Origin of the sequence: Novibacillus thermophilus (assembly GCF_002005165.1) — a bacterium.
Classification (GTDB): domain Bacteria; phylum Bacillota; class Bacilli; order Thermoactinomycetales; family Novibacillaceae; genus Novibacillus; species Novibacillus thermophilus.
The window spans coordinates 3,512,429-3,627,771 of the sequence record NZ_CP019699.1; the positions used below are offsets into that span (position 1 = coordinate 3,512,429).

Genomic DNA, 115,343 nt, shown 5'->3' on the forward strand with positions numbered 1-115,343 from the left:
TTAAGTCTACCGGGAGTTTCTTCCCTTGTCAACCCGATCTAGTCGTCTACGCCGATGTCGTCCCCGAAATCCTCATCTTCCGAAACGAGCAAATCGTCTTCTTCGTCTCTGGTGTCCCTCTCGTCGTATTCGCTTTCTTCCTCGTCAAGGTAATCGTCGTCATCGTAGTCGTCTTTCACACTGGCGGCAACTGCCGCATCTGACGCCTGATCCAGCGTGTACCGCTCTTTTAAGCCCCACAGGCTGCGACCGACGCAAACAAAACGTCCGTCTATGTTAATATCCGTGTAAAGCTGTGCCATGTAAGACCGCATGCCTTCCTCTGTCAATCCTTTGATTTCGGCTACTTTCTCAGTTAGGTCACGGTAGTGAAGAGGTTCTTCCGACTGTTTCAACAACTCGTAAACTAAATCGACCATCGGCACTTCTTTCGCTTCCTCGGGTGTAAGTTCCAATGCCGCTTTTTTTGCCATTGAGACACGTCCCTTCTATCCCGATTCTGACCTTCTGCGACACAACTATTTTAACCAATATAAGGGCAATGTCAAACGTTACAAATTCCGCCGGTACTTGCCGCCTACTTCGTACAGAGCGCGGGTGATTTGGCCGAGACTGGCCACGCGAACTGTTTTGCGCAGCTCTCTAAAAATGTTTCCTCCCTCCTTTGCCACTTGTTTTAGGCGGTTGAGTGCCGCTTCAGCCTCTTTTCGGTGTTTCTGTCGAAATTGTCGAACGTGCTCGATCTGACTCTTCTTCTCTTCTTCCGTGGCCCGGGACAGTTGGTATTCTGCTTCAGACGGTTCCCCTTCACCCAAAAACGTGTTGACGCCGATGATTGGCAGCTGGCCTGAGTGCTTCAACGTTTCGTAGTACAACGACTCCTCTTGAATTTTGCTCCGCTGGTACTGGTTCTCCATCGCACCAAGGACGCCACCTCGGGCGTTGATGCGCTCGAACTCCGACAGCACCGCTTCCTCTACCATGTCGGTCAGCTCTTCGACGATGAAGGCGCCCTGGAGCGGGTTTTCGTTTTTCACGAGCCCGAGCTCTTTCGTAATGATGAGCTGGATAGCCATCGCCCGGCGCACAGACGCTTCCGTCGGCGTCGTGATCGCTTCGTCGTAGGCGTTCGTGTGGAGTGAATTGCAGTTGTCGTAAATGGCCAAGAGTGCCTGCAGCGTGGTACGAATGTCGTTGAACGACACTTCCTGGGCGTGCAGAGAACGGCCAGACGTCTGGATGTGGTACTTCAACTTCTGACTCCGCTCGTTTCCGCCGTACTTCTGCTTGATGACCGTTGCCCAGATGCGGCGCGCCACTCTCCCGATGACTGTGTACTCGGGATCTAACCCATTGCTGAAGAAAAAGGACAGATTTGGCGCAAACTGATCGATGGCCATCCCCCGGCTGACAAAGTATTCGACGTAAGTGAAGGCGTTCGCTAAGGTGAACGCGAGTTGTGAGATGGGGTTGGCACCCGCTTCGGCGATGTGATACCCGCTGATGCTGACCGAGTAGTAATTCTGTACGCCGTGGTCGATGAAGTACTGTTGCACGTCCCCCATGAGACGCAAAGCAAATTCTGTGGAGAAAATACACGTATTTTGTCCCTGGTCTTCTTTTAAAATGTCCGCCTGCACCGTGCCGCGCACCGTTTTCAACACGTCGGCTTCAATCTCACCTGCTTCGTCCGGCGTCGGTTCCCTCCCCTTTTCTTCGCGGAACCGGTTCAGCTCTTGATCGACGGCTGTGTTCAGGAACATGGCGAGAATAATCGGAGCCGGTCCGTTAATCGTCATCGACACGCTGGTGCTCGCATGGCACAAGTCAAAGCCGGCAAACAGCTGGTGCATGTTTTCCTGTGTACACACGCTGACCCCGCTCTCGCCCACTTTCCCGTAAATGTCCGGCCGGTCATCCGGATCTTCGCCGTAAAGGGTCACGCTGTCAAAGGCCGTAGACAGCCGTTTTGCGGGATCGTTTTCTGACAGGTAGTGGAAGCGGCGGTTCGTGCGCTCAGGTGTTCCTTCCCCGGCAAACTGACGTTTCGGGTCCTCCTCCTCCCGTTTAAACGGGAACACACCGCTTGTGAACGGAAACGATCCGGGCACGTTTTCTTTTAGCCGCCAGCGCAAGACGTCCCCCCAGTCTTCGTAACGGGGAAGGGCCACTTTCGGAATGCGCGTCCCCGCAAGGGAGGTCGTGTACGTCTGCGTGCGCTTCTCTCGGCCGCGGACCGTTGTGACAAATTCCTCTCGTTCGTACCGCTTTTTAAGTTCTGGCCACGTTTCGATGAGGCGTCGACATTCAGGGTCAAGGCGCTGGCGCGCCGCTTCCGTTTCCATTCGCACGTGTTCGATCACCTGTTCAGGAACTTCGGACTCACGCCGTTTTAGGGTACGCAATGTCCCGTCGAGCTGATACCACTCCCGGGCCAAAGCCACTTGTTCCTCGCAAAAGGCACGGTAATCCCGCACGGTCTGAGCGGCTTCGTACAGGTAGTGTTCGCGGTTCGGTGGAATAATGGGCCCCGTCTGTCTGGAGTCAGCCGGTTCTGGCGGCAGTTCCCACCGGATGCCACACTTATCGTTCAGTAAAGCGATGAGGCTTCGGAACAGACGGCTCGTTCCCACATCTTGGAATTGGTTAGCCCGCGTGGCAAAGACCGGCAGTTTGTCGTCAGGGATGTCGAACAGGTGGTGATTGCGCTTGTACTGTTTGCGCACCTCCCTCAGGGCGTCTTCTGACCCGCGGCGATCGAACTTATTAATGGCCACAGCATCGGCCACATCCAACATCTCGATTTTCTCCAGTTGGGACGGTGCCCCAAAGTCACTCGTCATCACGTAGAGGGACACGTCCGCTATGTCGACGATGGCGGAGTCGCCCTGTCCGATCCCGCTCGTCTCGACGATCACCAGGTCAAATCCAGTCTGCTGCAAGACAGCTACAGCAGACTGGGTGGCGTGGCTCAACTCAGAGCGGGCTTTCCTCGTCGCGAGACTGCGCATGTAGACGCGCGGGTGGTGAATGGCATTCATCCGAATGCGGTCACCGAGCAAAGCCCCGCCCGTCTTTTGCCGGGACGGATCAATGGAGAGGATGGCCACCGTTCGGTCGGGGTACTGCTCTAAAAAGCGCTGGACGAGTTCGTCGGTGAGGGAACTTTTGCCTGCACCCCCCGTTCCCGTAATACCGAGAACCGGGATACGGTTATTTTCTCCAGTGTGCTGCCGCGTTTCTTCCTGCTGCCCGACCGCCTGTTCTCGAGCGGTGATGCGACGGGCAATCGCCCTAAAATCGGACGTGTCGAGAGACAGCTGGTCCCAACCTCCTTGTCGTTCCAGGGGAAAGTCGCACGCTTTCACCATGTGATTGATCATGCCCTGCAGTCCCATCTTGCGCCCGTCGACAGGAGAAAAGATGCGGTTGACGCCGTAAGCTTCCAGTTCGCGTATTTCGCGAGGAATGATCACTCCCCCTCCGCCCCCGAACAGCTGAATGTGATCAGCACCCCGTTCCTTCAACAAGTCGACCATGTAGCGAAAGAATTCCATGTGACCGCCCTGGTATGAACTGACGGCAATCCCCTGGACGTCTTCCTGTATGGCAGCCGACACGATTTCGTCGACAGAGCGGTTGTGCCCCAGGTGGACGACTTCCACGCCGCTCGCCTGCAGCAAACGGCGAATCAAGTTGATGGCGGCGTCATGTCCGTCGAACAGACTTGCCGCAGTGACAAACCGGACGTGGTGCTGAGGTCGATAAACTTCCGGCTTTTCCATATCCGACTCCCCTTTTAATACTGCTTGGTGGCACGGGCCACCTGCCATTTATGCCAACACAAAAGCACAGACGAAAACGTCACACTCCGCCGCTACCACACCTCCACAGCGTAGAACGCAAGCTGTGAAGTTTAGTTCGCAACGAAAACATGACGGCATACCGCTTCATACGAGTAGCACTTCCATGTGCAGAGTGCCGCCTCCGGCAATACAACCCGACAGCATACCACCAATACCCGAACACGTCCCGCGATTTTTTCTGTTCTGCTTTTTGAACCTGCAATGCGTCAAAAGCGTTCACAGGCATGCGGCTGCCGAGAACAGATCCGCTGTACACTGGCAAGGTAAAACGCCAGGTCAAGACTCGCTCAACAAATGTCTCGCGACGACGAGGCGTTGGATTTCGTTCGTCCCTTCGTAAATTTGGGTAATTTTCGCGTCGCGCATCATGCGCTCAACTGGGTACTCGCGAGTGTAGCCGTAACCCCCGAACACTTGCACAGCTTCAGTCGTCACGTACATGGCTGTGTCGCTGGCGTACATTTTGGCCATGGCCGACGCTTTGCCGTACGGTTCCCCGGCGCTTTCCAGCCAAGCGGCCCGGTACGTGAGCAACCGCGCCGCCTCGACACGCGTCGCCATGTCCGCCAGTTTGAACTGAATCGCCTGAAACTGGCTGATCGGCCTGCCGAACTGCTCCCGCTGTTTGGCATACGCCACGGCGGCATCCAGGGCGCCTTGGGCAATCCCGACCGCTTGCGCCGCGATGCCGGTGCGTCCCCCATCCAGCGTCATCATCGCAATTTTGAAGCCCTGTCCTTCCCCGCCGAGGCGGTTATCTACCGGTATGCGGCAATTTTCAAACAGAAGTTCTACCGTCGGGGAGGAACGAATGCCCAGTTTCTTCTCTCTTTTGCCGAAGCAAAATCCACGCGTGCCCTTTTCGACGATAAAGGCCGTGATGCCCCGGTGTCCTTTTTCAGGGTCTGTGACGGCGAAGACGATGTACGTTTCCGCTTCGCCGCCGTTTGTCGTAAAAATTTTCGTACCGTTGAGCACGTAGCTGTCGCCGTCGAGTACCGCCGTCGTCCGCATAGCCGCTGCGTCGGACCCGGACCCGGGTTCTGTCAAGGCGTACGCCCCCAGTTTTTTCCCTTCAGCCATCGGACGCAAAAACGTCTGTTTTTGCTCTGGTGTGGCAAAGGTGTGCAGCGGCCATCCCGCCAGTGAGATGTGAGCGGACAACGTGACGCCGGTGGAAGCACACACCCGCGACAGCTCCTCCACGGCGATGGCGTAGCTGAGGTAGTCGGCCCCACTGCCGCCTTCTTCTTCTGGCCACGGGATGCCGGTCAGTCCAAGTTCTCCCATTTTGTCGAATATGCCGCGGTCGAATCGCTCCTCTTCATCCCGTTCAGCCGCTGTGGGAGCGACTTCTTTTAGGGCAAATTCCCGCACCATTTTCCGCATCATGTCGTGCTCTTCCGTCAGTTTAAAATCCATCGGCAGCCTCCCCCCATGCCCATGTATTCAACCTCGCAACAGTTCTTTACTGATGACCATGCGCTGTATTTCGTTGGTTCCCTCGTAAATTTGTGTCACTTTCGCCTCGCGGAACAAACGTTCAACCGCGTACTCTTTCGTACAACCTTCATGCCCTAACAGTTGCACCGCTTCGGTCGCCAACCGCATCGCAGCGTCAGACGCGGCCAGTTTGGCCATGGCCACTTCTTTCGCACACGGCTTGCCTTCTTCTTTCAACTGGGCGGCGCGGTATACTAGTAGCCGAGCGGCTTCCACTTGAACCACCATCTCCCCCAGCTTGCTTTGGACCAGGGGCATGGCCGCAAGAGGTCGACTGTACGGACGCCGCTCTGTCACATAGTCTACCACCAGCTCCAACGCCGCCTCCGCAATGCCGAGGGCCTGTGCGCCGATCACGATTCTGCCGCCGAGCAAACTCGCGATGGCGACGGAGAACCCTTCACCTTCTTCGCCCAACCGGTTTTCTTCCGGAACGCGCACGTCGTCGAAGATGAGGGGCGCCGTCCCCGTCCCTCCGAGACCCATTTTGCGCTCCTGCTTTCCGCATGAAAGCCCCGGGCTCCCCTTTTCTACGACAAAGGCGGTGATGCCTTTTTCCGCTAACGCAAACGTCACAAACGTATCTGCACATGTAGCGTTTGTTACAAACGCTTTCATACCGTTGAGGACGTAATCATTCCCGTCGCGCCTGGCTGTCGTCCGCATACTTCTCACGTCAGAACCGGATTCAGGTTCTGTCAAGGCGAACGCGCCGAGGTGCTCCCCCTTCGCTAACGACGGGACGAAACGGGCCTTTTGCTCTTCTGTTCCAAAGGTGACAATCGGCATCGTCCCCACCGATGTGTGCACGGCGAGGATGACCCCTACGCCGGCGCTGACGCGCGAAATTTCTTCGATGGCCATCACATACGTCGTCCACCTTTCACCCGCCCCGCCCCACTTCTTGTCGACCGGGAGGCCGAGAAGCCCGTTTAATCCCATATCCTGCACTAAGTCTTGTGGAAACCGGTCCTTCTCGTCCATCTCGCGCACTCGGGGAGCGATTTTGTCTCGGGCGAACTGGCGGATCGCCTGCCGCAGCTGCTCTTGAACTTCTGAAAACCGCACGTTCACGGTTTTCCCCTCCTTCACATGAGGTCACCCACTCGCGAGGAGATGGGGTTTCCTTCAGCTTTTGCTTTCGAAGGAGTAGCGAGGAGCGGTCGCCTTAAGGAGGCGCTGAATGGATGCCAGGCAGATCTGACGAAGCCACTGCCTCGTCATCCACAATTTTCACGTTGACGGTCTCAGTTTGGCACTGTCCGCTTCTTCGTCGGTGTCGCGAATTGCCCTTCTACTGTCAGTCGTATGCGTAAAAGCCCCGGCCGGTTTTTCGCCCGAGCCAGCCGGCCTTGACGTATTGGCGCAAGAGCGGGCACGGGCGGTATTTCGGATCGCCGAATCCTTCGTAAAGGGTTTCCATAATGTAAAGACACGTGTCCAACCCGATGAAGTCCGCCAGCTGGATCGGTCCCATCGGATGATGCATCCCGAGCTTCATGACTTCGTCGACCGCTTCTGGCGTGGCGACTCCCTCGTAAACGGTGTAAATGGCTTCGTTAATCATCGGCATCAACACCCGGTTGGAAACGAATCCGGGAAAGTCCTTCACTTCGACCGGTGTTTTGCCCATCGCGCGCGCCAAGTTTTCTACTTCCCTTGAGACGCCGTCGGACGTCGCCAGGCCGCGAATGATTTCAACGAGTTTCATCACCGGTACCGGATTCATAAAGTGCATGCCGATGACCCGGTCCGGGCGGCCGGTCTCCGCCGCAATTTCAGTGATGGGCAAAGACGACGTGTTGCTGGCCAGTATGACTTCCGTAGGGGCCATCTCGTCCAGTCGGCGAAAGAGGTCTGCCTTCACTTCCATCTTTTCCGTGACGGCTTCGATGACGATATCGGCCTGGCGCACGTGTTCCAATTCAGTTGAGAGGCGAAGCCGCGACAAAACACCCGCCTTCTCCTCCCCCGACATCTTCTCCTTCTCTACGTAGCGGGACAACCGCTGTTCAATGGCCGCCCGCCCACGCTCCGCCAATTCGGCCTTAATGTCGTGCAAGATTACGGAATGTCCGGACTGGGCGGCCACTTGAGCGATACCACTTCCCATTTGTCCGGCTCCGACGACCATGATCGTCTCAATCGGCATCACATTTCCTCCTCAGTAAGCATTCACATCGCCTAGATCCATCTTAAAATGCGCGCTGCACCCCTTAGGTCCTCAGCACATGTCGTCCATTTCGCAGCGGAAGAGGGGTGACTTCACCGCGTCACATGAATGTCACTGCTTCTGCCGGCGCCGTAAAGGGCACTGGGGCTTGTAAAAATTACTCGTTGCCATACGTGTGGGAAGCGGTCACACTGTGGACATTTAACTTCCGTCCACACGAATCAGAACCGCATCCCCTTGGGCAGCCCCACTGCAAATGGCGGCGATTCCGAGACCACCGCCGCGGCGTCTCAGTTCATACATCAAGGTGAGTACAATGCGGGCGCCGCTGGCCCCGATCGGATGTCCCAAGGCGACAGCTCCACCGTTGACGTTTAATTTCTCACTGTCGATCCCGAGAAGTTTTTGACTCGTCAACGTCACTGCAGCAAACGCTTCGTTGATTTCAAACAAATGGATGTCGTCCAGGGCATAACCTGTCTTTTTCAACAGTTTTTGAGCGGCGAGGGCTGGAACAGTGGCCAAATAAGGGGCTTCGGCCCCAACCGTGGCGTGCCCTAAAATTTCAGCCTTCGGACGCAATCCCAACGCCTCGGCCTTTTCCGCCGATGCGAGGACGAATGCACCCGCTCCGTCGTTGACCCCCGGAGCGTTGCCAGCAGTCACGGTCCCTTCTTCGTCGAAAATGGGGGGCAATTGGGCCAGCTTTTCCAGTGACGTGTCGCTGCGCGGCGCTTCGTCGGTGTCCACGCGTTGAGCCCCTTTTCTTTGGCGCACGGTAAACGGCACAATTTCTTCCCCCATCTTGCCGCTCGCGATCGCAGCGATGGCCCGCTCGTGACTGCGCAGCGCCCACTCGTCTTGAGATTTCCGGTCGACGCCGTACTCCTGGGCCACTCGACTTCCATGTACAGCCATGTGCACGTCGTCGAACGCACACCACAACCCGTCGTGAACCATTAAGTCTCTCGTCTCAACGTGCCCCATCCTGTGCCCCCACCGCGCCTGTGGCAGTATGTACGGCGCTTGGCTCATGCTTTCCATCCCGCCAGCCACGATGACGTCAGCGTCCCCGCTGCGGATGATTTGTTCGGCTAGCGTGACGCTTCTCAACCCGGAGGCGCACACTTTGTTCAACGTTTCCGACGTCACGTCCCAAGGGAGCCCAGCTTTGCGCGCTGCCTGTCGGGACGGGATCTGTCCAGCTCCCCCTTGCAACACCATCCCCATCACGACGTGCTCCACTTCTTCCGGGGGAACATGAGATCGCTTTAACGCCTCGCTTATGGCGTGAGCCCCGAGATCGACTGCAGGTACATCCTTGAACACCCCGCCGAATTTGCCAATCGGCGTTCGCACCCCGTCTACGATGACTGTCCGTTTCATCGTCCTTCTCCTCTCTTTAAACGTCAGTAGTCGTTCTCCCCTCAGTGAACGAACGGCTTTTCTCTCGTTCCGCCGTCAGGTCCAAAAACAGACTCGGCCAATATTTCCGCCACGTCTTTCGTGTGGACTTTATCCTCCACTTCTTTCGCTTTCGTTCCGTCACTCATCATCGTCAGGCAATACGGGCACGCGCTGGCAATGGTGCTCGGGTTCACGGCCATCGCCTGTTCCGTCCGGGCGACGTTCACCCGGATGCCGTCCGTCTCTTCCATCCACATCATCCCGCCGCCGGCGCCACAGCACATGGCGTTCTCCCGGCTGCGCGCCATCTCCACCAGCTCCGCGCCGGGGATGCGCGAGATGATGGTCCGCGGTGCGTCGTACTGGTCGTTGTACCTTCCGAGGTAACACGAGTCGTGGTACGTGATGCGCTCGTTCACTGCAAACCGCGGCTCAAGCCGCCCTTCTTCTAACAAGAGGGCCAGCAGTTCGGTGTGGTGGTACACGTCCACTCCTTCCAACCCAAAGTCCGGGTACTCGTGTTTGAACGTGTTGTAGGCGTGGGGGTCGCACGTGACGATCTTTTTCACCTTGTACTTTTGGAAGGTGGCGATGTTTTCGGCCGCCAACTGTTGAAAGAGAAAGTCGTTCCCCATCCGGCGCGCCACGTCGCCGGAGTTTTTCTCTTCGTTCCCAAGGATGGCAAAGGAGACTTCTGCCTCGTGCAGCAAGCGCACGAACGCTTCCGACACTTTCGTGCTGCGGCTGTCGAACGAGCCCATGGAGCCGACCCAGAATAAGTATTCGAACGATTCGACTTGCTTCACAGTGGGGACGGTCAGCTCTTCCCGGCCTTCTACCCACTTCACCCGCTCTTTGCGGTTAATGCCCCACGGGTTGCTCTGCCGCTCGATGTTTTGGAAAGTGCGGGAGACTTCCGGCGGCATCTTTCCTTCGGTCAGGACGAGGTAGCGCCGCATGTCGACGATTTTGCCGACGTGTTCGTTGCTCACCGGGCAGGCGTCTTCGCAGTTGCGGCACGTGGTGCACGCCCACAACTCGCTTTCGGTGATGACGTCGCCAATCAGTTGGACGGGGTAATCGTACTCCGGATGCGCCCGGTCGGCCGCCTCGTTCACCCGCGTGACGGCAGTCTCCATTGCCGTTTGGTTCGCTCCGGCAAAGGCGAAGGCCGGCATCCACGGCGACCGTGAGGTGATGGCGGATCCTTTCTCGGTTAAGTGGTCCCGCATTTTGACGATGAGGTCCATCGGCGAGAGCATTTTGCCCGTCCCCGCTGCCGGACAGACGTCGGTGCAACGCCCGCACTCGACGCAGGCGTACAGATCGAGGAGCTCGTTGCGGTCGAACTGTTCGATTTTGTTTTTCCCGAACGACTCCGCCTCTTCGTCTTCGAAGTCGACGTTCTCAAGCTTCCCGGGCGGGTCCTGCCGCTTGAGAAAGACATTGATCGGAGCGGCGATTAAATGAGCGTGCTTGGACTGGGGCACGTAGACGAGAAAGGCGAACAAGACGAGGGCGTGCATCCACCAAAAGGCGTAAAATCCGACCATGGCCGCTGTATCGGACAGACCCAGGAATGGAAGCGCCAACAAGGAAGCGACGGGATGTGCCCAGCCGGTGGTTTCTTTCTGCCACACGACGTCGAAGGCAGCAGACATGAGGATGGAGACCATTAAGGACGTGAGAAACCAAATGACGAGCCCTGCTTTCCACGTCTGTTTGAGCCGGGCCAATTTCTCCCCGAACCGGCGGTACGCCGCGTAAACGGTCGCCATCAGGACGAGGAGGGTCACGATTTCCTGGACGAAGGTAAACGCCGGGTACGCCGGTACCGGCAAGTGGTGGCCGGGAGCCAACCCTTTGATGAACAGGTCGACGGCGCCGAACTGCAAGACGATGAACCCGTAGAACATGATGACGTGCATGAGGCCGCTCTTTTTGTCTTTGAGCAGTTTCTTCTGTCCAAAGACGTTGATCCACACTTCTTTAAGCCGCGCATCGTACTGCTTTTTCATCGGGGCTTTTCTCCCCAGTGATATGAACTGATAGCGGCTGTACACGACGTAGCCAAACAAGTAGAGGGCATAAGCTGCGACAGCGAGAAAGACGAGCCAGTTGATGATTAGCCACACGCTCAATGGTGCCACTCCTTTTGTCAACTTGGGTCTTAATTTTGGGACATGCGATTGAATTTCAACTTATCTGCATTGTATCATAAAATGCATGTCCATTTCTTCGCTGTCTTATTATATCATGTTATATCGTGTAGTGGCATAACGAAATTTTGGATGGCGGATGACTCAAAAAAAGTGTTCAAGAAGCCCCTTTTTTCGCTTTCTTGAACACCTCGAGCTGTAAGAGATCACTCACCAATGGCGCTTTTTTCAATTACATGCACGTCCACCCGCTCTTCCTGTTCATCGAACCAGTGTACTTTCTCCCAATCCAGTTTGAGGCCCACCAAATCGTGCACCTCAACGCGCAGGGGCCGCGCCGCGCGGACGCGCAACCGGTCGCCGCCGTAGTCGACCGTGTACAAATATTCATGGCCAAGCGCTTCCTCCAACACCACTTTACCGGTGATGTCCCCTTCGTACGGCGATGTGAGGGCGATGTGTTCCGGTCGAACGGCCAATACAAGACGTTGATGCTGAAAGGATACAGAGGGTCCCAGTTTCGTCACCACACTGCGGTCCCGCGCATTCAACGCCCGCCCGCCTTGAATCACGACCGGTATGACATTAATGGACGGACTGCCGAGAAATTGTGCCACAAACAGACGGGCCGGGCGGTCGTACAACGTCATCGGCTCACCGTAAGCCATGAGCGCGCCGTCTTTCATCAGTGCAATTTTGTCCGCCATGGTCATCGCTTCCGTTTGGTCGTGTGTGACAAAAATAGCCGTGATCCCCAGCTGCTGCTGAATGTTGCGGATTTCCGCCCGCATGCGCATGCGCAGAGACGCGTCGAGGTTCGAGAGCGGTTCGTCCAGAAGCAAAAGCGCCGGCTCTTTCACGAGGGCCCGCGCCAGCGAGACGCGTTGCTGCTGGCCGCCGGACAACTCACCGGGTTTGCGCTTTAGGAGGTGCTCGATTTGGACCAGCTCGGCCACTCGATGGACCCGCTGTCGAATCTCGTGCGCTTTCTTTTTTTGGATGGAGAGCGGAAAAGCGATATTGTCGAAGACACTCATGTGGGGGTAGAGGGCGTAATTTTGAAAGACCATCCCAATTTTCCGCTCTTGCGGTCGCAAGTGGTTGACAACTTTGTCTCCAAAGCGGATCGTGCCCTTTGTCGGCCGGTAAATGCCGGCCAGCATGAACAGGGTCGTCGTCTTGCCGCAGCCGGAAGGTCCGAGGAGCGCCACCATGTCGCCGTCTTTCACGTGTAACGTGAGCCCTTTGACAGCGCGGACAGAACCGAACTGCTTGTCTACGTTTTCCAGTTGAACATCCATTACCCTTTCACCCCTCCTGAAAAGATGTTTAACAGATACTTTTGCGTCAAGGCGTAGAAGATGAGCACGGGGAGGATGTAGAACAACCCGACAGCTGTCACCAACCCGTAGTTCGCTTCATCGGCCTGACTCGTGAGCATGTTGAGAAAGACAGACAGCGTCTGAGTCGACGAATTCGGCGCGAATAAAAACGGGATCATAAACTCGCTCCAACCTGTTAAAAAGGCGAAGACAGCCAAGGCAGCCAAACCGGGACGCACGACAGGCATCACCACTTTCCGCCAGACGTTCCAACGTGATGCCCCGTCCACCATGGCCGCAATTTCGAGATCCCACGGCACGTTGTCAAAAAAACCTTTCATGATCCAGATGGCAAACGGCAACTCAAAGGCGACCTTGACGACGATGACGCCCGTTAAGGTGTCGTACAGGCCGAGCATGCGCAAAATGAAAAAGATGGCAATGATGAGCGTGATGCTCGGAAACGCGTGGAGAATGATCACAAAGGAGAGAAACAGCCGTCTGCCTGGAAAATTCAGCCGGGAGATGGCATATGCGGCCAGTGAGGCGACTAAAAGTTCCACTACCGTAACGCAAGCGGCAAACAGGAACGTGTTGACCGCGTACGCCCATATGCTGGCTGCCCCTTGCTTTGTCTCCCACAGGAAGCGCCAGTTGTCCAGGGTAAACCCTTGCGGGATGATTCCCTGCATCCCCGTACTGAAGGAGGACACAAACAGCCAGGTGTACATCATGACGATCGGCAAGGTGATCGGAATGAGAATGAGGTAAGGCACCCAAGCGCGACGGGCGTTCTCCGACTGCTGCATGTCCGTGATCCCTCCCATCAGTTGATTTCGATTTTCGGCCGGGCCACAAGCTCTTTAAACCGGAAAAACTTAAAGTACACGACGGACATGATAATCCCAATGACGACGAGGATAGCTGTGAGCGCTGCCCCCAGGCCGTACTGGGCGTTGCCGTAGTAATTGGACAGGGCGGTGTGGTAAGCGTAAAGCGACCACACTTCCGTCGTGTAAAATCCGGGCCCGCCGTTAGTCGTGAGCATAATGTACTCAAAGGACGTCAACAGTGACAGTGTTTGGTACACAGTCGTAAACAGTATCGGCCACTTTAACTGGGGCAGCACAATCCTGCGGATGATCTGCCAGTTTGAGGCGCCGTCCACTTCGGCGGCCAAAAAGTGGGTGGACGGAATGGACTGGATGGCGGAACTGAACAGAATCATGCCCATGGACGCCCCGACGAAGCCGTTTAACGCAATGATAAACAGCCACGGCTGGGCGTACATCCAGTTTTGCGGCTCGACGCCGAGGGGCGCAAGCCACTGGTTGAGGATGCCGTACGGCGCGTCAGCGGCAGCCCACTTCATCATGATCACGTACACGACAGAAGGGGTGATCCGCGGCAACAGCCACAAGGCGCGGAAAACTGACCCTTGCGGCTTGGGGATAAATGCCGTCGCCACAGCAATGACGAGCCCCAATCCGACGTTGAAGAAGATCAAGGTACCGGCAACGTACAGAAAGGTGTTCTTTAAGATCACCGGTACCCACGGACTGTCGGCAATGCTCCGGTAATGCTCCAACCCGATCCAGCTAAACCCGCTTAAGCCCGTGGACACACTCATGTCCGTCATGCTGATGATGAGCGTGATGACGACCGGCGCGACAAAAAAGCAAACCGTAACGACGAGGGACGGCAACAAAAAGAGGAGGGGAAGCCGGTAGCGGCTCCACCACCCTTCTGCCGGTTCGCCTCGCGTCACTTGAGCGTCCACCGTTGTCACACTCATCGGATGATCACCTCATCCCCCAGCTGCCGCTCCAGCTCTTCCACGACGATGTCGACAGCTTCTTGCGGCACCATCTGTCCCGCCTCGACGGCAGTCAAGCCCCGAAAGACGGCTTCATCATACGTGCCGAACTGCTCGTGGTTCGGCAAGTAGGTCGTGTACTGGAGCATGTACGTCACGTCGCTTAAAAACGGATCATTGGCGTAGTCAGGATCTTCTTCCTGCGTTTCCAGTATCGCGAGGTGATTGCTTTCCACAGCGTGCTTCGTGTTCAACTCCGGCGTCGTCGCCATGGCCAACACTCTCGCCGCCCAGTCGGGATGCTCGCTCTCTGACGTGATCATGTAGACGAGCGGATGGGACAAGGTTACCGGCGTGCCGCCTTTTTCACCCGCTGGCACTAAGGCGTAGCCCATGTTCTCCCAGTCTTCTTCCGACAAGTTGTACTGTTCTTTCCACTCGGCGACAGTCCACGTACCCGCCTGGCTGATAAACGCCTCCTTCGACGTCACAGTCTTGTGCCAGATGTCCCACTCCATGCCGATGAAGTCTTCCGGCGTGGTCTCGTATTCAAACACCGTATCGTGGAAGAACTGGTAAAACTTCAGCAGCGCCTCTCGATCGAGTACAAGTTTTCCTTCAGTGTCATCGAACATCTCACCGCCGAAGGCGTAGTAAAACATGTAAAAGTCGTTCCCCTGCTGCGGGCGGTGGAAAAACCCGTGCCCCTCTTTCACGATACCTTGTTCCTGGGCTTTGTTGGCCGTCTCTAACAAATCGTACAGCGTAAAGTCGCCCGATTCGATTTTTTCGGGCAAGGCGTCAATCTCTTCGTCGGACCAGCCCAGCTCCTTCAAGTACTCTTTTTGGTAGTATATGGGACGGGCCTCGACGTCTTGCGGGATCGCCCAAGTGTTCCCTTTATACTGTACTGATTCCCACAGCACGTCGTACACGTCGTCGAATTGTTCATGTTCTTCGACGTACTCGTCCAAGGGCACAATGTAACCGGCTTGCGACCACGGCGCCACATCTTCGTGCCCGCTCAAAATGATGTCAGGAGCTTTATTCGATTCAACGGCCAGGGTAAATTGCTGTTTGTAGTCGTTCCAGTCCACATCCTCATGCTTGCCTTCAATGACAATTCGCGTCGCTTCCCCTTCGGCTTCCAACTGTTCGTTCAGCTGTTTCGCCGCTTCTTTAATGTTTTCCATTCGGTGCTCTTCCTGTGGCTTTCCGATCGTCCACACTTCCAGCGTCACGGTGTCACCGTCCGCCTTGACGCCGTCTCCACTACTGTCGGCTTCCCCACTGTCGCCGCCACTTGCAGGGTCCGTGCTGCAACTGGCCAAAATGAGGCTTAACACAAGTAGACTCACGAGCAACGTGCGCTTTTTACCGTGATACACGATGTTTCCCCCTGTCTACATTTTAGTTTAAACGGTCAAACTCAAGCCGATGACGATGCACACGAACGCAGTCGACCACCTCCTTAAACAAGAGATGCCGTCACAACTCCGAACCTGTACTCCACGACTCTAGTGGGATCGTTCCCACTTGATACAGACATTGGGAAGACGCATGTATCATGAATACAGTTTTCTAACGCCTTTGCTGGCGAAACCGAAGGGGGCAATGCCCCGTAAAGACGACAAAGCGTGGTAACGTTCCCACTCATCCCACATGTTTACGTTTGGCGCGCGTCTTCTACGTTGATTCCCGTACGACGAGGGACGCCGGGAGCGTGATCTCCTCGCCGAGGTCTTCGTTGCGGGATTCGCTGTTTATGTGGCGCAACAACTGACGAACCGCCAGCTCTCCAATCAATGTTTTGTCCACTTTCACCGTCGTGAGGGCCGGCTCGTACAGCGAAGCAAATTCAATATCGTCAAACCCGACGACACTCACGTCGTGCGGAACTTGGATGCCGTTCGCTTTTAGCTCTTTAATCACCCCGATCGCTGTCATGTCGTTCGCTGCAAATATAGCAGACGGGAGACGGGACTGCCCTAGAAAGTAACGGGCTCCCTGTTTACCCTGCTCCACTTTGGCATCCGTAAAATAGACGAGGGCCTCATCATACGCGACCCCATGATGGTGAAGGGCTTGCCTGTACGCCTCGTAGCGTTGACGTTCGTCGGGGTCACATATGAGACCGATGCGGCGATGCCCTTGTTTTAACAAATAGTAGACGGCGTCGTACGCCCCTCCGTAGTCATCGTTCTTGACGTAACTCGCATTTTCTACTTTTACGGAATGATTGACCAACACGACGGGAATATTCGCCGCGCTAAAGCGTTCTAGAATGTCACGCGTCATGCGGCTAGCCAGTATTACGCCATCGACGCGCTGGGCTTGAAAGTTTTCGATACACTTTTGGATGTCGCGATCTGTAAATACGAGTACCCCGTGGTTGTACACGGTCGCTGTTTCGACTACAGCCGAGAGAAGCTGCGAGTAAAACGGGTGGGACAAAACGGGCTCGTGTCGATGGTGGATGAGAAAACCGATGTTTCCAGTCTGTTTTGTCACCATGGCCCGCGCGATGGCATTCGACGTGTAGTTCAGCTCTTTAGCAGCCTGCATCACCTTTTCTTTCGCTTCCTGACTGTACTTACCACTGTTCGATAGCACCCGTGAAACCGTCGACTTGGATACCCCTGCTAACCGTGCAACATCTTTAATCGTGGCACTCATAGAAGCTTTCTCCCAACAACGGGAACGTTCCCATTCAGTTCTTCTCAATAGTTTATTATATAAAAACCGACCGGGCGCGACAATACTTTCTAACGCATTTCGTCCGCGCCCGCGATCCCAGGAAGATCTCACCTCTTCCCGTTAGGCTCAAAGGTCTTTCTGAATGTGACTGCGCTCCGGAGTACAGGCATCGCCCACGACCCGCTTCCCCTGCTGAGTCTTCCTGTATGTCACATGCGTTCCGGAGCAGACACACCCACCAGTGCCAGTCCGTTCTTAATCACCGTCGCCACCGCCCGCAACAAATTCAAACGGGCGCGACTCAACTCCACGTCGTCCGTCAACACGCGCTCTGCATTGTAATAGCTGTGAAATTGGGAGGCCAAGTCGTACAAGTAGTTCAAAATGCGGTGCGGTGCCAGCTGTTCTGCCGCAGTCGCGATTTCCTGCGGAAAATCGCCCAGTTTCATCAACAGGTCACTCTCCCGCTCGCGGGTCAACCGCTTCAACACAGCGGGCTCAAGTTTTGTGTCCAATCGTCTCTCTTCCGCTTGCCGCAACACACTGTGTATGCGCGCATGAGCGTACTGGACGTAAAACACGGGATTTTCGTTCGACTGGGAGACAGCGAGATCGAGATCAAAATCAAGATGCGTGTCCGAGCTCCGCATGGTGAAGAAATAGCGGGTCGCATCGACGCCTACTTCGTCCATCAACTCTTCCAAGGTGACCGCTTTTCCCGTCCGCTTGGACATCTTCACCTCTTCGCCGTCTTTGTACAGCCGCACCATTTGCGTGATGACAATCTGCAGTCGGCCCGGATCGTACCCGATTGCTTCAAGAGCCGCTTTCATGCGCGGGATGTACCCGTGGTGGTCGGCCCCCCACACGTTGATCAGCCGGTCAAATCCGCGGCTGAACTTGTTTTTGTGGTAAGCGATATCGGGAGTCAAGTACGTGTAGGACCCGTCTTGTTTCACGAGCACCCTGTCTTTGTCGTCACCGTAATCACTCGTCTTGAGCCAGGTGGCACCGTCTCGCTCATACAAAACGCCCCGCTCGAACAATTCGTCCAGTGTGCTGGTTACGTCCCCGAATCGTACAGCGAGGACTCGGAAAACCACTCGTCAAAGTGGACGCGGTACCGGTGTAAATCGGCCTTTATTTTGTCCAGTTCCTGTTGCAACCCGTACTCCCGGAAAAAAGCGAGGCGCTCTTTTTCCGGAACGGACACGTAGTGATCGCCGTACTCTTCCGCCAGCCTCTTCCCGAGTTCGACAATTTCTTTTCCGTGGTAGCCGTCTTCAGGCATTTCTTTATCGATACCTAGCGCCTGAAAGTAACGGACTTCGATGGAGCGGGCCAACATATTCACCTGGTTCCCGGCGTCGTTAATGTAGTACTCCCGGGTGACATCGTAACCCGCGGCGGAAAGGACGTTGCTCAAAGCGTCGCCGACTGCTGCCCCTCGAGCGTGGCCCAAGTGCAGATGTCCGGTCGGGTTGGCACTCACAAATTCGACGAGCACCTTCTCCCCTTTTCCGGCGTCACTGTGGCCGTAACGGTCTCCTTGTGTCAAAACAGTTTCCACAATGTCGGTCAGAACCGATTTGTCTAGAAAGAAATTAATAAATCCGGGACCGGCAATCTCTATTTTCTCGACGTGGGCCGCTCTTTTGTCGACATGTCGGACGAGGTGTTCGGCAATGTCCCGCGGGTTGCGGCGGGCAATGCGCGAAAGCTGCATCGCCATATTCGTGGCGACATCGCCGTGTACTTTGTCCTTCGGCGTTTCCAGCACAACGTCGGGGACCTCATCCACCTTCGCTAGTCCGGACTCTATCACCGCCTTGCGAATCTCGTTTCTCAGTGAGTCTTGCAGTTGCTCTAACACGTTCACGCCATTCACTCCGTTCCTGCCGGTTTTATCGTCAAGTTCATGTGAAACGTTCCTGCTTCGACACCGTTTAATCGCAGCCGGTAAGACCATTCCACCTGCCAGCCTTCTGGACCTGCACTCCGGTGGAAGCGTTCCGTCTCAGCCACCATTTCCATCGCGCCGTACGGATGAGTGTACAGGCCCTTCGTTTCCTTTTTCGGGTGAAAAACTTGCCGCATCGTCACGTAGCCGCGGCGAATGACAGTCAGACAGTTCTTTCCCACTTTGACTGTCGTCGTGGCGGATTCGCGCTCTTCTGTCCGCTCCGAAAAGCACACCACCCACTGCGCGTCGCCAAACCACCCTTTTCCTGTGCTCTCGCTCTGTTGACGGTCAACTGAACCGTCTTCTGCAATCTGGGTTGTCTGCAATCGGGTTTTCACCGTGATTCCGTCCGCCACGGTCCGTACCCCTTTCGCCAATTAATCGTTATCTTACCATCCTGCACACGCATCTGCCAAGTTTCTCGCAAACAAAAACGGGGAAGTAAATCCCCAAGACATACAATCCTAAACGGTGCGGAAAGTCTACCTGGTACTTTCCGCCATCTTAACGGCACGATAACACTATGGAATCACTTTAGGGCTGGTGGAGACATCGACACCACGATGGAATTTCATAAACATTTAAAGTGGATAACGCTGCACATCATCCCGCGTCGGCAAAGACGGCTGCGCCCCTTCCCTCGTCACTGTGATCGCTGCTACTTTGCTTGCGAATTTAGCCGCTTCTACATCGGACATCCCTTGTGTCTTCCCCACGGCAAAGGCTGCCACGTAGGCGTCCCCGGCGGCAGTCGTGTCCACTGCGCGTACAGGGTAAGCGGGGATGTGAGTGTGAAGGGTCTCACTAATCAAGAAAGAACCTCTGTCCCCCATGGTGACGATGACCCGCTGGTTGCCGAGGGAGTTCAAGTGTCGGGCGGCATCGACGATTTCTTGTTCCGTTGAAGTAGGCATTCCGGAAAGGATCTGCAGTTCCGTTTCGTTGGGTATGAGGACGTACACATGTCGCAGCATCTCCGCCGGCAGATCTCGTGCCGGAGCCGGATTTAAAATGACGTTTTTACCGAGTCCGACCGCCAGTTCTAAAGCATGTTTCACCACTTCTAGCGGAATCTCCAGCTGCATGACGATCATGTCGCTTTCCTCAATAAGCCCTCTCATGGCCGATATGTCAGAGCGGCGCACAGCGTTGTTGTCACCCGCCACGAGCACAATGTGATTCTCCCCTTCGTCACTCACACTGATAAACGCCATGCCGGTGGTGCCCTCCCGCCGGATGCCTGCCGTGGAAACGCCGGCTGACCTTAAACTGTTGATTAACAATTCCCCGTGTTCATCCGTTCCTACTTTGCCGATCATCGTCACGTTGGCACCCAGCTTGGCGGCCGCCACAGCTTGGTTCGCCCCTTTTCCACCTGGGTTCTTCTGGAACTTTCTGCTGGCGATCGTTTCCCCAGGTTGCGGAAGGTGCGGCACGCGGGTCACGAGATCGATGTTGAGACTGCCGATCACGAGTATGTTCTTCGATTTCAAACCGTCCACCTCAAACTTTTTCCTGTGCTCTCTTCTTTTGTTGTAAACATTGTATCATGTCATCGATGGTCAATATCGGCGCTTGAAGTTGAAGCGAATGACTCAACCGGCTGATGTGAGGCTGTTTGAGCATACTTTGTTCCAAAATGCCAAAATCCCAGAAAACTTCTCTTTTCGACTTGTCTGCTATTTTCCTCCGGTCCGCCATGACGATCACCCGCTCAAAGTGGTTGACGACGAATTCCATGTCATGGGTAATCGTCATGACTAACTTTTTCTCCCCAATTAAAGATTGTATGATGGAGGCAAGTCTATCTAGAGCCGCGGGGTCTTGTCCTGCAGTCGGTTCATCCAAGATGATCACATCTGTATCCATCGCCAAGACAGACGCGATCGTCACAAATTTCCGCAGGGAATAAGGGAGGTTATACGGGTTTTCTTCTAAGACTGGGGTTAATCCCGTTCGTTCGGCCGCCTTCATCACATTTTCTTTAACCGCTTCCGGCGGTAGCTTCTGGTTTTTGGGGCCAAATGCGATCTCACTGTAAACATCGTTATGAAAAATTTGATCGTCCGGATTTTGAAAGACATATCCCACTTTTTTGGAGATTTGTGCCGTCGTGTAATCTTTCGTATTCCAACCGTCGATGAATACATCGCCCTTTTCAGGTTTTAGTAACCCGTTCATCAGTTTCACAGTCGTGGTCTTTCCCGCACCGTTCTGCCCGATGATCGCCACCGACTCGCCTTTTTCAAAGGACATGCTCACTCCGTCAACGGCCTTGTAACCATTCGGATAACGGTACGTGACGTCGTTCAACGTTAAATAACTCACGGTCCCTCTCCTTCCAACCAGTTTCTGATCGTTGTAACCGCCTCTCGTTCAGTGATTGGAATGCGAGGAAGGAGCATTCCCTTTTCGTTCATCTCGATCCCTAGAAGGGCGTATTGCGGGAGGGTGACACCGAATTGGAGTACGCGCTTATCTGAGAACACTGTGGCTGCATCACCTTGCATGACAATGCGACCGTCTTGCATCAGAAAGACATAGTCTGCGTATTCCGCGATGAGCTCCATCTTATGTTCGACGAGGATAATGGTCATCCCCCTTTTTTTCATGAGCTCGATGATTTTAAATACGGCTTCGGTACCGAGTGGGTCCAACTGGGATGTCGGTTCGTCAATGACGAGAATGTCCGGTTCCATCGCAAGGATGGAAGCGATGGCCACCCTTTGCTTCTGACCACCGGACAGCTCCTGCGGTTTGTGATCTTGTAATTCCTCAATTCCTAACAATTGAAGAGTATGCTTGACTTTCTGTTTAATCTCGCGTACCTCAACCCCTAAATTTTCAAGCCCGAACGCTACTTCCTCGAATACGGTGTCCTTGACACCACTGATCTGGGTGAAGGGATTTTCGAAGACAAACCCGATCTTCTGCGCGAGATCCCCTAACGCCCACTCTCGGATGTCTTTCCCTTCCACTAAGACCTTCCCCCGCAGATCTCCGTTGTAAAAGTGGGGAATAAATCCTCGCATCACATTGCACAGGGTGGTCTTCCCACTCCCATTCGTTCCGATGAGGGCGTACACACATCCTTTTTCGATATTGATGTTCACTTGCCTCAACACATCTTCCTTACTCGTCGGATAACGGTAGGAGAGGTCAATCATTTCAATCTGTTTCACAAGACGAACCTCCAGACGACAATGATGATCAATAAAATGAGGATCAGGGCCCGAACGCCAGTGTCTTTCTTTGTTTTTTTCAACTGATATAAGCTCGTCTTTTTCACGGGAACGGTGAAGGCCCTCGCTTCCAATGTAATGGCTCGCTCTTCAGTATGAGCGATCGACGTCAGGATGAGCGGAGCTAATGTCGGTAAAAACGCCTTTGCTCGCACGAGTAGATTCCCCTCCGTCTCTACCCCGCGTGTTTTTTGAGCGTCCATGATCGCAAGTGATAACTTGTGCATTTCGGGAATAATGTTGAAGGTCGCCAAGACCACATATGTCGCCTTCGGTGAAAGCCCGAGCTTCTCAAGCGCATAAACAAAGTCCTTCACGGGTGTGACCCTAAAAAATAAGATGATAGCAGAACCGACCGCGACAATGCGCGAGGTTAAAATCAAGCTGAAATCAATTCCCTCTTGTGTGATCGACAGTGTATGCCACGTCCACCACACCGTCTCACCGGGGTGAAAAAAGATCTGGAATAGGAAAATAAACAGGCAGATCGGCAACAGGCCTTTCATCACCAAGCTCCACAACTCTTTCGATGTTTCAGTAAAGTAAGCAATGATGAGACAGACAGGCAGCATCAAATACGCATACCAATACCCTTCAACGAGAAATGCTGAAACCACCATAAACAACGTGACGAAAAGTTTGGTAGTCGGGTAGAGCTCCAGAAACCAGTTCGTCTTTTCCATGCGTGATCCTCCGCTCTGTAAGGGACAGAAAAGTCCGCACGACCGAGCTTCTCTGCCCCTGTCATTCATCCCTACTTCTTCTTAATATAAGGTGACCCGTAGTTCAGTTTGGATAAATACCGATCAGACATACTGCGTACGATGAAGTAAGCGATTAAAATAGATACAATCTTGTCGATGCTCTCCACAATGATATTTTTTGTAAAGACCGCGGTCCATATTTCTTGCCCCGAGGCCAATAACAAGGCGGTGATCGTGTCGGAAGACGTTCCTGTGGCTCCCCCATATAGGAAAACGGAAATGAAGGATGACATGACGACGGCAATGAGTGTGATGATGATACCGGTCACAATCGTTCTGCCGATATTCGTCAGCATCTTCTTTTTGGATAAATAGCCTACGGTCAGTCCGATCGCAATCGATACGAGGGCAAACGGCAAGATCGTCGGTTGAAAGATAGATAGAATGAGATTGTTCGCTAGGCCGACGACGGCACCCACCCAAGGACCGGCAACCATCGCCGTGATCATCGTTCCAATAACATCTAAGTAGAGCGGAATCTTTAAAATTTGAACGAGCTGCCCGATGACAACGTTTACAGCGACCCCGATCGGAATCAGCAATATCGCCACCAGCGTGAAGTCGTGCTTCAGCCCTCTCTTCATTATCAGTACCCTCCCTAATCTCAATTTAATTTTTTGAGTGAGTCGTAAAGCAAATCGACCATTCGGTCTCGCTCCACATCGAAAGCGACCTCTGCATTTTTGAGTTGGCTCATTCGATCCACTACGGTTTGACCCGCCGTTAATTCGCTGTTCGTCTCAACTTGGACATGACACGGCGTGAGCGTGAATAAAGAAGGATCTAGAAGGTACGCAATCGTACAAGGATCATGCATTCCCATGACGCGGTCATCCCTGCTGTAAAAATCCAACATCTTGGCCACTAATTCGCCTGTTCGGTTGCCTATATTGCGAATAGCCTCAATCTCATGCTTGAGAATCGTGACTTTCATCGTCACATCTAAACCAAACATTTGAATCGGAAGTCCCGAATCGAAGACGATCTTAGCCGCGTGAGGGTCCACGTAAATGTTAAATTCCGCTACAGGTGTCGTGTTGCCACCATCGCACGCACCCCCCATGATGGTGACCTGTTCGATCCGGTCTCGAATGTCCGGATACGCTTTCAATAACAGGGCCACATTCGTTAACGGACCAATCGCCACAATCGTCACTTTCTGTTCGGAGTGTATCAGCACATCTCGCATCGCCTCCCATGCCGATCGTTTACTAACAGAGTAGTTGGCGTCTCCCAACTGTATGCCTCCCAGCCCTGTCTCACCATGCACCTCCTCAGCCACCACTAATTCTTTGAGCAAAGGTTCCTTAGCCCCTGGAGCCACTTCGATATCGTGTCCGACGAAGCTCAGCAACTGCAGTGCGTTACGCGTGACGGTGTCCAGCGAAAGATTCCCTGCACACGTCGTCACGAGTTTGACGTCGAGTTCCTCGGAAGCGATGGCGAGAAACATCGCAATTGCATCATCAATGCCGGGATCACAATCGATGATGATCGGTTTGGCCATGTTCCGTCCTCCTTTAGGTTAATCTTCCAATTTTTTCGTGCTATGACGGATTATGAGGGATGGATGGAGAAAAAGTTACCCGATACGATACGGCTATGATCCATTGGCAGCCTATATAACCACTTAATGCGATTCTTTCTGAATTGCAAATGATACGGTAATCGGTAATACAAATGATGCGAACGCAGACATAAAAATAACCAGCCGAAAACGGGTCCAAAGTTTCCGACTGGTTAAGGCAAGCCTCTATGTTTTCTCATCCGCCATCGTCGGCCATGGTGTCCCTCCACACGGCTCTACTCATACCGGAGCGATTCAATGGGATCGAGGCGCGACGCCTTGTTGGCAGGCAGGAGGCCAAAGATAACGCCGATCAGCATAGAGAACAGAACCGCTCCGACGACGACGTACCACGAAACGAGGGACGGCCAACCGGCGAACAGCGAGACGAGGGAGGCCGCACCCCATCCGAGCAAAATGCCGATGGTCCCGCCGATGAGCGTCAGAGTCATGGACTCGACGAGAAATTGAAACATGACTTGACCTCGCGTCGCTCCGACAGCCATGCGGATGCCGATTTCCCGCGTCCTCTCCGTGACGGAGACGAGCATAATGTTCATCACGCCGATTCCGCCCACGAGCAACGAGATGCCGGCGATGCTCCCGATAATGGCGGTCATGATGCCGGTAATTTGTCCGATCCCCTCCGCCAACGCTTCCATGTTAAACACTTGATACGAATCTTCTGTCTGGTGCGCGCGGTTTAAGAGGTCCGCCGCTTTCTCCCCAGCGATCTGGAGCGATTCCGCGTCTTTCGCCTGCAGCGTCACCTGGCTGATGTCACTTTTCCCGTAAATGGTGCGCCACGTGTTCCAAGGCACATACACTTCATTGGCCCCGAGGGCGAAGACGCCTGTCGGCTTTTCCAAAACGCCGACAATTTCCACGGGCTGGACCCCGATGCGGATTATTTCGCCAACGGCCTTGTCTTCTCCGAACAGTTCTTCCTCTACAGAGGCCCCAACTAGTGCTACGCGGCGTCCGCCGAGAAAGTCGGCGGACGTGAAAGCGCGCCCGTCTTCCACGTTCAGTTCGTTCAAGTTAAAATACGCTTCGTTCACGCCGGTAATGGACGCTTCCAGCGTTTCTTCCCGAAAGCGGACGTTGCCGAACTCCGAACTGGCTGTCACCACTTGCTCCACTTCCGGGATACTCTGCAATAAGCGAATGTCTTCCTGTGTAAAGGGCGGCTCGAGAAAGATGTTCGGGTTGGACTGAATCTCTTCCTCACTCGGTTGGTACATCACTTCGATCGTATTGCCCGGTCCCGTCAACTGGGATTTCAACATTTCCTCGCCGCCCTGGCCAATGGCCACGACGACAATGACTGAACCCACTCCGATAATGATGCCGAGCATCGTCAGCAATGAGCGCATTTTGTGCGCTCTGATGGAAGAAAAAGCGATTCGGACGCTTTCCCACACACTCATGTGACGTTCGCCTCTCCTTCCGTTACACTGTCCCCTTCACCCATGATCACACCGTCGCGGACAAGGACGGTGCGTTCGGCGTATTCCGCCACTTCCGGCTCGTGTGTGACGACGACGAGGGTTGTCCCCTCTTCGTTTAACTGTCTAAACTGTTCCATGATGGACGCGCTCGTTTTCGTGTCTAAAGCTCCAGTCGGTTCGTCCGCGAGAATGATCGCCGGTTGATTCACAATCGCCCGGGCGATGGCGACGCGCTGCTTCTGTCCGCCTGACAGTTCATTCGGCAAATGGGTCATCCGGTCAGCGAGGCCGACTTTCTTCAGTGCCTCTGCCGCCCTTTCCTGACGCTCTTTTTTCGGAATACCAGCGTAAACCATCGGGAGTTCGACATTTTTCAACGCGTCGAGACGCGACAACAGTTGAAACTGCTGAAAGACGAACCCAATCGAGCGGTTGCGCACTTTTGCCAGCTTCGTGTCGTCGTACTCGGACACCCGTTCGCCGTTGAGCCAATAGTCCCCGCTCGTCGGCCTGTCGAGGCACCCGATAATGTTCATCAACGTCGATTTGCCTGAACCGGAAGGCCCCATGATCGCCACGAATTCTCCCTTAGACACAGTGACACTCACACCCTTTAAGACGGGAACAACTTCTTTCCCGATGGTGTAGCTTTTCACAATATTGTCCAGGCGGATCATTTGACTGTCACTTCCGCGCCGTCTTTCAAATCGTCCGGCGGATCGACAATGACGTGTTCATCCGGTTCCAGTCCGTCCTTGATTTCAATGCGGTCGTCAGACACGATGCCAACTTCCACTGGGCGGCGCTCGGCTTTTCCGTCTTTTACGACGAAAACGTAATGCTCTTCTTCACTGGACGCCTCCGTTGAATCGCCATCGACTGCCGCTCGACTCTCTGAGATGACGGCGCTGAGGGGAAGTGTCGGGACCTTCCGTTTCTCTGTCTCGATTTCCATAATCATTTGGAAACCGGGCTTCAAGGGGATGTCCTCGCTCTCAACCGCTACTTCCACAGCGTACTGGACGGCTTCCGTCTCGCCGTTCATGCTGTTGCTCTGCTCCGGCAAATACCCGATGTGGGTGACTTTTCCTTTCCACTCCTCGTCCGGCACGACGTCTGAACTGAGGACCACTGCCTGCCCTTCTTCCACTTTCAACGTATCGTATTCGGAAATAACCCCTTCTACGATGAGCTCGTCCAACGCGGCGATGCGGATGACCGGTTGAGGCTCCGTCTGATTCGTAGCATGAGCGGCCACTTCGTCAACGGATAGCACGGTGCCGTCCACCTCGCTCTTCACCGTTAAGTCTTTCAACTGTTTATCGATCGTTTCTTTTTGCAGTTGAGCTTGCTTTAACTCAATGTTGGCCATGCGCCGCTCCATTTCGAGCTGGTCGCGTTCGTCTTCAATGGACTGAACCGCTTGTTCCCCGCCGATTTGTTCGTCCGCTTCGTCTTCCTTTTCGTCCAGACGATCCAACTGCTTTTTCAAGTGGTTGAGGCGAAGATAATTCGATTCAATCGTGAGGGCATTTTGCTCTTTCTCCAGTTCAAGCTGCTCGTTCGCATAACGAAGCAGCGCATCCCCCTCCTTAACCTGGTCCCCTTCTTCCACCAGGATCTCATCCACCTCTCCCTTTTCGGGAGAGGCGTAGACCGTCTGCTCGTTTTTCAATTTCAGCGTCCCCGGTGTCATGACACTCGACGCAATTTCCCGCTGTTCCAACTGTGTCGTTTTCACCGTTAAGCCTTCAGCCGCCACTTGGCGCCAGACATTGATACCAACCAGTAACACGATAACGGTTGCGACTCCGATTGCAATCCAGATCTTCTTCACCTAGACACCTGCCGTTCCTGAAAATACTCCACCGACTACAGAAAAAATCAAGCCAATGACGAAAATGACGATGGCAACTGTCCACGCAGCTCCTTTCGACAGTCTGCCCACTTTGTACAGTCCTATGGCTGTCAGCACTGTCGCCCAGATAGAGAACAGCTCGATCCCACCCAGGATTCCGGCGGTCATCCCTTCAGCCTCCACTAACGAGCCAAGGCTGGTCACAAAGACGACAGGATCTCCTCCAATCGCCAGGCGGATCAGAGCGTTTAACAGCTGCCCGATCCCTGAAATAAACATGATGTATGTGTTCAGCGAAAACAGTTGCCTGAACGTCGTGTCTTTTTGCGCTAGTTTTGTAATGAGGAACATAATCAGCGCCGAAATGAGAATGCCGATGGGTGTCCCGATCAAGGCATCTAAAACGGCAGTGACGGCACCCATCGTTTTTGCCATGGCCAGTTGTTCTTCTGTCAACTGCATCCCCGGCACGTCGTACATGTCATCCGGCATGGCGTAAAAGAGTATCATTGAAGCCGCGACGGATAACAAAGTGACAATGATGAGCGCTCCCCAAAAAACTGGGCGCTCCCGCATGCGTTCAAACTGCTCACCCGGGCTCCAGACCATCCCGAGTAACGACGGTTTTGACACGGTCGACTGGTCACTCACATAAATCCTCTCCCATTCTAGCATAATGTCACCAAAGAGACCTCATGTCAGGGCTATTCTAAACACATATACGTGTGAAACAATCAAAAGTTGCAAAAAAATAAAATTTAATCTTCACAACGTGAATTATCCTCTTTTCACTGTCCCGTTGCCGTTCTCCTTGTATCTCCCCGCCTTTTTGGCCGACATTTTTAACAGAAACTCGATTTGTGCATTCACACTGCGGAACTCATCTGCTGCCCACTTCTCCAGCACTTTGTACAGCTCGGGATCGAGGCGCAGGAGGAACCGCTTTTTTTCACTCATGAGTACAATGTACCGGTGTTAATGACCGGCTGCGCGTCCCCTTCCGCGACAAGAGCGACCATTAAATTGTTCACCATCGACGCTCTTCGCTCGTCATCCAACTTGACCAGGTGTTGCTGCTCAAAGTGGGTAATGGCCATTTCCACCATGCTAACCGCACCTTCAACAATCTTTTCCCGGGCGGCGATAACGGCTTCCGCCTGCTGCCGCCGCAGCATCGCCTGGGCAATTTCCTGGGCGTAGGCAAGGTGGCTGATGCGCGCTTCCATGACTTCCACACCCGCGACTTGCAACCGCTCCTGCACTTGCCGTTTTAACGCGTCCGCCACTTCGTCAGGAATTCCCCTGAGTGACGCCACGTCTTCCTCGTAGCTGTCGTACGGATACTGGCTCGCCAAGGCCCGAATCGCGGTCTCCGACTGGATGGACACAAACTCTTTGTAATCGTCGACGTCAAACATCGCCTTTGCCGTATCCACCACCCGCCACACGACGACTGCCCCGATTTCGATGGGGTTTCCTTTCGCGTCGTTCACTTTTAACTTTCCGCTGTTAAAGTTGCGCACGCGCAAAGACACACGGCTCTTCCACGCGAAGGGATTGGCCCAGAAAAAGCCAGACTCCCGAATGGTCCCTGTATACCTGCCCAAGAAAGTGAGCACGCGGGATTCATTCGGATGGACGATCACGAAACCCGTTACTGTCAAGGCTATCACAACGAAAAGAAAAACACCGAGCGGATTCCCCCACGCAACGAGCAAAATTCCGGCAATGAGGAGGATGACGTCCGCCAACAACATGAGAAAACCGTTCACGCGCCACGCTCGTTTTTCACTGATTGGCCTCACTCGCATTTCCCCTTTTTTTGAATTGTTATCAATATGATATCATAATATTATCACCTCGTCACCTGTTTTATTGGGCGCGGTCTATCGTAATGCAATATACTAGCAAATGGACAAGCTACCTTATGTAGAAAGGTAGCTTGTCCATGTAAACGGTGCAAAAGTTCACAAACGTAAACACGGCGGTAAAGTATTACGATTCTTTGGAATTAAAAAGGGATTTGACCGATTGGATCACATCCGTCAAAAACACCATGGTGAGCAACCCGACAATCGTGAACGCGTAGGACAGTGAATGATCAAAAAGGACTAACCCGAGAAAAACCAATACGATTCCTATGTAGAACCCCGGGTCCGAGAATTGTTCAAACGACCTTTCTTCGTCAATACTAATCTTATCCTGCAACTTTTTATCACTTCTGATGAGATCGTCTATGGTCACGTCAAACATGTCACTCAATCTGATCAAATTGTGTATGTCAGGGTAGCCTTTATGTGCCTCCCACTTGTAAACCGCCTGGCGGGAAACGTTTAACTTCTGGGCCAACTCTTCCTGGGACAGATTGTGTTCTTCCCTCAACTTCTTCAGTTTGCTGCCAAATTCCATGTGATCACCTCCCCACCTAACAGCTTACCCCAATCCCGAAAAATGCGAAACAAACCTATTGTTACACGTGTCAACTAACGGTTTACAAACACGTTTTGGCATTTGGCAGCCAGTGTGTACAGTATGTTTGCAATGCTGGCTAGAGAAGATAATGCTTGCGTTCTAATAGTCTCATTTGCTGCCACCCTCCTCGTAAAGAAACACTTCCTCCACCGTCGTGTTGAATGCTCGCGCAATTCGGATGGCGAGCGGCAGTAACAGGTTCTCATCACTGTTCACAAATGACCTCGCCCGTGACCGCGTCGATAAAGGGGATCGTTTTTTGCGTGTCGCGATGACACAGTTTGTAAACGAGCATGTACGCGTCTTCCCCTTTGTCGTCATCTTTTTGCCAGGTGAGTTTAAAGTCGAGGGCCTGTAAATAGTTTGCTTTCGCCGTTTCCCGCTCCACTTCGGGGGAAGTGGGAACAAGGTCTAACTGGGTCGGATCGATGTCCATTCCGGTAAAATGGTCGACATAACCCGTCGTCCGGTTCACACATATTTGCACATACTGTAAATAAACGGGAACATTGCCTGCGTACAGGCGGAACGTGAACATTTCCCGGCGGCTATCAGTCTCTTCATCACTCCATCGCTTGAGACGTAAGTAGCGGTGTGGTTCGGGAAGGATTTGTTGCAAAAACGACAGGGCTATGTGCAAGCATTCCTCGCGCGTCAACGCCAGATCGCCGTTTCGTTCCGCAAACCACATGAACGAGCACAACCGTCCACTCTTCTTGTCGATCATCGCTTTCACCGTATCCTGTGTACGTCGATCGAAAAAACCTTTCAGCGACCGGTCTTCTGTATCGTCCCGCCACTTTCGGTCACGCCACACGACCCCCAACTGGTCGCCCATGTCCAGTTCACGCACTCTCTCAAGCTGGGATTCATCAACCCCGATCAACTGCTCGATAGAACTGCCGTGGGAAATACCCCCGTCTGGCAACAGTTCAGGCAGTGGTTCAAATGAAACGTATTCGCCTTCTTCGTCTGATCCTCCGCTTAGCGGCTTCCCGTCATCAGCCCTGAACGAGACCACGCGCGGGAGAGGTTCATACACGAGTCGCCATTTCCCGTTACCCCCTCGTATATCTCTTCGTGCAGACAAGCGACTTGCAACCGGAGGTCGAGACTGTCCGCCACGTGTTGCCGCAAGCTCTCTTTGGAAACGAGTTCTGCCGGAACGTCTGGCGCCGGTTTCTCACCGTGATAGGTAAATCCGACAATGTCCCCGCTGTCATTTACTTTCACGTCACAACCGCTGTGCGGAAGCGGCAAGCCCATCACTTTCTGTTCATACGTGAACTGTACGGCCCCTCTTTTCTCATTTGTGTGCGTCAAGTGAAACAACTTGAGCGCCTCGGGATAGTGCTTCGTCATAAATTGCTCAGCGCGTTTCTGACGTTCAGAGAGAGGGAGTAGACGTACAGTTGTATTCTCTTCGCCCTCCCGGTCAACTGTCAGATCGATAAGGTCGCAATTCTTCCCGAGTGTGACCAAAATCCCTTCGCCGGTCTCGGGGTCCGACCAAACAAACATCGCCTCACCTGATTCCGGCTTAGCTTCGTTCTGCATAAAGTCTTCTATTTCAAGGGCATAGTGTTCCGGTACGTCCGCGATGGCACGGGCCTGCTCTTTCAGTTGTTCCAGAGTCACCTTGTGCACCACTCCCGTCATTTTTTGTTTCAATAACACCTTTTCCCCTACAAGGTGAGAAAGCGTTGAAAAACTCTGTCACTCAACTGCGGTAAGTGTTCATGGCCGTACTCATGGTACAACAGCAATTCCTTCTTCGCTTTAATTTTGTTGTAGGCGGCAAACTGCGTCGACGGCGGACAAGCCATGTCGTTCAAAGCCGTGACCCACAACACACTGGCCTCTATTCGCTCAGCTAAGTGCTGAATGTCAATGTAGCCCAGTTTCTGAAAAATCTCGTCTTCCCTTTCGTGATTCGGATCGAACATTTTAAAGTAATAAGAAATCTCTTTGTAAGCCGAGTTGTCTATGTCCAGTTCCCACACCCGCTTGTAATCGGACAAAAACGGGTAGACGGCGACCACCTCTTTGATGCGCGGTTCCAACGCCGCACACGCGACAGCGAGGGCCCCTCCCTGCGAAGCGCCGTACACGCCGACTCGCCCTGGGTCCACCTCTTCCATCGCCATCAAGATTCTCGCTGCTTGCACTGTATCAAGGAAGACGTGGCGGTAGTACAAGCGGTCCGGGTCCGGGTCGTCCACCCCGCGAATAATGTGGCCCCTCACTGTCGTCCCTTTGACGTGAAGATTGTCTTCAGACCGCCCGCCTTGCCCGCGGCAGTCCATGGCCAGTACCGTCACGCCGTGGGCGGCGTAGTTCACTTTGTCGAACCAGTCGCCGCTGTTCACCGTATACCCGTGAAACATGACGATCCCCGGTCCTGTCCCGGACCTCCCCTTTGGCTTCGCCAGCTTACAGTGAACTTTCGCGCCGCCGACACCAGTAAAGTACAGGTGATAGCAGTCTGCCTGATCAGACTGAAATGCCGCCGGCTCGAGTTCATAAGCGAGCGACTGCTGATCCAGTTCCTTTAACCCCCGTTCCCAGTACGCTTCAAAGTCTTCCGGTTTCGGACTTTTCCCCGTATACGCTTTCAGTTCTGACAAAGGCATGTCAAACTGCATCGTCCCACTCTCCCGTTAAAAAATGTTCCATTCGCATTATAACCCGTCTCGCGAACTAAGCAAAAGGCCGGCTGCACAAGCCTTTCGACCGTCCCCTTGAAGTTGCGAAAAGATCCTCTTGGAAGATTCGTGAAACCTTGGAGATGAAGGCTCCCTCTCACCGCGACAGTCATCCGTCTAAACAACGTATAGAACGGCGTGATCTCTCCCATACTATGTGGAAAAGCTTGCTAGTCGTCTGACTGCTTTCGAAAGGTTCGATTCCCATGGGAGACGAGATGCAAAAGCCGAATGCCAGACCATCCCCCGGCTGGACGCCACTCACGGAAACGAAGTGGTTTCAGAGGAGCCGGCTGTTTTTCAGGTGGACGTTTTACGGGCTCGCAGGCTGTGCAGCTTCTGTACTGCTGGGCTTCTTAGTGTTGAAATCGCAGCCGCTGCCGGAGCCCGTACAACCTCTCACCACGCACATCTACAGCGACGACGGCCGTTTGATCGACGAACTGCACAGCGGTGAAAAGCGAGAATACGTGCCGTTGGAAAACATTCCGCCCGCTCTCATTCAGGCGACGATCGCCGTTGAAGACCGCTTTTTTTACGACCACTTCGGCCTGTCACCCCGGGGCATTCTGCGGGCAGCGTGGACGGATTTAAAGGAAATGGCCCTCGTAGAAGGAGCCAGTACGATCACCCAGCAGCTGGCGCGCAATTTGTACTTGAGCCATGACCGGACGTGGGCGCGCAAACTGAAAGAAGCGAAGTACGCGCTCCAACTGGAAATTCACTACGACAAAGATACCCTTTTGGAAATGTACTTAAATGAAGTTTACTTCGGGCACCAAGCTTACGGCGTGGGGCAGGCGGCGAAGATGTTTTTCGGAAAAAAACCAGAAGACCTGACCGTTGCCGAGTGCGCCCTCCTCGCGGGCATCCCGAAGGGAGCGGGAACGTACTCCCCTTACATACACCCCGACAACGCCAAGGAGCGACAGCTCGTCGTACTGAAGGCAATGGAAAGGGAAGGTTATTTAACACGCGATGAAGTGAACGAAATCGCACGCCAACCGCTGTCGTACAAACCGCCGCAGACGACGGAAACGCAAGCCCCGTATTTTCGCGACTACATTAAGTCTTTGGCCGTCCACCGTTACGGACTGAATCAAGACCAAATCGAAAACGGCGGCCTCCACATCTACACGACCCTCGACCTGGACTTGCAACAACAAGCGGAACGAGCGATACAGCAACACATTGACACCGATTCGGAATTGCAAGCTGCGCTCATCGCCGTTGACTCCAAAACAGGGGCCATTAAAGCGATGGTGGGCGGAACGGATTACGAGAAGACCCAGTACAACCGCACGCTGGCCAAACGGCAGCCCGGCTCGGCGTTTAAACCTTTTTTGTACTTGTCCGCGCTGGAAGACGGGTTTACACCGGCCACGATGATGAAGAGCGAGCCGACGACGTTTACATACGGCGACGATGAAGTCTACAAACCGCAAAACTACCACGGCCAGTACGCCTATAGGCCGATTACGATGCGGGAAGCCCTCGTGCGGTCCGACAACGTGTACGCCGTGAAGACACACTTCAAACTCGGTTTGCAGCCGTTAGTGGAAACGGCTGAACAGCTCGGCATCAAAGAAAACCTTTCACCCCACCCTTCCCTCGCCCTCGGCTCCATCCCCGTCTCCCCCCTGGAGATGACTGAAGCGTACACGACCATCGCCCGGCAAGGGGAGCACGTCGGGTTGACGGCGATTAAACGCATTGAGGACAGCAGGGGGAACGTACTGGCAGAGGCGGATATAACCTCCGAGCGCGTCGCCTCGCCCGCCTATACGTTTGTCCTCACCCACATGATGCAAGGGGTGTTTGACGACGAGGGGGGCACGGGGAACATCGTGCGCCAACTCGTAAAGCGCCCGGTCGCGGGCAAAACCGGTACGACCGACTGGGACAGCTGGATGATCGGTTTCGACACGGACCTCGTGACGACCGTCTGGGTCGGTTACGACCAGAACGAGAAACTTTCTTACACCGATGCGCGCGCTGCGAAGTGGGTGTGGGGCTCGTTCATGCAACGCGTGACCCGGGGAAAAGCGAACCGGGTTTTTGAAGTGCCGGAAGGTGTCACCCCCGCTTACATCGATCCGGCCAGCGGACGCCTGGCCACCGAAAATTGTCCAAATTACTACTTGGAGTACTTCGTCACGGGAACACAACCGACTGAAACGTGTGACGTCCACGGAGGAAGCCGACCGGCAAAACCGGTCCCCGTGGAAAGGAAGGAAGTCCCGGAACGCTCCTGGTTCGACCGCTTAAAGGATTGGTGGCAGCATTAACAGTCATCGCTGCCGCCGATGTTCCCCGAACCGTCGGCCCACACCTCATCGTTGTACAGCGTAATCAGGCCGGCCTCGTTCAATTCGCTGAGCACTTCGAACAAACTGTCCCGCTTGTGCGAGGGTAAGCTGCGTACAAAGGCGTTAATCTCTTCAGGCGGGCAGTTGCTCCGAAAGTGAACGCCGCCGTGACGGGCAAAGTGTTCGTGTTGCACAGGAATCACCTCAATCTCATATTGGATTCATTTGTACTGTACCCAACCCTCTAGCGGTTATGAATGCAGACAACCCAGAGGGCAGGTGCTGATGCACCTGCCCTCTGGGCGTCCTAGTATATGTGGTTATACCATTCAATTTTACCTAGGGCCGTATCACGCGACAAGCGGTTTGTTTCCTTTTTCACAAAGCGTTCACGTTTCACTTTCCAATGCCGCTTTTGTCTCTTCGGGCGTATTGTTCCACATCTCCTGGCTGTGGTCGATTAACAACTGTTTAAGCGCCCTTTTCGCCCGGTTGTCTAAAAACTTTATTTTTACTTTGCGCTTCATAGCGGCGTCCATCTGGTTCACGTGTTCGGCCATGTTTTTAAACCCGCGGCGCGCTTTCCGGTCGATCTGTACCGTGCAGTCGCCCAATCCAGCGTAAAACGGTCCGTTCGGTCCGCGGTCGACGGCCACCCACACGATGTAGTACGTTTTTGGGTTCGGCAGTTCCGCCTCCATTTGGCTCGGGTCATCGATAAACTTAATGCCCCGCTCTGCTTTGCTCTTTCCGTGTATAGCGCCCAGGTCGATCGTCGCTTCGTCGCCATCTATCAGTACGGCGGAAATGTTGTTCAAATTTAACGTTCCGGTCACGTAACCGCCGTGTGTCGTCGAATCGGCACCGAGAATTTGAAATCCACCGCCTAAATCTTTCTTCCTCGGCATTGCCTTTGCCTCCTTAAGTCAGCCTGAAGTAATGACACTACGATCATTTTACCCCCTTCGTCGTCCACATGCAAAAGAATGTACGACGGTTTAACGCCACCCCTTGCATATCGATAAAAAAACGAATATTATTAGCTGTGTTGCTGTTATTTATTCGTTTTTATGTCGTAGGAGGACGGTTCTATGGAGAAATTCTTTCAGTTTCATCAACATAATACGAATCTCCGAACTGAAACCCTTGCCGGAGCGACGACCTTTTTGACGATGGTGTACATCGTCGTCGTCAATCCTGCCATCCTGTCGGAAACAGGGATGGACTTCGGCGCCGTTTTTGTGGCGACGGTGTTAGCCGCCTCGCTCAGCACGCTCATCATGGGCGTGTTCGCCAACTATCCTATCGCCATCGCGCCGGGAATGGGGCTGAACGCTTATTTCGCCTACAGTGTTGTGGGACAAAACGGTGTCGGATGGGAAACGGCGATGGGGGCGGTACTCGTCGCGGGACTGTTGTTCTTGCTGCTCACCCTTACGACGTTGCGCGAAAGTTTGATTAAGGCGATTCCCACCAGTCTCAAAAACGGCATAACGGCCGGGATCGGACTGTTTATCGCGTTTATCGGTTTGAAATCAGCCGGTATCATCGTCGACGACGAGGTCAACCTCGTCGGATTGGGCGACTTGCACGCTCCAGTGACTATCCTCAGTTTGGCCGGGTTGCTCTTCACCCTGGTACTCATGACGTTGCGCGTACCGGGAGCGCTCTTTTTCGGCATGGTGTGCACGGGGGTCGTCGGTTGGCTATCGGGAATGCTCCACATCGAGGGACCGTGGGTGGCAGCACCTCCGAGCCTCGCCCCAACGTTCGGTGAAGCCGTCGTTGCGCTTCCTGACGTGTTCAGTCAAGGATTGTACGCCGTCATATTCGCCTTCCTGCTCGTGACGTTGTTCGACACAACAGGGACGATGATCGGTGTCGCCGAACAAGCGGGACTCATGAAGAACGGTGTTTTCCCGCGGATGAAACCGGCACTGTTCGCCGACGCCCTCGGGATGACGACCGGGGCTGTCATGGGGACGACTCCAACGAGCGCCTACATTGAATCGTCTGCCGGTGTGGCAACCGGCGGACGCACCGGCTTTACGGCTGTAGTCGTCGGTGTCTTGCTCCTCGGGACACTGTTTTTCGCACCGGTCGTCAGTGCCATCGCCGCCCTTCCGGCCATTACTGCGCCGACACTGATCATCGTCGGCTGCTTTATGATGGGCGGTCTGGCCAAAGTGGAGTGGAATGACTTTGACGAGGCGTTCCCCGCCTTTATCGTCATGTTGAGCATGCCCCTGACGTCGAGCATCGCCACCGGGATCGCCCTCGGTTTCATCACGTACCCGCTGTTGAAAATCGTCCGCGGCAATTTCCGCGACGTCCATCCGCTCCTGTACGTGTTCATGTTGTTGTTCACGTTACAGCTGGCGTTTCTACCAGAATAGCGGGCTCACAACAGCGGGGAGAACAGGCGGGCGCTTGATTCCTTCAGTTTTTGCCGCAGGGGCCGGCCGTACACGTCCCCGAGAGTGACGCGGCGGCTGTCCTTGAGGTCTTGCTGAAAATCCTCCTCTAACCGCTTCACGATCCCCTCATCATATATGAGGGCGTTCACCTCAAAGTTGTAATAAAAACTGCGGATGTCCATATTGGCAGTTCCCAGCGAGGCGACGACCCCATCCACGATCAAAATTTTGGCGTGGATAAACCCCTTTTCGTACAAATAGACGTTCACACCGGCTTCCAGCAGTTCTTGCACGTACGACATCGTAGCCCAGAACACGATCTTGTGATCAGGGCGGGAAGGAAGAATCAGTTTGACGTCCACACCACTTAAAGCCGCTGTCTTGATTGCCATCAGCATGCTGTCGTCAGGGATGAAGTACGGCGATGTGATGTGTACTGACTGGGTCGCGGACGTGACAGCGGTAAAATACGCTTGCATGATCGCCTCCCATTCGGAGTCCGGTCCGCTGGCGGCAATTTGTACAAATTGTTTTTCACGCACATTGTGCGCCGGAAAGTAGATTTCCTCCTGCAGCCGGTAGTGGGACTCCCCCTTCACAAAATCCCAATCCATCAAAAAGATCGCCTGTAACAAGGCCACTGCGTCTCCCCGCACCTCCAGATGGGTATCCCGCCAAAAACCCATCCGCGGGTCTTTCCCCAAGTATTCATCCCCGATGTTGAGGCCGCCCATAAAGGCGACCTTTCCGTCAACGACGACAATTTTTCGGTGATTGCGGTAGTTCAGTTTACTTGTAATGACCGGAAACGCAACAGGTAAAAACGGATAAATTTCCACACCGGCCTCTCTCAACTCGTCGATGTAGGAGCGGCGCAAGTCCATGCTGCCCACTCCGTCGTAGATGATCCGCACTTCTACACCGGCACGGGCCTTTTCAATCAAAACGCGCTGAATGTCCCGCCCAATTTGGTCGTCGCGCCAGATGTAGTACTGCATGTGGATGTGGTGCGTCGCTTCGTTCAACGCCTGAATGATAGCGCGAAACGTCTCCACACCGTTCGTCAAAATGTGAATCCGGTTGTGCACAGTAAACGGCGACCGTGAATTGCGCAGCACGAGATTTACCAGGCGGCGCCGGTTGACATCCTCCGCTAAGATGGGTTCCGATTCCCGGACTCCCAACTGCTTCTCCGCGACTTGCTGCAGCCCTCCGAAGTCAGCCAGCTCCTTCCGGCGGAACCGCTTCTTCTTGCGGATATTTTGTCCAAACACGAGGTAAAAGAAAAAGCCGACGATGGGAAGGAAAGTCAAGACAATGAGCCAAGCCAGCGTCTTGGACGGATTGCGGTTCTCCAACACAATGACCACAGCGATAAAACCGAAAAATATAAACGCGATACCCGAAGCGAAGATCCCCACCAATCCACAGCATTCCGCCTCACATTCTGCGACTTATCGTGTACCTAGCACCCATCGGTGTATAGCCGTGGCCACACCGTCTTCCTCATTCGTCACGGTCACCCAGTCGGCCGCTTCTCTGACCCGTTCCTGGGCGTTGCCCATCGCCACTCCGATGCCGGCAGACCGGATCATGGCCACGTCGTTCAAACTGTCCCCAACTGCGAGAACGTCGTCCATGGAGAAGTTTAACTGGCGGCACACCGTTTCCAGTGCAGCCGCTTTGCTGACCCCTTTAGCATTCACCTCGATATTCGTCGGGGTCGAGTTGCTCACCTCAAGCTCGCCGGTTTCCACAAGCTTCTTCCAAATGGTGTTGCGGACGTCATCCTTTTCAGTATCGAAGCCGAACTTTAGCCATTTGTGGTCGTGGACACTGCCCGGGATGGCGCCTCCATCCCAAACCCGCTCAGCCGTCGCTCCCCAGACGCGAGTCCTGTACTGTTCCCCCATGCGGTACATCCACTCCACCAACTCCGAAGACAACGCGCGCCTGTGCCACAACTTCCCTGACGCATCCCACACTTCCGCCCCGTTACTCGTCACCAGATAGGACGTCAAACGAAGTGAACGGGCGTACTCCCGTGTGCTGGCTATAAACCGTCCGGTGCTCAGTACAACGTGAACCCCTTTTTGTTGTGCCAGGTGAATAGCTTCCCGGTTAGCCCGCGAGACCTCCAAGTCTCTGTTCAGCAACGTGCCGTCCATATCCAATGCAATCAGTTTGATGGACTTCATTCCGCAAGTCTCCTCCGTTTTTCTCCTTTAACCCTACATCTTATCACACAAAGACGCAAAAACTAAGGGCAGAACACTGCAGGTGAAGGGAGATGATGCCAGTGTCTAAAAAACACCGCCAGGCTAACAAACGCGGGGAACAGCTGACGCCGGAAGAATGGTCAGCAGAACAGCTCGAACACAAGCAGGAGAACGACGGGCGGGAAAAAGAGCCGATCGAGAACCGCAGGACGGACGGACCGAATATTCCGTCGACTTAATGTTAAAAGCGTTATACACGACTGCCATCCAAAAAAACCGCGCGAAGGTCCTTTCCTCCGTGGAAGAGGTGCCTTTCGCGCGGTTTCTCGGTTAACGATCCCCTTTGGGAGGTTGTTTCGCTTCTTCTCCATCCCTCCCTTCAAAGCGCAAACCCCAGCCTGTTAAAGCGGCCAACAGCATCACGATGACGAGAAACCACCCTTGAAAGACGAACGGGAAGACAGAGGTCGGCTGTACAACGGGCAGCCACTCGTAGCGCTCTTGCAATCCGACCATCGTGCCTAATCCGAGCAACACTGGAGCACCCCAAGGAAAAATGTAACCGAGCGCCGATGTCATCGCATCCAGCATATTCGCCCGCCGGTAACGGTGTATGCTGTACTTTTCACCAATTTCCTTTACAAAGGGAGCAGCCGCAATTTCAGCCGCCGTATTGATCGTAATAGCACTGTTCAGCAGGGCGACTATGCCCCAAATGGCCAATTCTGCCCTGCGGACGATGCCGTTGATCCATCTCATCAAGGCGCGCGTCATGACTTCCATCGTTCCGCCTAAGCGGAGTAAATGGGATGCCGCAACAATGAGCAAAATGAGAATGGCCATGTTCACGTACCCAGCTATTCCGTCAACTAAAGCCCCTTCCACATAGACGTCCGACTCCGGGTTGAAACGGATAATGTCGCCCATCGTCCCCAAATTCAAACCGATGACAATGGGAATGGAAGACACAATGCCCCACGTCAAGGAAGTAATCAGATGTTGTCCGGAGAGGGCGAGGACAATGACGAGGATAAACGGTATGAGCAACACAAGTCCTGCAGGACTCGTGGACTCTTGCATCGCCTGCAGCGCAGTTGTATCCGTTATTTCTGTCTCGCCGCCTCCGCCAAATACGGCAAAGAGGATGAGAGCCGGTACCGCTGCAGCAATGGAGTATTTAAAGCGCGAACGCACGACTCCCGGCACATCGGCATCCTGCGTCGTCGCCGACACGATCGTCGTGTCCGAAACAGGTGCCAGATTGTCTCCAAACACTGCCCCTGCCAAAATGGCGGCAAAGAGCATCGTCGGATCGGCACCCGTGGCCACGCCTGCCGGGTACATGAGCGTGCAAAACGCGACCGTCGTCCCGTACCCGGTGCCTACAGCGGTAGAAAAGACAGAAGCCAACACAAACGTCGTCGCTACAAACAGCGAGCCGGTGACACCCGACGCTTGCCCCAACCAGACGAGCCCTTCGACCAATCCCCCCGCCTGCAACACCTGGGCAAACATCCCGGCCCAGAACCACGCCACCATGGCGATGACCCCGACCGGCTGTGCCAACCCATCAAACAACCCCTGGGCGTAATCCTCCCATTTACTTTTACAGAAGAACAAGCCCACAGCCAGGCCGATCACCGCACCCAGAACGAGCCCGATTTCAGAAGACACCCCGAGCACGCTCGTCGTCACGGCCCAAATGACGAAAATCAGCAACGGCACCGCCGCACCGAAGGCACCAAAGCGAAACTCCAATTTCTGTATGCGCTTACCTCCTGCTGCGCGTGAAAAGACTTCTTTCTGGCCGCTTAACTCCATGGCGATAAAACCCTCCTCTTTTTTTATCCTTCCACAGTGTAGCACAAGTGTCCAGACCCTTGCTATTTCCCGACTGTTAAGGTATTTTTTTAACACGCTTACACGTTTGGAATGTATATGCAACGGAAGGTGACGACATCATGGGGACTATTTTAATTGCAGATCGGGACCAGACTGAACGCTTCGGCATACGTTGGTTCATCCAGTCTAACCGCATACATTTTGACCGTGTCAGCGAAGCCGGAAACCTGAAAGACGCTGTGGAGTACATCAAAATGTACAAACCAGACGTCGTCTGCATCGAGTTGGAGATGGTGCCTCCCCAGCACATGCGCGACATTGCGCTGTTGCTGCGCCAATACGCTCGCTGGACTATATGCTTGACAGCCGAACCGGTCTATGAACGGGCCCTGCAAGCGATCGATTTTCACGGCAGGAGCTTATTAGTGAAACCGTTGTCGCCAGAACAACTGAAGCGGTCACTGTTGCAGGCGTCACGACAGTATTCGCGGAAATCCCAAACAGACACCATCCTACCCGCGCCGGACATTGTGCACTCCCACTTTTTCATTCCGCACCCGCTGTACGAACGGAATTACAGTTTGATCGTGTTGCGTCCGGAAGAAACCCGTCACCTTTCAACGCTGTACAACTGGATAGAACAGTACGCTTTCCCCCACCTTGTGAAACACTTCGCTTTGCAACACGACGTCGTGTGCGTCCTTAAAATCCCTAAGGAACAAGAAAAGGCGGTCCTCCAACAGGAAGGGCAGCGCATACTGGAGCGGTGGGTCAGCGATCACCCGCACTGTCGATTGAGTCTCGCCGTCCACCCCTCTTCAGTCCCCGCCGCCAGTATCCACGACATGTACACAAGAACAGCGGACATGTTTAAACTGAGTTTTTTCAAAGGGCTGCAACAGCTTTTTTGGGTGGACGAAAACGTGATATTTAATCCTGTGGACCCATTCCTGACTCCCGAAGAACAGCGGGAATGGATGACCATGCTAGATGACGGAGACAAACATGCCGTCAAAGAGTGGCTGTACCGCCGATTCACTAGTTTTCAAAACCCGTACCCCGATCCGGAGTTGATTCGGGTCCGCCTGACGAGTGTCCTGGCGCAACTGAGGCGGTTTATGAAAACGTATCACTTGGACCGCAAAGAAGACACGGAGACTCGCTACCACGACATTTTCCAAACCATACTGTCCGCCCCCGTTCTCTTCAGCATCGTTCAAGAAGTGGTGTTGTTCGTATTTGACCTCATCGATGAAGCGAACAAACAGAAAGAGCAGTCCACGACGAACGTCATCGAAAGAGGCCTCCGGTACATAGAACAAAACTACCGGACCCCCCGGTTAAGGTTGCAGGACGTCGCCGAACACGTCAACATGAGCCCCAGCTATTACAGCCACCTGTTGACGAAAGCGACGGGACAGTCGTTTAGACAAATACTAAAAAGCGTTCGATTGAAGCACGCCAAGAAACTGTTGGCGGAGTCGACGTGGACGGTACAAGAAATTACGGAACACGTCGGATTTACTGACGCCAATTACTTCAGCCGCATTTTTAAGGAGGCCACCGGAGAAACTCCGAGAGAATACCGCCAAAAGAAAAGTAAGAAATCAAAAGAAAAGTAAGGTGTAAGACCTTACTTTTTTGTCGGCCGAATTTTCAATTAAATTAAATGCGTATATTCAAATAAAAATGGCCTATCTATTTTGACATGTGGGCGATTAAGATGGTGGTAAACCACTAAACGGTACTTGACGAATGCGGAGGTTTTCACATGTCACACAGAACAGCCATTCGCGCCCCGCGGGGCACAACATTGAACACGAAAGGGTGGATTCAAGAGGCCGCTCTGCGCATGCTCATGAACAACCTCGACCCGGAAGTGGCAGAACGGCCGCAAGACCTCGTCGTGTACGGCGGCATTGGAAAAGCAGCCCGCAACTGGGAGAGTTTCAACGCCATCGTCGACACGCTAAAGCAGTTGGAAGACGACGAAACAATGCTCGTCCAATCGGGCAAACCCGTGGCCGTGTTTAAGACGCACACCGATGCGCCCCGCGTCTTAATCGCCAATTCCAACCTCGTCCCGGCGTGGGCCACGTGGGAGCACTTCCACGAACTGGACAAAAAAGGGTTGATCATGTACGGACAGATGACGGCCGGCAGCTGGATTTACATCGGCAGTCAAGGCATCGTCCAAGGAACGTACGAGACGTTCGCCGAATGCGCCCGGCGACATTTTAACGGCACGCTGAAAGGCACGGTTACCGTCACCGCCGGCCTGGGCGGGATGGGCGGCGCCCAACCCCTTGCCGTCACGATGAACGACGGCGTCGTCATCGCGGTGGAAGTGGACGAAACGCGCATCCAGCGGCGCCTCGACACGCGATACCTCGACATGAAGGTGGATACCCTCGATGAGGCCATTCGTCTGGCGGAAGAAGCAAAGCAAAAGGAGAAGGCTCTCTCGATTGGCTTACTCGGCAATGCGGCAGAAATTTTGCCCGAAATGGTGCGGCGCGGATTTGTCCCAGACATCGTGACGGATCAGACGTCCGCCCACGATCCCTTCAACGGCTACGTTCCCGCTGGGGTAACCCTGGAAGACGCACGCGAGATGCGCCAAGCGTCGCCTGACGCTGTCGTGAAAAAAGCCAAGGAGAGTATGGCCGTACACGTAGAGGCCATGCTCGAGATGCAGAAAAAAGGCGCCGTCGCCTTTGACTACGGCAACAACATTCGCCAGGTCGCCCACGACGAAGGTGTGAAAGATGCCTTTAATTTCCCCGGTTTTGTGCCGGCGTACATCCGGCCGCAATTTTGCGAAGGCAAAGGCCCCTTCCGCTGGGTCGCCCTCTCCGGCAACCCGGAAGACATATACAAAACGGACGAGGTCATTTTGCGGGAGTTCCGCGACAATGAACACTTGTGCAACTGGATTCGCATGGCCCGCGAAAAAATTGCCTTCCAGGGACTCCCGTCGCGCATCTGTTGGCTCGGCTACGGGGAGAGAGCCCGCTTCGGCAAAATCATCAACCAGATGGTGGCAGACGGCGAACTGGAAGCGCCGATCGTGATCGGACGGGACCACCTCGATTCCGGATCGGTCGCATCGCCAAATCGTGAAACCGAAGCCATGAAGGACGGCAGTGACGCCGTCGCCGACTGGCCGATCTTGAACGCCCTCATAAACGCCGTTGGCGGTGCCAGCTGGGTGTCCGTCCACCACGGCGGAGGAGTCGGCATGGGGTATTCTCTGCACGCCGGCATGGTCATCGTCGCCGACGGTACGAAAGCAGCCGAGGCGCGGCTGGAGCGCGTCTTAACGACCGATCCCGGCATGGGCGTGGTCCGTCACGCCGACGCTGGCTACGAGCTGGCGCAAAAAACCGCCCGCGAACGGGGTGTACACATCCCGATGTTGAAATAGGACAGTGAGCGCCGCATGAAAAGGACGTCCACAGTTGCCCGCATAACCCGAAGGTTGCGAATGTACTGAAAGGATGCACTTTGAGGATGACTGTCTATCGAAGCGTTAGAAATACAGCAGAGGAGGTCCGTCATGACGAAACCACTGTTTGTCCGCCGTGCAGCGCAACTCGTCACACTGCGCGGAACGTCTGAAACGCCGGTTAGTGGAAAACGCATGAGTGACTTAGGGATCATTGAAGACGGATCTGTTTGGGTCGAAGACGGAACCATTCGCTACGTCGGCCATGATTCAGACGTTTTGGCACAAGTGGGTGAGCGCCTGTCTGAAGCCGACCAGATTGATGCCCGCGGCAAAGTCGTCACCCCCGGCCTCGTCGACCCGCACACGCACGTCGTCTTCGCCGGAAGTCGTGAGAACGAGTTCGAAATGCGGCTCAGCGGGGCCACCTACATGGAGATTATGAATGCCGGCGGCGGCATTCACAGTACGACCCAAGCGACACGGAATGCATCAGAGGAACAGCTGTATCAGGAGACACTTCCACGGCTTGACCGCTTCCTGCAACACGGGGTGACCACAGTAGAAGCAAAAAGCGGTTACGGCCTGTCGCTGGAGCACGAACTGAAACAGTTGCGCGTCGCCAAACGGTTAGACGACGATCACCCCGTCGACATCGTCTCCACCTTTATGGGCGCCCACGCAGTCCCTGAAGCGTACAAAGACGATCCAGACCGCTTTGTCGACATTGTCATTCACGAGATGATCCCGAAAGTGGCCGAAAGCGGCCTAGCCGAATTTAACGACGTGTTTTGCGAACTGGGCGTCTTTACCCCGGAACAGTCAGAACGCATTTTAACCGCCGGAAAAGAACACGGCCTGTTGCCGAAAATACACGCAGACGAGATTGAACCGTACCGAGGGGCGGAGACCGCAGCCCGGGTCGGTGCCGTGTCGGCCGACCATTTGCTGCGCGTTACAGACGCAGGAATTAAGCAAATGGCCGATGCTGGTGTCGTGGCCGTTCTGCTGCCTGGGACCGCGTTCTTCCTCATGACTGAAGCGGCAAACGCCCGCAAAATGATCGATGCCGGCGTGCCGGTGGCGTTGTCGACAGACCGCAATCCCGGCTCATCGCCGACAGAATCGCTGCCGTTTATCATGAACTTGGGCTGCCTTTCAATGAACATGACGCCGGCTGAAGTCATTACTGCCGCCACGATCAACGCCGCCCACGCCATCAAGCGCGGCCACGTCATCGGTAGCGTCGAAACTGGCAAACAAGGCGATCTCGTCATTTTCGACGCTCCGAACGTCGCTTACATGCAGTACAATTACGCCGTCAATCTCGTCGACACAGTCGTGAAAAAAGGAAAGGTCGTGGTCAAACAAGGATCGCTCCTTTAAACAAAGAGCAGGTGATGAACATGACGACTTACCCGTACCCGCAATTAAATCCACCGCCTTTTGTCTGGCAAAAGGAAACCGGTGTCCGTGAACCCAAAGTTCACGAGTGGATCAGGTCGTTAAGCCCCGGCGCCGATCACGTTGAATGGCAAAACGTCGATGTCACCCTGTTGGGGGTCCCGCTGTCCCGCTCGTCGATCAGCGCCTCTGCCGCCAGTGAAACGCCCCACGCCATGCGCCAAGCGTGGAAAGGGTTTGTCCCGTACAACCTTGATTACGACGTAGATTTGACGCCGCTAAACGTCGTCGACTTGGGAGACGTGAAGCAGCACGTGACCGACATCGCCTGGAGCCACAAAGCCATTACAGATGCGATGTACGCCATGCGCACACACCATCCGAACACGTTTCCGCTGGCACTGGGCGGCGACCATTCGATAACGGCCATGCTCGTGAAGGGGTGGAAAAAAGCGCACCCAGACGAGCGGATCGGCATTTTGCAGCTGGACACCCACTTTGACCTGCGCAGTCTAAAAGACAACGGCCCGAGCAACGGGACTCCCATTCGAAACTTGATTGAGAGCGGCACCATTAAAGGGGAAGACGTCTGGAACATCGGACTGCACGGTTTCTTCAACGCCAAGTCCCTCAAAGAGTACGCAGACAGAGCGGGAATCCGATACGTGACCATGCGTCGCGCGCGCCAGCGCGGCTTAGATGCCGTGATCCAGGAGGCGCTCCTCGATCTAAAGCGCCGCGTGGACACCGTTTATGTCACTGTCGACATGGACGTCCTCGACATAGCGTACGGTCCTGGAGCCCCAGCTACGACACCCGGCGGCATGCAGACCGACGAACTGTTCACGGCGGTCACGGCAGCCGGACGCGACCCGCATGTGAAAGCGATGGACATCGTCTGCCTCGATCCGCACAAAGATGTCGCACAGGCCACTGTCAAAGCCGGCGTACACACGATGCTCAGTTTCCTGACGGGATTCTACTTGCGACAACACGACTGAAAGGAGTGTTCACACATTGGATGGACTACATCGGACAAAAACAAACCAAACACTCGCACAGCCTCCCGTGTCACCAGCCGCGGCATGTCGATTCTTTCTGTTCAGTGCCATCGGAATCTTTATGTTTTTCATTCCGGTGACACTAAACGGCACGAACTCCATTATGCTCGATCACATCGTCTCGGGCTTTCGTACGGCGTTCTCTAGTCTGACACCTTATTACGCACTCTTCGTCATAGCGCTGGGAGCCGTTTACCCCTTTGTCGCCAAAACGTGGAAGGAAAACGCGGTCGCTCTCACGTTTTCAGTCCTAAAAGTTCTCGGCTTCATCATCACCGTCATGCTCGTCTTTGAATTCGGTCCAGCCTGGCTGTTTCACGACAACATGGGCCCGTTTTTGCTCAATTCCCTCGTCATCCCCGTGGGGTTGCTCGTTCCAATCGGCTCCATATTTTTAGCCCTGCTCGTCGGCTACGGATTGCTGGAGTTTATCAGCATCCTCATGCAGCCGGTGATGAAACCCGTCTGGAAGACGCCGGGCCGGTCAGCTCTCGATGCCGTGGCGTCCTTCGTCGGCAGTTATTCCATCGGTCTGTTAATTACTAACCGCTTATTCAAAGAGGGGAAGTGCACGGTCAAAGAGGCGACTATCATTGCAACCGGTTTCTCCACCGTGTCCGTCACGTTTATGGTGGTGGTGGCCGACACCCTCGGTCTGATGGACATGTGGAACGCTTACTTCTGGACAACCTTTGTCGTGACGTTTGTGGTGACAGCGATCACAGTCCGAATTTGGCCTCTGAACCGTATGAGTGAAAACTACTATGACGGAAAAGGGACCCCGGAAATCACAATAGAAAACAACCGCCTGCGCCACGCCTGGATGAAAGCGATGGAAACGGCGGAAATTTGTCAAAAAATGTATGGCAAAATTTAAAAGACGGCTTCGTGATGACGATGAGCATTTTACCGTCCATCATGTCTGTCGGGCTCATCGGACTCGTGTTAGCGGAATATACGCCGCTTTTTGATTTCCTCGGCTACTTGTTCTACCCGTTTGCGGCACTCGTCCAACTGCCTGAACCGCTGCTCGCCGGGAAAGCTGCAGCCCTTTCCATTGTGGAGATGTTCTTGCCAGCCCTGTTGACAGTGGACGCCGCCCTGATGACGAAATTCGTTACCGGCATCGTGTGCGTGTCTGCGATTTTATTCTTCTCCGCTGTCATACCCGTCATTTTGTCCACGGAGATCCCGGTGAGCATTCCCAAGTTGGTTGTCATTTGGTTCGAACGCGTCGTGTTGACCATACTGATTGCCACTCCCCTCGCTTACTTGTTGCTGTGAGCCGAAATGTGGGCGACTGCCCGAGTTGTCAAAAAGGAGCTTAGGAGGAATACACCGTCTGTGGTTGGCAGCTCCTGCTGTGTTATGATACGATGGAGTCAAACAGCTGACGAAAGCGAAAACATGAATACAAAATCACTAGGGGTGCCTTTGGAGAAAGGCTGAGATTAAAGTGACACTTTAAAACCCTTTGAACCTGATCTGGGTCAATACCAGCGTAGGGAAGTGATGGGAGAAACGTGAGCCTCAACCACTTTCCACAACTGGGAAGTGGTTTTTTAAATGGCAGGTGAAGCGGAATGAATTTAAAACAGGCGAAACACGTCGAGCTCCACGCCGTGACCGATGGCTCCCAAACGGTGGAGGAATTGTCGGAAATTTTATTACTCATCCAGCGTGACGTCGACTTTATCCACATCAGGGAAAAAAATAAACAGCCAAAAAAAATCGTGCAACTGATCCAAGCTCTCGTTGACAGCGGAGTCCCGAGAGAGAAGTTAGTCGTAAACGACCGTGTGGATATCGCCCTTCTGCTCGGCCTCCACAACGTTCACCTCCCTTCCGCAGGGATCCCCGTCGAACGGTTGAAGGAAAAGTTCCCCGAGTTGAAAGCCGGCGTTTCCGTTCACACGCTGGAAGACGCCCTCCAAGCGGAACAAAAAGGTGCCGATTACGTCATGTTCGGGCATATCTTCACAACCCGTTCAAAGCCCGGTTTGTCTCCGAGGGGGTTGGACGCTTTAAGGGCGGTCGCCCACACGGTGAAACGGCCCGTCGTCGCCATTGGGGGCATTCATCCACACAACGCAAAAGACGTTGTTGAAGCGGGTGCCGCCGGCATTGCCGTCATGTCTGCTCTTTTTTCGGCGGAAAATCCGCAAAAAGCTGCTCGCTCGTTCCATTTTGTGCACAAGGGGGGAGGCCATGGAACCCGACCCGTTTAACCGTTGGCGCTACGACAGGGACATCTCACCGGCAGCACGTTTCTTCGACGGACCTTCAAAACGGAAAGGAACGTCGTCTGTTCAAGCCAAGTAAGTCCGTATGACCGCTCTTCCGTCGACCGAGAGGAGGTGACTGCGGTGGAATTGCACGTGAACGGTCGTGAGGTGACACTTGACGACAGCGTCCAGACGATTTCCGATTTACTTCAGTTTTTCCATCTGCAAGACCGGATTGTCATCGTCGAACACAACCGGGAAATTGTGGACAAAGAGCACTACCCCTCGAAAAAACTCGATCAAGGCGACCGCGTGGAAATTGTTCATTTCGTCGGAGGAGGTTGATGGCCGTGTTGAAAATAGCCAATAAAACGTTTCACTCGAGATTGCTTTTGGGAACGGGCAAGTATCCATCGCTGGATGTCCAGCGCAAAGCCGTACAAGCGGCAGAAGCTGAAATCTTGACGTTCGCTGTCAGAAGGATGAACATTTTCGAGCCGACGCAACCGAACTTTCTAGAGCAGTTAGATCTCACTCAATACACGCTGTTGCCCAACACTGCCGGTGCCAAAACTGCAGAAGAGGCGGTCCGCATCGCCAAACTGGCAAAAGCGTCAGGATTGTGCGACATGGTCAAGGTAGAAGTGATCGGGTGTGACAAAACGTTGTTGCCGGACCCTGTCGAAACGTTGAAAGCGTCTGAAAAGTTGTTGGAAGAAGGTTTTATCGTCCTGACGTACACGTCAGATGACGTCGTATTGGCGAAGCGTCTAGAGGAGCTGGGCGTCCATGCGGTCATGCCGGGGGCCTCCCCCATTGGTTCCGCCCAAGGCGTCGTCAATCCGTTAAATCTATCCTTGATTATTGAGCAATCCGACGTCCCGGTCATCGTGGACGCTGGCATAGGCTCCCCCCGCGACGCAGCATTCGCCATGGAGCTCGGAGCCGACGGCATCCTTCTCAACACAGCCGTTTCCTCCGCAAAAGACCCGGTCAAAATGGCGGAAGCGATGAAGTTGGCCATCGAGGCAGGGCGCTTGGGCTTTGAAGCGGGGATCGTTCCAAAGAAGCGGTACGCGACGGCCAGCAGTCCAGTGGAAGGTGTGCCAGCCCCTTAGAGACGTTGCACCACACCAAACGGCCAACGCCATCGGAAAACTGAAAAGATAACTTAAGGCGAAAAATGATGATTTTGTCGAAAAACGGCAGTCTCACGGGGAGACTGGTCTTTAACTTGACCTCCCATAAGCTGAACAAAGGTCATGAGATGGAAGATACCATAATAAGGGCCACTGAACACAATGATCTGATCTTGATTTTCTTGCATAAGGCGACGACGCCAATTGCGAATCCCTTTCGACGGCTGATTAGAGGATTCACTCTCTTCGCCTTCTTCCGTTTGCTCGGCACACCAAGTTCGATAAGCCGTTGTCAGGGCAATGGTCAAAAACGTGAAATAGACGTGCGATACCATGCCATTGGCCGTTTTGGTTGGCGCATGTTCCAGATTCCAGCCCTGTTTGCCTTCACGAAAAAGTAAATTCTCAATAAGGCTGCGCCCATCATAAGCATCATACGGAACAAAAGGGCGGTCAACGGGACTGTTGGTCAAAAAAACAGGGCATTTGTCTGCCGGGATCTCCTCGTTTCGGTAGCGTTGAATGACCACGGCGTTGATTGGGCAACCGCCGCCGCCCGTCTTACTGTATTGCTTTGCGGGCTTTGCCGGGTCCCGATAATCGACATAACTGGTTAACGCCTTGACACCAGTAACTTGGGTCTCGAGGATGTGCTCGGTTTTGCTTTTGCCACGACCGGACGTCTGTTTTTCTTGGCGTGTATCCGTCACCCCCATGGACGCTTGAGCCAAGTCCCGTGCATCCTGGGCGACGTCCATGTTGGAGCGTGCGGGAATCACAAATGTGATCTTTTGTTGGTCGAGCCAATATAAGGTGGTGCCGTCCAGAAAGCCCCGATCCATCAACACTTGGGTGATCCGGCTGTGCTTGCCCAGATTGCGCTGAGCCTGCTCGATGAGCACACGCGTATATTTGGACTCGTGTTCATGAATGGGGACGACTTTTAGAGCAAGGGGAATTTCCGTGTGCTGGTCAAACAACACAATCGCTTTCCATCCGTAAACGACACACTCGATCTCCCGGACGCCCTTTTTGTTGTGGATTTTCTTTTTGCGCATCACTTTTCCGGCACCTTCGTAGTTCGGCGTCGTTTCGATATCGGTGCCATCGATGATGCCCGTCACTTGTTGGTAGAAAGCACCAGATGCCGCTAAGTTGGCGATATTGGTGTTAAACAGTTGTTCAATCTCCTGTGGTGTCGCCTTATTCATGAATTCTGCCAGTGTCTGAGGGGTAAACGGGCTGGCGGGTGGGGTGTCGTTATGCCGTTTACCGGCACCCCGATTACAGTACCCTTCTTCCAACACCATAGCCGAAAAGCCCAAGGTTCGCATCACACCCTGATCACTAAACAACAGAGCAGGCAAACTTTTCATCGCCTTAATGCCCAGCAATGTTTTGGCCAAATACGTGATCAAGAAGTAATAAAACGGAATCATCACCCGTTGATACTGGCTAGCTTGAAAGGTGGAAAAAGAATGGAGGACACCGGTTTCTGACAAGTAGCCCATAAAATCATCCAAGATAGCTTCATCTTCCAGGTTGTGTACGCTGTCCATCGTTTTCGTGGTGCTGATCACCTGGGCGACGTATTCATCATCCCTTGTAGCGGCCACAATGGAAAAACGGTCGTTTAAGATGTGGGCGAAGTTACTCATCAATCATCCCTCATTCCGATTTTTATCTGGAATGAAGACATTCGCTCCGGAACCACTATTTTCCTTGTAGACTGACCCATTTCGACAAAACTAATGGTGATTCGACAATTGATTAGCTATGTTATCTTTTCAGCATCGGAAAAAAAGCCTGTTGCGTTAACCGGTTACATTTGTTATAATCTGGGGAAACAGCATTCACAATAAGCAATGTGACCTAAAGTTAGTGAGTTCATGAGGAGGTCGCACCAGTTTGGTGTGGCCTCTTATTTTGTTTCTGTGGAGGGACCACAAACACCATGATGTTGCTTGACGGAAACAACCTGACGTTGGAAAAGTGCCAAAAAGTTATCTATCAAAACGAAAAAGTGGGGCTGACGGAAGCGGCGTGGCAAAGGGTAGAAGCCAGCCGAAAAACAGTCGATCAAGCGGTCTCAGACGACACTGTCGTCTACGGGGTAACGACTGGATTCGGCAAGTTCAGCGACGTGACGATTGAGAACGATTTAGTGGCAGACTTGCAAATGAACCTGATTCGCAGTCACGCCTGTGCTGTCGGGACACCGTTTCCCGAACCGGTCACCCGCGCGATGATGTTACTCCGCGCCAATGCTTTGGCAAAAGGCTTTTCCGGCGTGCGCCGGGAACTGCTGCAATTGTTGCTTGACCTGTTAAATCACCGCATCCACCCCGTCATTCCCCAACAAGGTTCCCTCGGGGCCAGCGGCGACTTAGCACCGCTCGCCCACTTGGCGTCGGTATTGATCGGGGAAGGAGAGGCATTCGTTGCCGGCAGGCGCATGGCGGGCAAAGATGCCCTCGCTCAAGCGGGGCTCAAACCCGTGCGTCTAGCGGCCAAAGAGGGACTGGCCCTCATTAACGGTACCCAAGCGATGACCGCCGTCGGGCTCATCGCCTACCTCGAAGCAAGAAATCTCGCGGACCGGGCGGACGAGATCGCGGCGATGACGTTGGAATGTTTGCGCGGCGTGACAGACGCCTTCCATCCCGACGTGCACGCTGTGCGCCCTTATCCAGAACAAGCGGAGGTTGCCCGCCGGATCCTCGACCAAGTTGACGGCAGCCAGCTGGTCACCCGCCAAGGAGACATTCGCGTCCAGGACGCCTACTCTTTACGCTGTATCCCGCAAGTGCACGGCGCCAGTCGCCAAGCTTTGCGCTATGTAAGGGAGAAGCTGCTGATCGAGATGAACGCCGCCACGGACAATCCGCTCATTTTTGCCGAAAGGGGTGACATTGTGTCTGGAGGTAACTTTCACGGGCAGCCCATCGCCCTCGCCATGGATTTTTTGAAAATTGCCATGGCAGAACTGGCCAACGTCAGTGAGCGGCGCATTGAGCGCCTAGTCAATCCGCAACTGAACGACCTTCCCGGCTTTTTAAGTCCGAAACCCGGCTTGCAGTCGGGGATGATGATCCCGCAGTACGTCGCTGCGTCCATTGTGTCGGAAAATAAAGTGTTGGCCCACCCGGCCAGCGTAGACTCCATCCCGTCCTCTGCCAACCAGGAAGATCACGTCAGCATGGGAACGACGGCGGCGCGCCACGCCCTTAAGGTCGTGCAGAACGTGCGCAAAGTGCTGGCCATCGAAGCGATGTGCGCCGCCCAGGCACTGGAAATGCGGGGAGTGGACAAAGCCGGGAGGGGAACGCGGCAGTTGTACCGCGACATCCGTCAACGCGTCGCACCTCTCACCCGCGACCGTTCGCTGTCCAAAGACATCGAGCGGTTATCCGAATGGTTATAATCTCCTTCCTTTCCGTTAAGGTGGCACACCTTAACGGTTCACATAGATGAATGAAAGCGCTAAAAAAAAACGCTCAAGTTTTCAACACGGTACCAATTTAATTTGGTAAAATAAATGAGAAGTAAGGGAGGAATGGTCGTTATGTTCTGGAATCCCGTTGTCCTATCCGTACTCGTGTTAGCCGTGTTAAGTTTGGCACGCGTCAATGTCATTTTCGGCTTGCTCATCGCCGCCGCCGTCGCTGGCTTTTCCGCAGGGCTGACCCTTGAGGAGATTTTCTCCATCTTGATCGGCGGCCTCGGCGGGCAGGGTGAGACAGCACTCAGTTACATTTTGCTCGGGATTTTCGCCGTCATGATTGCCCGCTCCGGGATTACGACGGCTTTAATCAGGCGCGTCCTGCCCCTCATGCAAGGAAGGCGCGGCTTTGTGCTGTTTACCATCGCCGCCCTCTCCTGTCTGTCGCAAAACGTCATTCCCGTGCACATCGCGTTTATCCCGATTCTCATTCCGCCTTTACTCGCCGTCTTTAACCGGTTGAAAGTCGACCGCCGCGCCGTTGCCTCCGCTTTGACGTTCGGGTTGAAGGCGCCTTACATGCTCATCCCGGCCGGATTCGGATTCATCTTCCACAATATTATCGCGGACGAGATGGCCGCCAGCGGCATGGCCATCGAGCTGTCGGCAATCCCTGTGGCCATGGCGATTCCAGTCGCAGGGATGCTGCTCGGCCTCGTGCTCGCCATTGTCGTCACATATCGGAAGGCGCGGGAGTACGCCGACATTCCGACGCATTTTACGAGCGAATCGGCGGCAACTGGAGAAGACGCCGATCAACATTCGTGGCAGTGGAAACACTCCGTTACGTTGCTGGCCATAGGGGTCACCCTCGTACTGCAGATCGTCTTCCAATCGCTCGTTATCGCCGCGCTCGGCGGTATATTGACGATGTTCATTTTCCGCGGAGAAGCGTGGAGAAACGGGGACACTGTGGTAGAAGGGGGCGTGAAGATGATGGGGACGATCGCGTTCGTCATGCTCATCGCTTCCGGCTACGCCTCCATTTTGACTGAAACAGGCGCAGTGGACAACCTTGTAGAATCCGCCAGTGCCTGGCTCGGCGACAACCAGTTTATGGCGGCAGTCGTGATGATGTTCGTCGGACTGTTGGTCACGATGGGGATTGGCACATCTTTCGGCACGGTCCCGATTTTAGCGGCTATATTTGTCCCGCTCTGTTCCGCGATGGGCTTTAGCCCGCTGGCCACTGCATCGTTAATTGGAACGGCCGGCGCTATTGGAGATGCCGGGTCCCCAGCGTCCGACAGTACCCTCGGCCCGACATCGGGGCTGAACGCCGACGGCCAGCACCATCACATTTGGGACACGTGCGTCCCGACGTTTATCCACTACAACATCCCTTTATTTGTCTTCGGCGTCATCGCCGCCCTGGTGTTGTAGACGATTGCCTCTCCTTCCTATATACTTGTGTTTAGTAAGTAAATATTCACATGTCAAGGAGAGAGACGTCCATGACGCTGAACGATTGGTTTAAGAAAGGTATGACCATTGAGCAGTATATCGACAGTATGGCGGTCAACAAAGAGGAAATGTTGCAAATATACGACAACTTCCAGTTGTCACCGGACGACCGGGCGTTCTTTGAAACCTTGAAGGAAAAAAACTGGCGCGTCATCGTGCTGACGGCCGACTGGTGTGGCGACGCCATGCTGTGCGTACCTGTCTTCATGCGCATTAGCGAGGCCGCATCCATCGAGATGAGCTTGCTCATCCGCGACGACAACCTCGAACTGATGGACCAGTACTTGACAAACGGCAAATCCCGTTCGATTCCGATCTTCATCTTCATCGACCAGGACGGCAACGAGCAGGCGGTTTGGGGACCGCGGGCACCGGAAGTGCAGCAACTCATTGACGACATGCGAAACAGTCTGCCAGATAAGGAAGACCCGAGTTTCGAAGCGAAACAAAAAGAAATGTACCGGAACTTCAAACAGCGCCTGTTGTCCGACCGCTCTTTGTGGAAGGCCGTGAGCCACAGTTTCCGGGAGCGGCTGTCATAAGCGAAGAGCATTCGACACGCACGGTCGGCAACCACTTGCGCCACTCAGAGTCGTTAGCTCACCCCCCTGTGAAAGTCCAAACGCCGATCGCCGATACTTTAAACAAATGGACACAACAAGGGGGAAAGTGTCAGTGAACTGTATGCGAGAACTAACTTGCGCCGTTTTCCGACTCAGCGAGGATGATTACGCCCTCAACATTGAGCATATAACTGAAATCACGAAACCCGGCGCGTTTAACGTGTTGCCGGAAATGCCGCCGTACATGCTCGGTCTCTTCCGCTTTCGCCACCGCGTCGTACCGTTGATCGACCTGAAAGCGAGACTGGGGTTAGCCGAGAGAGCACGCCCGTCTCGCGAAACAGGAGAACGGATCATTGTCGTCAACGATGACGGTCGCTGGATTGGTTTTAAAGTAGACGCCGTACATGATATTGCAGACGTACCCGTGACACAGGCAGTCGAACTTAAAAAAGGTTTCCGCGACTTAAACGAAGTGATAGACGGTGTGTATACAGTGGACGATCGTTACGTCGTACTGTTGAAGTTTCAAGCTGTCGTGGACCCCGACCAATCGATCGACTTGTCGAACTGGAAAGAAGCTGTGGGGGTATAAGGTGTTTACCAACATCAGGTGTCGACCTGGAAGAGGACGGATGACGATGAGGCCGTCCTCCCGGTTATGTTTTTGAAACCGTTTCCGGTAAAATTTAAAACTGTAGGACGGCGTCTTCATTTGATCAAATACCGGAGATAACCCTTCTGGAGGTGTGCTCACTTGCGCATTCTCATCGTGGGAGCAGGGGCCATCGGCGGATATTTCGGCGGCCGCCTCGCTCAAAACGGAGCAGACGTCACTTTTCTCGTCCGGCCGACAAGGCAGCGGCAGTTACGGGAAACAGGCTTAACCATCCGCAGCCGTCACGGCGATTTTAACGGCCCGGTTCATGCAATCTGCAGCGGCGAAAGCGCCAAACCTTTCGATCTCCTCATTCTGGCCGTTAAGGCGTACCACCTAAAGCAAGCGATGGAAGACGTGCGACCGTACGTCGGAGATTCGACAGCCATCCTTCCGCTCTTGAACGGTTATACGCATTTCGAACAGTTGACGAAAGCCTTCGGAGCGGACAAAGTGCTGGGCGGGCTCTGTTTTATCGAGGCGACCTTGGACCGACAGGGTGAAATCGTGCAAACGAGTGAACGCCACGACCTCGTCTTCGGCGAGTGGGACGGCTCGAGAACCGGGAGAGCCGAGACCATTTTGTCACACCTGCAACGTGCTCACTTTAACGTGACGTTAAGTGAGAACGTCCAGACGGACATCTGGCACAAATACATTTTTATCACGGGCATGAGTAGCATCACGACGTTAATGCAAGCGCCGATCGGGCCCATCCTCACCAATGCGCACGGCAACGCGACGTACGAAAAACTCATACGTGAACTCGTCTCAATCGCCCGCCACATCGGGGCACCTGTCGCCGAAGACGCAGCCCGAAAAACCCTTACAACGACGGAAGCCTGCCATTACGACATGAAATCGTCCATGCAGCGCGATATGGAGAAACATCTCCCCGTTGAAGCCGATCACCTTCAGGGCGCGTGGCTGTCCTTGGCTGTCGAAAACGGAGCTGATCTTGCTGAATTCCCTGTACTAACGGCCGTGTACGCCAACTTAAAAATTTACGAAGCGATGTTGGACGATTCATGTTAATTCAATACAAAGGCGGTTTGGGGTGCGGTTCCCTCGGGATCGTATCATGAACGGAGACAGGTGCTGGCATCAGAAACGGTTTTGGCCCGTAGGCAGGCGATTTGGCGACATACGGGTATTTGCTGTCTGCCCGGCTGTTCCACCCTTGAAATAAATACTGAATCACCACAGTCAATTCACCGTGAGCTTTTTTGCGTACACCGGATCGGGGCGTTCAGGTCGGGCTTGAAAAACATGTGCTCCCATCACACTCATCAACATCCTATGTCGCGGGTGAGAATAAGCGCTCGCGCGAATCCCCGCTTTCCAGTTGGTTCGGCAGCGGAATCACCGTCAGTCTTCCGAATGAACGCCCCACTGGAACTCCTATCTACACACTTTCGCCTCGGTCTTCCTTGGAAAGAGCAGAATGGGCTGATCGCTCCTGCAAGGCGTCTTGTTCCACTATCCGACCGAGGCAGGAACGCCATTTGGAATCACGTTGCACCGATTTTCACCCGATTCTCAGTACAATTTTCCCGATGTTTGCATTCGATTCCATGTAACGGTGTGCTTCTCTCACGTCCTGCCAGTCGAAGACGCGGTCGATCACGGGTTGCAAGCGCCCGTCTGCAAAACGCGGCAAGGCAAATTCGCTGAACTCTCGGGTTAATTTAATTTTGTCTTCCACGCTGCGCGACCTCAAGGCTGTCCCGACGATGCTGAGACGCCGCATCAAAATGTCCGTCAAGTTCACGTCGCGCACTTTCGCACCGCCCAACGTGCCGATGATGATTAACCGGCCATCGACAGCAAGACTGTCGACATTGTCTTTAAAATACGGTGCTCCGACGAAATCGAGGATGAGGTCGACGCCTTTCCCCTCTGTCAGCTCTTTCACCCACGGAGCGAACGAGCCGTCCTTGTAGTTCCACCCGGCTGTAGCGCCTAGTTCACGGCAGCGTTCCAGTTTTTCCTTCGATCCGGCCGTCACCATCGCTTCTGCCCCGAGCTCCCGAATCAGCTGGATCGCTGCCGTCCCGACACCACTCGCGCCGGCGTGTACCAGGACGCGATCCCCTATTTTAAGATCTCCAAACCAAAACAAGTTGGAATACGCCGTCAAGAACACTTCCGGGATGGCGGCTCCTTGTTCAAAAGAAAAGTGGTCGGGCAAACGCATCGCCATGCCTGCCGGAATGGCAACGTATTCGGCATAGCCACCGCCGGGGAGCAAGGCGCACACGCGGTCACCCGGTTTCCACGCCGTGACTGCAGAACCCACATCCACGACTTCCCCCGCCATCTCCAAACCGAGAATGTCGGAGGCCCCCTTTGGCGGCGGATACGCCCCTCTGCGCTGCAACAAATCGGCGCGGTTCAACGCCGTCGCCCTGACCCGGACGAGCAAGTCCCCCTCACCCAACTCGGGGTCTGGATGTTCTCCGATATGTAAGACGTCTGTTCCGCCGAACCCTTGCATCAGTACAGCCTTCACATTCTCCACCCTCTCCATCACATGTATCACGTTTTATTTTACCAAAATGCACAATATCCCCACAGTGGAAACACAAACGGTCCCGTGCGACGGGACCATCGTGAAAAGTTGGGCTATTGAGTGATGGACCAGATGAGGGCGATCAACCCGGATACGACGACTAAAATAGTGATGACCGTGGCCCAGATGGCTTGCTTCCCGTTGCCTCTTATTCTCATTCGTTTGTTTACACCCCTGTCCATTTTTCAGTTAGTATGCCCATTTATCTCATGTCCATATTTGATAGATCTTCATCGCCACCAGTCAAAAATTGTTATAATTAAGAGACAATCAAATTCTTGGTTTTCTCTCATCTTTAGGCTATGATGTCACAGTAGAAACTTACATGCGAGGGGGAAGAAGATGCCACTCTACAAAGCCTTGACGATTGCCGGTTCCGACAGCAGCGGCGGCGCAGGTATCCAGGCCGATTTAACGACGTTCCAGGAACGCGGCGTTTACGGCATGTCCGCCGTCACGACCATCGTCGCCATGGACCCGTACCACAACTGGTTTCACAACGTGTTTCCTGTAGACGTCGAAACAGTGAGGAAGCAGCTCGACACGAGTGTCGTCGGCGTCGGTATCGATGCCGTCAAAACAGGGATGCTCGGTTCACCGGCCATCATCGAACTGGCCGCCCAAGTGATCGAAAAACACCGACTGAAGAATGTCGTCATCGATCCGGTCATGGTCTGTAAAGGGACCGATGAAACTGAGGAATTGCAGCCGGAAAACACGAAGAGCTTGCGGGAAGTGCTCGTCCCGAAGGCTACGGTTGTCACCCCTAACTTGTTTGAAGCAGCGCGATTGAGCCAAATGCCCCCCATCCAGTCCGTAGACGACATGAAGGAAGCTGCCGCCAAAATTCACGAACTCGGGGCACAGTACGTGCTCGTCAAAGGTGGAAGCAAGCTGGATGCCGTCGACATTCTGTACGACGGGAACAAGTATGAAGTGCTCGAGTCGGAAAAAATCGAGACGACTTACACGCACGGAGCTGGCTGCACGTATTCCGCGGCGATCACAGCGGAGTTGGCCAAAGGGCGTTCCGTCATGGAGGCGGTCAAAACGGCCAAGGCCTTCATCACGTCTGCCATCAAACATTCGTTCAGGCTGAACGAGTACGTCGGGGCCGTGAACCGCTCAGCATACCGCGAACACGGGGAAGGATAAAAGAACGTCAAAAGACACCGCCGTTTGTTGACGGTGTCTTACTTACAATACAGCGTGCTCTTCCTCTCTTATATCGGTCATGAACATGTGACCAGGGGCGTGGGTAATCATGAGGTCCGGCTTGCTTGCCATGGCAACTGCCTGTGGTGTAACCCCACATGCCCAAAACACCGGGACTTCGCCTTCGTATACCGTGACCGGATCTCCGAAATCAGGCTGGGTCAAATCGCGAATGCCAATCTCCTCTGGATGGCCGATGTGTACCGGCGCCCCGTGAACAGACGGAAATCTCGACGTGATCTGAACGGCGCGGATTACATCTCGGGATTTCATCGGCCTCATGCTGACCACCATCGGTCCCTTGAACACCCCTGCCGGATGACAGGGAATATGGGTTCGGTACATGGAAACGTTGCAGCCCTCGTCAATGTGCCGAATCGGGATTCCGCTTTGGAGCAAAGCTTTTTCAAACGTAAAACTGCAGCCGAGGAGAAAGGAAACGAAATCGTCTGACCAGTAGCCCGATATGTCGGTCACTTCATCTTCCAAAACGCCTTTGCGGTAAATGCGGTATTTCGGAAGATCTGTTCGCAAGTCAGCTTCCGGAGCCGTTTGCCGCGGAACAGGGGACCCCGTATCTGTCACTTCTAACAACGGGCACGGCTTCGGGTTGCGCACGCAAAACAGCAAAAAGTCATAAGCGTATCGTTTCGGCAAAATCACCAGGTTCGCCTGGGTGTAGCCTGGTGCTAACCCAGTGGTCGGTCGGCACCATTCCCCCTGGCGAACAGCCTTGCGAACGGTTTCAACGTCTTGATTCACATCGATCCCTCCAGAGTTCAATTCAGACTAGAGGGCTCCCCGCTTAAAGGAGGCGCCCTTTTTAAAAAGTACTACTTTACAGCACGCGTCGCGGCCTTCACTAACTCGACTGTCTGATCAACCGTCACAGTGCGGTGATGTTGGAACGCCGGGTCAATGTACACAGTACGGTCCTCAGGATAAAACTCTAGCGCCGCGATGTGCAGATGGCCCCCTGGAACGTCGAAGGCACCGAGTCCAAGGCGGACACGGTTGGAACGGTATTGACTTTCGTTCGAGAGGTAGTTTCCGCCACCGCCGGATTGTGCCCTGGAGCCTGGTGTCGGTCCGTTTTCATGACAGCCGACCTCGTCAAAGGTAGGTGGCAACCATTCACACACTTGGTCATTGCGAAACACAGGCCAAGGCCCAGTCTGATCCTCCACCATCGCTTCGACGGGAAGTGCCGTCTCAATGAATTCAGGAAGAGGATCTGGCATAAGCCAGTGGGAGACGGTCGGGATGACACTGGAGCGGGATTCCATTTCATTGTCGACACCGGTATGCCACCTCCCGGCGTAACCTTCAATCGCCATTTGGCGAGCGCCTCCCTGACTAATCGTCATCATTAAGTTAATCCGTTGCGTTGTACGCTTCTTTAAGTACGGCCCAAACGTATCTTCCACTATCCCTTGCTCAAAGTCTCGCCAGCGAACAGGGAAGTTCACAGCTTGAATGAAAGCCGGCCCCTTGTCTGTGTTAACCTTTAACCCGTCTAACTGGAGGGCGGAAGCCCCAGACGGGTTGCTTCGCCGAAAATCTCCTTCTAGTCTATAGGGGTCAAAACCGCTGACGAGGACCCGTTTAACTCCCTTCCCTTTGGGGAAGTCGATAGAGGAGATACCCCGAGAGGTGTACTCTAAACGCTTTAACAAATCTTGCCGCTCCGTCCCCTTTAACTGAAAATCGGGGGCCCACTATCGTAGGGCTTTGGTCATGTGCAGCCGTGCCCAATAAAGGGGACGGTCGTCGTAACGGTCCAGCTTTCCTAAATCCGGACGCTTTCCTTGAGCGCGGTGGACCGCTGTCTTCCACAACTGTGTCCCGTGCCTCTCTACGATTTTTTGTGCGTGTTTCACGTTTTGTGCAGCACACAGATCGCGTTCGAACTTTTCGACGAATTGATCAAAGCGGCTATCTTTTAAAATTCGCTGCGGGATGGGCGCACCGTCTGTCATTCGCTGTTCCTCTTGGGTAACGGGAAGACTGGGATCAAAACAGACGGCCTCACTTTTGGCAAGGGTGATGGACGGCAAAGGGGCGAGTGATGACAAAACTAGTAAACTCGCAGTCACGACAATCGCAAGGCGATGCACACCACGGGTTCGACTACCCATCGTTTGACCTCTCCTTTAAACTTTTTCTCTATATCCTGAATTGCACCAAGCTTTCGATTTCCGCGACTGTTTCCCACATCCTTTCGCCATGCTTTTGAATAGACTTGATGCAAGGGATACCTTTATAGAAATCCGTTCTTTTCTAAAAATTTTGTATTAAAGTTCCCACTCACAAAATCCTCATGACGTAACACTTTTTCATGAAAAGGGAGTGTCGTCTCGACCCCCTCAACGACAAATTCACTTAGCGCGCGCTTCATTCTCGATATGGCCTCTTCTCGTGTCGGCCCCCAGGCAATAAGCTTTGCAATCAATGAGTCATAGTGGGGCGAAATGACACATCCCGGATAAGCTGCGCTGTCCACGCGGATACCGGGACCTCCCGGAGGCAAATAAAGGTTCAATTTTCCGGGAGAGGGCACAAAATTTCTGTCAACGGCTTCGGCATTGATCCGGCACTCCATCGCCCAGCCGTTCATCGAGATGTCACTCTGGGTGAAACTAAGTGTCTTTCCGGATGCCACCGAAATCTGTTCCTTCACGAGATCAATACCGGTAATACACTCCGTCACGGGGTGTTCCACCTGTATGCGGGTGTTCATCTCCATGAAGTAAACGCGTCCAGCGCCATCGTAAATGAATTCGACCGTTCCCGCTCCGACATAACGGACTGCTTTTGCCGCCCGGACGGCCAGCTCTCCTATTTCCCTTCTCTTTTCTTCTGTCACGGCTGACGAAGGGGCTTCCTCGATCAATTTTTGCAGCCGCCGTTGAATGGTGCAGTCCCGTTCGCCGAGGTGGACCACATTGCCGTACTGGTCCGCCATAATCTGTACTTCTACGTGACGAAAATCCTCAACGTACTTCTCCAGGTAAACCCCGGGATTGCCGAATGACGCAGCGGCTTCCTGCCGCGTAATGCGGAAACCGTTTTCCAGCTCAGCTTTATTGCGGGCAAGCCGTATTCCCTTTCCTCCCCCGCCCGCAGCGGCTTTAATTAAGACAGGAAAGCCGATGTTCTCCGCCACTTCCGCCGCTTCGTTCCAGTCCCGAACGAGGCCATCTGAACCCGGTACGACAGGAATCCCCGCATCCGCCATCGTCTTACGGGCGACGTCCTTCGCTCCCATCTTGTTCATAGCGTCTGCATCCGGCCCGATAAACGCAACATTGCAATCGGCGCACAGCTCAGCAAAGTCTGCGTTCTCCGCTAAAAAACCGTAACCCGGATGAACCGCGTCACACCCTGTCAACGTCGCTATACTCACGATGTTGATAACATTTAAATAGCTGCCCATGGGAGACGCCGGCCCGATACAATAGGCCTCGTCGGCGAGTTGAACGTGAAGGGACTCCCTGTCTGCCTCGGAAAAAACGGCAACCGTACGGATCCCCATTTCCCGACAGGTGCGAATAATTCTGACGGCAATTTCCCCGCGATTGGCGACTAACACTTTGCGAAACATCGTCTCTTCCCTTCTACACGGGCTTTACTAAAAATAACGGCTGTCCGTATTCGACGAGTTGCCCGTTCTCTGCCAAAATGTCCACAATCTCTCCGTTCACTTCCGCTTCAATTTCATTCATTAACTTCATCGCCTCCACAATACACACAACCGTCGATTGCTGGACGACATCGCCTTTTTGGACGTACGGTTCTGCGTCTGGAGCAGGTGCTCGGTAAAAGGTCCCCACCATGGGACTGACGATTTCATGGACATCCTCGTCAAGTTTTTCCTCTTTCGGAGGTTCACTTATGGCGGAGGACGCTTCACCGGACACCTCCTGAGATGTAACCCCTTCCTCCGTCACGTCATCTCCTGGCGCGGGCGGCTGAGGGGAGTTAGCGCTTTTTTCTTTTCTTTTTCTAATCGATAGTTTCTGCCCCGAACTCTCGTAATCAAAATGGGTAATGCTCGTTTTATCGATGCTTCCAATGAGCTCTTGAATATCTTTCAAGCTCAACACTTATCTCATGCCTCCTAACTAACGTTCATACACGCCTGCCGCAATGCTGAGCTGACGCAATAGCGTTTCCCGCTCGATCCATAACCGATGGGCTTCTTCGACGCTAACCGCCTCGAACGTAAGTTTTGAACCGGGAGGCAGCTGCGCCACATAAGGCAAATCAACGGAAGTGACCGTCGCCACCCTCGAATAGCCGCCCGTCGTCTGGCGATCAGCCATGAGCACAATCGGTTCCCCGTTGGCCGGAACTTGAACGGTGCCAGGCATAATGGCGTCGGAAATTATGTCGGCACCTGACGTGTGCTTGAGCTTTGGGCCCGACAAGCGATAGCCCATGCGATCTGATTGGGTCGTCACTCGGTACGCTTCGGACAAAAACGTTTCGATACTTTCGAGATCGAACAATTCATGATCAGGCCCGAGTACGACCCTTATGCTTTTAGAAGGGCGGTAGTCCGGTACGTTGGAAGGCGGTATCCCCCTCCTTCCGACTTGCTTCACTCTGTCCGCCATGTCTTCAGCCTTAAGCACATCCCCTTTTTTGACATACCGTCCTTTTACGCCCCCCAACCTCGCTTTGGCGTACGTCGACTTACTGCCCATCACATCCGGGACACGGATGCCCCCCGACACGGTCAAGTAGGCGTACACCCCGCTCCTGGGCTGTCCGAACGTTAATGTCTGACCCTTTTTCACCTGGACGGACTTCCATACCGGAATTGGGACCCCATCTACAGTGGGAGAGAGATCAGCACCGCAAACGGCGATCGTCGTATCGCGAAGGATTCCCAGTTCCGGCCCCATTAACGTGATTTCCAATCCAGCGGCGCCGCGGCGATTCCCGACGAGGAGATTCCCCACTTGCAGTGCGTAAGCGTCCATTGCGCCGGAGACGACCACACCGTACTGTTGGTATCCCGTGCGGCCGAGGTCTTGAACAGAGGTCGCCAAACCCGGTTTGATCACTTCCAGTACGCCGCGTCCCATTTTACGTTCCAACCCGCTTGATAAAAATGCCGTGATCCGTCAGTGCTTGTCGCAGCTTTTTCACGAATTGTAAAGCTTGCGGTCCATCGCCGTGAACGCACACGGTATCTGCTTTAATCTCAACGTCCGAACCGTCCACCGCTTCCACCTTCCCTTCTTTGACCATGCGGACCACCTGTTGGACAGCCTGCTCTGCATCGTGAATCATAGCATTTGGCTCAGTGCGGGAAGTTAACGACCCATCAGGTTGATAGGTCCGGTCGGCGAACACTTCCTGCGCTACCGTCAACCCGACCTTTTCCCCTGCTTTGACGAGCTCGCCACCTGCCAAGCCAAACAAAATCAGCCGGGGGTTGATCGCATAAACGGCTTCAGCGATCGCCTGCGCGAGGGTTTTATCTTTTGCCGCCATGTTAAAAAGGGCCCCGTGCGGTTTGACGTGACTAAGTTCCGCCTGGTACAGATGGGCAAACGCCTGTAAAGCCCCCACTTGGTATACAACCATGTTGTACACATCTTGGGGGTCTACCTGCATCGGACGGCGCCCAAACCCGATTAAGTCCTGTAACCCCGGGTGGGCTCCCAGCCCCACATTCAGTTCGACTGCCTTCTGAACCGTCCGCCTCATGACATTGTGATCGCCGGCGTGATACCCGCAGGCAATGTTGGCAGACGTAATGTGGCGGAGAATGAGCTCGTCCTGTCCGATCGTGTACGCGCCAAAACCTTCGCCCAAATCGCTGTTTAGATCAACCTGCACAACCATCTTCCTCCTCCCGATACGGTTCGACGTGGGGGTGAAACGTTCCATTGCGGACCGTTTCCAGAATGTCTTTGTACTCTTCCTCCGATACAGGGTGAAACCTGACGTAGTTTCCGGCCTTCAGCAATATCGGCGGGTCCCGATCCGGGTCATACAATTTCAACGGGGTCCGGCCGATGATCTGCCACCCACCCGGTGTCTCCATCGAGTAAATCCCCGTCTGTTCACCGGCAATCCCGACAGACCCCGGCGCGATTTTAGGTCTCGGAACAGTTAACCGCGGCGTGGCAATTTTCTTGGACATCCCGCCCAAATAAGGGAAGCCGGGCGTAAACCCCATCATATAGATTAAATAATTCGTTCCGGAGTGGATCTTCACCACTTCTTCTTCTGTTAATCCGTTATGGTCGGCCACTTGTGCCAAATCTGGCCCTTTGTCCCCGCCGTAGCACGTCGGAATGTGCACGACGTCCGCCTTTGGCAAGTTGATGCGCGTCATCTTCTCCTTGAGATCCAAGACAAATTGCTCAAGCTCTGCGTAAGAGATCACGTAGGGATCGTAAACGATCGATAACGCTGTGTAAGTGGGGATCCACTCCAGTATACCGTGAAGTTTTTCCTGCTCGAGTAAAACTGCAAAGCTGCGAATCCGTTGGTTCGTTTTCGGCGAAATGGTCTCTCCAAACTGTATTCGCAGCCCACTGTCACCAAATGCGCTCACTTTGAACAACGCCAATCCCACCATACATCGTTAAAATAACTGAGGTATCGAACTTATGAGCGTGTCGACGCCGAGATAAGCGGTTAACGCGACGACTACAGCGCCGAACACCGTCAACCACACCGGATGCCGGTAGCCTCCTACGATTTTTTTATTGTGGGCCGCAAGCAGCACAGACCCCAAAGTTAAGGGCAAAATCAATCCGTTTACAGCCCCCGCTAAAATTAAGAGGGTGACCGGCTGTCCAACTAAAACAAAGACGACTGTGGAGAAAACGATGAACCCGATGATCCAATACTTGTAGTGCTGGTCGATCTTTCTGTGGAAAGACCGCAAGAAGGAGACGGACGTATAAGCGGCGCCGATCACGGACGTAATGCCGGCAGCCCACAGCACTAAACCAAAAATTTTGTAACCGACAACACCAGCAGCGTGTTGAAAAGCAGACGCAGGCGGATTGTCCGGATCGAGGCTAAATCCCGATGACACGACACCCAAGACGGCCAAAAACAGGATGATGCGCATGATCGACGCCACGATAATCCCGGATACGGACGAGCGCGTCACTTCTCTGACGTTCTCTTTTCCGGACACGCCGGCCTCCAGCAAGCGGTGTCCGCCGGAGAACGTAATGTAGCCGCCAACCGTCCCTCCCACAATGGTGACGATAGCGAAAAAGTCCAGCTCCAAAGGCGCTACGGTCCGTAAAGCCGCTTCGCCTACCGGCGGGCTGCTCGTGAACATGACGTAAAAGCAGCCAGCAGAGAACCGGCGATAATTAAACAAAAATTCAAAGCGTCTGTCCGTGCGACGGAAAACAGGCCGCCATACGTCGTATAGAGTAAAAACAAATACACGAGAAAAATGGCAACGGTGTACGGAATGTCCAACAAGAACGAGATGACGATACCAAACCCGCGAATTTGAATCACAATGTACAAAATGTACGTGATCACCAGAATGAGGCCGGTAAACATCTGCAGCTTGGCGCTGCCGTACCTCTTGTAAAAAAAATGGGGGATGGTCACGACATTGTACGACCGCAACCTCTTGGCCAACATAATAATGAACAAGGAACCCAAAAACCAGCAAACGACACTGTACAAAATAGCAGAATAGCCGTACTCGTAAATGAGACCAGGGAGACCCAACATGGAGGCTGCGCTGAACCACGTAGCGCCAAACGTCGACACACTTAAAAACAACCCGAGGGAACCGCTGACCGTATAGTAATCTCGCAACGTTTTTGAACGGTCAATGCCGTACTTTCCCAGCCACAGAATGAGCACGGTGTAGATTAAAAAGAAGACCATGTACAGCAGTGGATTAAACATCTTTCTGCTGCTTCTCCTGAGATTCGTACTTCTTTATCAGCCATTCGGCCAAAAGGAACGGCGAGAGGACAGCCAATGCGAAGGGAATCCCGGTAAACATCCACGTCATCCACGGCAGTTGCATTTTCACCTTGTTCCTCCCTACTATGAGTCTCCAGTGTTTTTGACGGCTCCAAGTGTCTCCCCCTATCTCTACCGCATCGGGTAAGCCCCTTCCCAAACGACTCTGCGGTAATGGGCTTCGTCGGTATCCCCTTCCGTGTTAATCAAAATAACGGACGAACTTCGGTTTAACCCGAGTTTTTCTTTCACCTGTTCAAAACGGCGGTCCCTCGCCAGGCAGTACAGCAAACCGGCTGAAACCGCCCCGGACTCTCCGGATACGATGCGCTGGTCACTCTTCAGCGGATGACCTAAAATGCGCATCCCCCATGCCGCTCCCCTGTCATCACACGAACTAAACCAAAGCGGTGCGCTTCATCTTTGACAAACACGCGTTGACATCCAAGGTATTGAGCTAAATGGGACAAAGAAATGAGCGGCGTCTTCACGTAATCTGGGTGTGTGCTCTGAAAACGGTGAATCTCCGCAACCGTACCCAGTGAGAAATCCGCCGTTACGTCATGGATTCCTTCACTTTTTTTATCTGATTGAACTGCCACTTTATCAACGTCTGACCCCTCTGAGGCAAGGGACGCACCTCCCTGTTTGACCGACTCACCGTAAAACTGCACGACAGCATGGGCCATCTTGACCACTTCACGGGCTAAACAGCTCGGTTCCACGACTTTCATGTTGTCTCCAAACCCTAATACGAACGCCTTCGCCTCTTCTTCCGTGTCGAAGCAAAGGGTGACAGGTATCCAACCGCTGTCCAAAGGATGGCCGACTGCACGAATTTTCGCGAACCAACCGGCGTATGGCAATTTTGGAAGAACGGAGGGCGCTGCTTCCACCTGTATTTCGTATTCCGGCAAATGATCTATAAACGCCTGAGTAGAAGACTCCCAGTACTGGGCCAGATCAAAGTCCGTCGGACGGACAAACCTCTCATTCGTCGACGCCGCCGACAGGATGCGCGACGCTCTGTACGTCCGCACTGTCTCATCGATTGATGCGACTAAATACCAAACACTCCCTTTCGCCACCAGTCCGAGGGGGTCCACTGTACGCTCCACCGTGTCACCGTCTGAACGCCGGTAGAGGATGTGCAATCTCTCTTCTTCCCAAATCGCCTGCTGCAGTGTTTCAAAGGCGGCAACCGTCTCCTCCGGCTTTCTCCACGCACGGGTGTCGACGTGTATGCGCTGCCAGACTTCTTTTGCACCGTGACGGTACGTGTCAGGGATGGCAGCGAGCAATTTGTTCCTGGCATCTTCTGCCGATCGCGTCAAACCTAAATCGTCCAGCAAGTGGGCGGGAGGCGACACGAACAACGCTTGAATCTCTTTCTCCTTGAACCCAGTCAAATTCGTCCGGTATTTTTCCATCAAGCGCCACCCTCCCCCACGCCACGGTCGGCCACAACGGGAATGCCAGCTCGACTGAGGGCCTCCATATCCCGATACACGGTTCTCTCCGACACTTCCAGCCGTTCCGCCAGCTGCTTGGCTGTCATTCTCCCGTGAGATTGCAGTAACAACAAGATGGATATCAATCGGTCCGCTCTCATCCCAATCTCCTTTAGGGTTAGCTAAATTTATTCAAAAATATGACATAAGGTGTCAAGAATACGTGCCTATACTTCAAATTATACACCACATGAAAGGAAGGATGGCCCATGCAGTCGTTGAAAGGAAAAATTGCCCTCGTCACAGGGGCGAGTCGGGGAGCGGGGCGGGGAATCGCCCTGGAATTAGGGATGGCCGGTGCCACTGTCTATGTGACAGGGAGAAGTGTGAAAGGGGACAGCACGCACAACTGGCCGGGGACCATTGACGACACGGCTTCCGACATTGAAGCGTCCGGCGGTAAGAGCGTAGCCGTTCGCTGCGACCATACGAACGACGACGAGGTGAAGGCGTTAATCGAGCGCATCCGGCGAGAACAGTCCCGGCTGGACATTCTCGTCAACAATGTGTGGGGAGGAAACGAGCTGCCAATCGAGGAGAAGCCGTTCTGGGAATTGCCGTTAACACACTGGGATCATATGTTTACCGCTGGTGTGCGCGCCCAACTGGTGACCAATTACTACGCCGTGCCGTTCATGCGGGACACAGGAAGCGGATTAATCATCCATACGACCTCTTGGGACGACGACGCGTACATCGGCCACTTCTACTACGACCTGGCCAAACACGCCCTTACCCGCATGGCGTACGGCTTATCAATAGACTTAAAAAAGGACGGCATTGCTGTACTGGCTGTTTCTCCGGGATGGATGCGGACGGAGCTCGTCTTGAAAGCGTTTGGAACGGACGAAGCGCACTGGCAGGACGTCGAGGCCTTAGCCCAGACCGAATCTCCCCGCTACGTCGGACGTGCCGTCTGCGCCCTCGCCTCTGATCCAGAAGTGCTGAAAAAAACAGGGCAAGTCCTGCGGACAGGGGACCTGGCCAAAGAATACGACTTCACCGACATTGATGGACGACAGGTTCCCCCTTTCCGAGTGTCGTAAAGCTTTTTGTTAAACGACGGGCAAGTACCGGTTCTTCTCTATTCACAGATCCGGTATTTGCCAATCAATTTCTGGACTTCCGATCTCGCGCAAGAACTGATTCGCCTTGGAAAACGGCCGACTGCCAAAGAACCCTCTGTCAGCCGAAAACGGACTCGGGTGTGGAGACTCGATGATGTAGTGACGAGAGGAAATGAGCTGTTTTTTTGCCTGGGCGTTTCTCCCCCACAGGATGAAGACGACTGGCCTCTCCCTCTCGTTCAGCGTGCGAATGACCTGGTCGGTAAACGTCTCCCACCCGATGCCTTTATGTGAATTCGGCATTCCCTTTCTGACCGTCAACACCGTGTTCAACAGCAGGACTCCTTGTTCTGCCCATTTCACGAGACAGCCGTGATTCGGAATCGTACACCCTACATCGTCCCGCAATTCTTTAAAAATATTTTGCAACGAGGGAGGCGCCTTCACGCCCGGTTGCACGGAAAAGCTTAACCCGTGGGCTTGTCCAGGGCCGTGATAAGGGTCCTGACCTAAAATGACGACTTTCGTCTCCTCAAACGGCGTATAGTGCAACGCATTGTAAATGTCGTACATGTTCGGGTACACGATGCGCGTTTTGTATTCTTTTATTAAAAATTGGCGCAATTTGATGTAATACGGCTTTTTAAATTCCTCTTCCAACAGCGGTGCCCAATCGTTTTTCAAAATGGCCATCGGTCATGCGACACATCCTTGTCTAACTTGCTCTACCATTTGTTTTCGACACGAAAAAACGAGAACCCTCCTCCAACCGGGAGTTTTAACCTTCTTAATTTTTTATTCCGTACAACTCCCGATTCCGCTCTTTAAACGCGCTGTGGTGAGAAGACACCATCTCCACCGGACTGGCGTCAGGCTGGATAAACTGTTTGGCTTTGTTGACTGCGTTCGCCGCATCCTGGAAAGCGCCGGCGATCAAATTGACCTTTCCGTCGTACTGTAAGATGTCCCCGGCGGCGTAGAGCCCGTCGACAGACGTCTCACTGCTCGCACTGCCGGCGATGTAACGGTTGTCCACCATTCTAATCGGCAGTGTACTCTTCTCCAGCAAAGACGTATCACACTCATACCCGTGGTGCACGATGACGTCATCAATGCGCAACTCGAACACGTCTCCTGTCTTGAGGTTCGTCAATTGGACACGTTCTATGACACTGTCGTCATCACCTGCCACAAGCTTCGTCAGCTTTGAATGAAAGATGCATTCCACCGAACTGTTTAACAGTTCCGTCACCTGTGCCTCATGGGCAGACAACGAACCGTTTCTGCACACTACATAAACTTTCTCAGCCACGGGCTCAAGTTCAATCGCCCAATCGACCGCCGAGTTCCCTCCGCCTGAAATGAGCACCGTTTTATTTTGAAACCGCCGGATTGACGGAACAGCATAGTGCAAATTCAAACCTTCAAACCGGTCCGCACCTTCTAACGGCAGTTTTTTCGGATTGATGATCCCGCTGCCTACTGCGACAATGACGGTTTTCGTGTAATGTTTTTGCCCGGAAGCCGTCTCTAAGACGAATATCCCTTCCCCGTCGCGTGTCACAACCTCCACTTTTTCGTTCAACACGACGGTCGGGTTAAACGTCAAGCCTTGTGCCACTAGGTGTTGAATGAGCTCGCCGCCCGAAATCGGTACGTGCCCCCCAACGTCCCAGATCATTTTCTCCGGGTAGACGTGAAGCTTTCCACCTAATCGTGGCTGACATTCGATCAATTTCGTTTTCATTTCCCGGAGTCCGCTGTAAAAAGCGGCGTAAAGTCCGGCCGGCCCGCCTCCGACGATAGTCACGTCAAACAACTCGTTCTGCACGTCTGTCCACTCCCTAAAGCAGCCCAGTTGATTATCGTTCTCAGTTAAGTGTACGCTAATTTTTTTCTTTTTACAATCAAAATGTCTTGACAAGACCCCCCCGTTCCCTTTAAAGTAAAGGTTGCCTTAGTGTTGATAATCATTATCATTTATGGTTGCGAGGGAATCACGATGGGCCGACTGTACACGGAAAAAGTCAACATTGGCTACGGAGAGCGGTTGATTGTAAAGCAGCTCACAGTCAACATTCCCGATCAAAAAATCACCGCCATCATCGGTCCGAACGGCTGCGGAAAATCGACGCTGCTCAAAGCGATGACGCGCATTATTTCGCACCGGTCGGGTGCGGTCGTGTTAGACGGTAAGGACATCGCCACGGAACGCACAAAGAAACTGGCCCAAAAAATGGCGATTCTCCCCCAAAATCCTGAGAGCGCCAGGGGGTTAACGGTAGCAGAACTCGTGTCCTACGGCCGGTTTCCTTACCAAAGAGGGTTCGGGCGCTTAAGTCAAAAGGACCGTGAGGCCATTAACTGGGCCCTGGACGTGACGGGGACGAAAGACTATCGATACCGACCGGTCGATGCCCTCTCCGGCGGCCAGCGCCAGCGCGTTTGGATTGCCATGGCCCTCGCCCAACAAACGGAGATCATCTTTCTCGACGAACCGACGACTTATTTAGACATCGCCCACCAGCTGGAAGTGCTGGAGCTGTTAAAGAGGTTGAACAAAGAGCAACAGCGCACGATCGTCATGGTGCTCCACGACATTAACCAGGCATCCCGGTACTCCGATTACATGATCGCGTTAAAAGATGGAGAAGTTGCCAAGGCCGGAACGTGTGAAGAAGTGATCACCCGCGACGTGCTGAAAACAGTCTTTCACATTGACGCCGACATCCAACTCGATCCTCACACGAACAAGCCGATGTGCCTGTCGTATCACTTAATAAAGGGAGAATGATCGACGTGAGAAAACGGTCGCTTTTCTTCTCACTGTGTGTCCTGCTGCTTCTCGGCGCCTGCAATAGCGGCCCGCAAGCAGCAGATGAAAGTGATTCTGCCAACGGCGGCAATCAGAAAGATACGATCACGTACGAATCGGAAAACGGGCCCGTGGAAGTGCCGGCAGACCCACAACGGGTGGTCGTCCTGTCGTCGTTCGCCGGCAATGTCATGGCCTTAGATGTCAATCTCGTCGGAATCGACGCGTGGACCAAAATGAACCCGCGTTTCCAAGACGCGTTACAAGGTGTGGAGGAAGTGTCCGATGAAAGTCTGGAAAAAATCATTGAACTGGAACCGGACTTGATCATCGGGTTATCGAACATTAAAAACGTCGACAAATTAAAGCAAATTGCGCCTACCGTTACGTTTACATACGGAAAAGTCGACTACTTAACCCAGCATATTGAAATCGGAAAACTGTTAAACAAAGAAGAAGAAGCCCGGGCCTGGGTGGAAGACTTTAAAGCACGAGCCCAACAGGTCGGTCAACAAATTAGAGACAAAATCGGGGAAGACACGACCGTGTCGGTCATTGAGGACTTTGACAAGCAACTGTACGTATTCGGCGACAACTGGGGCCGCGGCACCGAAATTTTGTACCAGGAAATGAAATTAAAAATGCCTGAGAAAGTGAAGGAGATGGCGTTAAAGGACGGTTACTACGCCTTATCGTTAGAAGTCCTTCCCGAGTTCGCCGGGGACTACCTCGTTTTTAGCAAATACGACGACCGGGACACGTCCTACGAAGAAACGGAGACGTATCAGAACATTCCCGCCGTCAAAAACGGACGCGTTTTGGAAGTGGATGCCAAAGCTTTCTACTTTAACGATCCGCTAACGTTGGAATACCAACTGGAAGTATTTGAAGAATACTTTCTGAACCGATAACGACCAGAAAAGATGATCGCATCATGACCAAAGAGGACCGACGTTCCATCCCCTTTCGATACAAGCTGTCAGCGGGAATGATCGTTCTCATCGGCGCGTTTGTCGCGGCGATGGTATTCGGGGCCGCTGACACGACTCTCTCCTCTCTATGGCGGGCCCTGGTGACACGTACAGCGGACGATTACGCGTCTGTCATTCGGGAAATTCGCCTGCCCCGAGAAATCGCCGCCGCTCTCGTCGGAGCGGCGCTGGCCGTTTCCGGCGCCGTGATGCAAGGGATGACGCGCAACCCCCTTGCCGATCCGGGACTGTTCGGATTGACAGCGGGCGCCAATGCGGCACTGGCCATTACGCTCGCACTGGGCCCTGCTACCCATTACCTCGGGATCACGATCAGTTGTTTCATCGGCGCAGGGGTCGGCGCCGTGTTGGTGCTCGGCATCAGTGCCGCCAAAAGAGGCGGGCTTTCCCCGCTTCGCCTCGTATTAGCCGGCGCAGCCGTGACAGCGTTTCTGAACGCCGTTGCGGAAGGCACCGGCTTATACTTTAAACTCTCTAAAGACGTCTCGATGTGGACGGCTGGAGGCATGATCGGCACTTCTTGGAGCCAGCTTCACGTTGTCGTCCCGTTTATCGCCTTAGGGATCGCTGTCGCGCTCTTTCTATCCAGACAACTGACGGTTCTCAGTTTAAGTGAGGAGGTCGCCGTCGGGTTGGGGCAACAGACGACAGGCGTGAAGACCGTGTTATTCATCGTCGTGATCGTCCTTTGCGGATCTTCTGTCGCACTCGCCGGCAACATCGCCTTTTTCGGTTTGATGGTGCCGCACATCGTCCGCGCCGTCGTCGGGACGGACTACCGCTTCATCGTGCCGATGTCGGCCATTTTAGGTGCAGCCTTTATGCTGTTGGCCGATACGCTGGGACGTACCGTCAACGCCCCCTACGAAACACCTGTCGCAGCGATTGTGGCCATGATGGGCTTGCCCTTTTTCCTGTTCATCGTCCGCACGGGGGGGAAAGCAGTTTCATGATCCATCCGGCATTGCGGAAAAAACAGCGTTTGATCCTGTTCGCTTTGCTCGCCCTCATTGTGGCGACGAGCGTGATCGGCATCGGCATGGGGGTCTCCTCCCTGTCTTACGACCGACTCATTCCGACACTGCTCGGGCAAGGGTCGTTTAAAGAAACGTTCATCCTGTATTCGGTCCGTATGCCGCGCCTCATTATCACACTCTTGGCCGGCATGGCGTTCGCTTTATCGGGTGCCATTTTACAAAGCATCACCCGCAATGACTTGGCGGACCCTGGCATTATCGGGATCAATTCGGGAGCAGGTGTGGCGGTCACGGTCTTCTTTTTGTTTTTTCCCATAGATGCCGGTTCTTTTGTGTACGCCCTTCCCTTGGTCGCTTTCGCCGGGGCTTTCATTACGGCTTGTCTCATCTACTTTTTTTCGTACGACAGGTTCGCCGGACTCCAGCCAGTCAAGTTAGTGCTTACCGGCGTCGGGTTTTCCATGGCGTTTTCCGGGGCGATGATTGTCTTCATTTCGTCAGCTGAACGCGCTCAAGTCGACTTCATCGCCAAATGGCTCGCGGGAAGCATTTGGGGAACCGACTGGCCTTTCATCTGGGCCCTCTTGCCGTGGCTGGCTGTGCTCATCCCCTTTACGCTGTCCAAAGCCCATCGGTTGAATCTGCTCGAATTGGGCGAACCGGTCGCCATCGGCATCGGAGTGGCCGTTGAAAAGGAACGCGTCGCCCTGCTTCTGACGGCGGTTGCCCTTGCCGCTTCCGCCGTTTCCGTCACGGGCGGGATTGCGTTCATCGGGCTCATGGCTCCCCACATGGCCAAAGCGCTAGTCGGACCGAGACATCAACTGTTTATCCCTGTCGCCCTTTTAATGGGCGGATGGCTGTTGCTCTTGGCCGATACCGTCGGCCGCCAGCTAGTGGACCCCGACGGCATCCCGGCCGGCATCGTCGTCGCCCTTATCGGAGCCCCCTACTTTTTGTATTTACTGCTAAAAAAGCAGTGAGCACGACATGTTCTTAGACGAGTCCTTTTTGTCTTCTGCACTCACGTCTCGTCCCACTCTTCTACCGGCGACGCTGAAAAAAGTCAATAATTCCCCCTGATCAATTGTTGTGAAAAATGAGGAGCACAGGTCATAAAACCTTTCGTACATACTGATTCTCGCCCTGATCTTTCACAACTACTCCCAGCTCATTTAGATCCATTTTTAAATTTTTTGCCTTTTTCTTCCCGAGTTCGACAGTAAATAGGCACAAATTCACTTTTTAATAAAATGTATTTCCTATGATATCAATCTTTTCGTGGATTTGTGCTTAAAATTTTTTGAATTTTACATAGGCACACGTTTAATAAAATTTGTGTTTACATTATAATGTTTATGAATTATAATATAGGCATGTATATTAGAAGGGTGACTCGCAAAAACAAAGATGGATCAAGAGTTTCGTACATTCAGCTCGCTCATAACGTGTGGGATCCGAAGGCCAAATATGCGAAAGCGAAGGTGATCTATTCATTCGGTCGTGAAGATGATCTCGATATGGACGTACTCGAACGACTGGCCCAAAGTATCAATAGATTCCTCTCACCCGAAGAGGCACTGAAGTCGAAACAAAAAATTAGAGATACAGCTGAATTTTTATTCCGGTCTGTCAAGCAACTGGGTGGCATTTGGCTATTTGATCAACTTTGGAAAAAATTAGGGATGGATACGATTCTCGAAGAGATTTTTAAAGAGCGCAAGCACGAAATCAATTTAGAACGTGCCATTTTTGCAATGGTCGCAAACCGTGCGCTTGCCCCTTCCAGTAAATTAGGAATGGAAGAATGGATATCCGAAGATGTCTATCTCCCTGGGCTTCCAAGTGTTCATTGCCATCAGCTTTACCGTGCCATGGACGAGTTATTGGATGCCCAAAGCTTGTTGGAAGATCGTGTATTTGACAATGTTTCCAACCTGTTCAATCTGGAAGTTGATCTTCTCTATTTCGATACGACATCCAGTTACTTTGAAGTCGCTCCCAACGAAACCCCGGAAGATGACGATTTTCGGCTTCAAGGATACTCGAAAGATAAACGTCCGGACCTCGTACAAACGGTGATTGGACTAGCGGTTACACGTGAAGGCATTCCCATTAAAGTGTGGTCTTGGCCAGGAAACACGATGGATATGAATGTGATTGAGGAAGTGAAGAAAGATTTGATGGGTTGGCGCCTTGGGCGCATAATCCATGTGATGGATCGTGGTTTTTCCTCCGAAGAAAATCTACGCATCCTACAACGTGGTGCCGGACATTATATTATTGGCGAACGGATGCGGGCAGGCAAAAAGGATGTGGAAGCTGCACTTAATAAACGTGGACGGTTCCATGCCATTCGTGAAAACCTCTTAGTAAAAGAATCGATTGTTGGAGATGGCGAAGCCAGAAAACGCTATGTGATCGCCTATAATCCGGAAGAAGCCGAACGTGACCGCCGTCAAAGAAAGGAAATCATCTGTGCCGTTGAGGAGCAGCTTGAAAATTTGAAACAATTACCGAATGAAGCCCACCACAAACGGGCATGTGCTTTACGGGTGCATAAAGTGTACGGGAAATATATCCGCCAATTGAAAGATGGTACCTTGAAACTGAATAAGCAAGCCATACGGGATGAAGAGAAATACGATGGCAAATACTTAATCCGGACATCAGACGATACGTTATCCCTTGAGGATATTGCGTTAGGGTATAAGCAGTTACTTCAAGTCGAAAGCGCTTTTCGAACGTTAAAGTCCACATTAAACATACGGCCGATGTACCATCGGCTAGAGAGACGAATTCGAGCTCATATCATCATTAATTGGCTGGCACTTTTGCTTGTCAGGTTGATTGAAAATGAAACCGGCTCGAGTTGGGATTCCGTGCGTCGTGAGGTCCAAAGGCTTCAAGTGGGTCATTTCACCACGAAGGATGGAGATCTATATCGTACGACGACACCAACCGCCAAACAGAAAGAGATTTTCAATAAAGTAGGCGTGAATCTGCCTCCTGAAATTTTAGAAATCAAACCGAAAAGCTAGTAACACAATAATTATGCCCTTTTTACCCCTCAAAACCTTGATACACAAAGCTTTGAGGGGCATTCGTTTACCTAGCAACTGTCGAACTCGGGTTCTTATCTCCTTCTCTAATGGCCTTTCTTCGTTCATACAAGATTGAATTGACCTTCTCCCCAAGGGTATGATCATCTAGAGTCCAAAGCACGTATTCATCTGCATAAGGATCCTGTTCACACCAAGGGTAATGATAGGTCCGGAAGATTTTTCGTATTTTTTCCTTTGTAATGTCCGTTTTTTCCCTTAAAAGTTCTTGACCTTTATTCCCTGTTATTACAACCTCGTTTTTTTCCATAAAGATTTCTTTTACCTCTGGTTTTTTAATTATTTTTTCATGATTATCTTTATTGATCAGTATCTCTTGGTCATTTACGCTCATTTTCAGTGCTTCACTATAAACCGTTAGCGATAAAAGTACACCAATAACTACACCTGCGGACATCAAAATAGTAGATACCCAGAAAGGATTGAATAATTCCAATAGTTGGATGATTTTAGAATCAGAAAATAAAGGTATTCCCTTTATAAAATCCAACAACTTTGGAATGAACCAACCTATCGTTCCTAAAACAACAGGAAAGCATACTGCAAACAATTTTTCCAAGAAACCCATACCAATTGTGGCCGTATTTTTCATTGGAATTAACACCTTTTGGATTTACATGACTATTTTTGTTATCATTCGGATTAATTCATCCTTATATTTCTCATAACTAAAGGATTTATTTTGATAAAGCATACTCTCCTCTATTGCCCCTTGAATCAAGATACACAACATTTCTGGATCAAAACCATCAGAAAACTCTTTTCTCTTTTGCCCCTCAAATAAAATATCCTTGAGCAGTGCATTTAACTGATCTTCTTCATCATGAACAGCTCTATAATAAGGCACACCTTCTTCATCTTTAGCATTAAAGACAATCTCGATTAATGCAATGTTATTTTTATAATTTGCCACTTGGTAAGCTAAACTAGCTTCAATATATGCTTTCAATTGTGAAATAGACGTTTGTTCTTGAACAACCTTTCCACTAATAAAATCTAATTTTTTGTTAAGTAAATACAGTAATGTTTGATTCATTAAATCCATTTTGCCAGAAAAGTGATACGAAATTAATCCTGTACTCACTTTTGCCTTTTGAGCGACTTTGGTTAAACTGACGTTTGTATAACCATATTCGTTAAGTGCATCAATACACGCTTGTATCATCTGTTCTCTTCGTGCCTCAGCGATAAAAGATTGTTTGTTCTCCATCAAAACCTGCCTCTCAATAAATTGAATGTGCAATATTTATTTTAGTCATCCAATCAATTTTTATTTTAGTCATATACTTCAGTGTTGTCAATACAAAATTAATACGCCCACCTTCTTCTAATCCTTATTTAGTTAAATCACTCACACATTTTCAATACCGCTTCCGAATAAAAAATTACCATCTGACCTGCAACAATTTTTGCCTCTATTTATGGTACGGCTCCCCCCTCATGATCTTAAACCCGCGGTAAATTTGCTCAAGCAAAATGAGGCGCATCAGCTGGTGAGGAAATGTCATGGGGGAGAAGCTGAGACGGAAGTCAGCACGGCGCAAAACGTCGTCGGAAAGGCCGAGGGACCCCCCAATGACAAACGCGATGTGACTATTGCCATAGGTGGCCAAACGGTCGAGGTGGGCTGCGAACTGTTCCGAAGAGAGACTTTTTCCCTCGATAGCTAAGGCGATAACGTAATGGTGGGCTTTAAGGTGCGATAAGAGGCGCTTTCCCTCGCGCTGTTTGACGAGCTCTGCTTCTTTGTCGCTTAACGTTTCGGGGGCCGGCTCCTCGAGTACTTCCACGATTTTTAAGTTGGCGTAAGCGCTGAGGCGCTTTTCGTATTCCGCGACCCCTTGTTTTAAAAATGTCTCCTTCAGTTTGCCGACGGTGAGTACGTGAATGTGCAAAACGGTTACTCTCCCTGCCGTTCAAGATTGTGGGCTGTGAAGCCACTTCACTCGTGTCTACGCAGTTTCCCGATGGCGTGGCGTGACGGCAATGTTTCGTCTTTTCCTCCGATAACATGATCCCCCGCATGGTCCCGCTTCTACTTGTATGGATAACCCCGCCCTCTACGGAGCGGGGTTGGCGAGGTTATGCCTATGACGCGGGGGAGTGACTACGGCTGTCGATGCCGCGCTCAAGTCTTTACCGTGTCAGATCGAGGGGCGTTTCCCCTAGCGTCATTTCAATGGTCTGTTTTTTGCCCTCGCGGTAAAAGGTCAGGGACATGGCGTCTCCGACGTCTTTTTTCGTGTACAAGTACCGTTGCAGTTCGGCCGGTTTTTCGATCGTTTCACCGTCTACGGCAACGATCACGTCGTTTTGCCGGAGTCCTCCTTCGTACGCCGGTCCGCCCCGTTCAATTCTGTAGACGAGTACGCCTTTCGTGACATCGTCGGGGAGGTTGAGAACCCGTTTCCGGTCGTGAATAGATATCGCTTCAAGATCGACGTGAATGATCCCCATGTACGGTCGTATGACGCGGCCGTTTTCAATGAGATCTTTAATGATCGGCTTTGCGTCGTTGCTCGGAATGGCGAACCCCAATCCTTCAACCCCTTGCTGGGCGATTTTCAAACTGTTAATGCCGATCACCTGTCCGGCCACATTCACGAGGGGACCTCCGCTGTTCCCCGGGTTAATCGCCGCATCCGTCTGCAAGACGTGCACGGAAGTCGATTCGTTGACTTGAATCGAGCGGTCTGTCGCGCTAATGACGCCGGTCGTAACCGATTGGGAGAGCTCCAATCCCAACGGGTTGCCGATGGCGATGGCCGGTTCTCCTGCTCTCAGCTTGCTGGAATCTCCGAACTCAGCCACCGCCTGCACCTTTGACGCGTCAATCTCTAACACGGCGAGGTCCGTTATTTCGTCTGAACCGAGCAGTTCTGCTGAAACGTGCTCTCCGTCGCTCATGACGACTTCAATCTCTTCCGCCCCGGCTACGACGTGATCGTTCGTTACGACGCGGGCTTTGTCTCCAATTTTTTCAATGATGACACCAGACCCGGTGCCTTGCTGAACCGTTTGCACATCTTGTGTCCACGGGTCCACATTTTTTGTTAAATTCACAACACCGACGACGGCCGGCCTCACTTTTTCGACAGCGTCCACTATATTGCTTTCTACATCGACACTGACAGTTTCCGTGCTCCCGATCTTCGTTTCGTTTTCGCCGTCACCGTTCTCGTCTTCCATTGCGCTACCCGGCATTAAACCGTTCGCCATGAGCGTCGGGGTAGCCAAGAGGACGAGCATACCTCCGATCACCGCCGAAATCAAGCTCGTCCAAATGTAGGAGCCGCGCTTGGACTGCCGCTTGCCTTCTCTCCGACTTTCGTCACTGTAGTCGTCGTAGTAGCCCATATATGATCATCATCCTTCCGAATAATTCTTCCTCCAAACCTTTATCTACGCGCTATTCTCTCTCTAATATTATCTTAACCATGTTCGGCGCCTCAATTCCTTCGCGCGTTAGTTCGAAAACGTGTTAAAAACGCAACAGGCTAGGAAATCCGGTTTAAGGAGGACAGAATAGAAGTTTGCAGGAGATGAACGCCGCCGCTCCCAAGTAACCATCGTAGAGTGAAAAGAATCAACGACCGAGCAGTGACCGCTGCGGCAATTCTGCAAGGGGTGTGGGACGGTCGTGATATGTATCGTGAAGTTTTACTTCTTTTCCAACGTCTACCCCCGCTTCTTGCAATTTTTGGCTCACTGTCATGCGGGCCAAATCGATCATATTGTTGTCACGACTCAAATGGGCGAGGTAGACATCTTGACAGCGGGAATCTAAAATGTCCAGCAAGGCGTCCCCCGCTTCTTCGTTGGACAAATGACCAACGTCGCTTAAAATGCGCCGTTTCACATTCCACGGATAGCGTCCCATCCGCAACATTTCGATGTCGTGGTTCGCTTCGCAAATGAGGACATCGGACTCCCGCACTTGCCCTTTTATTTTGTCGCTGACGTAACCGAGATCAGTCATGATACTCAATTTCCCTCGCTTGTGATACAGGCAAAACCCCATCGGCTCGGCAGCGTCATGGGACGTGCCGAATGTCTCCACTTCCAAGTCGGCGATGGCCATCGACGTTCCCGTCGCTAAAATGCGCTTTTGGCGTTCATCAATGTCTCCAACGGGTTTCGGCAAGGCTTGCCACGTCGCCTCGTTCGCGTAAATGGGCAACTGAAAACGCCGTGCCATGACTCCGAGTCCTTTTACATGGTCCATATGTTCGTGGGTTAAAAGCACAGCGTCGAGGGCCTCCGGCTGTACTCCAATCTGTCGGAGCAAAGACGTCATTTGTTTTCCGCTTAAGCCAGCGTCGACGAGGAGCCGCACGTTGTCCGTTTCAATGTAAATTGCATTACCGGTACTCCCGCTCGCCAAAATACTGAACCGCATCGTTTCTCTCCTCTTACCGTTTTTCTACTCTTGTTCACGGGGCCAGTCGCCTGTCTCCAGCCCTCCTGTCAACGCGTTCACGTAAAGGGGGGCTTGCCCGTCCGCCAAGATACGCCACACTGGCACGATGAATTGGGGTTCTTCTGCATGTAACTGCCCTGTGTAACCGAGACTGACATCTTGAACCGTACTGCCCGACGGAATGAGTTGAGCTTCTACGACTGACTGGAGGGCGGCATGGGGGGAGATGACGACGTGCTCCTTTTCTCTCGATTCGACTTCGATCCTAACTTGGCGGTACGCCGTCAAAAAGTTCCCCTCCCGCTTCAATTCGACCGGTGCCGCGTATACGGGATAGTCTCCGACAAGTTGATAGTAGATCCACTCCCCTCTTTGTACAGCCCCTTCGTCCAGCTCGTACTCCGAAAGGTGTTCTACTTGCGCCTCCAGTGCTTCGGTGACATTTTCCGCCTCATCCGGCACAGCGTCTACCCGCGGCCGCAAAGTTTGCCACTCGTTCCCACGTTGTGTGACAGTGATGCGCAAGTAGCCAATTTCCGGCAATTCCGTGGGCAAAGTGTCGGATAACGTTATCTTTTCTGCTGCCAACAACTGGTTCAACTCTTCCACCGTTTGCACACTGACCTCGCTCGCTTTACTCTGCTCGTTCCACGTCGTCCATACCTGGTACCCGAGTAACGCGTTTAGCAGGGTGAACGAGATGATCAAAATCGTTTTCGCTCTACTCCAGTCCATCCGCTTCTCCTCCCCCGTCCGCGCTAGGTTCAAACCACGTTTCATCTCCGTTCGCAAACTGTATGCGCCAGCCAGGAACGTAACGGAGGACACCGTCTTCCCGCGTTACGCGGTAGGCCGGAAACATGTCGCGGACGTCTGCCATGTCGAACTCTGTCGTCAATCGCTCTAAGTCGAACATCCCGTTGACGACCGGGCGAGAGGCGATGTACTCTTCTTCAGACGCAAAATGGAGTGAGCGGTCGTAACGCAACACGTGGCCGCCTTTACTTTCAACGGTCAACAGTGTACCGCGCCAGTCGTCCCCTTGGGCATAAACAGGAAGTCCGTCTTTCATCAGCCGAAATTCATAGCGGTTCCCTTTGTCTCCGTTTTTTGCTTCATCCAGGTTCGCTAAGTAGTGATCGCCCATCCATCCGCCGTGGTGGTTCACAAACTGTACGGCGTCGTGAAAATCTTGGACAATGGGTGTCACGTCCAATTTCACTTTATAGTTTTGGTAGTAGATCATACGGTTCGCTTCAACGTATCGTACAGTGCGCGATCCGTCCTGCATCACGACGGCACCTTCTTCAGCGTCGGTCACCGTCCGAACGAGAGATGGATCGAGAAACAACAAGTTTTTTAATTGCTCTAAGTCAATTTCTTCCAATGACGCCTCCCACTCTGGCATCGACATTTCCCCTTCAGGAAAGTAGTGAATTTTCATTCTGATCGGCTCGTAAGGGTTTGCCGACACAATTCTCTCCATAACAGGCGTCACACGCAACGGCCCGAGTTCGCTCACCTGTTCGAACACGTCTTCACCGCTGTCGAGGATCAATTTCCCTTCGTACATTCGGTTTTCCACATCAGAAATCAGGAGGACGTTCCACTCATTCTGCAACCGGTATACCCATATTCGGTCAATCTCCGTCAGTCTTTCTCCAGGTTCCATCCCGGGGGACAACCGTTCTGCAAAGAGGGCAGTCGGAATGGACACTGGAAAGCGCAGTTCCAAGCTGCGGTACCCGTTTAAGAAGCTTTTCCACTCCGACGTTGTCATCACTTTCTCCTCAAGCCGCGTCACTTGCCACTCTGGCATGGACGCCGTGATCGAATCGTACACGGCGTCACCGGAAAAACTCATAAAATGGCGCCCGTCACCTGAATGATACACGACAGAGCGCGGCTTGACCAGGTCCTCCAGTTGGCGCGATTCCCCGATGAGCTGTTGCGGAATGTAGTCGTTGCGGTTCATTTCCTCCACATTAGGGGAACCGTACCACAAAACTCCTGACAAGACGAGGCTGGTGAGGATGAGTATCGTTAACACAACGGATTTGACCCGTTCGATCATACAGATGCCTCCAGCGAACAGTATAGTAGCAACGGAGAGCGAGCCAAAAGGTTAGTCGTTTCCGTTTCTGCACATCTTTAGAGTGAATTTTCGTCGGAAGTCGGTTACAGAGTGGACAGTGCCCGTCCTTGAAGACTTCGGACCGTCCAACAGGGTTAGGTCTACAATGTCGCTCGCCGACGACTCTACGGACAGGGTGAAGAAGAGGTGCCTTCTGCTGGCGCCACCACGCACACGACGATCTACTTAGGACCTTCTCCTTCCCTTACCGGCAAGGTGAAGGTCACGGTCGTGCCTGCGTGCAATTCGCTGTCCATGTCGATTTCTCCACCGTGGGCGCGAATAATTTCCCGGGCAATCGACAGGCCCAGCCCCGTTCCCCCCATACTGCGGGAACGCGCCTTGTCGACACGGTAAAACCGCTCAAAAATGCGGTCCAAGTCTTTTCTCGGAATGCCGATGCCGTTATCCTGTATCCTCACTTCCACATAGCGATCGTCCTTTTGCCTGGCACGCACTGTAATTTTTCCGCCTTCATCAGCCGTGTATTTAATGGCGTTAGACATCAAATTGTCGAGCACCCGTCTGATCTGGTCCCGATCTGCCCACACGTCCGGAAGCGGGGCAGACAGATCGAGGACAAGCTGTATGTTTTTCCGTTCGATGGGGATCGCAAAGCGGGTTGCCACTTCCTCTAGTAAAGGGGCTATCGGCATCGGCTGTAGACGAAGGCTGGCCTCTTTTGAGTCCAGACGAGACATGTGCAGTAAATCGGTTACGAGGCGGATCATGCGGTCAGTTTCCCGCCGGGTCACGTCCAAAAATTTTGGGCCCAATTCACGGTCTTGCATGGCCCCGTCGTCTAACGCTTCCAGGTAGCTTTTAATTGTCGTGAGCGGAGTGCGCAATTCGTGGGATACGTTGGCCACGAACTCTTTCCGCTGTTGCTCCAGTTTTTCCTGTTCGGTCACGTCTTGTACGACTGCAATGACTCCCCCAGTGTAGTCCTCCTGCCGTTGATACGGGGTGAAGGTGAGTCTCACGTAGTAAACAGTGTCATCGTCGGGAGCGGAAACTTCACAAAAGACGACCCGTTGTTCCGTCAAAGGCCAGGAAAGTTTTGGTGAAAGGGATGGCAGTACTTGCAACAAGTTGTCTCCTTCTTGAATTTCTGTGTGGAGAATAGCTTCGGCTCGTTCATTGTGAACGACGATGTGGCCTTGCCAGTCCGTGGCAATGACACCGTCACTCATGTTGGCCAACACAGAGGCCAGTTTTACCCGCTCTTCCTCATTTTGGGAGAGCGCTTCGCGCAAGCGGATCGCCATGTTGTTAAACGCTTGCCCCAGTTGGCCGATTTCATCGTTACTCATAATGTTGACCCGGCGGTTAAAGTCCCCGTTTGCCATCGCCGTCGCTTGTTCGGTCACCGCCTTGACCGGGTTCGTAATCGTACGGGACAACACGACGCCGAGTACGACCGTCAGCAAAAGGGCAAACACAGTACCGGTCGCAAAAATGCTGTTGATGCGGCGGACAGTACTGTACATGTCCGTCATCGGAGCCCACAAATAGACGGCTCCGATCACTTGATTGTCATTGCTTTCAACAGGGACAGCCAGCACCATCATCCGCTGTCCGGTCATACTGTCAGAGCGGATGTCGGACGCCCGCGACCCAAGTAAAGCGCGGTTGACTTCGAGTTGCACGTTTTTTTGCCCGATCAAGTGCTTTTCCGACTCGGATCCGCCGACGATAACACCGTTTTGGTCAATAATTTGTACACCGGCGTTGTTTAACGTCACGAAGTCTTGAATGAATTCCGCAATTTCATCCTCATCTTCCTGTTCTCTCCCTGTTTCTGAAGAAAGGTAAGGCTCCAGGTTTATCGCCAAGGAATCAGCCTGATAGTTCAACGATTCTGAAAAATTGTCGACAAACGACTGTTCTACCGTGCGGGTGAAGTAAACGCCAATAATTTGCATCGCGATCAGAATGAGCGAAATGTATATAATCACGAACTTCCACTGTACAGTGTGAAACAACCGGCGTATCTTTGGCATGTGTCATCACCTGTCTGTTTTCGGGTTGCGCATCGCGTATCCGAGACCGCGCCGGGTGATGATATACTCCGGTTGGCTGGCATCTTCTTCTATTTTTTCCCTTAGCCGGCGAATGGTGACGTCCACAGTGCGCACATCGCCGAAGTAATCGTATCCCCATACAGCTTGCAACAAATGCTCCCGCGTCAATACTTGGTTCACGTTCGCCGCCAAGTGCTGGAGCAGTTCAAACTCACGGTACGTCAGTTCAATCGGACGGCCGTCCTTTTCCACCGTATAACTGTTCTGGTCGATTTTTAAGTCTCCCACTCGTATGACGTGATCCTTTGCGTCCTGTTCTCCAGAAGATTGGGTTTCTGCCCGCCTCAAGTTGGCCCGAATGCGCGCCAACAATTCTCGATTGCTAAACGGTTTCGTCACATAGTCGTCCGCCCCGAGCTCCAATCCCAACACTTTGTCCATTTCCGAATCTTTGGCTGTGAGCATGATGATGGGCATGTCGTACTTTTGTCTCACGTGGCGGCACACTTCCATTCCGTCTTTTCCCGGCAACATGATGTCGAGCAATATGAGATCCGGCTGTTCTTCGTCGACGTATCGAATTGCTTCACTCCCGTCATCGATGCATCTGACCGCGTACCCTTCTTTTTCCAAATTAAACTTTATGATGTCGGCAATCGGTTTTTCGTCTTCCACTACCAAAATGGTGGCAGCAGCCAATCTCAGTCCCCCTTCTATGCAAAAATCGGCATCAGCGTATCTCTTCGCTCTTCACCTTCTGTTTCCACTCGTTCAACAGCTTCGCTTCTGTCTGTCCGTAAACGGCCTTCCACGCTGTAGAAAAAGGCCACCGTCTTCGCATGAGCGCGTGCAACTCGTCCATCTTTTCTTCACCGTACTCTTCCAGCAAGTAGCGGTACCACATGAACGATTGGCGGTACGCCAGCGCTTGATTGTGAAGCTGATCGAAGGAACGGGAGAGTTGGTCGTAGTCGTACAGAGGTTCTTCATGCAAAACATTGTGCGGTTCCAGCCACTCGTAACCGATCAGCTCGTACTCGATCCACTGGGCAAAGCCTTCCGTATACCAACGGGGAAAATTTCCGTTCGCCATTTGGTCCAAGTAGTAGTGGGCCAATTCGTGTGCCAGCGGTCCTTGCCGGTAGAAGTACTGTTTCCATGCGTTAATATCGGAAAGGGGCGGTATAGCCGCTGCATTTGACCAGTCGTCTGGACTGAGGAGATAGATGACACCGCCGTAATAAACCCCAGTTGCACTCTGTCCGTAATGCCAGCCGAACCGCTCCTGCATGCTGGTGCGATCTGGAAAAAGGACGATCGTGATCAGTTGGTCTTGTGGCAAGGCGTAGTCAGCCGTCAATTGGGTATAGATGCGCTCCGCCACGTCAAGCACGGCCGCTGCTTCCTCTCGCCGCTCCCCGGGATGCAAGAGGGAAAAGTTCTCGCTTTCTGTCCTCTCCATGTAGCGGAAACGCCAGTTCTCCATCATTTGGTTACCTTCGCGAAACACTGGCTGTGCCAGAGTCTCCAAATTGAACAGCGAAGACGCCCAGCTTCCAACAACAAAAAGAAAAAAGACCACGAGCCAGAACCGCGGTTGTTTCATCCCCTCACCACATCTCTACTTCCATCTCAGCGGTTTATACCGGCTTCACGAAAATGCTCGTTTCCACAATTTAATGATAGCATAAATCAAACCTATGCCGACAGGGAGTTGAAGGTAAACAAGGATCACCACGTTGATCTGAGATAGCGGTCAAATTTACGAAAAGACGGGTGCACCTCCCCATTCCCTTTATCGGTTTAGGTGAATACATTACAGTAACACTGAATGAAGATGAAAAGGGGATGACATTGAAGCGATTGCCCTTCCAACAAATTGCGAGCAAGTGGCTGAAAACCTACATCATGTCGCAAGATGACGAATTGTCACGTTATTTGCCGCAAACGGCTCGGTGGCACCCAAATGTTTTGTTTAAGATGCTCAAACAGTTTGGCTCTGTCTATTTGAAGCCCGATAAAGGAGGTGGCGGGGCCGGCATCATCCGCGTCAAACTGACGGACTCCCACCGTTATGAAGTGCGCTACGGCATAAGGCGCCAGGTCATTGTCGGTGAAACGACCTTAATCTCTTATTTACGGAGACGCATGCAACCGCACAAACGTTACTTAATACAACAAGGCATTCGCCTGGCACACGTTGACGGGCGCCCGTTTGACATACGCGTCGTCCTTCAAAAGCCCCGCGACCAGTGGATTGTGATGGGGATGGCGGCCAAGGTAGCGGCCAAGAAAAAAATTGTCACCAACCGGGCAAACGGCGGCATCGCCGCCACGGTGCCAAAGGTGCTCCAGGCTGGTTTTGGGTGGCGCGACGAACACGTCCGCCTCGTTGAACACGTATTAAACAGGATCGCGTTACGCACGGCAGCCGTTCTGTCGACCCGGTTTCCCGGTTTGCGCGTCCTCGGATTGGATGTCGGCATAGACGTCCGGGGCAACGTATGGATTTTTGAAGTGAACACGAGGCCCCAATTCCGCTTGTTCCAGCAGACCGACCCCGTCCGCTACCGACAGATCGTGCGGAACCAGCGTCAAATTGTAGCCGACGGCCGCAAACGGCTCAACTAAAAGGCCCAGCGGCCGTTTCTCAAGATAGGTTCTCGCTCGCCGTCACGTCGTTCGCCGTCGATGTCTAAGTTAGCAGACCCGATCATAAAATCGACGTGGACGAGACTGTCGTTCAGCCCGCGGGCCTCCCGCTCCGCGCGCGTCATGTTCACCCCGCCTTTTACACCTGACGGGATGGCAAACCCGAGGGCTAAGTGGCACGACGCGTTTTCGTCGTACAACGTGTTGAAAAACAAAACGCCAGTGTTGGAAATCGGGGAGTCGTGGGGCACTATGGCGACCTCTCCGAGGAAACGGGCGCCTTCGTCCGTTTCCAATAGCTTCTTCAACATCTCACGCCCCTTCGCTGCTGTAAAGTCCACCACTTCCCCGCCTTGAAAAGTGAAAGAAAAGTCTTCAATGAGCACTCCGTTGTAGTTTAACGGTCGAGTGCTGTACACAGTCCCGTTAACCCCACGCTTGGACGGGACAGTAAACACTTCCTCGGTAGGGATGTTCGGAACAAACGACACACCCGCAGCACTCACAGCTTTTGCGCTCTTCCATACGTGTTCAGCGGGGAGTTCGACAGTCAAATTCGTTTTGTCGGAAGTGAAATGCAGTTTGGCATACTGTTTCTCGGTCAAGATTGCAGCCCGAGCCGCGAGATGCTCCACGTGTTCGCGCCACGCTTGAATGGGGTCTTGCCGATTGACGCGTGTCACCTCAAAGATGTACTCCCACAGTTTTCCCTCGCGTTCAGATGGCGGCAAGTTCGGAAAAACGCTCGCTGCCCACGCCCGTGTCGGAAACGACACCATCGACCAACTGATTTTGTCCTCAATGGCGTAACGTTTGAATGCTCTCATGGCCGCCGCTCTCGTCTGATTGACCACGGACACGCGATCGGGATGTGCGTCGCGAATGAGGCGGGGATTAGGAGCGTACACCTGCAGCAATGCGGCGCCGTTTTCTGCCATCTCTACGTACCCTTTCGCTTTCCACATCGGGAACTCTCCCAGCCCCTCTTCTGGCTGTTTCAAGTATTTCAGCCGCATGAGTGCCTCGTCGCAGTAATCGACGTACACCTCGCGCACGCCTCTTTCGTATGCCTTCTCTACCAGTTTGTGAACAAAGGACGCCGCGCTGACCGGAGCTTGAACAATCATCCGTTGACCTGGCTGCACGTTGACGCCGACGCTTAAAGCGATTTCAGCGTAGTTGTCAAACAGCTTTTGAAATTGTTCCTGTTCCTCCATCTCGTTCCTCCTTTTAGTAATAAAAAAGACAGCCGTTACTGTAAAAGAATCCACGTCATTATAACAAAAAACCACTGAGAGTGTCCCATTTCTCAGTGGATACGCATGTTAGCGAAGTCAGCGCAATCTGACGGTTTAAGCGTAAATACCGCGTACGACGTTTGTCTGTTCCCGATTCGGACCGACTGAAAAAATGGTGAGGGGGATTCCGGTCAACTGGGCAACCCGCTCCACGTAATGCAAAGCTTCAAGGGGCAGTTCATCGAGACTCCTCACACCGGAAATGTCTTCAGTCCACCCGTCAAGTTCTTCATACACCGGCTCACACTCAGCGAGTACGGAAAGGCTCGCCGGGTAGTTTTCGATCGTGTTTCCTCTGTAGCGGTACGCTGTACAGATCTTGATCCGCTTGAGTCCCGTCAACACGTCGAGGGAGTTGAGGGACAGACCCGTAATCCCGCTGACGCGCCGGGCGTGACGCACCACGACGCTGTCAAACCAGCCGACGCGGCGCGGACGCCCTGTCGTCGTTCCGTACTCATTCCCTACCTCGCGGATGTGATCACCAACGTCGTCCGTCAGTTCCGTTGGGAACGGACCGTCGCCGACCCGCGTCGTATATGCTTTGGCCACACCGACCACGTGATGGATTTTCGTCGGACCGACACCGGAACCGATACACACTCCCCGGCGACCGGGTTGGAGGACGTGACGTACGGGTACGTACCTTGATCGATGTCGAGCATCACGCCTTGTGCCCCTTCAAACAAGACGCGGCGGCCCTGGTCAATCGCATCGTTCAAGACGACAGACGTGTCTTTTACATAAGGCCGCATGTGTTCCGCGTATTCACGGTACTCGTCGAACACCTGGGTAAAGTTGAATCCTTCCGCCTCGTACACCCGTTCTAACAAGCGGTTCTTGTCATCTAAATTTCGCTTCAACTTGCTGCGAAAGGAGTCCTCATCCAGCAAGTCTGCCACGCGGATGCCAATGCGGGCCGCTTTGTCCATATAGGCCGGGCCGATGCCCTTCCCGGTCGTCCCTATTTTGGCTGAACCCTTTCCTTGCTCTTCCAACTTATCCAGTTTAATGTGGTACGGCATAATGACGTGCGCCCGGTCTGATATGCACAAGTTGTCTGGACTGAACCCGTTTTCCCGCAAATAATTCAATTCGCTGACTAGCGCCTTCGGATCGATCACCATGCCGTTTCCGATCACACATACTTTATCTTCGTAAAAAATGCCTGACGGAATAAGGTGTAGTTTATACTTTTTGCCATTAATGGAGATCGTGTGTCCCGCGTTGTTGCCTCCCTGGTAACGAGCAACCACTTCCGCTTTTTCCGCCAAAAAATCGGTAATCTTGCCTTTTCCTTCGTCTCCCCACTGTGTGCCCACTACAACAACAGAAGACAAGGCCTTCACCCCTTTGTTCGTATTCCACCTTCAATGACAAGGTAGAACACCATCAGTTTAGCAATGGAAGGACTCGATGTCAATTTAAAGGCGAACAATACACAAATACGATATCTCTTTTGTTCGTATTCTTTTTTCAGAGTAGCCGTGCCTGCCCCGCTGCGGCACCGGCAATTGAAAAAATTGTGTGACGTACTGCAGAAGGGAATGCCTTAAGATCTTCCAAAAAAGTGACTGTTCGAAGCCACTGCCTCCAAAGTTGATGTTTCACTGTCTTAAGCCCCCTCTCCCGTTACGAAAATGGCGCTACGTGTTGCCGATGCCGCAACCTTTCTCCTATTTTCTGAGAACGCTGCTGTCACGTCAGGGGGCTACCGCCTCCGGCACAGGTGTGTGCGTCTTGTCTAAACTGACAAATTTATTGTAGTTTTTCAAAAAGACGAGTTCCACTTTACCGACCGGGCCGTTCCGCTGTTTGCCAATAATAATTTCAATAATATTTTGCTTGTCCGTTTCCGGGTTGTAGTAATCTTCACGGTACAAAAAGGCGACGATGTCGGCATCTTGTTCAATGGACCCGGACTCCCGCAGGTCGGACAAGAGGGGGCGCTTGTCTTGACGCTGTTCGACGCTGCGACTCAACTGGGACAGTGCAATCACCGGGCAGTCGAGCTCCCGGGCAAGAGCTTTTAACGACCGGGAAATCTCGGAAATTTCCTGTTGGCGGTTTTCCCGCTGACTCCGGTTGTTAATGAGCTGCAAGTAATCAATCAGCACCAGGCCGATCCCCCGTTCGGCTTTTAACCTGCGACATTTGCCGCGTATGTCGTACACCGTCGTTCCCGGTGAATCGTCGATGTAAATCGGGGCCTCCGCAAGAGACCCGATTGCCATCGTCAACTTTTCCCAGTCTTCGTCCTCCATCATACCCGTGCGGAACTTGTGGGAGTCGATGTTGCTCTCTGCACACAACATGCGCTGGACGAGCTGGGACGCAGACATCTCCAAACTGAAAATCGCCACGGGTAGCCGGGAACGGGCGGCCACGTTTTGCGCGATGTTGAGGGCGAAAGCTGTTTTGCCGACGCTGGGCCGCGCAGCAACGATAATTAAATCTGACTTTTGGAATCCCGACGTCATTCGGTCGAGGTCGGGGTATCCTGAAGGAATCCCACTAATTTGACCTTGATTGGCGTGTAACTTCTCAATGCGTTCGAACGCTTCCAGCAACACGTCCTTAATCGGAATGAACGTATCGCTCGTCCTCCGTTCGCTTATGGACAAAATGCGGTTTTCTGCGTCGGCAATGATTTCAGACACGTCTTCTGTTTCCGCGTATCCCTTGCTGGCGATATGGGTTGCCGTCTGAATCAGTTTGCGCAGCAACGCTTTTTCTTCGATGATGTGGGCGTAATACTCTACGTTAGCTGCACTCGGAACGGCATTGGCCAAATCAGTCAAATACGTAACGCCGCCCACTTCCTCTAGCAACTGGCGATCTTTCAATTCGGCCGTAATTGTGACTAAATCAACGGGCTCGCCCCTTTCCGCCAAGTCCAGCATGACACGAAACAGGCGCTGGTGGGATTGGCGGTAAAAGTCCTCAGGCACTACGATTTCAGCTGCACTGTAAAGCGCCTCTCTCTCTAATAAGACAGCGCCGAGCACGGCTTGTTCCGCTTCAATGTTTTGCGGCGGAACACGCTCCAGAAACAAGTCACTCATGATGTGTCACCTTCATCCATCGATCTCCTTGTGCGCGTTACGCTTCGACGACGTGGACGTTGAGGGTTGCGGTAATTTTCGGCCGCAACTTAATTTCAACACGTGTCACACCGAGAGTGCGAATCGGTTCTTTTAGCTGAATGTTCTTTTTGTCGACGCGAATGTTCTCCTTCATCAGCTGTTCACTGATCTGTTTCGACGTCACCGCACCGAACAAGCGGCCGTTTTCACCTGCTTTAGCTGGAATTTTTAAGTCCAGTTGCTCAAGGCGTTCTTTTAACGCCCGGGCCTGGTCGTCTGCCATTTTTTCCTTTTTCTCCTGTTGCCGTTTCTCGGCTTCCAGCGCGTTCACATTGCCCCGTGTGGCTTCAACGGCCAGTCCCTTAGGCAATAAGTAATTGCGCGCGTAACCGTCTGCCACTTCTTTGATTTCTCCCTTTTTCCCCTTTCCTTTGACGTCTTGCCGAAAAATGACCTTCATTCAGTCGTCTCTCCTTTCTCATTCAATTGTTCTAATACGTGTAACAGCTGTTCTTTCGCTTCTTCCAGTGAAATGCCGGTCAACTGGGCCGCGGCATTTGTCAGGTGGCCGCCGCCGCCCAACTCCTCCATCACGATTTGCACGTTAATAGAGCCGAGAGAACGGGCGCTTATAGACACTGTCTCAGCGTCGCGCCGCCCAATGGCGAACGACGCCTCAATACCGGTCATATTCAGCAGCGTATCAGCAGACTGGGCGATGAGCACTTGATCGTACGTTTCGTCTTCTTCGCCTACCGCCACCGCAATGCTGTCAAAGTAGATTTCCGTGTGTCGAACAATTTCTGCCCGCTTCACAAACATGCCGAAGTCTTCTTTTAACATGGTCTGCACTAACCCCGGATCAGCTCCGTGCTGCCGCAAAAATGAAGCCGCTTCAAACGTGCGGGAACCCGTGCGGAAGGCGAAGCTTTTCGTATCGACGACGATGCCCGCAAGCAAAGCTGTCGCCTCTAGTCTATTCATGGAAAGCCGCTCTGTCTGGTACTGCAGCAATTCCGCCACAAGTTCACACGTAGAAGAAGCATACGGCTCCATGTACACCAGTACCGGATCTTCTACAAACTCTTCACTGCGGCGGTGGTGGTCGATGATGACGACACGCGTCGACTTCTGCAAGAGCTTCGGCTCTATCGTCATCGACGGCCGGTGGGTGTCGACGACGACGACGAGTGTACGCTGTTCACAAAGGGACAGTGCCTGTTCCCCTGAAACGATCACTTCGTTTAAGTGGTCGTCTTCTTCAATCATCGCCGTCAAGTTTGAGATGGAAGGATTTTCTCCGTTTAATACGATGTAAGCGTCTTTTCCCTGCAAGTCCGCCGCCTTCCACACACCGATGGCGGCACCGACGGAATCCATGTCCGGGTTTTCGTGCCCCATGATGAGGACGCGCTCACTTTCGCGGATGAGGTTGCGCAAGGCGTGTGAAATGACGCGGGCTCTCACCCTCGTTCGCTTCTCCACTGCGTTCGTTTTCCCACCGTAAAACGTCATCCGGTCTCCCTTTTTGACCGCTGCCTGGTCTCCGCCGCGTCCGAGCGCCACGTCGAGGCAACCTTGCGCCATCCGGGCGCGTTCAAAGAGAGTCCCCGTGTAGCTCCCGATTCCGATACTGAGTGTAATCGGAATCTTGTTTTCTTTCGTCATTTCCCGGACAGTGTCGAGGATGTCAAATTTCGATTTCTCCAGCACTTCCAACGTCTTGCGATGAAAAATCATAAAAAACTTGTCGCCGTAACGCCGCAGTAAAATGTCGTGGGCGTTCGCCCACTCTGTGATCGCCCCCGTGACGTTCGTCTGCAAAAGTGTTCGACTCTGGTCGTCCATTTCCTGTGTCACGTCCTCCAAATTATCCAAGTGCAAAATGCCGAACACGATCTGTTCGTCCCGGTACGTTTGTTCTAAATGGCGCCACTCCGTGACGTCAGTTAAATAAATTAACCGCTCATCCGGGTTTGCCTGCATCAGGTAAATGCGCTTACCGAGGGGGATATCTAAAGGCTGCTCTGTTTCATCCCAGTCTTTTAATGCGGGAAAACATTCGACCAGCTCTTTCCCGATGAGGTGTTCTTCGCCGACAATCCGGGCGACAAACGGATTGTGCCACTCAATGCGCCTGTTTTCGTCGTAAAGCAGCATCCCGATAGGAAGGTGTTGGATAGTGTCCGCTCCCGTTTTCTTCACTCGGTAGGACAGAGTCTCCACATACTGGGTAAACTCACGTTTAAACGACTTTTCCGCGTACAGCAAGTAGTACGCCAAAAAAACTAGCACACTCAGCCCCAACAGGCCGTACAGCCAATGTTCAAGGGAAAGGAGGGCAATTAACGTGACACAAAAGACGAGGATCACCACAACGTGATACCCGTGCCACCGTTTCAGCAAAAACTTCGGCATTCATTCCAACCCCTCATGATGACGAGATCCATAGGGTTACACCAGGGCGTGATACTCGTTTTCTCCCTTAAGTGTTTCGGCAGTAGAATTAGCGCTTTTGCAATCTGTCGCGAAAGCGAAAACCGATATCTAGCATGCCGAGAAACGACAAGGGAACAAAAAAGAACAACATGATAAAAATGAATAGCGGCAAAAACAAGAGGACGACCAACCAAAACCACGCGTCTAGCGGACGGAGCCATCGCTGCACCAATGCCGCCAAGAACGACAGAGCTTGCACAACAAACAACAGGGTGATTAACCAGTTTGCCGTCACGGCCACGGAATACCAGTACGACCCGATCTCTGTCAAAAGCATCACAACGACACTGACAATATACCACGCCAGCAAGCTGCGGGGAAAATGCCACTCTTGAAAAGGCGGAAGTTTGACGGTCGGAACTTCCAGACGGCGCAACACGACCCTGCCAATGGCGTGATTGACGAGGGCCGTACTGCCGGCCATGACGATAAAAACGGCTGGCAACAGGGAGACGACCGTCTCCCGGACGACATTCAACTCCCTTTCGTTCACGGCAATTCCCATCTCATCCCAAATCTCCGTGTACACGGCCATCGTCTGCTCCCACTGTCGCTCTAGTATGGACCCGAGGTGAAAGTCAAACGACACACTCAACAGTAATAAAGCCAGGGAAATCCCGGCAAGCAGTGTGACCGTACCCGTCAGCAGTAACCCTCGAACACTCCGGCGTTTGGAGTGGTGAAACTGGCCCATCCCCCAACCGGCTCCGGCAGCGACGAAAGAGGCTAACAACCACAGTAGCCCGAACAGCGCGCCTAAAGCGGCTGAGATGCAAGCGAAAACAGCGCCGGCTTTACGCGTATGTTTGGCAGTGTACACGAGTGCCGGCAAGGGAAGCAGCATCAAACTTATAAACGATAAGGGGGTAAAGATGGAAACAAACAGTAAAAGTACGTGTATGAGAGAACCGATAATTCCGTCAGTGAGAGGAGATCTCTCCGACAAACACGTCACCTCTTATTCAAGTATTCATCCAAGGCGGAAAGGTCGCCGTACCACTCTTCCATTTGGTGACCATCTCGCACGTTTTCGCGCAGTTTTTTCAAAACGGCACTTTCCAGGTCCCGAAACGAAAAACCGATGCGCCGCGCCATGACGTATACCGCTACAGTCAAACTTGCGAGGCAATCGATGGCCCGTTCGTATTTGCCATGCATCATATAGCGGTAAAGACCAGCTACTTGATCTAGTATCTCACTCTTGAGCCATTCTAGTACTTTTAGATTTTTGGCAATGTGCATGCCTTTTTCCCGGGGACGCTCCATTTGCTCTTCGCTCCTTCACCTTTAACCCTATATATGTATTTCCACGCGCTTCAACAGATTCCCTCCCTGGGCCGAAAAAAAGCGTTCCACTATGTAAACGTAAAGGGCACCGTCCGATGCCCTTTCGCTGTCCTCTTATTCAGTTGTGTACGGCAGCAACGCCATTTGACGGGCCCGTTTGATGGCACGAGTCAACTGGCGCTGGTACTTGGAAGACGTTCCAGTTACCCGCCGTGGCAAAATTTTGCCCCGTTCGCTGATAAACTTCTTCAACAGTTCGACATCTTTATAGTCGATGTAGTCAATGTTGTTCACGGTAAAGTAACACACTTTACGGCGCTTGTTTCCGCGTCGACGAGCCATGTCACCCCTCCTTTGCACAAGGTGTTTCACTAAAAGGGCAAGTCATCATCCGAAATGTCAATCGTTTCACCGTCTTGGGCAAAGGGGTCGTCCGCGCTGGAATCCGATTCAGGACGTCCTTCTTGACGCGATCCAGCAGGTTCCAGAAACCGGACGTCTTCTGCGACGACTTCGGCTACCGTCACTCGCCGCCCTTCACTGTTGTCAAACGAACGGATCTGCAGACGTCCGTCTACACCGGCTAACCGCCCTTTTTTCAAGTAGTTGGCGCACAATTCCGCCAGCTGTCTCCACGCGACGATGCGAATGAAATCCGTTTCCCGGTTCCCCTGCTGGTTCGTATACCGCCGATCCACTGCCAGTGTAAACGTCACGACGGCAATGCCGTTTGGCGTGTAACGCAGTTCTGGATCGCGGGTTAGACGTCCGATCAACACCACACGATTGAGCACAGACTTCCCCTCCCAATGAATGTTCTGTCTTGTCCCTTTACTCTTTACGGTCTTTCGTCATGTTGACAATTAAGTGACGCACATAACGGTCATCAATTTTAATGACGCGATCCAACTCGTTGACAACGTCCGGGTTCTCCGCTTCAAAGTTGACAACTTGGTAAATGCCTTCGCGCAAATTGTTAATTTCGTACGCTAAGCGGCGTTTTCCCATCTCTTTAATTTCTCCTAGTTTGCCACCGTTGTCTGTGACGGTTTGCTTGAGCTTTTCTTTCGCCGCTTCTAGTTCCTCCTCCTCTAAATTCGGAGGGTAAATGACCATGAGTTCGTAATGTGCCAAGACGTTCGCACCTCCTTTTGGACTGACGGTCCCACCTGTTGGCGAGCTGGGACAAGGAGCGAGTGATACAATTCTCGCATTCCTGTATTATATCAAACTCCGTGATTCCCTGACAAGCGATCGGAACACGACGCATCGATTACACGTTGAAGCGGAAGTGCATGACGTCACCGTCTTGTACGACGTAGTCTTTGCCTTCCAGGCGCAGCAATCCCATTTCCCGCGCTCGCCCCATCGAACCGGCCTGCACAAGCTGTTCGTAGCCCACGACTTCGGCGCGAATAAATCCCCGTTCAAAATCAGAGTGAATCACACCGGCGGCTTGCGGCGCTTTCGTTCCTTTCTTAATCGTCCAAGCGCGTACTTCCTTTTCTCCGGCAGTGAAGTACGTCGCCAGCCCGAGGAGGGAATAAGCCGCGCGAATGAGGCGATCTAGACCCGCCTCTTCCAGTCCGAGCTCTTTTAAAAACAACGCCCTGTCTTCTCCCTCAAGCTCCGCGATTTCCGCTTCCACTTTCCCGCTGATGACGACCACGTCAGCCCCTTCGCGGGCGGCGTACGTTTGAACTTCCCGCACGAGGGGATTGGCGCTTCCCCGCCCCACATCACTTTCGTTGACATTGGCCACGTATAACACCGGCTTTAACGTCAATAAGTGTAGATCGCACAATAAAAGTTGTTCTTCCTCAGAAAATGTCAACTGCCTTGCCGGCTGTTCTCGTTCAAACGCCTCTTTGATTCGCTCCAACATCGCCTGTTCAATGCGGTACCGTTTCTCCCCAGTTTTCAGCTGGCGGCTGACCCGCTGCAATCTCTTTTCGACCGTTTCCAGATCTGCGAGGATGAGTTCCAAATTAATCGTTTCGATGTCTTGAATCGGGTCGACACTCCCTGAAACGTGGGTGACGTTTTCGTCGTCAAAACACCGTACGACGTGGGCGATGGCGTCCACTTCACGGATATGGGACAAAAACTGGTTACCCAATCCTTCTCCCTGACTGGCGCCTTTAACTAACCCGGCTATGTCGACGAATTGAAAAGCGGTAGGGACGACTCGTTCCGGATTGACAATCTCGGCTAGTTTAGACAACCTCGGATCCGGTACTTCTACAACCCCGACGTTCGGGTCAATCGTACAAAACGGGTAGTTCGCCGATTCGGCACCTGCTTGCGTGATCGCATTGAACAACGTCGACTTTCCTACGTTTGGCAATCCAACGATTCCGCATGAAAGCATGTATCCAACTCCATTCTACTTAAACATCGCCGTTCGTCGACTCCTGTTCAGCCGCTGGTACGAGCACTTTTTTTAACCGTTTTTCAAAGCGAGACCGCGGCATGAGCACACTGTGTCCACAACCGGTACACTTGATGCGGATATCCATCCCCATGCGAATGACCTTCCAAGCGTTCGTTCCACACGGGTGAGGTTTTTTCATCTGGACGACATCTCCGAGGGCAAATCGTTTTCTTTCCACTTCTATCACGTCCGTCTCGCCTGTTTTTGCCTCATTATAGGGTGATCGACTTGGAATATCAAGCTTTTTAGCGCATGCGTGACAGCGGGTAAAGGAGAATCATGGACAGTACAAATAGATTGAGAATGCCGTAGAGGGGATAAATGACTTGCACCAGCGTGACAAAACCGAGCTGGGACAGCGGAATCATCACGGCGACGATGCTCAGGGTAATGAGCCAACGCGGCACGGCAACCCAATCGGAAATGCGAAAGACCGCCCCGTACACGCCGCTGACGGCGGTTGTGTATATAGCTAACCACAGCAGGACTGATATGACCGCCAGCCAAAAGGGTGAGTACGAATCGATTAAGGCGAACAGCGGTATGTCGTATTGGGGTATCAAATGTTCAATGCGCAGCAGGGATAGATTGTATAAAACGGCGACAATGCCGAGGCACACGCCACTGCCGATCCCGGCGATTCCGATTTCGAGGGGGGAGCGTATTTGCTTTCCCATGGTCGCCAGAACGGCCATGAGCGGAATGACATTCAGCGCCGCATACGTTACAGCTGACGGCAAGACAGACAGCCATTCCATGTCTACGGCAGCGGACATGGGCTGCACGTCACCGTGTACGAGAAAACTGAGGCACACTACCACCAAAATGACGGTGAGACACGGCATCAACAAGTAGTTGAGAGATTTGATACCTTCGATATCCCGAAATAAGACGACCCAAACGGCAAGTGCCAACACAGCTGACCCCGTGAGGAAAGACATGTCCCACTGGGAAAATGTTGCCCCGCTTCCGGCAAACATGACGAGGGTGCTCAACAACAGGTACAACAAAATTAATCCGTCAAATAAGCGCGCCACCCGTTCGCCCATGATCAAGGTGAGCACACTGTAATAGTGGTCGGTCTGCTGCTTCCAGCTAATCCACAACACGACCATGCTACATACGACAAACAGCGTCATTGAAATCACGATGTACAGCGTGCTCTTCGCCCCGTAACTTCCGAAAAACTCCCATATTTCCCGGCCCGACGCGAAGCCCGCCCCGATGTTAGTCCCGACAATGGTAAAGCATATTTTAAGTCCGTTCTGGATGTTCGGTTTCACGCAAGCACCCTCCGTCTTGTCATCGTCCCAACCTTCTCACGTCCTGTCCTTCCCTGTCCTTCTATGTATATTGGACGCAACAGAGCCGTATACTGGTATTAATTATTTTTTTCGGAGGTTGGGCGTTATGGAGGGGCACACGCTGAAGTCTTCTCTTTCTCTGTCTCGATTACCGTACCGCATTGATTACGCTCATCCACAAGCCGTCACACGGTTCACCGATCATTTGCACGCCGCTGTCCAACAGTTGTCCCCCGGACGCGAGATCGTCTGTGTGTGCATCGGGACGGACCGCTCAACTGGAGATGCCCTCGGCCCCCTCGTCGGATCGAAACTAGAGCGCTTAAATCCAAAGGGACTAACTGTGTTTGGCACCCTCGATCACCCGGTCCACGCTGTCAATTTACGTGAGACGTTACAGTTGATAGAATTAAACTATCAAGACACTACCGTTATCGGCATCGACGCGTGCTTAGGACAGCTGGGCAGCGTCGGCAGCTTACACCTCGGGTTAGGTCCACTCAAACCAGGTACGGGCGTGAATAAAAAGTTGCCTGAAGTTGGACAACTCCACATAACCGGCATCGTCAATGTCGGCGGGTTTATGGAGTATTTCGTCTTACAAAATACGCGTTTGAGCACCGTGATGAAAATGGCTGATACGATTGCGTCCTCCCTCTATTTGACTGCTGTCCGTTTGCGTTCTAACGATTAACTTGAAATCACATACCAACCCCGTTACGGCAACCGCACACGTAGACCTCCCGTATCACTTTTTATTCTAATGCTAATGCCGCAACGCGACACAAGCGTCTCTCTTTGACAAATAAATAAGGATGCAGCTCAAACGTCTCGAGCGACACCCTTTTTTCCCTTTCTATTACACGTATGCTTCTTGTTTTTCTCCGACAGCTAGGGCGATGGCTTCTTTTTCCTCTTTTGACAGAGAGTATTCCGAAGTTCCCCGTACAACTGGCTTTGCATAGGCATACGTTTGATGGCGCCCATACAGACTGCTGATGACCACTCCATTTTGTTCCTCGTCCACTAACGCCAGAGAAAAACTTAAATTGTTTCCCTGTTCCGCTAGCGCATTGTACCGCACAAGACCAATTTTCCCTTTCAGCGCAGACATTTTGCGATTCAGCTCGTCCAGTTGTACAGCAGCTTCATCCAACTGCCGTTCAGCTTCGTGCACGCTTCTCGTATACTCGTGAATTAAATGCTCCAAGTTCTCTCGGGTTACACCGCGAAGCAACCGTTTTTGCTGCTGGCGAATGCGACGAAATTTGATCCAATTCACAAGCACTACAATAACGAGGATGAACTGCACGATCATCATCCCTAATAATAATTCCACTACGTAGGGCGAAACGATTTCCCGCAGCGAATCCATTAAGCTTTCTCCAACTCCTCAACCGTCTTTCTCGCTTTTTCAGTATATCATGAAAAACGCTCAACACATACTGCTCTTATTCCTTTTTTGACAGCAAGTCAACGAGGCGTTCAAGATCCCGACGAGAAAAAAATTCAATTTCTATTTTTCCTTTTCGTCTCCCTTGACGAATGTGAACAGCTGTACCGAGTGACGTTTCAAGCTCTTCCTCGTAACGGCGCAAACTCAAATCGTGTACATTTACCTTTTTTCTTACATTTGACTTTTTTTGATTTTGCAGACGTTTAATCCATTCTTCCAGTTGCCGGACGCTCGCCTGCTCTTTTTTCACTCTTTTCGCGAGTTGAATTTGTTGATCCAAGTTTTTTACGGCGAGTAGCGCACGGGCATGTCCCATTGTCAATGTTCCACGTGAAACATCTTCGCGAATTGAAACGGGGAGCTGCAGCAACCTTAAGAAATTCGTCACGTGGGGACGACTTTTCCCTACCCTTTCCGCTAACTCTTCTTGTGTCAGAGAAAACTCATCCATCAATTTTTGATACGCGTTGGCAACTTCCATCGGGTTTAAATCTTCTCGCTGTAAATTTTCGATCAGCGCAATCTCCATCACTTGTTTGTCGCTAAATTCTTTAACGACGACGGGGACACTCGTCAAGTCAGCCCGTTTAGCCGCTCGAAAACGCCGTTCACCGGCAACGATTTCATACCCCTTGATCGTTTTTCGCACGACGAGGGGCTGTACAATGCCGTGTTCGCGGATAGACGATGTCAACTCTTCCAGCGCCTCTTCCGAGAAGTGCTTGCGCGGCTGATACGGATTAGGTCGCAATTCCCCAATCGCAACATCCATCACCGCTTCATCATCGCCGATCTCTAACTTCGGAATGAGCGCATCAAGCCCTTTTCCTAACCGTTTATTCACTGGCGACCACTTCCTTTGCCAAATCCAAGTAACACTCTGCCCCTCGGGATCGGGGGTCGTACGAAATAATCGCCTTCCCGTGACTGGGCGCCTCACTTAACCGAACATTGCGAGGAATGACAGTCCCGTACACTTTATTTTGGAAATACTTTTTCACTTCGTCGATGACTTGAATTCCTAAGTTAGTCCGTGCGTCAAACATCGTTAACAGAACGCCTTCAATTTTTAGGCGGGTATTTAGGTGTTTTTGAACTAAACGAATCGTATTCAGCAATTGGCTTAAACCTTCCAAAGCGTAGTACTCACACTGGATCGGAATGAGAACAGAATCAGCAGCCGTCAAGGAATTAACTGTTAAAATACCTAAAGAAGGAGGACAGTCGACAATGACGTAGTCGTATTGATCAGATACGAGGGACAGCGCTTTTTTGAGCCGAACTTCACGCGATATCGTCGGAACTAGTTCGATTTCAGCGCCGGCTAATTGTATCGTGGCCGGCATAATGTCCAAGTTTTCTAACTCTGTCGGAACGATGACGTCCATGGGGTTCACATCGTTGATGAGCACGTCGTATATACAGTATTCCACGTCTGCTTTGTTAATGCCGATGCCGCTGGTCGTGTTCCCTTGTGGATCTATGTCGACGAGCAATATTTTTTGGTTTAGCGATGCCAAACAAGCTCCCAAGTTAACAGCTGTTGTCGTCTTTCCGACACCGCCTTTTTGATTGGCAACGGCGATTATCTTGGACACATGATTCACCTCTCTGCACATGCTGTTACGTGTATTGTTTGTGATTCACAACTACTGTCTTGAACGAGGTTTAAGCGCTGGATGTCACCATTTTACAAAGGAAAATGGATACGAGCTGAGGAGAACAGGATCGATTTTTCTACATGGTTTATCGGATTTGAAAGATTCAGTTTTTCGGTATTTTGATGACAAACTCTATGTACTGTTCGTGCTCACGCTCATCTGTCGTAATGTCCAAACCCGTCTTCATTGCCATATCCACAGATTGGCGAATCGTATTGAGGGCGAGACGAGTATCCCGGGAGAAGGCAGCGCGCTTTCTACGACGCTTTTTAACAGGTTTACCTTTTAACTGTTCCACTCTTTTTTCCGTTTGTTTTACATTTAATTCTTTATCGATAATTTCCTTTAACAATTTCTCTTGCAAAGCTGTATCTTCTAGTCCGAGCAAAGCGCGGGCGTGCCGTTCTGTCAACTGTCTGTTCATCAGCGCTTGCTGAACGGATTGGGGTAAGTGAAGCAAGCGCAGTTTGTTGGCGATCGTCGACTGCCCCTTTCCGAGGCGCTGTGCCAAACTTTCTTGCGTCAAACCGTGGAGCTCGATTAACTGTTGGTATGCACTCGCCTCTTCAATTGAGGTCAACCCTTCTCGCTGCAAATTTTCAATCAGAGCCATCGATGCTGCTTGACTGTCTGAAAATTCCCGGACGATGCTCGGAATCGTCTCCAGCTCTAATTTCTTCACTGCGCGCAAACGGCGTTCTCCCGCCACAAGTTCATACCGTTCCCCGTTTTTACGTACGACAATCGGTTGGATAATACCGTGAGTTCGGATTGTTTGGCACAGTTCATCGAGACGTTCGTCGTCAAAAACAGTCCTCGGTTGGTAAGGGCTCGGATCGATAAGGTGTACAGGAAGTTGAACGACTTCCTCTTCCGTTCGATCTCCAACCGATCCAAACCACTTGGCAAAAGGTTCTTTCATCACCGCACTCCACCCACTTTCCATTTCCCCTTACTATTCGTCATTTTACCGCATTTTCCTGCTCAGAGGAAATGTTCTGGGGCAGAAATAATATCGGTTGTTCCGACAATGTTTCACGTGAAACATTCAAAAATTGTCGATCGATCCCGTATCATGTCACTTACTGTATCGGTTGTTTTGCTGGGATTCCGGCTCTGCGCGGGAATTGTTCAGGTGTCCTCTTTTCCTTCACGATGCGGACGATACTCCGCCTCCCAAACTGATGCGGCAGTGCAAACGTATGTGCCTCTGCGTAACGCCCGCCCAATTGGTCCATTGCCGCCGCGGCGTCACGCACTTCTTCACTGTAGCGGTCTGTTTTCATCGCTAAAAATTGCCCGCCTAAGCGCACAAAGGGAAGGCAGTACTCGCACAACACGTTCAGTCGGGCGACAGCCCGGGCAGTGGCGATATCGTACTGCTCCCGATGCACTCCGTCTCTCCCCAGTTCTTCTGCCCGGGCGTGCACGAATTGAAAATCGCGTAAGCGCAGTGCACGTTTCAATTCACTCAAAAAAGTCAACCTTTTCTTTTGCGAGTCTACGGCCGTCACACGTAAATGGGGAAAGGCAATTTTGAGGGGGACGGCCGGGAAGCCGGCTCCCGATCCGACGTCCAACAGGCGCACGTCCTCAGTCAAATCAACAAAAAAAGCGAGAGACAGGGAGTCGTAAAAGTGTTTCCAATAAACGGCCGTCCGTTCAGTGATGCGCGTCAAATTCATCTTTTCATTCCACACCACGAGGAGGCGGTAGTACGTGTCGAACAGCTCACACTGATCTTCCGTCAAACGGAGGCCCTGGCTTTCCAAACGGTCTTTAAAAGCCGCCTGCAGCCGGTCAGTGGACATTGTGCACACGTCCACCTTGTTCGATATACACGAGCAAAATGGAGATATCTGACGGATTGACGCCGGAAATTCGGCTCGCTTGCCCAATGGAGAGTGGCTGCACTTTCTTCAGTTTCTCGCGGGATTCTGACGCCAGCCCAGAAATGGCGTCGTAGTCAACCCAGTCCGGAATCCGCTTGTTCTCCATTTTTTTCATACGCTCCACTTGCTGCAGCGACTTCCGAATATAGCCCTCGTACTTCACTTGAATTTCGACCTGCTCTTTCACTTCCGGCGGAAGTTCTTGTTCTGGGGGGCTGAGTTGTTCAATGTGCGCGTAGCGCAACTCCGGACGCCGCAACAAGGCTTTCAACTCGATGGCGTTGTCCAGTTCCTTCGAGCCGATTTGTTTCAACAACCGCTGCACTTCTGTTGTCGGTTTCACCTTCGTTGTCTTTAACCGCTCCAGCTCGGCTTTAATTTGAGCTTTTTTCTGCAAAAAGCGTTGATATCTCTCTTCTTTGATCAATCCAATCTCATGTCCCAGTTCCGTCAGGCGCAAGTCGGCATTGTCGTGACGGAGCAACAAGCGGTATTCGGCCCGGGACGTTAACAGTCGGTAAGGTTCGTTCGTCCCCTTCGTGACGAGGTCATCGATCATCACGCCGATGTACGCCTGAGAGCGATCCAGCACGACTGCTTCTTTCTTCTGCACTTTGCGAGCCGCGTTAATCCCGGCCATAATTCCTTGCCCTGCCGCTTCTTCATATCCAGACGTGCCGTTAATTTGCCCCGCCGTGAACAAGTTTTCGATTCGCTTCGTCTCCAAGCTCGGCCACAGTTGTGTCGGAACGATGGCATCGTACTCAATGGCGTACCCGGCCCGCATCATGCGCGCGTCTTGCAAGCCGTCTACAGTACGCAGCATTTGCTGTTGCACGTCTTCCGGCAAACTCGTGGACAACCCTTGCACGTACACTTCCGACGTATGTCGCCCTTCCGGTTCGAGGAATACTTGATGCCGGTTTTTATCGGCAAAGCGCACAATTTTGTCTTCAATGGACGGACAGTAGCGCGGACCTTGTCCTTCGATCACGCCAGAGTACATCGGCGCGCGGTGCAAATTGTCCCGAATGATTTTGTGTGTTTTCTCGTTCGTGTACGTAAGCCAACACGGCAACTGATCTTTCCTGTACTCAGTCGTCTCATAGGAGAAGGCTCGTGGTTCCTCGTCACCCGGCTGAATCTCCATCTGAGAGTAATCGATGCTCTCTTCGTGAATGCGCGGGGGAGTCCCGGTTTTGAACCGGACGAGCTGAAACCCTAGCTCCTGTAGGTTGTAAGACAAATTAATAGACGGCTGTTGGTTGTTCGGCCCGCTTTCGTACGCTAAATCGCCGATGATGATCTTGCCGCGCAAGTACGTGCCCGTCGTGAGCACGACAGCTTTAGCGCGGTATTCAGCACCCGTTTTCGTCAGAACGCCGTGGCAGACTCCTTTTTCCACGATGAGTTTTTCCACCATCGCCTGGCGCAACGTCAAGTTCGGCTCTCTTTCAAGGGTCTGCTTCATCGCCTGTTGGTACAGCGTTTTATCCGCTTGTGCGCGCAGTGCGTGCACTGCCGGACCTTTTCCCGTATTTAACATCCGAATTTGGATGTACGTGCGGTCGATGTTTCGCGCCATTTCACCGCCGAGGGCATCAATCTCTCGTACGACGTGTCCTTTCGCCGGTCCCCCGATGGACGGGTTACACGGCATAAAGGCAATCGTGTCGAGGCTGAGAGTCAGCAAAAGTGTCGAACACCCCATGCGCGCCGCGGCCAGGGCCGCTTCACATCCGGCGTGGCCCGCTCCGATGACGATCACATCAAATTGGCCGCCTTTGTAATGCATCCCGCATCCCTCCTACTTTCCTAGGCAAAATTGAGAAAACAACTGATCGATTAAATCCTCGGACACAGCATCCCCAACGATCTCTCCCAGCAGCTCCCACGTGCGCTGCAAATCGATTTGCACCATGTCGATCGGAATGCCTTCCTCTGCCCCGGCAATCGCCTCCGATACACTTTCCAAAGCTTGATCCAACAGGCGGATGTGACGCACGTTGCCCACGTAAACGTCCTCGCTGGAAGCGATATCCCCATCGAAAAAAGATCGACAATAGCATTTTCCAGTTCGTCTACACCCCGCTCTTCCTGCATCGACGTCCGGACGACGGGCACATCGCCGACAATCTCCTCCACCTTTTGCAAATCGATTTTCTGCGGCAGATCGATCTTGTTCACAATGACAATCGCCTTCCTCCCTGCAGCCAAGGACAGTAATCGCTCGTCTTCTCGGGAGAGAGGTTCAGCGTAATTGAGCACAATTAACAGTAAGTCAGCCTCTTTAAGCGCCTGCTCCGAACGTTCTACTCCGATCCGCTCCACGACATCTTCCGTTTCCCGTATGCCTGCCGTATCCACTAATTTTAACGCGATGCCGCGCACATTAATGTACTCTTCAATGACATCCCGGGTCGTGCCGGGAATGTCGGTGACAATCGCCTTTTCTTCCTGCACGAGGGCATTCAGCAGAGAAGACTTTCCGACGTTCGGGCGGCCGACGATAGCCGTGTGAATGCCTTCACGCAGTATTTTCCCCTGTTGTGCCATCCGCAGTAAGTGACGAATCTCATCGCGAATCTGCTTTCCTTCTCGTGCGACTAATTCGTGCGTCACTTGATCAGCATCGTATTCAGGGTAATCGATGTTCACTTCTATCGCCGCAAGCAGTTCCAAAATGTTCTGTCTGAGTGACTTGACGGCACGGGACAATTTCCCTTCCATCTGGCGTACTGCCTGCTTCGCCGCCTGGTCTGTTTTGGCCCGGATCAAGTCGATGACCGCTTCAGCTTGGGACAAGTCGATTCGTCCGTTTAAAAAGGCGCGCTTCGTGAACTCACCCGGCTCCGCCAAACGGGCACCTGCCCGCAACACTTCTTGCAAAATACGGCGAACGGAGACGACGCCGCCGTGACTATTAATTTCTACCACATCCTCCCGCGTGAACGTCTTCGGTTTTTTCATCACGGACACCATCACTTCATCCAAAATGTCCCCTTCATCGTCGAGGCGAACGATGTGGCCGTAATGGATCGTGTGACTGTCCACTTCAGTTAACGCGCGTTTCCCTTTATATATTTTATCGACAATCTCGATGGCTTCGGGGCCGCTCACGCGAATAATCGCGATGCCTCCTTCGCCGACCGGTGTCGAGATGGCAGCAATCGTATCGGACTCGATCATGTCCCTCACTCCATAGCAGATTAAACTGCTCTTTCTTCACAGTTTTTCCTAAACATTTAGATTAACACAGGCGACACCTAAATACTACATGCCCGCGCTGCAATCAAAAACAACCTTACTGCCATGTGCAGCAAGGTTGCCTTCCGATTCGGCCTGCTCAGCGTTTCAACGTAATGACGACGCGGCGGTGCGGCTCCTCTCCTTCACTGTACGTCTCAATTCCGTCGTACATTTGCACCCGAGTATGAATGATTTTCCGCTCTAAGGGACTCATCGGTTCCAGCCGCACCTCCCGCTTCTGTCGCTTCACTTTATCCACAAGGCGATCCGCCAGTTTTTCCAACGTTTCCTTACGTCGCTGACGGTAGTTTTCGGCGTCGATGACGAAGCGCGTGTAGCCCACGTGTTCCTTGTTTGCCACAATATTCGTCAAATACTGTAAAGCGTCCAACGTTTGGCCCCTACGCCCGATTAACATCCCCAGTTGGCTTCCCCTCAAGTTTAAGAGGGTGTAGCCTTCTTTTTCCTCGGGCGAAATGTCAACGGTGACGCCCATCTTTTCCGCCACCTGCGTTAAAAACGCGACCGCGTCTTGAAGTGGGTCGGACAGACGAACGACCTCCACTTCAGCCTCTCTACTGCCGATCAAACCGAGAAATCCCCGCGAGGCCTCTTGTAACACCTTTACTTTTACGTTTTCACGTTTTGCGTTTAACTGTTTAAGGGCTATGTCAACGGCTTCTTCCACCGTTTTCGCCGAAACCGTCACCTTGTTCACTTCGCCGTGCCCTCCTTATTCACCCTGTACATATCGCGAAGGAAATAAGACTGGACAATGCTGAAGACGTTTCCGTACACCCAGTAAAGGGAAAGCGCTGAAGGCAAAGTTAACGCAATAAAAAAGATCATCGCCGGCATTATCGTCATCATCATCTTCATTTGGGGGTTCATATTGGCCCCGATCATTTTTTGCTGCAAGTATGTAGTCAAAGCAGCCACGAGCGGCAGTATGTAAAATTGGTCCGGACTGCCCAGTTGTAACCAGAGAAAGCTCGCTTCTCTAATGTGGTCGTTGCGCATGATCGCCTGGTAAAAAGCAATCAAGATCGGCATTTGTACAAGTATGGGCAAACATCCGCTCATCGGATTCACATTGTGCTTCTGAAACAGTTTCATCATTTCTTCTTGCAGTTTCTGTTGGTTGTCCTTGTACTTCTTTTGCAGCTTCTGCATCTCCGGTTGCAGCGCCTGCATCGCTTTTGAGCTCTTCAGTTGTTTAATTGTGAGAGGTAGGATGAGTAACCGGATAATAATCGTAACAGCTAAAATAGCTAGTCCGTAATCGTTGAAAAACAATTCGGCAAACCAGTCGAGAGAGACGTACAGAGGATAAACAAAATATTTATCCCAAAAGCCGTTATCCGGACTGACTTCCGGCATACTTCTCGGATCCAACGTACAACCAGTGGCTAGCAGGCCGAGGAAAACTAACAAAACGATAGGGACGATACGCTTTTGAAACAAAGTCTACCCTCCTTCTTACGGCACACGGTCTATACCTCCAGGGTGTAACGGGTGGCATTTGGCTAACCGCTTGAGTGTGAGCAAGCCTCCTTTGATCACCCCGTACTTCTGAATCGCTTCATACGCGTAAGCCGAACACGTCGGATAGAATCGACACGTCGGCGGCTTGAAAGGAGAAATCCATCTCCGATAAACTTGAATAAGTGCTAGAGCCACTGATCGCATACTCATCCCTACTGCCGTTTCAGCGTTTGGGCGCATCAGAGTCGCGCACGTCGAGACGCGCCTTTTTAAACACATGCACGAGCTGTTGCTCTGTTTGCCTATAATTTAAACCAACGGCAGCTTTTCGCGCAATAATGATCAAATCAACCCCGTCGGGGAGTTGTCCAATCCACTGGCGCACCACTTCCTTTACGAGACGCTTGACTCTGTTGCGGTCCACAGCGCGCTTCGCGACTTTCTTACTGACGGAAATACCGATCCTGACAGATCCTTCCTCCCTTTTATTCAGAACGTACAAGACAAAGTAGCGATTCGCTGTCGATTTCCCGTACTTGAACACAGATGCAAAATCGCGCCGGTTCCGCAATCGATAGGTTCGTTTCATAACGACCGCCATCCTCGCAGAGGAAGTTAATAGATGAAAATAGGCCACTGCTTAAATGTTGTGGCCTATGCAGACAACACTTTTCTACCTTTCCGCCGGCGGTTCTTCAAGATTTTACGCCCGTTTTTCGTCCTCATCCGCTTGCGAAATCCGTGAACTTTATTTCGTTTCCGTACACTCGGTTGATACGTGCGTTTCATGTCCGCTCGGTACCTCCTAAGCAAGCTTTTCCACTGTAACAGAACAAATAGACATTCTTTCATATTATAACGACCTGAGATTTTAATTGTCAAGAAAAAGGAGAGCTCATTTTTACTGAAAAGATAACTTAAGGCGAAAAATGATGATTTTGTCGAAAAACGGCAGTCTCACGGGGAGACTGGTCTTTAACTTGACCTCCCATAAGCTGAACAAAGGTCATGAGATGGAAGATACCATAATAAGGGCCACTGAACACAATGATCTGATCTTGATTTTCTTGCATAAGGCGACGACGCCAATTGCGAATCCCTTTCGACGGCTGATTAGAGGATTCACTCTCTTCGCCTTCTTCCGTTTGCTCGGCACACCAAGTTCGATAAGCCGTTGTCAGGGCAATGGTCAAAAACGTGAAATAGACGTGCGATACCATGCCATTGGCCGTTTTGGTTGGCGCATGTTCCAGATTCCAGCCCTGTTTGCCTTCACGAAAAAGTAAATTCTCAATAAGGCTGCGCCCATCATAAGCATCATACGGAACAAAAGGGCGGTCAACGGGACTGTTGGTCAAAAAAACAGGGCATTTGTCTGCCGGGATCTCCTCGTTTCGGTAGCGTTGAATGACCACGGCGTTGATTGGGCAACCGCCGCCGCCCGTCTTACTGTATTGCTTTGCGGGCTTTGCCGGGTCCCGATAATCGACATAACTGGTTAACGCCTTGACACCAGTAACTTGGGTCTCGAGGATGTGCTCGGTTTTGCTTTTGCCACGACCGGACGTCTGTTTTTCTTGGCGTGTATCCGTCACCCCCATGGACGCTTGAGCCAAGTCCCGTGCATCCTGGGCGACGTCCATGTTGGAGCGTGCGGGAATCACAAATGTGATCTTTTGTTGGTCGAGCCAATATAAGGTGGTGCCGTCCAGAAAGCCCCGATCCATCAACACTTGGGTGATCCGGCTGTGCTTGCCCAGATTGCGCTGAGCCTGCTCGATGAGCACACGCGTATATTTGGACTCGTGTTCATGAATGGGGACGACTTTTAGAGCAAGGGGAATTTCCGTGTGCTGGTCAAACAACACAATCGCTTTCCATCCGTAAACGACACACTCGATCTCCCGGACGCCCTTTTTGTTGTGGATTTTCTTTTTGCGCATCACTTTTCCGGCACCTTCGTAGTTCGGCGTCGTTTCGATATCGGTGCCATCGATGATGCCCGTCACTTGTTGGTAGAAAGCACCAGATGCCGCTAAGTTGGCGATATTGGTGTTAAACAGTTGTTCAATCTCCTGTGGTGTCGCCTTATTCATGAATTCTGCCAGTGTCTGAGGGGTAAACGGGCTGGCGGGTGGGGTGTCGTTATGCCGTTTACCGGCACCCCGATTACAGTACCCTTCTTCCAACACCATAGCCGAAAAGCCCAAGGTTCGCATCACACCCTGATCACTAAACAACAGAGCAGGCAAACTTTTCATCGCCTTAATGCCCAGCAATGTTTTGGCCAAATACGTGATCAAGAAGTAATAAAACGGAATCATCACCCGTTGATACTGGCTAGCTTGAAAGGTGGAAAAAGAATGGAGGACACCGGTTTCTGACAAGTAGCCCATAAAATCATCCAAGATAGCTTCATCTTCCAGGTTGTGTACGCTGTCCATCGTTTTCGTGGTGCTGATCACCTGGGCGACGTATTCATCATCCCTTGTAGCGGCCACAATGGAAAAACGGTCGTTTAAGATGTGGGCGAAGTTACTCATCAATCATCCCTCATTCCGATTTTTATCTGGAATGAAGACATTCGCTCCGGAACCACTATTTTCCTTGTAGACTGACCCATTTCGACAAAACTAATGGTGATTCGACAATTGATTAGCTATGTTATCTTTTCAGAGAGCTCATTCCTTTTCGCGTTACCCACATGTGGAAAAAAAACAATTTCCTCTTTTATTCGACACGTTTTTCAACAGTGGATTCACAACAGACAGGACTGTGGAAAACTGTTTTCCACACGTTGTGCAAACGAGGTAGCGAACAGACGTATTCATTGCAGGGGAAAGGGTTATCTGCTATCATGGACATGTTTAATTCACAGTGGATAAGGCGAGAGAGATCCATTTTTATCCACAGATTGTGGATAACATTGTGGACATGTTGCGTGAATTGTGGATAACACTTTCCACACGTTGTGGAATTTGTCGACAAAATTCAACAGGACGTT

At 52.6% G+C, this 115,343-nt stretch carries 111 protein-coding genes, 6 pseudogenes and 1 riboswitch; of the genes and pseudogenes, 25 read left to right on the forward strand and 92 right to left on the reverse strand.

From position 1 onward, the window contains the following. Positions 1 to 38: 38 nt before the first annotated feature. The 31 genes and pseudogenes from rpoE to B0W44_RS17260 form a co-directional block, all read right to left on the reverse strand. Entirely contained in the window at positions 39 to 473 is a 435-nt protein-coding gene (rpoE, locus tag B0W44_RS17115) for a DNA-directed RNA polymerase subunit delta (protein ID WP_077721083.1), read from the reverse strand. A gap of 78 nt (positions 474 to 551) precedes the next feature. Then, complete coding sequence (icmF, locus tag B0W44_RS17120) at positions 552 to 3,785, reverse strand: fused isobutyryl-CoA mutase/GTPase IcmF (RefSeq protein WP_077721084.1); 3,234 nt, start codon at positions 3,783 to 3,785, stop codon at positions 552 to 554. Positions 3,786 to 3,864: 79 nt separating this feature from the next. Continuing rightward, positions 3,865 to 4,146: a hypothetical protein gene (locus tag B0W44_RS17925; protein WP_149027065.1), complete on the reverse strand. Its 282-nt coding sequence runs from the start codon at positions 4,144 to 4,146 to the stop codon at positions 3,865 to 3,867. Then, on the reverse strand, positions 4,143 to 5,288 hold the full coding sequence (locus tag B0W44_RS17125; RefSeq protein WP_077721085.1) for an acyl-CoA dehydrogenase: 1,146 nt from the start codon (positions 5,286 to 5,288) through the stop codon (positions 4,143 to 4,145). The genes B0W44_RS17925 and B0W44_RS17125 overlap by 4 nt, the downstream gene beginning before the upstream one ends. Before the next feature lie 27 nt (positions 5,289 to 5,315). Next, the gene (locus B0W44_RS17130) at positions 5,316 to 6,437 is read right to left on the reverse strand and encodes an acyl-CoA dehydrogenase family protein (protein ID WP_418304109.1); all 1,122 of its coding nucleotides are present in this window, start codon (positions 6,435 to 6,437) and stop codon (positions 5,316 to 5,318) included. 232 nt (positions 6,438 to 6,669) lie between these two features. After that, positions 6,670 to 7,521: a 3-hydroxybutyryl-CoA dehydrogenase gene (locus B0W44_RS17135; protein ID WP_077721087.1), complete on the reverse strand. Its 852-nt coding sequence runs from the start codon at positions 7,519 to 7,521 to the stop codon at positions 6,670 to 6,672. A gap of 222 nt (positions 7,522 to 7,743) precedes the next feature. After that, positions 7,744 to 8,928 (reverse strand): acetyl-CoA C-acetyltransferase, encoded by a 1,185-nt coding sequence (locus B0W44_RS17140; RefSeq protein WP_077721088.1) that lies wholly within the window; start codon positions 8,926 to 8,928, stop codon positions 7,744 to 7,746. A gap of 41 nt (positions 8,929 to 8,969) precedes the next feature. Then, positions 8,970 to 11,090: a (Fe-S)-binding protein gene (locus tag B0W44_RS17145; protein WP_077721089.1), complete on the reverse strand. Its 2,121-nt coding sequence runs from the start codon at positions 11,088 to 11,090 to the stop codon at positions 8,970 to 8,972. Between the two features lie 224 nt (positions 11,091 to 11,314). Next, positions 11,315 to 12,409: an ABC transporter ATP-binding protein gene (locus B0W44_RS17150; protein ID WP_077721090.1), complete on the reverse strand. Its 1,095-nt coding sequence runs from the start codon at positions 12,407 to 12,409 to the stop codon at positions 11,315 to 11,317. Continuing rightward, complete coding sequence (locus tag B0W44_RS17155) at positions 12,409 to 13,239, reverse strand: carbohydrate ABC transporter permease (RefSeq protein WP_228441302.1); 831 nt, start codon at positions 13,237 to 13,239, stop codon at positions 12,409 to 12,411. Before B0W44_RS17155 ends, B0W44_RS17150 begins: the two co-directional genes overlap by 1 nt. 17 nt (positions 13,240 to 13,256) lie before the next feature. Then, positions 13,257 to 14,225 (reverse strand): carbohydrate ABC transporter permease, encoded by a 969-nt coding sequence (locus B0W44_RS17160; protein WP_077721092.1) that lies wholly within the window; start codon positions 14,223 to 14,225, stop codon positions 13,257 to 13,259. Then, positions 14,222 to 15,634: a sugar ABC transporter substrate-binding protein gene (locus B0W44_RS17165; protein WP_077721093.1), complete on the reverse strand. Its 1,413-nt coding sequence runs from the start codon at positions 15,632 to 15,634 to the stop codon at positions 14,222 to 14,224. The genes B0W44_RS17160 and B0W44_RS17165 overlap by 4 nt, the downstream gene beginning before the upstream one ends. A 298-nt stretch (positions 15,635 to 15,932) precedes the next feature. Continuing rightward, positions 15,933 to 16,922, reverse strand: coding sequence for a LacI family DNA-binding transcriptional regulator (locus B0W44_RS17170; protein ID WP_077721094.1), 990 nt, complete (start codon positions 16,920 to 16,922; stop codon positions 15,933 to 15,935). 230 nt (positions 16,923 to 17,152) lie between these two features. Beyond that, positions 17,153 to 18,822: pseudogene (gene argS, locus B0W44_RS17175) on the reverse strand (arginine--tRNA ligase). A 5-nt stretch (positions 18,823 to 18,827) separates the two neighbouring features. Beyond that, the gene (locus B0W44_RS17180) at positions 18,828 to 19,262 is read right to left on the reverse strand and encodes a YwiB family protein (RefSeq protein ID WP_169835650.1); all 435 of its coding nucleotides are present in this window, start codon (positions 19,260 to 19,262) and stop codon (positions 18,828 to 18,830) included. Positions 19,263 to 19,487: 225 nt separating this feature from the next. Beyond that, the gene (gene rbsK / locus B0W44_RS17185; RefSeq protein ID WP_077721482.1) at positions 19,488 to 20,399 is read right to left on the reverse strand and encodes a ribokinase; all 912 of its coding nucleotides are present in this window, start codon (positions 20,397 to 20,399) and stop codon (positions 19,488 to 19,490) included. Positions 20,400 to 20,409: 10 nt separating this feature from the next. Beyond that, positions 20,410 to 21,234 carry an energy-coupling factor ABC transporter ATP-binding protein gene (locus B0W44_RS17190; RefSeq protein WP_077721096.1) on the reverse strand — a complete coding sequence of 275 codons (825 nt, stop codon included), beginning with the start codon at positions 21,232 to 21,234 and terminating at the stop codon, positions 20,410 to 20,412. After that, entirely contained in the window at positions 21,231 to 22,088 is an 858-nt protein-coding gene (locus B0W44_RS17195) for an energy-coupling factor ABC transporter ATP-binding protein (protein ID WP_149027066.1), read from the reverse strand. Before B0W44_RS17195 ends, B0W44_RS17190 begins: the two co-directional genes overlap by 4 nt. Further along, positions 22,085 to 22,831, reverse strand: coding sequence for an energy-coupling factor transporter transmembrane component T (locus tag B0W44_RS17200; protein WP_077721097.1), 747 nt, complete (start codon positions 22,829 to 22,831; stop codon positions 22,085 to 22,087). The genes B0W44_RS17195 and B0W44_RS17200 overlap by 4 nt, the downstream gene beginning before the upstream one ends. A gap of 71 nt (positions 22,832 to 22,902) precedes the next feature. Next, positions 22,903 to 23,496, reverse strand: a complete 594-nt coding sequence (locus B0W44_RS17205; protein WP_077721098.1) for an ECF transporter S component — start codon at positions 23,494 to 23,496, stop codon at positions 22,903 to 22,905. 20 nt (positions 23,497 to 23,516) lie between these two features. Next, positions 23,517 to 24,419, reverse strand: a complete 903-nt coding sequence (locus B0W44_RS17210) for a nucleoside hydrolase (RefSeq protein WP_077721099.1) — start codon at positions 24,417 to 24,419, stop codon at positions 23,517 to 23,519. Between the two features lie 296 nt (positions 24,420 to 24,715). After that, positions 24,716 to 25,909, reverse strand: a complete 1,194-nt coding sequence (locus B0W44_RS17215; protein ID WP_077721100.1) for an ABC transporter permease — start codon at positions 25,907 to 25,909, stop codon at positions 24,716 to 24,718. Beyond that, positions 25,906 to 26,607, reverse strand: a complete 702-nt coding sequence (locus B0W44_RS17220) for an ABC transporter ATP-binding protein (RefSeq protein ID WP_077721101.1) — start codon at positions 26,605 to 26,607, stop codon at positions 25,906 to 25,908. Before B0W44_RS17220 ends, B0W44_RS17215 begins: the two co-directional genes overlap by 4 nt. Beyond that, a complete protein-coding gene (locus B0W44_RS17225; RefSeq protein WP_077721102.1) occupies positions 26,604 to 27,767 on the reverse strand; it encodes an efflux RND transporter periplasmic adaptor subunit in 1,164 nt (387 codons plus the stop codon). Before B0W44_RS17225 ends, B0W44_RS17220 begins: the two co-directional genes overlap by 4 nt. Beyond that, positions 27,768 to 28,439, reverse strand: a complete 672-nt coding sequence (gene yknW, locus B0W44_RS17230) for a YknW family membrane protein (protein ID WP_228441305.1) — start codon at positions 28,437 to 28,439, stop codon at positions 27,768 to 27,770. It lies immediately after the preceding gene. Between the two features lie 126 nt (positions 28,440 to 28,565). Continuing rightward, on the reverse strand, positions 28,566 to 28,745 hold the full coding sequence (locus B0W44_RS17235; protein ID WP_077721104.1) for a type II toxin-antitoxin system antitoxin: 180 nt from the start codon (positions 28,743 to 28,745) through the stop codon (positions 28,566 to 28,568). Next, entirely contained in the window at positions 28,742 to 29,584 is an 843-nt protein-coding gene (locus B0W44_RS17240) for an SPFH domain-containing protein (protein WP_228441699.1), read from the reverse strand. The genes B0W44_RS17235 and B0W44_RS17240 overlap by 4 nt, the downstream gene beginning before the upstream one ends. 199 nt (positions 29,585 to 29,783) lie before the next feature. Then, positions 29,784 to 30,197: a helix-turn-helix domain-containing protein gene (locus B0W44_RS17245; protein ID WP_077721106.1), complete on the reverse strand. Its 414-nt coding sequence runs from the start codon at positions 30,195 to 30,197 to the stop codon at positions 29,784 to 29,786. 268 nt (positions 30,198 to 30,465) lie between these two features. Then, positions 30,466 to 31,281 (reverse strand): YcdB/YcdC domain-containing protein, encoded by an 816-nt coding sequence (locus B0W44_RS17250; RefSeq protein ID WP_077721107.1) that lies wholly within the window; start codon positions 31,279 to 31,281, stop codon positions 30,466 to 30,468. Further along, positions 31,245 to 31,931 carry a YcdB/YcdC domain-containing protein gene (locus B0W44_RS17255; RefSeq protein ID WP_149027068.1) on the reverse strand — a complete coding sequence of 229 codons (687 nt, stop codon included), beginning with the start codon at positions 31,929 to 31,931 and terminating at the stop codon, positions 31,245 to 31,247. The genes B0W44_RS17250 and B0W44_RS17255 overlap by 37 nt, the downstream gene beginning before the upstream one ends. Before the next feature lie 14 nt (positions 31,932 to 31,945). Beyond that, positions 31,946 to 32,905, reverse strand: coding sequence for an acetylxylan esterase (locus B0W44_RS17260; protein ID WP_077721109.1), 960 nt, complete (start codon positions 32,903 to 32,905; stop codon positions 31,946 to 31,948). Positions 32,906 to 33,171: 266 nt separating this feature from the next. On the opposite strand from B0W44_RS17260, the gene B0W44_RS17265 reads away from it, so the two are divergent. Further along, positions 33,172 to 35,253 carry a transglycosylase domain-containing protein gene (locus tag B0W44_RS17265; protein ID WP_149027069.1) on the forward strand — a complete coding sequence of 694 codons (2,082 nt, stop codon included), beginning with the start codon at positions 33,172 to 33,174 and terminating at the stop codon, positions 35,251 to 35,253. Here B0W44_RS17265 and B0W44_RS17270 read toward each other — a convergent pair. Both B0W44_RS17270 and B0W44_RS17275 read right to left on the reverse strand, forming a co-directional pair. Further along, a complete protein-coding gene (locus B0W44_RS17270) occupies positions 35,250 to 35,468 on the reverse strand; it encodes a hypothetical protein (protein ID WP_418304061.1) in 219 nt (72 codons plus the stop codon). The two genes, B0W44_RS17265 and B0W44_RS17270, sit on opposite strands and share 4 nt — an antisense overlap. 195 nt (positions 35,469 to 35,663) lie before the next feature. Then, entirely contained in the window at positions 35,664 to 36,182 is a 519-nt protein-coding gene (locus B0W44_RS17275) for a YwhD family protein (RefSeq protein WP_077721111.1), read from the reverse strand. A 183-nt stretch (positions 36,183 to 36,365) separates the two neighbouring features. On the opposite strand from B0W44_RS17275, the gene B0W44_RS17280 reads away from it, so the two are divergent. After that, positions 36,366 to 37,670 (forward strand): NCS2 family permease, encoded by a 1,305-nt coding sequence (locus B0W44_RS17280; protein ID WP_077721112.1) that lies wholly within the window; start codon positions 36,366 to 36,368, stop codon positions 37,668 to 37,670. A 5-nt stretch (positions 37,671 to 37,675) separates the two neighbouring features. On the opposite strand, the gene cls is transcribed toward B0W44_RS17280, so the two are convergent. Next, positions 37,676 to 39,112 (reverse strand): cardiolipin synthase, encoded by a 1,437-nt coding sequence (gene cls, locus B0W44_RS17285; RefSeq protein ID WP_228441700.1) that lies wholly within the window; start codon positions 39,110 to 39,112, stop codon positions 37,676 to 37,678. 33 nt (positions 39,113 to 39,145) lie between these two features. Beyond that, entirely contained in the window at positions 39,146 to 39,889 is a 744-nt protein-coding gene (locus tag B0W44_RS17290) for a Cof-type HAD-IIB family hydrolase (RefSeq protein ID WP_077721114.1), read from the reverse strand. A gap of 101 nt (positions 39,890 to 39,990) precedes the next feature. On the opposite strand from B0W44_RS17290, the gene B0W44_RS18305 reads away from it, so the two are divergent. Next, positions 39,991 to 40,149: a hypothetical protein gene (locus tag B0W44_RS18305; protein ID WP_169835651.1), complete on the forward strand. Its 159-nt coding sequence runs from the start codon at positions 39,991 to 39,993 to the stop codon at positions 40,147 to 40,149. A gap of 91 nt (positions 40,150 to 40,240) precedes the next feature. Here B0W44_RS18305 and B0W44_RS17295 read toward each other — a convergent pair whose 3' ends face one another. After that, on the reverse strand, positions 40,241 to 41,731 hold the full coding sequence (locus B0W44_RS17295; protein ID WP_077721115.1) for a Na+/H+ antiporter NhaC family protein: 1,491 nt from the start codon (positions 41,729 to 41,731) through the stop codon (positions 40,241 to 40,243). 140 nt (positions 41,732 to 41,871) lie between these two features. On the opposite strand from B0W44_RS17295, the gene B0W44_RS17300 reads away from it, so the two are divergent. The 8 genes and pseudogenes from B0W44_RS17300 (at position 41,872) to B0W44_RS17335 (ending at position 51,008) form a co-directional block, all read left to right on the forward strand. Then, positions 41,872 to 43,374 (forward strand): helix-turn-helix domain-containing protein, encoded by a 1,503-nt coding sequence (locus B0W44_RS17300; protein WP_077721116.1) that lies wholly within the window; start codon positions 41,872 to 41,874, stop codon positions 43,372 to 43,374. A gap of 149 nt (positions 43,375 to 43,523) precedes the next feature. Beyond that, positions 43,524 to 45,179, forward strand: a complete 1,656-nt coding sequence (gene hutU, locus B0W44_RS17305; protein ID WP_077721117.1) for a urocanate hydratase — start codon at positions 43,524 to 43,526, stop codon at positions 45,177 to 45,179. Positions 45,180 to 45,311: 132 nt separating this feature from the next. Beyond that, the gene (gene hutI, locus B0W44_RS17310) at positions 45,312 to 46,586 is read left to right on the forward strand and encodes an imidazolonepropionase (RefSeq protein ID WP_077721118.1); all 1,275 of its coding nucleotides are present in this window, start codon (positions 45,312 to 45,314) and stop codon (positions 46,584 to 46,586) included. A gap of 20 nt (positions 46,587 to 46,606) precedes the next feature. Then, on the forward strand, positions 46,607 to 47,605 hold the full coding sequence (locus tag B0W44_RS17315; protein WP_077721487.1) for an agmatinase family protein: 999 nt from the start codon (positions 46,607 to 46,609) through the stop codon (positions 47,603 to 47,605). Between the two features lie 16 nt (positions 47,606 to 47,621). Further along, positions 47,622 to 48,949, forward strand: a pseudogene (locus B0W44_RS17320) (YjiH family protein). A gap of 130 nt (positions 48,950 to 49,079) precedes the next feature. Next, a riboswitch (TPP riboswitch) is annotated at positions 49,080 to 49,190 on the forward strand. A gap of 58 nt (positions 49,191 to 49,248) precedes the next feature. Next, positions 49,249 to 49,893 carry a thiazole tautomerase TenI gene (tenI, locus tag B0W44_RS17325; protein WP_077721119.1) on the forward strand — a complete coding sequence of 215 codons (645 nt, stop codon included), beginning with the start codon at positions 49,249 to 49,251 and terminating at the stop codon, positions 49,891 to 49,893. Positions 49,894 to 50,031: 138 nt separating this feature from the next. Then, entirely contained in the window at positions 50,032 to 50,235 is a 204-nt protein-coding gene (gene thiS, locus B0W44_RS17330) for a sulfur carrier protein ThiS (protein WP_077721120.1), read from the forward strand. Further along, entirely contained in the window at positions 50,235 to 51,008 is a 774-nt protein-coding gene (locus B0W44_RS17335) for a thiazole synthase (RefSeq protein ID WP_149027070.1), read from the forward strand. Before thiS ends, B0W44_RS17335 begins: the two co-directional genes overlap by 1 nt. Before the next feature lie 53 nt (positions 51,009 to 51,061). Here the strand turns inward: B0W44_RS17335 and B0W44_RS17340 are convergent, their stop codons facing one another. After that, positions 51,062 to 52,687: a transposase gene (locus tag B0W44_RS17340; protein ID WP_077718376.1), complete on the reverse strand. Its 1,626-nt coding sequence runs from the start codon at positions 52,685 to 52,687 to the stop codon at positions 51,062 to 51,064. A gap of 296 nt (positions 52,688 to 52,983) precedes the next feature. Between B0W44_RS17340 and hutH the strand changes: the two genes are divergently transcribed. The 5 genes from hutH (at position 52,984) to B0W44_RS17365 (ending at position 58,251) form a co-directional block, all read left to right on the forward strand. Beyond that, positions 52,984 to 54,453: a histidine ammonia-lyase gene (gene hutH / locus B0W44_RS17345; RefSeq protein WP_077721121.1), complete on the forward strand. Its 1,470-nt coding sequence runs from the start codon at positions 52,984 to 52,986 to the stop codon at positions 54,451 to 54,453. A gap of 141 nt (positions 54,454 to 54,594) precedes the next feature. Then, on the forward strand, positions 54,595 to 55,914 hold the full coding sequence (locus B0W44_RS17350) for a Na+/H+ antiporter family protein (RefSeq protein WP_228441701.1): 1,320 nt from the start codon (positions 54,595 to 54,597) through the stop codon (positions 55,912 to 55,914). A gap of 71 nt (positions 55,915 to 55,985) precedes the next feature. After that, entirely contained in the window at positions 55,986 to 56,537 is a 552-nt protein-coding gene (locus B0W44_RS17355) for a thioredoxin family protein (RefSeq protein ID WP_077721123.1), read from the forward strand. 142 nt (positions 56,538 to 56,679) lie between these two features. Beyond that, the gene (locus B0W44_RS17360; RefSeq protein WP_228441702.1) at positions 56,680 to 57,153 is read left to right on the forward strand and encodes a chemotaxis protein CheW; all 474 of its coding nucleotides are present in this window, start codon (positions 56,680 to 56,682) and stop codon (positions 57,151 to 57,153) included. 162 nt (positions 57,154 to 57,315) lie between these two features. After that, positions 57,316 to 58,251, forward strand: a complete 936-nt coding sequence (locus tag B0W44_RS17365; protein WP_077721125.1) for a ketopantoate reductase family protein — start codon at positions 57,316 to 57,318, stop codon at positions 58,249 to 58,251. Positions 58,252 to 58,366: 115 nt separating this feature from the next. Here the strand turns inward: B0W44_RS17365 and B0W44_RS18725 are convergent. Both B0W44_RS18725 and B0W44_RS17370 read right to left on the reverse strand, forming a co-directional pair. Further along, a pseudogene (locus tag B0W44_RS18725) lies at positions 58,367 to 58,497 on the reverse strand (manganese catalase family protein); the annotation flags it as partial. 247 nt (positions 58,498 to 58,744) lie between these two features. Then, the gene (locus B0W44_RS17370; protein WP_077721126.1) at positions 58,745 to 59,728 is read right to left on the reverse strand and encodes an NAD(P)H-quinone oxidoreductase; all 984 of its coding nucleotides are present in this window, start codon (positions 59,726 to 59,728) and stop codon (positions 58,745 to 58,747) included. A gap of 402 nt (positions 59,729 to 60,130) precedes the next feature. Between B0W44_RS17370 and pdxK the strand changes: the two genes are divergently transcribed. Beyond that, positions 60,131 to 60,943 (forward strand): pyridoxine/pyridoxal/pyridoxamine kinase, encoded by an 813-nt coding sequence (gene pdxK / locus B0W44_RS17375; RefSeq protein ID WP_077721127.1) that lies wholly within the window; start codon positions 60,131 to 60,133, stop codon positions 60,941 to 60,943. Positions 60,944 to 60,985: 42 nt separating this feature from the next. On the opposite strand, the gene B0W44_RS17380 is transcribed toward pdxK, so the two are convergent. The 14 genes and pseudogenes from B0W44_RS17380 to B0W44_RS19145 form a co-directional block, all read right to left on the reverse strand. Continuing rightward, complete coding sequence (locus B0W44_RS17380; protein WP_228441703.1) at positions 60,986 to 61,771, reverse strand: putative hydro-lyase; 786 nt, start codon at positions 61,769 to 61,771, stop codon at positions 60,986 to 60,988. Between the two features lie 65 nt (positions 61,772 to 61,836). Next, positions 61,837 to 62,679, reverse strand: coding sequence for a hypothetical protein (locus tag B0W44_RS17385; RefSeq protein WP_077721129.1), 843 nt, complete (start codon positions 62,677 to 62,679; stop codon positions 61,837 to 61,839). A 42-nt stretch (positions 62,680 to 62,721) separates the two neighbouring features. Then, complete coding sequence (locus tag B0W44_RS17390) at positions 62,722 to 63,141, reverse strand: hypothetical protein (RefSeq protein WP_077721130.1); 420 nt, start codon at positions 63,139 to 63,141, stop codon at positions 62,722 to 62,724. Positions 63,142 to 63,263: 122 nt separating this feature from the next. After that, a complete protein-coding gene (accC, locus tag B0W44_RS17395; RefSeq protein ID WP_077721131.1) occupies positions 63,264 to 64,607 on the reverse strand; it encodes an acetyl-CoA carboxylase biotin carboxylase subunit in 1,344 nt (447 codons plus the stop codon). A gap of 13 nt (positions 64,608 to 64,620) precedes the next feature. Further along, complete coding sequence (gene accB, locus B0W44_RS17400; protein ID WP_179947357.1) at positions 64,621 to 65,109, reverse strand: acetyl-CoA carboxylase biotin carboxyl carrier protein; 489 nt, start codon at positions 65,107 to 65,109, stop codon at positions 64,621 to 64,623. An 18-nt stretch (positions 65,110 to 65,127) separates the two neighbouring features. After that, positions 65,128 to 66,096 (reverse strand): 5-oxoprolinase subunit C family protein, encoded by a 969-nt coding sequence (locus B0W44_RS17405; RefSeq protein WP_077721132.1) that lies wholly within the window; start codon positions 66,094 to 66,096, stop codon positions 65,128 to 65,130. Position 66,097: 1 nt separating this feature from the next. Further along, the gene (locus tag B0W44_RS17410) at positions 66,098 to 66,862 is read right to left on the reverse strand and encodes a LamB/YcsF family protein (protein WP_077721133.1); all 765 of its coding nucleotides are present in this window, start codon (positions 66,860 to 66,862) and stop codon (positions 66,098 to 66,100) included. Further along, positions 66,846 to 67,580, reverse strand: coding sequence for a 5-oxoprolinase subunit PxpB (gene pxpB, locus B0W44_RS17415; protein ID WP_228441704.1), 735 nt, complete (start codon positions 67,578 to 67,580; stop codon positions 66,846 to 66,848). Before pxpB ends, B0W44_RS17410 begins: the two co-directional genes overlap by 17 nt. Before the next feature lie 30 nt (positions 67,581 to 67,610). Further along, positions 67,611 to 68,369 (reverse strand): annotated as a pseudogene (locus B0W44_RS17420) (NRAMP family divalent metal transporter); the annotation flags it as partial. Next, the gene (locus tag B0W44_RS18730) at positions 68,300 to 68,914 is read right to left on the reverse strand and encodes a sodium:solute symporter family transporter (protein ID WP_335582634.1); all 615 of its coding nucleotides are present in this window, start codon (positions 68,912 to 68,914) and stop codon (positions 68,300 to 68,302) included. The gene B0W44_RS18730 and the pseudogene B0W44_RS17420, both read right to left, overlap by 70 nt. Beyond that, positions 68,907 to 69,044: a hypothetical protein gene (locus B0W44_RS18310; protein WP_169835653.1), complete on the reverse strand. Its 138-nt coding sequence runs from the start codon at positions 69,042 to 69,044 to the stop codon at positions 68,907 to 68,909. Before B0W44_RS18310 ends, B0W44_RS18730 begins: the two co-directional genes overlap by 8 nt. Before the next feature lie 62 nt (positions 69,045 to 69,106). Beyond that, on the reverse strand, positions 69,107 to 69,340 hold the full coding sequence (locus B0W44_RS17425; protein ID WP_077721136.1) for a hypothetical protein: 234 nt from the start codon (positions 69,338 to 69,340) through the stop codon (positions 69,107 to 69,109). After that, a complete protein-coding gene (locus tag B0W44_RS17430; RefSeq protein WP_335582635.1) occupies positions 69,328 to 70,404 on the reverse strand; it encodes a helix-turn-helix transcriptional regulator in 1,077 nt (358 codons plus the stop codon). The genes B0W44_RS17425 and B0W44_RS17430 overlap by 13 nt, the downstream gene beginning before the upstream one ends. Continuing rightward, positions 70,404 to 70,586, reverse strand: a complete 183-nt coding sequence (locus tag B0W44_RS19145; RefSeq protein WP_335582636.1) for an HTH domain-containing protein — start codon at positions 70,584 to 70,586, stop codon at positions 70,404 to 70,406. Before B0W44_RS19145 ends, B0W44_RS17430 begins: the two co-directional genes overlap by 1 nt. A 108-nt stretch (positions 70,587 to 70,694) precedes the next feature. Between B0W44_RS19145 and B0W44_RS17435 the strand changes: the two genes are divergently transcribed. After that, positions 70,695 to 71,531, forward strand: coding sequence for an SDR family NAD(P)-dependent oxidoreductase (locus B0W44_RS17435; protein WP_077721137.1), 837 nt, complete (start codon positions 70,695 to 70,697; stop codon positions 71,529 to 71,531). Positions 71,532 to 71,573: 42 nt separating this feature from the next. Here the strand turns inward: B0W44_RS17435 and B0W44_RS17440 are convergent, their stop codons facing one another. Together B0W44_RS17440 and B0W44_RS17445 are read right to left on the reverse strand one after the other, a co-directional pair. Then, the gene (locus B0W44_RS17440; RefSeq protein WP_077721138.1) at positions 71,574 to 72,245 is read right to left on the reverse strand and encodes a uracil-DNA glycosylase; all 672 of its coding nucleotides are present in this window, start codon (positions 72,243 to 72,245) and stop codon (positions 71,574 to 71,576) included. A 94-nt stretch (positions 72,246 to 72,339) separates the two neighbouring features. Further along, the gene (locus B0W44_RS17445; protein ID WP_077721139.1) at positions 72,340 to 73,383 is read right to left on the reverse strand and encodes an NAD(P)/FAD-dependent oxidoreductase; all 1,044 of its coding nucleotides are present in this window, start codon (positions 73,381 to 73,383) and stop codon (positions 72,340 to 72,342) included. 171 nt (positions 73,384 to 73,554) lie between these two features. Between B0W44_RS17445 and B0W44_RS17450 the strand changes: the two genes are divergently transcribed. From B0W44_RS17450 to B0W44_RS17465, 4 genes are read left to right on the forward strand one after another with little or no spacing between them, the layout of a single operon-like run. Next, complete coding sequence (locus B0W44_RS17450) at positions 73,555 to 74,346, forward strand: ABC transporter ATP-binding protein (RefSeq protein WP_077721490.1); 792 nt, start codon at positions 73,555 to 73,557, stop codon at positions 74,344 to 74,346. After that, positions 74,343 to 75,278 carry an iron-hydroxamate ABC transporter substrate-binding protein gene (locus tag B0W44_RS17455; protein WP_149027072.1) on the forward strand — a complete coding sequence of 312 codons (936 nt, stop codon included), beginning with the start codon at positions 74,343 to 74,345 and terminating at the stop codon, positions 75,276 to 75,278. The genes B0W44_RS17450 and B0W44_RS17455 overlap by 4 nt, the downstream gene beginning before the upstream one ends. Before the next feature lie 23 nt (positions 75,279 to 75,301). Then, the gene (locus B0W44_RS17460) at positions 75,302 to 76,312 is read left to right on the forward strand and encodes a FecCD family ABC transporter permease (RefSeq protein ID WP_077721140.1); all 1,011 of its coding nucleotides are present in this window, start codon (positions 75,302 to 75,304) and stop codon (positions 76,310 to 76,312) included. Then, positions 76,309 to 77,319 (forward strand): FecCD family ABC transporter permease, encoded by a 1,011-nt coding sequence (locus B0W44_RS17465; RefSeq protein ID WP_077721141.1) that lies wholly within the window; start codon positions 76,309 to 76,311, stop codon positions 77,317 to 77,319. The genes B0W44_RS17460 and B0W44_RS17465 overlap by 4 nt, the downstream gene beginning before the upstream one ends. 130 nt (positions 77,320 to 77,449) lie before the next feature. Here the strand turns inward: B0W44_RS17465 and B0W44_RS19310 are convergent, their stop codons facing one another. Then, entirely contained in the window at positions 77,450 to 77,578 is a 129-nt protein-coding gene (locus B0W44_RS19310; RefSeq protein ID WP_418304062.1) for a CysS/YqeB C-terminal domain-containing protein, read from the reverse strand. A 134-nt stretch (positions 77,579 to 77,712) separates the two neighbouring features. Between B0W44_RS19310 and B0W44_RS17470 the strand changes: the two genes are divergently transcribed. Further along, the gene (locus B0W44_RS17470) at positions 77,713 to 79,377 is read left to right on the forward strand and encodes an IS1634 family transposase (protein WP_077719125.1); all 1,665 of its coding nucleotides are present in this window, start codon (positions 77,713 to 77,715) and stop codon (positions 79,375 to 79,377) included. A 67-nt stretch (positions 79,378 to 79,444) separates the two neighbouring features. Here the strand turns inward: B0W44_RS17470 and B0W44_RS17475 are convergent, their stop codons facing one another. From B0W44_RS17475 to B0W44_RS17520, 10 genes are all read right to left on the reverse strand, one after another. Continuing rightward, positions 79,445 to 80,050 (reverse strand): YqeB family protein, encoded by a 606-nt coding sequence (locus tag B0W44_RS17475; RefSeq protein ID WP_179947359.1) that lies wholly within the window; start codon positions 80,048 to 80,050, stop codon positions 79,445 to 79,447. Positions 80,051 to 80,071: 21 nt separating this feature from the next. Then, entirely contained in the window at positions 80,072 to 80,668 is a 597-nt protein-coding gene (locus tag B0W44_RS17480; RefSeq protein ID WP_077721492.1) for a TetR/AcrR family transcriptional regulator, read from the reverse strand. A 205-nt stretch (positions 80,669 to 80,873) separates the two neighbouring features. Then, the gene (gene rlmH / locus B0W44_RS17485) at positions 80,874 to 81,353 is read right to left on the reverse strand and encodes a 23S rRNA (pseudouridine(1915)-N(3))-methyltransferase RlmH (protein WP_077721142.1); all 480 of its coding nucleotides are present in this window, start codon (positions 81,351 to 81,353) and stop codon (positions 80,874 to 80,876) included. A 241-nt stretch (positions 81,354 to 81,594) separates the two neighbouring features. Next, a complete protein-coding gene (locus tag B0W44_RS17490; RefSeq protein ID WP_077721143.1) occupies positions 81,595 to 82,815 on the reverse strand; it encodes a S1C family serine protease in 1,221 nt (406 codons plus the stop codon). 229 nt (positions 82,816 to 83,044) lie between these two features. Continuing rightward, positions 83,045 to 83,857 (reverse strand): MBL fold metallo-hydrolase, encoded by an 813-nt coding sequence (locus B0W44_RS17495; RefSeq protein ID WP_077721144.1) that lies wholly within the window; start codon positions 83,855 to 83,857, stop codon positions 83,045 to 83,047. 24 nt (positions 83,858 to 83,881) lie between these two features. Then, the gene (gene yycI / locus B0W44_RS17500) at positions 83,882 to 84,613 is read right to left on the reverse strand and encodes a two-component system regulatory protein YycI (RefSeq protein ID WP_169835654.1); all 732 of its coding nucleotides are present in this window, start codon (positions 84,611 to 84,613) and stop codon (positions 83,882 to 83,884) included. Next, entirely contained in the window at positions 84,600 to 85,952 is a 1,353-nt protein-coding gene (locus B0W44_RS17505; RefSeq protein WP_077721146.1) for a YycH family regulatory protein, read from the reverse strand. Before B0W44_RS17505 ends, yycI begins: the two co-directional genes overlap by 14 nt. A 242-nt stretch (positions 85,953 to 86,194) precedes the next feature. Further along, a complete protein-coding gene (gene walK / locus B0W44_RS17510; RefSeq protein ID WP_077721147.1) occupies positions 86,195 to 88,015 on the reverse strand; it encodes a cell wall metabolism sensor histidine kinase WalK in 1,821 nt (606 codons plus the stop codon). Between the two features lie 6 nt (positions 88,016 to 88,021). Continuing rightward, positions 88,022 to 88,735 (reverse strand): response regulator YycF, encoded by a 714-nt coding sequence (yycF, locus tag B0W44_RS17515; protein WP_077721148.1) that lies wholly within the window; start codon positions 88,733 to 88,735, stop codon positions 88,022 to 88,024. 31 nt (positions 88,736 to 88,766) lie between these two features. Then, entirely contained in the window at positions 88,767 to 89,642 is an 876-nt protein-coding gene (locus B0W44_RS17520) for a peptidase MA family metallohydrolase (protein ID WP_077721149.1), read from the reverse strand. 170 nt (positions 89,643 to 89,812) lie between these two features. Between B0W44_RS17520 and B0W44_RS17525 the strand changes: the two genes are divergently transcribed. Next, a complete protein-coding gene (locus tag B0W44_RS17525; RefSeq protein ID WP_169835655.1) occupies positions 89,813 to 90,667 on the forward strand; it encodes a YheC/YheD family protein in 855 nt (284 codons plus the stop codon). Here the strand turns inward: B0W44_RS17525 and B0W44_RS17530 are convergent. The 13 genes and pseudogenes from B0W44_RS17530 to B0W44_RS17590 form a co-directional block, all read right to left on the reverse strand. Next, entirely contained in the window at positions 90,664 to 91,905 is a 1,242-nt protein-coding gene (locus B0W44_RS17530) for an aminopeptidase (RefSeq protein WP_077721151.1), read from the reverse strand. The two genes, B0W44_RS17525 and B0W44_RS17530, sit on opposite strands and share 4 nt — an antisense overlap. Positions 91,906 to 92,040: 135 nt before the next feature. Continuing rightward, a pseudogene (locus B0W44_RS17535) lies at positions 92,041 to 93,326 on the reverse strand (adenylosuccinate synthase). A 363-nt stretch (positions 93,327 to 93,689) separates the two neighbouring features. After that, positions 93,690 to 95,051, reverse strand: a complete 1,362-nt coding sequence (gene dnaB / locus B0W44_RS17540) for a replicative DNA helicase (RefSeq protein ID WP_077721152.1) — start codon at positions 95,049 to 95,051, stop codon at positions 93,690 to 93,692. Positions 95,052 to 95,088: 37 nt separating this feature from the next. Beyond that, on the reverse strand, positions 95,089 to 95,532 hold the full coding sequence (rplI, locus tag B0W44_RS17545; RefSeq protein WP_077721153.1) for a 50S ribosomal protein L9: 444 nt from the start codon (positions 95,530 to 95,532) through the stop codon (positions 95,089 to 95,091). Further along, entirely contained in the window at positions 95,529 to 97,490 is a 1,962-nt protein-coding gene (locus tag B0W44_RS17550; protein ID WP_077721154.1) for a DHH family phosphoesterase, read from the reverse strand. The genes rplI and B0W44_RS17550 overlap by 4 nt, the downstream gene beginning before the upstream one ends. A gap of 88 nt (positions 97,491 to 97,578) precedes the next feature. Further along, positions 97,579 to 98,517 carry a YybS family protein gene (locus B0W44_RS17555; RefSeq protein ID WP_169835656.1) on the reverse strand — a complete coding sequence of 313 codons (939 nt, stop codon included), beginning with the start codon at positions 98,515 to 98,517 and terminating at the stop codon, positions 97,579 to 97,581. A 5-nt stretch (positions 98,518 to 98,522) separates the two neighbouring features. Further along, positions 98,523 to 98,837: a MazG-like family protein gene (locus tag B0W44_RS17560; protein ID WP_077721156.1), complete on the reverse strand. Its 315-nt coding sequence runs from the start codon at positions 98,835 to 98,837 to the stop codon at positions 98,523 to 98,525. A gap of 135 nt (positions 98,838 to 98,972) precedes the next feature. Next, complete coding sequence (rpsR, locus tag B0W44_RS17565; protein ID WP_077721157.1) at positions 98,973 to 99,200, reverse strand: 30S ribosomal protein S18; 228 nt, start codon at positions 99,198 to 99,200, stop codon at positions 98,973 to 98,975. A 29-nt stretch (positions 99,201 to 99,229) separates the two neighbouring features. Continuing rightward, positions 99,230 to 99,652 carry a single-stranded DNA-binding protein gene (gene ssb / locus B0W44_RS17570; protein ID WP_077721158.1) on the reverse strand — a complete coding sequence of 141 codons (423 nt, stop codon included), beginning with the start codon at positions 99,650 to 99,652 and terminating at the stop codon, positions 99,230 to 99,232. A 37-nt stretch (positions 99,653 to 99,689) separates the two neighbouring features. Further along, positions 99,690 to 99,992 carry a 30S ribosomal protein S6 gene (gene rpsF / locus B0W44_RS17575; protein WP_149027074.1) on the reverse strand — a complete coding sequence of 101 codons (303 nt, stop codon included), beginning with the start codon at positions 99,990 to 99,992 and terminating at the stop codon, positions 99,690 to 99,692. 139 nt (positions 99,993 to 100,131) lie between these two features. Further along, on the reverse strand, positions 100,132 to 101,229 hold the full coding sequence (gene ychF, locus B0W44_RS17580) for a redox-regulated ATPase YchF (protein WP_077721159.1): 1,098 nt from the start codon (positions 101,227 to 101,229) through the stop codon (positions 100,132 to 100,134). A 19-nt stretch (positions 101,230 to 101,248) separates the two neighbouring features. Further along, complete coding sequence (locus B0W44_RS17585) at positions 101,249 to 101,470, reverse strand: DUF951 domain-containing protein (protein ID WP_077721494.1); 222 nt, start codon at positions 101,468 to 101,470, stop codon at positions 101,249 to 101,251. 67 nt (positions 101,471 to 101,537) lie between these two features. Beyond that, positions 101,538 to 102,575: a YkvI family membrane protein gene (locus B0W44_RS17590; protein WP_077721160.1), complete on the reverse strand. Its 1,038-nt coding sequence runs from the start codon at positions 102,573 to 102,575 to the stop codon at positions 101,538 to 101,540. Between the two features lie 127 nt (positions 102,576 to 102,702). Here B0W44_RS17590 and yyaC point away from each other — a divergent pair, with 127 nt between their 5' ends. Next, complete coding sequence (gene yyaC, locus B0W44_RS17595) at positions 102,703 to 103,290, forward strand: spore protease YyaC (RefSeq protein ID WP_077721161.1); 588 nt, start codon at positions 102,703 to 102,705, stop codon at positions 103,288 to 103,290. A 165-nt stretch (positions 103,291 to 103,455) separates the two neighbouring features. On the opposite strand, the gene B0W44_RS17600 is transcribed toward yyaC, so the two are convergent. The 13 genes and pseudogenes from B0W44_RS17600 to B0W44_RS17660 form a co-directional block, all read right to left on the reverse strand. Continuing rightward, positions 103,456 to 103,935 carry a DUF4446 family protein gene (locus B0W44_RS17600; RefSeq protein WP_169835657.1) on the reverse strand — a complete coding sequence of 160 codons (480 nt, stop codon included), beginning with the start codon at positions 103,933 to 103,935 and terminating at the stop codon, positions 103,456 to 103,458. 112 nt (positions 103,936 to 104,047) lie between these two features. Beyond that, on the reverse strand, positions 104,048 to 104,896 hold the full coding sequence (locus B0W44_RS17605) for a ParB/RepB/Spo0J family partition protein (protein WP_077721163.1): 849 nt from the start codon (positions 104,894 to 104,896) through the stop codon (positions 104,048 to 104,050). Beyond that, on the reverse strand, positions 104,889 to 105,650 hold the full coding sequence (locus B0W44_RS17610) for a ParA family protein (RefSeq protein ID WP_077721164.1): 762 nt from the start codon (positions 105,648 to 105,650) through the stop codon (positions 104,889 to 104,891). The genes B0W44_RS17605 and B0W44_RS17610 overlap by 8 nt, the downstream gene beginning before the upstream one ends. A 166-nt stretch (positions 105,651 to 105,816) precedes the next feature. Then, the gene (gene noc / locus B0W44_RS17615) at positions 105,817 to 106,635 is read right to left on the reverse strand and encodes a nucleoid occlusion protein (protein WP_077721165.1); all 819 of its coding nucleotides are present in this window, start codon (positions 106,633 to 106,635) and stop codon (positions 105,817 to 105,819) included. Between the two features lie 160 nt (positions 106,636 to 106,795). Then, on the reverse strand, positions 106,796 to 107,524 hold the full coding sequence (gene rsmG, locus B0W44_RS17620) for a 16S rRNA (guanine(527)-N(7))-methyltransferase RsmG (protein WP_077721166.1): 729 nt from the start codon (positions 107,522 to 107,524) through the stop codon (positions 106,796 to 106,798). Continuing rightward, positions 107,514 to 109,400 carry a tRNA uridine-5-carboxymethylaminomethyl(34) synthesis enzyme MnmG gene (mnmG, locus tag B0W44_RS17625; protein WP_077721167.1) on the reverse strand — a complete coding sequence of 629 codons (1,887 nt, stop codon included), beginning with the start codon at positions 109,398 to 109,400 and terminating at the stop codon, positions 107,514 to 107,516. The genes rsmG and mnmG overlap by 11 nt, the downstream gene beginning before the upstream one ends. A 12-nt stretch (positions 109,401 to 109,412) precedes the next feature. Continuing rightward, positions 109,413 to 110,794 (reverse strand): annotated as a pseudogene (gene mnmE / locus B0W44_RS17630) (tRNA uridine-5-carboxymethylaminomethyl(34) synthesis GTPase MnmE). Between the two features lie 157 nt (positions 110,795 to 110,951). Continuing rightward, complete coding sequence (gene jag, locus B0W44_RS17635; RefSeq protein WP_077721168.1) at positions 110,952 to 111,572, reverse strand: RNA-binding cell elongation regulator Jag/EloR; 621 nt, start codon at positions 111,570 to 111,572, stop codon at positions 110,952 to 110,954. Beyond that, positions 111,569 to 112,318: a membrane protein insertase YidC gene (gene yidC / locus B0W44_RS17640; RefSeq protein ID WP_228441309.1), complete on the reverse strand. Its 750-nt coding sequence runs from the start codon at positions 112,316 to 112,318 to the stop codon at positions 111,569 to 111,571. Before yidC ends, jag begins: the two co-directional genes overlap by 4 nt. Before the next feature lie 15 nt (positions 112,319 to 112,333). Next, entirely contained in the window at positions 112,334 to 112,543 is a 210-nt protein-coding gene (gene yidD, locus B0W44_RS17645) for a membrane protein insertion efficiency factor YidD (RefSeq protein WP_228441312.1), read from the reverse strand. Between the two features lie 19 nt (positions 112,544 to 112,562). After that, positions 112,563 to 112,928, reverse strand: coding sequence for a ribonuclease P protein component (rnpA, locus tag B0W44_RS17650; RefSeq protein ID WP_077721170.1), 366 nt, complete (start codon positions 112,926 to 112,928; stop codon positions 112,563 to 112,565). 65 nt (positions 112,929 to 112,993) lie between these two features. Further along, positions 112,994 to 113,128 (reverse strand): 50S ribosomal protein L34, encoded by a 135-nt coding sequence (gene rpmH, locus B0W44_RS17655; RefSeq protein ID WP_077721171.1) that lies wholly within the window; start codon positions 113,126 to 113,128, stop codon positions 112,994 to 112,996. Positions 113,129 to 113,256: 128 nt separating this feature from the next. After that, on the reverse strand, positions 113,257 to 114,882 hold the full coding sequence (locus B0W44_RS17660; RefSeq protein WP_077718376.1) for a transposase: 1,626 nt from the start codon (positions 114,880 to 114,882) through the stop codon (positions 113,257 to 113,259). Between the last annotated feature and the right edge of the window lie 461 nt (positions 114,883 to 115,343).

Excerpts from the sequence above, each read along its gene's own strand:
- B0W44_RS17360 (WP_228441702.1), top strand. The coding sequence starts at position 56,680 with ATGCGAGAACTAACTTGCGCCGTTTTCCGACTCAGCGAGGATGATTAC.
- B0W44_RS17200 (WP_077721097.1), bottom strand. The coding sequence starts at position 22,831 with ATGGAAAAGACGAACTGGTTTCTGGAGCTCTACCCGACTACCAAACTT.
- B0W44_RS17405 (WP_077721132.1), bottom strand. The coding sequence starts at position 66,096 with ATGGGACGCGGCGTACTGGAAGTGATCAAACCGGGTTTGGCGACCTCT.
- B0W44_RS17245 (WP_077721106.1), bottom strand. The coding sequence starts at position 30,197 with ATGGAATTTGGCAGCAAACTGAAGAAGTTGAGGGAAGAACACAATCTG.
- B0W44_RS17355 (WP_077721123.1), top strand. The coding sequence starts at position 55,986 with ATGACGCTGAACGATTGGTTTAAGAAAGGTATGACCATTGAGCAGTAT.
- B0W44_RS17205 (WP_077721098.1), bottom strand. The coding sequence starts at position 23,496 with ATGAAGAGAGGGCTGAAGCACGACTTCACGCTGGTGGCGATATTGCTG.
- B0W44_RS17475 (WP_179947359.1), bottom strand. The coding sequence starts at position 80,050 with ATGAAAAATACGGCCACAATTGGTATGGGTTTCTTGGAAAAATTGTTT.
- B0W44_RS17470 (WP_077719125.1), top strand. The coding sequence starts at position 77,713 with ATGTATATTAGAAGGGTGACTCGCAAAAACAAAGATGGATCAAGAGTT.
- hutI (WP_077721118.1), top strand. The coding sequence starts at position 45,312 with ATGACGAAACCACTGTTTGTCCGCCGTGCAGCGCAACTCGTCACACTG.
- B0W44_RS17435 (WP_077721137.1), top strand. The coding sequence starts at position 70,695 with ATGCAGTCGTTGAAAGGAAAAATTGCCCTCGTCACAGGGGCGAGTCGG.
- mnmG (WP_077721167.1), bottom strand. The coding sequence starts at position 109,400 with ATGCATTACAAAGGCGGCCAATTTGATGTGATCGTCATCGGAGCGGGC.
- B0W44_RS17425 (WP_077721136.1), bottom strand. The coding sequence starts at position 69,340 with ATGCGCATTTTAGGTCATCCGCTGAAGAGTGACCAGCGCATCGTATCC.
- B0W44_RS17350 (WP_228441701.1), top strand. The coding sequence starts at position 54,595 with ATGTTCTGGAATCCCGTTGTCCTATCCGTACTCGTGTTAGCCGTGTTA.
- B0W44_RS17135 (WP_077721087.1), bottom strand. The coding sequence starts at position 7,521 with ATGCCGATTGAGACGATCATGGTCGTCGGAGCCGGACAAATGGGAAGT.
- B0W44_RS17560 (WP_077721156.1), bottom strand. The coding sequence starts at position 98,837 with ATGGAGCGTCCCCGGGAAAAAGGCATGCACATTGCCAAAAATCTAAAA.
- B0W44_RS17530 (WP_077721151.1), bottom strand. The coding sequence starts at position 91,905 with ATGGAGGAACAGGAACAATTTCAAAAGCTGTTTGACAACTACGCTGAA.
- B0W44_RS17290 (WP_077721114.1), bottom strand. The coding sequence starts at position 39,889 with ATGAAGTCCATCAAACTGATTGCATTGGATATGGACGGCACGTTGCTG.
- B0W44_RS17505 (WP_077721146.1), bottom strand. The coding sequence starts at position 85,952 with ATGATCGAACGGGTCAAATCCGTTGTGTTAACGATACTCATCCTCACC.
- B0W44_RS17275 (WP_077721111.1), bottom strand. The coding sequence starts at position 36,182 with ATGCCGAGGAAGAAAGATTTAGGCGGTGGATTTCAAATTCTCGGTGCC.
- noc (WP_077721165.1), bottom strand. The coding sequence starts at position 106,635 with ATGAAAGAACCTTTTGCCAAGTGGTTTGGATCGGTTGGAGATCGAACG.
- B0W44_RS17430 (WP_335582635.1), bottom strand. The coding sequence starts at position 70,404 with ATGGAAAAATACCGGACGAATTTGACTGGGTTCAAGGAGAAAGAGATT.
- B0W44_RS17480 (WP_077721492.1), bottom strand. The coding sequence starts at position 80,668 with ATGGAGAACAAACAATCTTTTATCGCTGAGGCACGAAGAGAACAGATG.
- walK (WP_077721147.1), bottom strand. The coding sequence starts at position 88,015 with ATGCCAAAGATACGCCGGTTGTTTCACACTGTACAGTGGAAGTTCGTG.
- B0W44_RS17455 (WP_149027072.1), top strand. The coding sequence starts at position 74,343 with ATGATCGACGTGAGAAAACGGTCGCTTTTCTTCTCACTGTGTGTCCTG.
- B0W44_RS17280 (WP_077721112.1), top strand. The coding sequence starts at position 36,366 with ATGGAGAAATTCTTTCAGTTTCATCAACATAATACGAATCTCCGAACT.
- B0W44_RS17220 (WP_077721101.1), bottom strand. The coding sequence starts at position 26,607 with ATGATCCGCCTGGACAATATTGTGAAAAGCTACACCATCGGGAAAGAA.
- B0W44_RS17660 (WP_077718376.1), bottom strand. The coding sequence starts at position 114,882 with ATGAGTAACTTCGCCCACATCTTAAACGACCGTTTTTCCATTGTGGCC.
- ychF (WP_077721159.1), bottom strand. The coding sequence starts at position 101,229 with ATGCTTTCATGCGGAATCGTTGGATTGCCAAACGTAGGAAAGTCGACG.
- B0W44_RS17265 (WP_149027069.1), top strand. The coding sequence starts at position 33,172 with ATGGGAGACGAGATGCAAAAGCCGAATGCCAGACCATCCCCCGGCTGG.
- B0W44_RS17550 (WP_077721154.1), bottom strand. The coding sequence starts at position 97,490 with ATGCCGAAGTTTTTGCTGAAACGGTGGCACGGGTATCACGTTGTGGTG.
- B0W44_RS17315 (WP_077721487.1), top strand. The coding sequence starts at position 46,607 with ATGACGACTTACCCGTACCCGCAATTAAATCCACCGCCTTTTGTCTGG.
- B0W44_RS17260 (WP_077721109.1), bottom strand. The coding sequence starts at position 32,905 with ATGCAGTTTGACATGCCTTTGTCAGAACTGAAAGCGTATACGGGGAAA.
- accC (WP_077721131.1), bottom strand. The coding sequence starts at position 64,607 with ATGTTTCGCAAAGTGTTAGTCGCCAATCGCGGGGAAATTGCCGTCAGA.
- B0W44_RS17440 (WP_077721138.1), bottom strand. The coding sequence starts at position 72,245 with ATGGCCATTTTGAAAAACGATTGGGCACCGCTGTTGGAAGAGGAATTT.
- tenI (WP_077721119.1), top strand. The coding sequence starts at position 49,249 with ATGAATTTAAAACAGGCGAAACACGTCGAGCTCCACGCCGTGACCGAT.
- B0W44_RS17450 (WP_077721490.1), top strand. The coding sequence starts at position 73,555 with ATGGGCCGACTGTACACGGAAAAAGTCAACATTGGCTACGGAGAGCGG.
- B0W44_RS17520 (WP_077721149.1), bottom strand. The coding sequence starts at position 89,642 with ATGAAACAACCGCGGTTCTGGCTCGTGGTCTTTTTTCTTTTTGTTGTT.
- B0W44_RS17495 (WP_077721144.1), bottom strand. The coding sequence starts at position 83,857 with ATGCGGTTCAGTATTTTGGCGAGCGGGAGTACCGGTAATGCAATTTAC.
- B0W44_RS17210 (WP_077721099.1), bottom strand. The coding sequence starts at position 24,419 with ATGGCCAAACCGATCATCATCGATTGTGATCCCGGCATTGATGATGCA.
- B0W44_RS19145 (WP_335582636.1), bottom strand. The coding sequence starts at position 70,586 with ATGAGAGCGGACCGATTGATATCCATCTTGTTGTTACTGCAATCTCAC.
- B0W44_RS17150 (WP_077721090.1), bottom strand. The coding sequence starts at position 12,409 with ATGGATGTTCAACTGGAAAACGTAGACAAGCAGTTCGGTTCTGTCCGC.
- rpoE (WP_077721083.1), bottom strand. The coding sequence starts at position 473 with ATGGCAAAAAAAGCGGCATTGGAACTTACACCCGAGGAAGCGAAAGAA.
- B0W44_RS17295 (WP_077721115.1), bottom strand. The coding sequence starts at position 41,731 with ATGGAGTTAAGCGGCCAGAAAGAAGTCTTTTCACGCGCAGCAGGAGGT.
- pdxK (WP_077721127.1), top strand. The coding sequence starts at position 60,131 with ATGCCACTCTACAAAGCCTTGACGATTGCCGGTTCCGACAGCAGCGGC.
- B0W44_RS18730 (WP_335582634.1), bottom strand. The coding sequence starts at position 68,914 with ATGTTTAATCCACTGCTGTACATGGTCTTCTTTTTAATCTACACCGTG.
- B0W44_RS17155 (WP_228441302.1), bottom strand. The coding sequence starts at position 13,239 with ATGCAGCAGTCGGAGAACGCCCGTCGCGCTTGGGTGCCTTACCTCATT.
- B0W44_RS17490 (WP_077721143.1), bottom strand. The coding sequence starts at position 82,815 with ATGGGCTACTACGACGACTACAGTGACGAAAGTCGGAGAGAAGGCAAG.
- rnpA (WP_077721170.1), bottom strand. The coding sequence starts at position 112,928 with ATGAAACGAACCTATCGATTGCGGAACCGGCGCGATTTTGCATCTGTG.
- yyaC (WP_077721161.1), top strand. The coding sequence starts at position 102,703 with ATGGAGGGGCACACGCTGAAGTCTTCTCTTTCTCTGTCTCGATTACCG.
- rpsR (WP_077721157.1), bottom strand. The coding sequence starts at position 99,200 with ATGGCTCGTCGACGCGGAAACAAGCGCCGTAAAGTGTGTTACTTTACC.
- B0W44_RS17460 (WP_077721140.1), top strand. The coding sequence starts at position 75,302 with ATGACCAAAGAGGACCGACGTTCCATCCCCTTTCGATACAAGCTGTCA.
- B0W44_RS17235 (WP_077721104.1), bottom strand. The coding sequence starts at position 28,745 with ATGAGTGAAAAAAAGCGGTTCCTCCTGCGCCTCGATCCCGAGCTGTAC.
- B0W44_RS17125 (WP_077721085.1), bottom strand. The coding sequence starts at position 5,288 with ATGGATTTTAAACTGACGGAAGAGCACGACATGATGCGGAAAATGGTG.
- B0W44_RS17390 (WP_077721130.1), bottom strand. The coding sequence starts at position 63,141 with ATGGGTAGTCGAACCCGTGGTGTGCATCGCCTTGCGATTGTCGTGACT.
- B0W44_RS17300 (WP_077721116.1), top strand. The coding sequence starts at position 41,872 with ATGGGGACTATTTTAATTGCAGATCGGGACCAGACTGAACGCTTCGGC.
- rpmH (WP_077721171.1), bottom strand. The coding sequence starts at position 113,128 with ATGAAACGCACGTATCAACCGAGTGTACGGAAACGAAATAAAGTTCAC.
- B0W44_RS17465 (WP_077721141.1), top strand. The coding sequence starts at position 76,309 with ATGATCCATCCGGCATTGCGGAAAAAACAGCGTTTGATCCTGTTCGCT.
- B0W44_RS17215 (WP_077721100.1), bottom strand. The coding sequence starts at position 25,909 with ATGAGTGTGTGGGAAAGCGTCCGAATCGCTTTTTCTTCCATCAGAGCG.
- B0W44_RS17410 (WP_077721133.1), bottom strand. The coding sequence starts at position 66,862 with ATGGTTGTGCAGGTTGATCTAAACAGCGATTTGGGCGAAGGTTTTGGC.
- yidD (WP_228441312.1), bottom strand. The coding sequence starts at position 112,543 with ATGCGATCAGTGGCTCTAGCACTTATTCAAGTTTATCGGAGATGGATT.
- rplI (WP_077721153.1), bottom strand. The coding sequence starts at position 95,532 with ATGAAGGTCATTTTTCGGCAAGACGTCAAAGGAAAGGGGAAAAAGGGA.
- dnaB (WP_077721152.1), bottom strand. The coding sequence starts at position 95,051 with ATGAGTGACTTGTTTCTGGAGCGTGTTCCGCCGCAAAACATTGAAGCG.
- B0W44_RS17170 (WP_077721094.1), bottom strand. The coding sequence starts at position 16,922 with ATGAGTGCCACGATTAAAGATGTTGCACGGTTAGCAGGGGTATCCAAG.
- yycI (WP_169835654.1), bottom strand. The coding sequence starts at position 84,613 with ATGGACTGGAGTAGAGCGAAAACGATTTTGATCATCTCGTTCACCCTG.
- B0W44_RS17160 (WP_077721092.1), bottom strand. The coding sequence starts at position 14,225 with ATGAGTGTGACAACGGTGGACGCTCAAGTGACGCGAGGCGAACCGGCA.
- hutU (WP_077721117.1), top strand. The coding sequence starts at position 43,524 with ATGTCACACAGAACAGCCATTCGCGCCCCGCGGGGCACAACATTGAAC.
- B0W44_RS17335 (WP_149027070.1), top strand. The coding sequence starts at position 50,235 with ATGGCCGTGTTGAAAATAGCCAATAAAACGTTTCACTCGAGATTGCTT.
- icmF (WP_077721084.1), bottom strand. The coding sequence starts at position 3,785 with ATGGAAAAGCCGGAAGTTTATCGACCTCAGCACCACGTCCGGTTTGTC.
- B0W44_RS17140 (WP_077721088.1), bottom strand. The coding sequence starts at position 8,928 with ATGAAACGGACAGTCATCGTAGACGGGGTGCGAACGCCGATTGGCAAA.
- B0W44_RS17340 (WP_077718376.1), bottom strand. The coding sequence starts at position 52,687 with ATGAGTAACTTCGCCCACATCTTAAACGACCGTTTTTCCATTGTGGCC.
- hutH (WP_077721121.1), top strand. The coding sequence starts at position 52,984 with ATGATGTTGCTTGACGGAAACAACCTGACGTTGGAAAAGTGCCAAAAA.
- rsmG (WP_077721166.1), bottom strand. The coding sequence starts at position 107,524 with ATGTCCACTGACCGGCTGCAGGCGGCTTTTAAAGACCGTTTGGAAAGC.